Here is a 104854-nt window from a genome sequence, read left to right on the forward strand (position 1 = left end):
TATAGAAAAATTTAATACCCGCTATTCTTTACAGTGAAGCGCTAGGTTACTAAAATTGCACTAATTCCTACTATGAACACGTCAATTTATCTATAGTAACTTCAACATTGATAAGGCTATCCATGCGCACTTTTCATTACTTGCTATTATTTCTTTTTCTTTCAGGTTGTGCCACTTTGGGCGTTCTTGAGTACGACAAACACTATGGTATTGCGAAAGTTGAAAATAGATTTCAGCAAAACACACAGGCTGACATTGAATCAGCTAATTTTAATAACGAAGTAAAACCGATACTAGATAATCGCTGTGTGGTTTGCCACGGTTGTTACGATGCGCCATGCCAATTGAAAATGGAAAACCCAGTAGGTATCGAACGCGGTGCTAACAAAACGTTGGTATATAATGGTGAACGCTTACTTACAGCCAAAAATAGCCAAAGCATAAGTACGACGACTCAGCTAACCCCTGAGTTAATTAGCTCATTTCGTCATGAAGGCTTTTTTCCTGTACTCAACGAACGTCAACAAAGTACTCAAGCTAATACACAAGCTAGTGTGTTTTATCAAATGTTAGCCTTGAAACAAAAACATCCATTGCCTAAAGACAATATTCTTGGTGATGATTTTGATTTTTCACTAGATCGAAATCAACAATGTCCTACCATTGAAGAGTTTGCTCAATATGAGAAGGAGTTTCCTTTAGCAGGTATGCCTTATGGCCTACCTGCATTAACAATGCAAGAGCACAACACATTAACTGAATGGTTAGCGAAAGGGGCAATAATGCCTAAGGCTGAAGTTTCCACCCATACTGAGCAAGAAATGGTTAACCAGTGGGAAACGCTTCTTAATGGCAGCAGTAAAAAAGCACAATTAGTGTCGAGGTATCTTTTTGAGCATTTATACCTTGCCAACTTATATTTTGATGAAAAACGTACCAGCTATTTTAAGTTAGTGAGATCTTCTACACCTCCAGGAGAACAAGTTTCAGTTATTTATACCCGACGCCCATTTGATTCGCCGTTTACTAAAAATCAAACACAAGTATTTTATCGATTGGTCAAAAATAACGATACAATTATTGCTAAAAGACACATGCCTTACCCTTTTGGTAACGATAAATTTAAACGACTTAACGAGTTATTCTATTCACTTGATTTCACTGTTAAGGACTTACCTGATTATCAACTGAAAAGCTCATCAAACCCATTTGTTACTTTTAAAGAAATTCCGGCTATATCACGCTATAAGTTTTTGTTAGAGCAATCGCAATTCTCAATCATGAATTTCATTAAAGGGCCAGTATGTCGAGGCCAAGTTGCACTGAATGTTATCGACGATCATTTTTGGGTGGCTTTTCATGATCCTGAAACAATTGATGCTTATCACACCGACGAGTTTATTGTTAAAAATAGTGAGTTATTACAATTACCTGCTAGTACGAGTGACAAAACAATGTCACTTATATATTGGCGACAATACGCAAAAAACCAAGAAGAATATCTGCAAAAGAAACTGGAGTATTTAGACAAAATAAACTTAAAACAACGTGATCTTGATCTAGATTTATTGTGGAAAGGCAATGGCAACCCTAATGCGACGTTAACCGTCTTTAGACATTTCGATAGTGCTTCTGTTTTACAAGGTTTTGTTGGCGAAGCGCCAAAAACGGCATGGTTAATTAGCTACCCACTTCTTGAGCGCATTCATTATTTGCTCGTTGCTGGGTTTGACGTTTATGGCAATGTTGGTCATCAATTAAAAACACGTTTATACATGGACTTTTTACGTATGGAAGCAGAAAGCGCCTTTATTGCATTATTACCAGCAAAAGATCGCAAACGTATTCATGAACATTGGTATAGGGATACTAGTGATACCGTAAAAGATTATATTTTCTCTGATGACTTTAAACAGTTACCTGAGACCAATATTAACTATAAAACTGATGATCCTAAAACTGAATTATTTCAGTTGATTAAGGCGCATACTCAATCTTCCATTGCTGATAAATATACTATTTCTTCAATAGATAACGGCATTGAAAAATCATTATCAAAACTTAACCGTATGGTAGGCAGCTCTATCGCCATATTGCCACAAGTGAGTTATGTAATGATTAACACTAAGCAAGGTAACCAAGTATATAGCTTGATAAATAATTCAGCTCATACCAATGTTGCCCACTTATTTGCCGAAGATAATAGACGTCAACCTGAAGAAGATACCTTAACGGTAACACGAGGAATTGTCGGCACCTATCCCAATGCTTTTTTTGAGCTTTCAGTTGAACAAGTTGATGATTTTGTAATGCAATTATCTCAAATACAATCAGAACAAGATTATCGTCAAATAAAAGATAATTATGCCATTCGCCGCACTAGCCCAAACTTTTGGTCCTTTGCCGATAAATTACACCAATGGTACTTAACTCAACAACCAGCATCAGCCGGATTACTAGATTTTAACCGTCTTGAAAACCGCTAAGTCAGCAAACGAGTTTTAAAATCGTTTGCTGTAACAAAAAACTGCCGCTTGCCCCCTAAACCATTTAGGGGCAAGCCATAGTCATACCCTAAATAGTTCTGCTACACTGCCCAATGAAATGTTAAATAGTTGTGAATTTCTACCGCCTATTTTATACATATATCCTAAAAACTGCTTAAGCCAAGCTTATTTCAACAATAGTTACGTGAGAACTGCAATGAAGAAGAATGCTATTTTATTAACCAGTATACTTGTTACAGGTATACTGGCTGGCTGTACAGGTAACAGCGCAGATCAAGTATTGAGTAGTGATACCGCTCAACAAAATATTAAACTTTCTTACCCTACCACGCAAAAAGGCACAGTCACTGATACCTATTTTGGTACTGAAGTTGCCGACCCATACCGTTGGTTAGAAGATGACCGCAGTGAAGAAACTGGCGCATGGGTAAAAACACAAAACAAAGTGACCTTTAATTATCTCGCGCAAATACCTTATCGTGAACAATTAAAAGAACGCTTAGGTGAGCTATGGAACTACGAGAAAGTGGGCGCACCATTTAAAGAAGGTAAATACACTTATTTCTATAAAAACGATGGTTTACAAAACCAATATGTTATTTATCGTCAGCTTGATGGCGGTGAGGCTGAAGTGTTTTTAGATCCCAATACCTTCAGTGAAGATGGCACTACATCACTAGGGCAATTAAGTTTTTCTAAAGATGGTTCAATTGCCGCCTATGCTATTTCTGAAGGTGGTAGTGACTGGCGTAAAATCATCATTATTGATGTTGAAACTAAAAAACAATTAGAAACACCTTTAGTTGACGTGAAGTTTTCTGGCATCTCTTGGTTTGGTAATGAAGGCTTTTATTACTCAAGCTATGATAAGCCAAAAGGCAGTGAATTATCAGCAAAAACAGATCAACATAAACTTTACTACCACAAGTTAGGTCAAGCTCAAAAAGATGATGCGGTAATATTTGGTGCAACAGCAGAAGAAAAACGACGTTATGTCGGTGGCTCTGTTACAGAAGATGATCGTTATTTACTTATCTCTGGTGCTGTGTCTACTTCAGGTAACGACCTTTACCTTAAAGATTTAACTAAACCTAATAGCCCATTAGTGACAATTACTGACAATTTCGATGCAGATACCTACGTTATTGAAAACGAAGGTAGCAAGTTGTACCTTGTTACTAACTTAAATGCGCCGAATAAAAAGATTGTTACCGTTGATGCTTCAGCACCTGCTGCAAGCAACTGGCAAGACTTTATCGCTGAAACTGACAATGTACTCACTGCTTCCACAGGTGGTGGTTATTTCTTTGCTGAATACATGGTTGATGCGATTTCAAAAGTATTCCAATACGACTATCAAGGTAATAAGGTACGTGAAGTTGCCTTACCAGGTGTAGGTAGTTCTAATGCTTTAGATGGTAAGAAAAAAGAACAGACACTTTATTACTCATTCAGTAACTATAAAACACCAGGCACTATTTATAGCTTTAATACTAAAACAGGTAAAAGCGACGTCTATCAAAAATCTGGTGCTAAGTTTGATAGTAATGACTATGAATCTAAACAGGTCTTTTATAAATCTAAAGATGGTACCAAAGTACCCATGATCATTACCTATAAAAAAGGATTAGCTCTTAACGGTAAAAATCCTACCATTTTGTATGGTTATGGTGGTTTCAATGTAAGCTTAACACCAAGATTCAGTGTTTCTCGCGCAGTTTGGTTAGAACAAGGCGGTATCTACGCTGTTGCTAACTTGCGTGGCGGTGGTGAATACGGTAAAAAATGGCACAAAGCAGGAACACAATTAGATAAGCAAAATGTCTTTGATGATTTTATCGCAGCGGGCGAATACTTAATTGACCAAAACTACACGTCAAGTAACTACTTAGCCATTAACGGCGGCTCAAATGGTGGTTTATTAGTCGGTGCAGTAATGACGCAACGTCCTGATTTAATGCAAGTAGCATTGCCAGCAGTGGGTGTTTTAGACATGTTAAGATACCACACATTTACTGCCGGAGCAGGTTGGGCTTACGACTACGGTACAGCTGAACAAAGTGAAGAAATGTTCAAGTACTTAAAAGGTTACTCTCCAGTACACAATGTTAAGCAAGGAATTAGCTACCCAGCAACGATGGTTACCACAGGTGATCACGATGACCGTGTAGTACCTGCTCACTCATTTAAATTTGCAGCAGAACTACAAGCGAAACAAGCAGGCAATGCACCAACATTAATTCGTATTGAAACTAATGCTGGTCATGGCGCAGGTACACCGGTATCTAAAACGATTGAGCAATACGCAGACATTTATGCATTCACTTTATTTAATATGGGTTTCACTAGCCTACCAAAGTAAGACTAACCACTAGAGAGACGCTAAAAAGAACAAATGCTGATCTCGATCAAGTACCTGACTAAATTAGTCGGGTACTATCACATCATACCAACTAGCTGATACCTAATAGGAGTAAATGATGGGATGTTGTGGTGGATGTGGCGGTGAAGGCCACGAAGAGAAAAAAGAGCAAGAAACAGCTCAAGACAATGCGACTGAACAAGCTGAATCAAAAGAAGAAGCTTAATTGACGTCACAAAATGCTTTGTTTAAAGAACCGATTAACTGTTTGCCCTGTTAGTCGGTTTTTTTTGCATATCTGTATAGTTTACTGATGCTCTTTAATTAACGCTAAAAATGGCTGACCATAGCGTTCCAGCTTAATATCACCAATGCCACTCACGCTCAACATTTGATTTAAAGTTTGCGGTTGCACTCTCGCTAATTCAGATAACGTCGCGTCATTAAAAACAATAAAAGGTGCAATATCTTCCGCATCAGCAATAGTTTTTCTCAACTCTCTTAATTTAGTAAATAGCACGCGATCGTAACCTTTTTGCGGTGTTTTTTGTTGCCAGTAGCTAGCTTTTTGTAAGCGAGGGCTCGCTAACATCAATGGCTCACTTGCTTTTAGCACACTACGTGACGCTTCTGTTAAACACAGATTTGATTGTTGTTCGATATCTTGCTGTAAGTAACCTAAATGGATAAGTTGCCCAATAATCGCATACCAGTAACCTGGCGTTTTGCCTTTACCTAAACCAAAAGTCGACACATTTTGATGATCGAGTTGTTTAACTTTTGCACTCGCTTCGCCACGAAGTACAGCAATAACATGGTTAATATCACCTTGTTGGTTAATACGATAGACACACGATAGTACCTTTTGTGCTTCTAGCGTTGCATCAAATTGACTAGGCGGATCTAAACAAATATCACAGTTACCACAGCCTTTTTTAGTGAACTCGGCAAAATAATTAAGTACTACTTGTCGACGACAGGTTTGTGCATCAACAAAGGCACTCATGGCAGCAAAACGTTGTAATTCAACATTGACTCGTTTCGGGTTATCACCATCGCTAATACGCTTTTTAATGCGATTAATATCTTTATCATCAACCAAAAATAATGCTTCAGCAGGTAAACCATCACGCCCTGCCCTGCCAATTTCTTGATAATAAGACTCTAACGTACGTGGCGGCTCATAGTGAATGACATAGCGCACATTAGGTTTATTAATTCCCAGACCAAAAGCAACAGTGGCAACTACCACTTGAATATTGTCTTTAGTAAAGCCTTCTTGAACTAAGCTACGAATATCATTTTCTAACCCTGCATGATAGGCAGCGCAATTGACGCCGCTATTGGCTAAAAACTTTGCTAATTTCTCAACTTGCCAACGGCTATTACAATAAATAATACCGCTGTCTTCGCCTTTTTTTCGGATATAACCGAGTAACTGACTTTCGCCATTATATTTTTGCGCCAACGTAAAGCGAATATTCGCTCGATCAAAACTATCTAAATGAATATAAGGCTGTTCTAAATTTAATTGCTGCAAAATGTCTTTACGTGTCGTGACATCAGCCGTCGCTGTTAACGCCATAACGGGCACAAAAGGAAAGTGCTCTTTCAAACATGCTAGCTTGGTATAGGCAGGTCGAAAATCATGACCCCACTGAGAAATACAATGCGCTTCATCGATGGCAAATAAACTAAGCGGCAATTCAGCTAAATTCTGTAAAAAGTAGTAATTAGTTAATCGTTCCGGTGCTACATACAGTAATTTAATATCACCTTGTGCCATGCGCTGAAATATATCGGTAATTTCAGATTGCTCAAGGCTTGAATTAATAAAGGCGGCTGAAATACCCTGCCTAGTTAACCCATCAACTTGATCTTTCATCAGGGCGATTAATGGAGAAACCACTACGGTAATGCCAGGTAATAATACTGCAGGTAATTGGTAGCATAATGATTTCCCTCCACCCGTTGGCATCAATACCAGTGAGTCTTGCCCTTGCATTAATCGGGAAATAATTTCTTCTTGGCCTGAGCGAAAGCTTTCATAACCAAAATGATGCTTTAACGTTTCAAGCAGCTGGACGCTTTGTGGGTTATTTTCTTTTGCAGAGGCTAACAAAGTACTCAAAAACAATTCGACTAGTAACTTGGATAATTTATCTATTTTAACCTAGGCCAGCGATGAATACCTAACTTTAATACCAGTGAAATAACTTTATTACTTACGTAGTTTTTCTATTGGTTAAATATCATGCTAACCTAAACAATAAACACATCCGACCAGAGTAATTAGCCACTATGCAACAAAATGAAATACATCAACAACTTATTAATTTTTGGAACAATAATATGCCTTTCAATCAATTGCTTGGCTTAAAGCTTACCAAGTTTGATGCACAACACTCAGAAATTAGATTTGACTGGCAAGATAAACTTATTGGTAACCCTATCCATAAAATACTCCATGGTGGCGTGACTGCGTCAGCCTTAGACTTAGCAGGCGGGGCTGTTGCCGCAGCTAACATCATTGAACAACTAGATGAAATTACACCTCAATCTATCGGTAGCAGCTTAGGGAAATTAAGTACTATAGATTTACGAACCGACTACTTACGCCCTGGGCGAGGCAAACAGTTTATTGTTACCGCCCGTATTATTCGTAGTGGCAGTAAAGTGGCTGTTGCCAGAATGGAAATGCATAACGAAAGTGGCGAGCATATCGCTTTTGGTACGGGTACTTATATGGTTAGCTAATTAACACTGCTGAAAAGCAACTTCAAAAAAGCCAATGACATAACCTTAAATTGTACTTATGAAAATAATCAAAAATCCTTTAAGGCACTTTTCTTTCATATAAATAACCACTTTAAGCCCACTTTATTGATCAATCTGAATTTTATTCTATATTTAATTTGGACATACAACTAAATAAATTCAAAACGATAGCTTCAACTATCGTTTTTAGACCTAATATTTTTAATCATAATATTGTATATCAACCATGAAACTAAGGTGTGTAAATAATGAACTTTTCTAAAGTAAAGTACGGCCTTGTCTTACTCACAGCAATGTCATCAAGTACTTTTGCCGATGTAGATTTTTCTGGGTTTGCTAGTATAAATGCTGGTAAAGTCCTTAGTGGGACAGGTGTTCCTCACTATGGCGTTGAACCATCATTTCTAGCAGATTACCCTATTGTATCTGCATATTATGAGGAATGGAGTTTTAAACCTGAAAGCTTGTTTGGATTACAAGCAAGTGCTGATTTATCAGACGGATTAAGCGTTACTGCTCAAATTGTTGCGCGTGGAGCTAATGAGTGGAAAGCAGAGTTTGAATGGGCTTATGTAACCTATGAGATCAATGAAAATTGGACAGTTCAAGCAGGTAAAAAGCGCTTACCACTATTTTATTATTCTGACTTTTATGATGTTGGTTATGCCTATACTTGGATGCGCCCACCAGCAGATAATTATACTTGGCAAATATTTAACTATAATGGCCTGAACCTACTCTATAGTACTGAAATTGGTGATTGGTCTTTAAACACTAATATTTATGCTGGCACAGAGGATGATAATGACAACAAACTTTTAGGTGATTATTTCTTTGGCGGCGTAGAAACAAGAGAGATTTGGAAAGATATTCTGGGAGGTGTCGTTAATTTAAGTAAAGATTGGTTTGAAGTTAGGTTAACAGCCATGCAATATACCAACGAACGCTATATTGATGGCGAACGCACTTATTGGGGTGATGAAGATCATCGTGATGGTAAATTTTACGGTGCCGCATTTAACTTTGATTTTGATAATTGGTTTATATTAACCGAACTTAGTCGATTAGATCTTGACGACACCTTTGACACTAGTATGATAACTTTTGGCTATAGAATTAATGATTTCACGCCATTTCTCGCTTATTCACAATTCGAGCAAGATTCGGATGACGGTGAAAACCACAACACTCAATCTGCTGGATTGAGATGGGATTTCCACCCTTCTGCTGCCTTTAAAGTACAGTATGATAAAGTTGAAGATAACTCATATAACTTAGCCGTCGCAGGTGATAGTGATTCTATTACTTTTGGTATTGATTTAGTTTTTTAAGGAATTTAACAGTGAAAAATCTAAAAAAATTAATTATTGCCAGCATAGCCCTTATCAGTCTTAATACTTTTGCAGAGGTTTCAGTAATCGTTAATACCTCAAATGCTAACAGTGTTGATCAATCTGTAATTAAAAAAATATTTTTAGGAAAAAGTAAAACCTTTCCTGATGGTAATAAGATCATCGTATATACTTTAAAAGATTCTAACGCTGATGCAGTCGATTTTAGACAAAATGCATTGAAGAAGTCTAACAGTCAATACAAATCATATTGGGCAAAACTGGCTTTTACAGGTAAAGGTACTCCCCCTAAAGAAGCTGATGATAATGAAATGATCAATGCCATTAAGAACAACCCTAATGCCATTGGGTTCATAAATAGTAGTAAAGTTACAGCGGACGTAAAAGTGATAGCCACGTTCTAATGCAAAAAAGCATAATGGAAACATTATGCTTTTAATTTTGAACACTTTAAATGAATACTTATAGTTGTAAGGGTTACTAATGCAGTTTTTTCGAAAATTAAAAATTCTCTATAAAATTTATACCATTCTTATCATTGCTTTACTTAGCTTTGTTATTAATTTATCTATCAATATCTCGTCAATATCCAAGAACCAAGTATTACTCAAAAGCATGCAAAATACTGCTATTCATCTTGTCAATTTGACCAATGAAAATGTGACTACTTGGCAGCGAATTGATGAAAGTTATACCCAAAGTGTTTCTTTTGCTGATGAAGATTTAATTAGCGATGCTATAGAGCTTGCCAATAATTTAAATAAAAATTTAGATAGTATCAAAAGTTTAAAACCTGAATTTGCAGATATAAGTTCATTAACCAGTAAAGTACAACAATACAATAAGTTAGCCAAAGAAATTTCAGAAGGATTTATTAGCGAAACTATCGACTTCCAAGCCGCACAAGGCAAAATTGATAAAAAGACTGAAATATATAATGATGTTTTTAGTATATTAAAATCAAAAAAAGAAAAGGCGGCTAAATATTTCAATAGTCTTGTAGACGAAACCGTTTCCAATTCAAGTAACTCTCAAACCATGAGTATTACTGTGGGTATCGCTTTATTAGCCTTAATGACCTTAATGAGTATTATTATTGCTAGATCTATTAATAAGTCTGTTGTCTCATTAGATTCTTCACTGAAAGTACTTGCTGATGGTGATGGCGATCTGACCAATCAAATAGAAGTAGTGAGCCAAGATGAACTTGGCTCTGTGGTGATTCATTTTAATAAATTTACTCAGTTGTTACGTGGAATTGTGAAAGAGGTTGTTGAGGTTGTTAACCCTTTAACATTAAGCGCGGAACAATTAACAGACAAAGTGCAGCAAGTAGACAGTAACATTAAGAGTCAATCAGAAATTGCTGAAGTAACCAAACAATCAATGGTTGAAATGCAACACAGTGTAACCGACATTGCAAAATCAGCCGCTGAAGCCGCAAGTGCTGCAGATGCTGGTGAAACAGAGGTCAATGAAGGAATGAACAATGTTCAACGTTCATTGAATGTATCTGGTGAATTATCAGAAGAAATTAGGAATGCTTCTAGTGTTATAAATCAATTAGCCGCTGATTCACAAAACATGAATCAAATCCTTGATGTAATTAATGGTATTGCTGAGCAGACAAACTTATTAGCGTTAAACGCAGCCATTGAAGCAGCGCGTGCAGGTGAACAAGGACGTGGTTTTGCAGTTGTAGCCGATGAAGTACGTAACTTAGCTTCACGCACAGCGCTTTCAACAACTGAAATTAGAGAGTTACTTGATAAGTTAATATCTGCAGCTAATCAATCTGTTAATTCAATGGAATTAGCTAGCGAAAAAGCCAGTAATAATGAAGAAATATCAAGAAATGTTGATTCATCGTTAAATACTATTAAAACGCAAATTGGCCATATCAGTTCAATGAATAGTCAAATTGCAACAGCAACTGAAGAGCAATCAAGCGTTGCAGAAACCGTAGTGAATAATATTGAAGACATGTATAGCAGCTTCTCCTCAACAACCGCTGCCGTTGAAGAAATAGGTGAAGTTGCGCAACAGTTAGATGGCAACGCCTTACAAATAGGCCAAGCTACGTCGAAATTTGTTGTTTAAATAATATTGGCTAAAAGCACTTTATGCCAAGTAACTTAATGAGTTGGTCGCTTAGTGAAAAATTCATTTAGTTACTTGGTATTCGTTATGACTCAAGTGCTGCATCACTTAAAAGTTATACTCAAAACGATAAGTATGAATACCATTATTTTGTGTAATAGTTAGTGTCCCATCAATCCCCTCAAGTTCACCATTTCCTGACCCTTCTACAACAGTAATATTTAGCTTTTGCGATGATTTTGACATAAAACCAGTATGATATAGCGTAAAGCTACCTTTTTTGCCATTGACTGTTCCTTCAAACTCTTCAATAGCAGCATATACTGAAGCTCCTCTCTCAACCCTTTTACTTAGCATTTGACCTATTCCTGCTCCTTCAAGTCCCCCAGAGTATTTTTTATTTATAAGCATTCTCCCTGCGGGTGCTTGCTTATCTTGTTTCCCCTCCAGTGAAATTTCAAAGCTTCCCGTTAATAGCATACTCGTTCTCCTTTATTTTCAATAATTTTCGTTAATACCTTTTCTATGTGTTTCAAAATAACTCATAGCAGGGTATTCTTTAAACCGTATTTAAAATGCCAAAGTAAATTGTTCTGTTGAGTAGACTTTACACTAAGCTACTTTGTTTCATTGTAACGGTGTGCTTAGCAAGGCTTTTCTCATGTTATAATAATTATCAACTCACACTAATATGAACTTCCCATGAACCCAGCGATAAACACACCGACCAATACAGAGTCGAAGTCAGGTATTTTTAATGCGCTTGGTGCATATTTCTTGTGGGGTTTTGCTCCTATATATTTTAAGTTACTCACTGAAATTTCTGCTGGTGAAATTTTAATGCACCGCGTTATTTGGTCGAGTATCTTTTTGCTGCTAATGATCTTAGCAATGAAAAAGTCTTCCGCTTTAATCGTCATATTGAAACAACCCAAGGTTATCGCTAACCTTACATTATCAGCCAGTTTTCTTGCCATAAATTGGTTTATTTTTATTTGGGCTGTTAACAATAATCATCTTTTAGATGCCAGTTTAGGTTATTACATTAACCCACTGTTTAATGTCGCATTAGGGATGATATTTTTTCAAGAACGGTTGCGAAAAAATCAATCTATTGCTGTTGGGTTAGCTACCCTAGGCGTTTTAATTCAAGTGGTGACATTGGGCGAATTACCTATTATTTCGTTAGCACTTGCGAGTTCTTTTGGTATATACGGGTTATTAAGAAAAAAACTTCATGTCGATTCATTTATTGGTTTATTTATTGAATCATTACTGATGTTACCCATAGCACTCGCCTATTGGGTTTTCTTTGTTGAAAGTGAAACAGCCAATATGCTATTAAATAGTACCAATCTAAATATTACTTTAATCATGGCAGGTATCGTCACAACCGCACCATTACTCTGCTTTACTGCAGCGGCTAAACGCTTAACATTATCAACTTTAGGCTTCTTCCAGTATTTAGGGCCAAGTATTATGTTTTTATTAGCAACATTCTACTATCAAGAAAGCATGAAGCTGGCAGAGCTAATTACTTTTATCTTTATCTGGGCTGCATTAGTTATTTATAGTCTCGACTCTTTAAAAAATAAAAAAGCGAAAAAGGTCTAACCTTGTTCGCTTTACTTATTCTGAGTTTTTTTAAAACGCTTATACAAATAAACAGCTCTTTAATTTAATCCTCATCTGAGCCATATACCGCAATTTGATTACGACCATTCTCTTTCGCAGAGTAAAGTGAAACATCAGCTTCACTCATTTGTTTATCCAATGGCTCATGACTACTAAATACAACTCCAATACTTATGCTGGTTGATAAGTGATTTTCACCTACAGGAATAGTTGCTACAGCAATTTCTCGTCTAAAGTCGTCTAGTTTATTATATAAATTGTCGGTATCGATGCCGTGCATTAAAACAGCAAACTCTTCTCCACCTAACCTAGCTGTTAAGCCAGAACCAAAATGTTTACGCATATACAATGCAAGTACTTTTAAAACTTGATCGCCAGAGTCATGCCCATATTGATCATTAATACGTTTAAAGTGATCGATATCAAGCACAGCTAAACAATAAGGTACTTGTTTTTTTATATACCCTTTTATTCTTTGTTCTGCACTTCTAAAAAATGACCGTCTATTAGCTAGTTCAGTTAAATAATCAGTATTGGCTGCATGCTGAATTTTGGCAATGTTATTCAAACTTTCGATATTCTGTGTGATACGACAGTAAAATTCTTCTGGACAAAATGGCTTACGCAGAAAGTCATCTGCGCCATTTTTAATAAATCTCGCAGAATGTATGCCATTTGAAGCGCCTGAAATACCTATTACTGCAAGTTGTTCTCTAGAGTAAGCTTTGCGAATCTCATTGGTCAATTCAATGCCGTCCATTTCCGGCATTTCAAGATCAGTTATCACCATTTTAATGTTTTTTTGTTGCTTAAGTTTTTCTAGTGCTTGCACACCATTATTTGCAGTAAACACGGTAAAATTTCGACGTTTCAATAACTCTACCACATGGTTTCTTGCCGAAGATGAGTCATCCACAACAAGAATGGCGTTATCTTGATTCGTTATTTGCCAATGTAATACACGTTTTAAATATAGAAAGGCTTGGCTGTTTTCTTTTGGAATATAATCAATAACAGGTTGAGCCAGAATTTTCTGACGTGTTTTATCATCCATTTTACCCGTAATAACAACCCCAGGAATACCATGAGATAACACACAAGCTATGGCTTCTCCATCAAGGGCATCTGGCAAAGAAAAATCTATCGTCGCAGCAAAAAAGTCGTTATCTGTTGATAAAAGGTTTTCAACCTCTGCCAAACTGGTGGTTATTACAACGTCATATTTTAACGATTGAGCAATTTGCTTAATAACCGTTGCAATAGGCTTACTGTCTTCAACCACCAATAATCGTTTTGTCATACACCTTCACCTTTTATCTAATATTAGTTGTTAGATGGCTGTTAGCTTCGCATATTCAACCACTAACCACTTCGTGCCTACATCAGCAAAATTTACTTGAATTCTACTTTGAGACCCTGAGCCTTCATAATTAAGTACTACACCTTCACCGAATTTAGCATGAACAACACCTTGCCCCAAACTAAAACCCGTATTTTCAAAGGTTTCCATTGTGATTGTTGAAGAAAATCTGCCTTTATTTGCAGGCCTAGATACTTGGTTTTGCATACGTATCTCTTCAACACAGTCTTCAGGTAACTCCCTGAGGAATCGACTCGCTTTATGAAATTTTTCTTGCCCATAAAGTCGACGACTTTCTGCATGGCATAAGTATAGCTTATGCATCGCTCTTGTCATGCCAACATAGCAAAGTCTTCGTTCTTCTTCTAATCGGCCAATTTCTTCTACCGATTGCTGTGAAGGAAACATCCCTTCTTCAAGACCTGCAATAAACACCAGAGGAAACTCTAACCCTTTCGCTGAATGCATTGTCATCAATTGCACTGCGGGTTCATAATCATCCGCTTGAGACTCTCCAGACTCTAAAGCAGCATGCGTTAAGAATGCCGTCAATGGTGTTTGCTCTTCTTCTAATTCAGGATCACTTTCAAATGTTTGGCATGCCGTTACTAACTCGTTTAAGTTTTCAATACGTTGTGCTGCCCTTTCACCTTTTTCAGCTTGGTACATTGCTTTTAAACCGCTGTGCTGAATAATAAAATTAGCTTGCTGATCTAAGTCCAAGTTGGTTGAATCATCTTCAAGTTGTTCAATTAACTCTATAAAAGCTTTAATGGTTTTCGCACTACGCCCTTTTAATAAGTTTTCTTGCAACATTTGCTGACAGGCTTGCCACAGGGTGATTTCTGAACCTCGGGCTGCGTCTCTCACTAACGCAATGGTTTGGTTACCAATACCCCGTGTTGGTGTATTAATAATTCTTTCAAAGGCAGCATCATCATCTCGGTTATTTATTAAGCGTAAATAGGCTAATGCATCTTTAATCTCTTGACGTTCGAAGAAGCGTTGCCCACCATAAATTCTATAAGGCAACTGCCCTTGTAATAAGGCTTCCTCGAGTAAGCGCGACTGTGCATTAGAGCGATATAAAATCGCGACTTCATCTAAACTTTTGCCTTCTTCACGCCATTGTTTAATACGGCCACTAATGAACCTTGCTTCATCTATTTCATTAAAGGCGGTGTAAATTGCAATTTTTTCACCCGCTTCATCATTAGTCCAAAGTTCTTTACCCATACGATTATTATTATTGCTAATCAGTTGGTTTGCGGCATTTAAGATATTACCCGTTGAACGGTAGTTTTGCTCTAAGCGAATGGTTTGTGCATCTTGATATTCAGTTAAAAAACGTTCTATATTCTCAATTTTTGCACCACGCCAGCCATAAATAGATTGATCGTCATCACCGACAATCATCACTTTGCTACGCGCTTTACCTAACATAGTTAACCACGCATATTGAATGGCGTTGGTGTCTTGAAACTCATCAACCAATATTTGACTAAAGCGTTGTTGATAATGTGATAGTAACTCAGGATTATTTAACCATAATTCATGGGCACGTAGTAACAGCTCAGCAAAATCAACCAAACCTGCGCGATCACAAGTCTCTTGATAAGCTTTATAGACTTTAACAAAAACCGCTTCGCTTGGATCAAACTGTGCATCTATGTGCTGAGGCCTTAATCCTTCATCTTTTTTACCATTGATATACCAGACAAATTGCTTAGGTGGCCACTTTTTTTCATCTAACTCTAAAGAACGAACAATACGTTTTACTAAACGAACCTGATCGTCACTATCGAGAACTTGGAAGCTTTGCGGTAGGTTTGCCTCTTGAAAATGCATTCGTAATAAACGATGTGCTAAACCATGGAAAGTACCAATCCACATGCCATGAGTATTTCCATCGACGGTTTGCTCAACACGTGCTCGCATTTCTGCTGCGGCTTTATTAGTAAAGGTTACCGCTAAAATACTGTGTGGTGACACCTGTTCAACTTTCATTAGCCATGCAATACGTTGCACTAACACACGCGTTTTACCTGAACCAGCGCCAGCAAGTACCAACATATTTTGTTTAGGGGCGGCAACAGCTTCACGTTGCTTATCATTAAGAGAGTCGAGTAGTTCAGATACATCCATAGGAGGCAGCCTTTATAGATAGCTTAAAAAGAGGATAAATGAGTGACTTTTGTCATTTCAAAAGCAATCACCCAACAATAAAACCAATTCACTTCAAAAGAAACGATTACATTTTGATTGTAACTGGCACAGGGCTGTTATTATATACAGTAGATGATGTTCTGTAAATCAGTGACCAAATGAACACTTATATCAAACGCAAAAGATCACTCACGTCTGTTAATTCAATGTGAGGTAAATTTTTAATCGCTTTACCTACCCCGTATTTGGGTAACCAAGCAGTTTGACAGCCCGCAGTTATTCCGCCCAAAATATCAGCATTGCCACAATCACCAACATGCAATAATTCTTCAGGCTTAATATTCAATTGCTCACAAGCTACAGCAAACATATCAACACGAGGCTTTTGTCGAAAAAGGTTTCCCTGATGCGCAGTTGATAAGTGATTGGTTTGGAACCCAGCGTGATATATGGCCGAGAAATAACGAGCAATGCCTATCGCTTTGGCATCAACATTTCCGTTGGTTATCGCAACAAGAGGTAATTTATCACTCAGTTGCGCCAATAAATCATGGCTTACTTGTGGTACTGAGAAGTCACTACGCAAGCGAATAAAATAATCTAAAGCGGCCTGTGCTTCATTACAAGCAATAACTTGGCTGTAATTTAAAGCGATAAAGCCTAGACGGTAGCTTTCAAAACGAACAGCGACAACATCATGCTGTAAAGCATTATGCTGTTGAATTGCCTGATGACGAAAAGGCAACCAAAATTTCACATCAAAAATTTGTGTTTGCTTTGGCATTAGCTGAGCAAAATATTCTACCATTTTAATATCAATAGCTCTCATTACTGGGCCATTGCTATACAAGGTATCATCTAAATCAAAGCTAATGGCCTTAAACGGCTTTAAGCGTCGATAAAACTTCACTGTTGATGTCCTATTGTTTATCTTTTACTTGCTGAAAAATTAACTTTGCCGTTAAACGCTTGAATTGGCTTAATAGTAAAGTATCCATACGCGGATCAAAGTGATGGGCATCTTGGCTGCTAATCGCAATAAAGCCTAGTTCAACTTCATCATGAACTAGTTTAATTAGAACGACTGAACCTGAACATTGCTGAGAAAAAATCAATTCTTGTTCCGTGCTCTGCAAGCGGCCAAAGTAATAATCTTCATTGGTTAATCGGTTTTGCATTACACCTGCACAATCATTTTTTGACATACTCTTGTGATCACTTAACGCACCGGTTAATAGCTCAGGTGTTAACCACACCTTAAATGCAGATAACGATAATAATTCTGTTGTGGCTTGGTGTAAGCAATCTAGCAACTCTTGAGCAGATTGACAGTCAATCAACCTAAGGTATAAATCACTATAAAGGGTAAATAACTCTTCATTATGATTTGCAACAGAAATTAACTGTGTAATTTCATCTTCAAGTGATTGTATTTTTAGACGAAGTTGCTGTTGTTGTCGCTCAACTAACGACACAGTACCGCGTTGATTATCAGCAAGTCGCAAATTAGCCACTAACGCTTCGTTACGCTGAAAAAACTCTGGATTATCTTGGAGAAAGGTTGCGATAACTTCATCTTCCAAAGGAATTTCATCACGGTTAATGCTGTCTTGAATTTCATTCATTTTTTTGCTGTCTTTTTTATTCATTAAATTGATAACTGGCCATCAAATACGTGTACGGCAGGTCCTGACATTTTTACTGGATGCCCAGGTCCTTTCCAAAAAATTCTTAATTTACCGCCCGGTAATTCAACGGTGACTTGTCTTGCTAGTTTCTTTTGCATTTGTCCAATCACAACTGCAGCACATGCACCGCTGCCACAAGCTAATGTTTCTGCTGCGCCACGTTCATATACACGAAGTTTAATTTGATTATCTGCAACGACTTCCATAAAACCTACATTCGCTTGCTTTGGAAAGCGCTCATGTTCAGATAGCTCTTTACCTAGCTCTTCAACATTCGCATTATCAACATCATCTACCGTAACCACACAATGCGGGTTTCCCATTGAGACGACACCGCATAATACGGTTTCAGACTCACTACGTAAAATATACGTACCTTCAGTTTTTTGGGCAGTAAAAGGTATTTTAGTCGGCTCAAATTGAGGTACGGGCATACTTACTGAGACATTACCATCTCGCTCAATAAATAAAGACATTTTACCTGTGCTCGTTGATACCCTAATTTTATTCTTAGTGCATAATCCTTTCATGCGAACAAAGCGTGCGAAACAACGTGCACCATTACCACACTGCCCAACTTCACTACCATCAGCATTATAAATACGATAATGAAAATCTAGATCTGGGTCATAAGGAGGTTCAACCACTAATAATTGATCAAAACCCACACCAAAATTGCGGTTTGCTAACTGCGCTATTTGTTCATTTGATAAATAAACATTTTGGGTAACGTTATCTAACACTAAAAAGTCATTACCTAAACCGTGCATTTTGGAGAAGTTTACTAACATTTATTTTGTCGTCTCATCGGGTAAGTTGCTTTGGCTATCCTGCTTTATTTCGGGCTGTGCTTGTTGAGTTTGCTCTACTTTAGGCTTATTTGGCTCTTGTGTTTGATATAAGTCGCCTTTGGCACCGCAAGCCGAGATAACTAACGTTGTGAATACGCACAATAATAATTGAGCAAATGAGATAGAACCGTGTCGATTTAGTTGCATAATTACAGTTTTTGCTATGAAAGTCGTTTAAATCAAGCTTTTTAACTTAACTTAACCACTTAGAGTCTATATTTATTTTGTCTGATTGCTATTATACTCACATCTACCTAGCCAAGTGAATTACTTACAAGATATTATCTACTCTACTAATGGTAGAGTACGCTACAAAGGATAGAGAATGAACGATAGCCAATACAACTTAATCGCAGATGAACTGTTACTTACTATTGAAGAAGCGATTGAAAACTGTGGTGTCGATATAGATTATGAAGGAGTTGGCGGTTTACTTACGCTAACCTTTAAAAACGCCAGCAAAATAATTATTAACAAACAAGCGCCATTACATGAGATATGGGTAGCCACTAAATTTAATGGTCACCATTTTACCTATGAAAATGACACTTGGAATGATAAACGTGCTGGTGATGAATTTTGGCAATTTTTATCTCAAGCTGTTAGCCAACAAGCTGAAACAGAGATAGTGCTTAGCGCCGAATAAATATTATTTAGAAATTGGATACGTAAATGAACAATAAAACTGTACGCATTGCAACTCGTAAAAGTGCTTTGGCCTTATGGCAAGCAGAATATGTAAAAGCCCAGCTTGAACATTTTCACGCTGACATCACCGTGGAACTTGTTCCTATGGTCACTAAAGGCGATGTAATTTTAGACACCCCTCTAGCCAAAGTCGGCGGCAAAGGGTTATTTGTTAAAGAGCTTGAAGTCGCGATGTTAGAGAATCGTGCTGACATTGCTGTACATTCAATGAAAGACGTACCTGTTGATTTCCCTGAAGGCTTAGGTTTAGAAGTTATTTGTCCTCGAGAAGATCCGCGTGACGCCTTTGTTTCAAACACCTACAAAGCGCTTGAAGACTTACCTCAAGGTGCCATTGTCGGCACATCAAGTTTACGCCGCCAATGCCAATTAAAAGCGAAACGCCCTGACCTTGATATTCGTGATTTGCGTGGCAATGTAAATACACGTTTAAGAAAATTAGACGATGGTGAGTATGATGCCATTATCTTAGCCTCTGCAGGTCTTATTCGTTTAGAAATGAGCGAACGTATCGCACAATTTATTGAGCCAGAAGAAATGCTACCCGCTAATGGTCAAGGTGCAGTAGGTATTGAATGTCGTACTGATGACGAAATAATTAAGTCTTTATTAGCCCCGTTAGAGTGTAAAACCACAAGAATTCGTGTACTCGCAGAACGCGCTATGAATAAAGCCCTAGAAGGTGGTTGCCAAGTACCTATTGGCAGTTATGGTGTGATTTCTGCCGATGGCAAAGACGTTTACCTCAGAGGTTTAGTTGGCGCAGTAGATGGTAGCGAAATGATTGAAAGTGAAATCACTGGCCCTGTAGAGCAAGGTGAGGCACTTGGCAATGCATTAGCACAAGAATTATTAAGCCGTGGTGCTGATAAAATTTTACAGCAAGTTTATAGCGACTCGGCTAACGATTAATAGGTAAACCCTTGCTAACCAAACCAGCAAATGTACTCGTAACAAGACCTGAGCCTAAAGCTCAGGTTTTAGTTTCTTATCTACAAAAGCAAGGTATTAAAGTTTGTAGTCAACCTCTGTTCGATTACCAAAACTTTACCAATGCTCAAGCCGTCAGCCATGCAATTAAAACCAGCAATATCATTATTTTTGTTAGCGCTGCTGCAGTAAAATTTGCTCAGCAAAACTCACCAATAACACAACAACAAACTAATCAGTTCTTTTTTGCCGTAGGTAAAGCAACTCAACAAGCCTTATCCGCACTGGGTATCAATCAGGTTATAACCCCTACTATTGAAAATAGCGAAGGTCTATTGGCATTAAAAGAGTTGCGTGATGTACAGGCTAAACAAATCACTATTTTCCGAGGCGATGGTGGCAGAGAACATTTAGCTCAAACACTGTCTGAACGTGGTGCAACGGTAGAGTATGTTGAAAGTTATCAGCGTGTATGGCGAACATTACCAAAAAGTATTGCGAAACAATGGCAAGCACAGCAAATAAATTGTATTGTCGTTACCAGTAACGCTATATTAACTAAGATAGTAGAGATAATGAACCTATTCGCTTGTACTGATAAAACGGCGCAAACATATTGGCGAGAAAAATGTGTCTGGCTTGTAGCGAGTCAAAGGATTGCGGAAAATGCCACATCAATAGGGCTACAACACGTAATCAATATGAATGGTGCTAGCGATAGCATTATTGGGCAACAAATCAAGCAACTTTAATTTTGCCATAATTGGAATAGAGCAATGTCGAAAAAGAAGATACCTCAGAGCAAAACTAATATGACTAAGCACGATACAACAAGCTCGGATGCTGAGCATTCATCAAATACAGCACCATCGGCAACAGAAAACGATAACTCTTTAGCCGCAAGCATTGAAAACAATAAAATTGTTCTAGATAAAGAACGTAAAGAGAGTAAAGAGGATAAAGAAACTATTGACGCTCAATCAGAAGAAGCGACCTTAGCATCTCTAGAAAAAGAGCTTAATGACGTTAAAGCTAAACCTTCAAGTAACCCAACGGTTAAGACAAGCAGCACAAAAGCCGAAGCCAAAAACAATGCCCCAAATAAAACAAAAAATGATGTGAAAAGCACTGCAACTACAAACAAGGTAACGGTTGAAAAACCAGCAGGTGGCAATAAACTTTCTAGTATCGCATTATTATTAGCTTGTTTAAGTATTGCAGCAAGTGGTGGGCATTATTTTTGGCAGCAACAACAAGCAACCCAAGCTCTGAATGACTTAAAAATTCAGAATGACGCATCAATTACTGCAAATGAACATAAAATAAAACAAGCCGTAACTGCACAATTAAAACAAGCACTATTAAAACAGCAACAAGCTTTTTCGGCTGAGTTGCATCAAAAAACAGAGCAAGCTGATAAGTCTAGCCAGCAAGCTATGACCCAACTAAGCACACAAGTTAATCAACTTGAAACGCGCTTAGCTAACCGCCAACCAAGTGATTGGTTGATGCATGAAGCTGAGTACCTAATTCGCATTGCTGCTCGCACTATGTGGTTAGAAAAAGATACCCAAGCCGCCATTGGCTTACTCAATGATGCCGACAACCGTTTAAATGAGCTAAATGATCCTACCTTTTTGCCTGTTCGCGAATTAATACATCAAGACATTAAAACCCTTGAACTCATGCCAACATTGCAAACTCAAGAAGCAGTATTATCGCTAATGGCACTTAATAAGCAAGTTCAATCCTTACCCCTAGCAGGTGTCAATTTAGGTGAGTCATTAACCACGGAACAAGATTTTGAACTCAGTGACGATATTAACGACTGGCAAGAAAATCTGAAAAAAACTTACCAAAAATTCTTGAGTGACTTTATTACCGTCCGTCGCAGAACCGGTATGGTAGAACCACTAATGTCACCTGAACAACAACAGCACTTAAAGCAAAATTTAAGTTTGAAAGTGCAATTAGCGCTTTGGGCCGCCAGCCAGAAAAAGCCGGACATTTACCAACAAACACTAGCTGACATTCAACGTTGGCTGAATGATTTTTTTGATATGAAAGCGCCAATAAATCAGAAGTTTAGCCAAGCATTAGCGCAATTGAAAACGCATACAATTCATTATGACTATCCAAATAATCTATCGTCATTGTCTGCGCTATCAACACTGATAAAAAAGCAAAATAATGCCTCTCTACCAGAAAAAAAAGAAGCAATTCAAACAATTGAGGCAAAAGGAGATGAGTTATGATTAGGCTCATCTTAATAGCTGTCGCTTTCTTTGCTGTACTCGCTTTTAGCCCTATGCTCATTGGCGAGAAAGGCTATATTTTAATTGCCTTGGGCGAAACAACGATTGAATCAACCGTGTTATCAGCTATTATCATGCTAATAATTACCTTTATCGTTATTTTTGTTGCATTTAAAGTGATTAAAGGCGGCTTTAAATTTAGTTTTGCTGCGTGGAATACTGTTGCATTTGCTAGCCAACGACGCGGCATTGCTAATTTTAACAAAGGCCTAGCCGCTTATATGCTTGAAGATTACAGCCAAGCAGAGCAACTATTTGCTAAAAGTGCCATACCTTCAAAACGCAAGCAAAGTGCCTATTTATTGGCAGCTTCAGCCTCAGCCAAGTTAGCACTTAATGATAATACTAATCACTACCTTGCCCTACTTGAACAAGAGACCAGCAAAGAAAAAGAACTCAACCTTGAAAGTGTCATTATCAAAGTTAAGTTATTAATGAATCAAGCTGAGGAAGCCTGTTATAAAAAAGCGCGCGAAATTATTGATGAACACCATAAACAAATTGGCCATGACGCCAGATTATTAGCCCTAGAAATAGATTTATGCCTTATTGAGCAACGCTTTCAAACCGCTATAGATTACTTACCAGCAGCCCGCAAAGACAAAACATTAAACGAACAAGCTATTGTTGCATGGGAAAATACTGCCTTTTATAGTGTATTCAATGAAACGATAAAGCAAAAAGATAAAGACAGCTTACAAGCTTATTGGCAAGGTATATCGCGTAAACTTAAGCAACGTGAAAATATTTTATTAGCATACTGCACTGTACTTGCCGAACAAGATATTATTGAACCGTTAAATAAGCTGTTACTGCCAATCATTAAAAAATCACCCAGTGAAAATTTTTTAAAAAGCATCCGCTCTTTACCTATAAAACAAGCTGATGAGCTTATCAGCCTTGTGCAAAAACACCTGCATAATAATATGCAAAGTGCTAAATGGTTAAGCTGTTTAGGTCATCTTGCTGTAAATGCTGCTCAATGGTCTATGGCTGAAAAAGCTTTTGGTAGCTTATTGAAACTAGAAGGTGAGCAATATGATCGCCAAGATTTAGTCGCATTAGCCATAGCGTTAACTCATGACAACCGCATTGAAGATGCAAATAGCATTTGGCTTAAAGTACATCAATCTCAATAAATTATATTCCACATATTCAAAGGCGTATTGAACTTTCAAGTACAACTTATATCAACTCAAACATTCTAATTAATACTTAGTAAGTAATATTTCGTTACTAAGTATTAATTTACATTCTGTTAACACTGGCTATAGTATACAATTACCACCTTTATCTCGTCAGGAGAACAGATTTGAAATACTGGAACATTTCACTCTTGGTTGTTTTACTTTCAGCTTGTCAGCAAAGTAACCACATTAACCAACCTAACACTTCAGCAAATACTGTTGCCACTAATCCTGTTGAGCAAACAGGTATTGTTAAAAGTAAAAAAGATAGTCGACTATATCAAGCCATGATGCTTGATAACGGTCTTGAGGTCATGTTGGTATCAGACCCTTCAATCGAAAAGTCTGCTGCAGCATTAAGTGTTGCTGCTGGCTCTTTACAAGAGCCTGAGGCTTTCGGTGGGCTAGCACATTATTTAGAGCATATGTTATTTCTAGGTACAAAGACCTACCCTGACGTTAATGAATATAACGAGTTTATTAGCCGCAACGGCGGCAGCGAAAATGCTTATACCGAACTCGATCATACAAATTATATGGTGTCTGTTAATAATGATGCCTACGGTGAAGCGCTTAAACGATTTAGCCGATTTTTCTATGAAGCATTATTAGATGAACAGTATGCTGATAAAGAACGAAATGCGGTACATTCTGAGTGGAGTCAAAAAGGTCCCAACGATTGGGTGATTATGGGACAACTTGATGGTTACACACTCAACCCAGACCACCCTATTTCTCAATTTAACTGGGGTAACTTAGAGTCTCTAGCCGATAAAGATAATCAAAAACTTCAAGATTTACTGGTTGATTTTTATAACAAATACTACTCTGCAAATTTAATGAAAGCGGTCATGATCAGCCACTTACCACTTGCCCAGATGCAGAAATTAGCTAAAGATAATTTTGGTAAAATAACTAATAAAAACACTCCTAAACCAGTGATAACTAAGCCTGTCGCTCAATCAGAGCAGCTGAAAAAAATTGTTCATTATGTGCCGCAAACAGATATGAAACAATTACAGGTAAAATTTGTTATTAACGATAATTCTGAGCAATTTGCCGTTAAACCCAATTTTTATTTACGATATTTATTAAGCAATGAAATGCCTGGAACATTAGCATCAACCTTAAGAGAATTGGGCTATACCGAAAATTTATGGGCTAGCAGCAACCCAAGTGAATATGGAAATGCCGGTAGTTTTACTATTTACGCGACCTTAACCGAAACAGGTTTAAAAAACCGTAACTCTATTGTCGGTGCTATTTTTGATTATCTGGCGTTAATTAAAGCACAAGGTATTGATGCCAAATACTTCAAAGAAATTAAACAGTCTTTAAGTAACTCATTCCAGTTTAAAGAAAAAATTGATGATTATTCTTATGCCATGCAAATAGCGGCTAACTTACAAGATACACCAGCGAGTTACGTATTAAGTAGCGATTATGAATATCAACGCTTTAACAGCGCTGCAATTAATGCGGTACTTGAGCAACTAACCCTAGATAACGCACGTATTTTCTATATTGATAAAGCACAGCCAACCAACACAGAAATGGACTTTTTTGTTGGCAAGTATCAAGTAGAGTCGATTACCAAAGAGATAAGCCAACAATGGCAAAAAGCGAGTGAAGAGATTAACTTATCACTTCCTTCTCCTAATACCTTGATGCCTGAAAATTTCGATATTGAAACAGCTCAATATATTGATAAGCCTAAAACCTTAATCAATGAACAAGGGTTGAATGTTTACTTAGCTCATTCAAAGCATTTTACTCAACCTAAAGGCAGCTTCTCGGCTAATTTTAACAGTGGCTTTGATAAAGAATCTCCACGTAATCATGTGTTAGCAGCATTGCTTTCTGATGGTTTACGGATGGATTTAACTGCACTCAGCTCTGAAGCTTCAGCTGCTGGCATGCGTTTGAATGTAGGTAGTTATAATGGGCTTTATTTAACGGCAAGTGGCTTTACTAACAAACAGCAACAACTGTTAGCTAATGCTTATCAAAGTATTTTAAATTACCAGGTTAGCTCAGCTCAATTAGATAATTTAAAAGCCTCTTATATTTCTGGTATCGAAAGTAAACAAAAGTACATGTTATTGAACCAGTTATTTCCTCAATTCAATAAGATTGTTAATTTAGATGAATTTTCAGATACGTCATTGTTAGCAGAAGTTGCCAGTATTACACCAAACGAATTATTAACTTTTCGAGATCAACTACTGAACAAAGCCAAATTAAATATTTTTGCTTTTGGCAATTACAATGAAGAACAAGTCATAAAAACAGCTAAGTATTTAGAGAGTTTATTACCTAAATCTCGCCAAGTTTCTGATATATATTTCACAAAAACCTTTAAACCGACAAAAGGCACAGTGATCAATTGGCAGCAAGATGTCGATATGAATGACATTGCCGTGGGTGACTTCTATATGGCTCCTTTTGAAGTAAAGCAATATGCAGCCGCCCAAGTACTGCAAAAGGTATTGAAACCAGCATTATTTAATCAAATACGTACTGAAGAGCAACTCGCCTACTCTGTTGGCTTTTTCAGTCAAGCATTGCGAGAGCAAATACTATTAGGCTTTTATATTCAATCACCTGCGAAAGGTCCTGCGGCCGTTATTGATCGTATCGCCGCATTTCGTCACAATTTCACCACTGAGTTAGCAGAATTAAGCGCTGAAGAGTTTGATACTATTCGCAAAAGTGTTTTAATTTCTCTTACCCAGCCACCGAAAAATTTAGCCGAAGAGTCTTCTGCCTTCGTTAGTGACTGGCGCAAAAACAAGCTCAGTTTTGACAGTAAAGCCAAGTTAATTAGCGCAATAAAGTCTCTTGAGTTGGCAGACATTAAACATTTATACCAACAGCTAAACCAAGACAACGCTTTTGGTCGCGTTATGGTGCAAATGCGTGGTAAAAACTTTAAGGATCAACCCTTTGTTGAACCTGATAATGTTAAACAAATAACCGATGTAAATGACTTCCATCATTCAATATCACAATAATTGATTGAATGATTAAATGGCCAGTTTTCTGGCCATTTTTATTTAATACCAAGTCATTTTGCTATAAAAGGAAAATCATGAAACCGAAGACCTATATAATTACTGGAGCAGGCAGTGGCATAGGTGCTGCAATAAGTTTGCAGTTGGCGAACAAAAACAATGTGCTTATATTGCATACCAAACAAAACAAAGCAGGATTAACTGATATCGCCAAAGCTTGTGAAACACAAGGGGCAACGGTTTATTGTCAATTTGGCGATCTTGCTAATGCTGACACAATACAAGCTATTAAGGCAACCTTATCAACGTCAACAAAACACCTTAATGGCCTAATATGTAATGCGGGATTTCCTGATTGGCGTGACTTTAATGACCTTGATCAGCAAGGCCTCTTAGAATCCTACCAAGTGATTGCGCAAGCCAGTTTTAATTTATTAACGCAAGCCACACCTTGGCTATTAAAAGCTAAAGAAGAAACAGGCCAAGCTGGTAAAGTTATCGCGGTAAGTTCATTCTTAGCGCATAAATACATTGTTGGCACGAGTATTGTTCCTGCTTCTTCAATGGCTAAAGCTGCCCTTGAAGCGTTAATAAAATCCTATGCTGCGCAATATGCTAGCCAAGGAATAACCGCGAATATTATAGTGCCTGGCTATATTAAAAAGAACTCGCCTGATCATCAGCCACTGTCAGAGCAGTCTCTGCAAAGTATTTTAAACAGAATCCCTGCTGCACGCCTAGGAAAGCCTAATGAAGTTGCCGATTTATGCCAATTTTTATTAAGTGATAAAGCCCAGTATATTACTGGCCAACTGATTCATATTGACGGCGGCTTGTTACTTTAACTTCAATTGTTAGGCATGTCGTTAGGTAAAGCTCACAAAAAAGCCGCAAATAAACACTTGCGGCTTTCATTAGTTGTATGTTGGCACACTATATTTTAAATGAACGCAAAAGCATCCGCATACATATGGTCAAGTAAAGCACCATGAGCTACGAAGTCTGTTCTCACTGCGCCAACCATTTCAAAGCGACCCGCCAGATATATATCATAAGATTCAAGGCTACTAATATCTTCCATTACCGTTTTGTGTACTAAACCAGTTTTTCCTTGCCAATCATCCGTTGGATTCTCTACCACAGGAATAAACTTAGCATTAGGTAGTGAAGCGATAATGCTGGCTGTTTCTTCCAACTCATAACATGCACTTGCTTCCCTTACTCCCCAATAAACTGTGATTTGACGTTCAGATTTTTGCTCTGCAAGGTATTCAAACATCGATTTAATATAAGAAAAACCAGTTCCACCAGCTAATAATAGTAGCGGTCTATCACTATCTTCTCTCAATTGAGCTTGACCTAATGGAATCTCGATAGTCACAGAATCACCCGTGTCTTGACTCACTTTAACGCGATCTATTACTTGCATAGGGTAACTATCGGCGACAAAAGCGCCTATTTGCAATTCAATTAGCTCACTATTAGGTGAACTGGCAATAGAGAACGGTCGCTTATCTTCATCACTCATGACAAAGTTTAAGTACTGACCTGGTGCGAATGACACCTTTTCACTCGGTTTTAGTAAAACTTTATATACATGTTGCGTTAACGACGTTAACGATTGTATCTGACAACTGATTGTCTTCATTCAATTAACCTTCATTTTTTGTTGGTGACATAATATCTAAATCATTCCAAATATCATCAACATATTGTTTAACTTCTGGGGTCATTTCTATTGGAACCCCCCATTCTCTATCGGTTTCACCCGGCCACTTATTTGTTGCATCTAAGCCCATTTTAGAACCTAAGCCAGAAACTGGCGAGGCAAAATCTAAATAGTCAATCGGGGTATTATCAATTAATACGGTATCACGCGTTGGATCCATTCGCGTCGTCATAGCCCAAATAACGTCATTCCAGTCTCGCGCATTCACATCATCATCACAAACAATAACAAATTTAGTGTACATAAATTGTCGCAAAAACGACCATACGCCCATCATGACTCTTTTTGCATGCCCAGCATATTGCTTTTTGATGGTCACAACCGCTAAACGGTATGAACACCCCTCTGGCGGTAAATAAAAATCTTGAATTTCAGGAAACTGCTTTTGTAAAATAGGGATAAACACTTCATTTAAAGCGACCCCTAATATCGCAGGCTCATCAGGTGGACGTCCTGTATAAGTACTGTGATAAATGGCTTCTTTTCGCATCGTAACATGCGTTACGGTAAAGACAGGGAAATCATCAACTTCGTTATAATAGCCAGTATGATCACCATATGGACCTTCAGGTGCTAATTCATCTGGTGCTAAGTAGCCTTCAAGGATAATTTCAGCCGTTGCAGGCACTTCTAAGTCATTACTCACAGATTTACATACTTCTGTTTTTGCACCACGCAGTAATCCAGCAAAGGCATACTCTGATAGAGTATCTGGCACTGGCGTTACTGCCCCTAGAGTAGTCGCAGGATCTGCACCTAAAGCAACAGATACAGGGTAGTTTTCGCCAGGATTATTTTTCTTAAATTCTTGAAAATCTAAAGCACCACCACGATGAGATAGCCAGCGCATAATCACTTTATTCTTAGATAACAATTGTTGACGATAAATACCGAGGTTTTGTCGTTCTTTAAAAGGACCTTTGGTAACCGTAAGTCCCCAAGTTATTAATGGGGCGACATCGCCTGGCCAACAACTTTGAATAGGAAGCTTAGTTAAATCTACATCATCACCTGAAAGCACAATCTCTTGACAAGGCGCTTTCTTTACTTTTTTAACTGGCATATTAAGCACTTGCTTAAAGATAGGTAATTTATCTAATGCATCGCGAAAGCCCTTAGGGGGCTCAGGCTCTTTCAAAGTAGCTAATAATTTACCCACGTCTCTTAATGCACTGATTTCTGTTTGTCCCATCCCTAATGCCACACGCTCAGGTGTGCCAAATAAGTTAGCAAGTACTGGCATCTCAAAAGGGTTGCCATGCTCATCAACCGCATTTTCAAACAATAAGGCCGGACCTTTTGCTCTAAGTGTACGATCACTAATTTCGGTCATCGCTAAATGCGTAGAAATCGGTTGCTTGATACGCTTAAGCTGACCCATTGCTTCTAATTGTGTTATAAAATCTCGTAAATCTTTGTATTTCATTGCTTTAAAGACTATTTCAGTTAAATTAACTTAACGGGTTTTAACCTGCCCTAAACAAAAAAACCAGCCATAACGACTGGTTTTCCTCTGATATTCGTTTTTTATTTACGCTTCATCGAATCGAAAAATTCGTTGTTCGTTTTAGTCATAGCTAACTTATCAATTAAGAACTCAATAGCACCGACTTCATCCATCTCATGAACAACCTTACGTAATACCCACATTTTTTGTAATTCGTCAGGTTTAGTGATTAACTCTTCACGACGAGTACCACTACGATTAATATGAATTGCTGGGAATACACGTTTTTCTGACACTTTACGTGAAAGATGTAATTCCATATTACCCGTACCTTTAAACTCTTCGTAGATAACTTCATCCATCTTAGAGCCTGTTTCAACCAATGCAGTAGCGATAATGGTTAAACTGCCACCTTCTTCAATATTACGAGCTGCGCCAAAGAAACGTTTAGGTCTGTGTAATGCATTAGCATCAACACCACCCGTTAAGATTTTTCCTGAAGATGGAATAACGGTGTTATAAGCACGTGCTAAGCGAGTGATTGAATCAAGTAAAATGATAACGTCTTTTTTATGCTCTACTAAACGCTTGGCTTTCTCAATAACCATTTCAGCAACTTGTACGTGGCGACTCGCTGGCTCATCAAATGTAGAGGCGACAACTTCACCTTTTACTAAGCGTTGCATTTCAGTCACTTCTTCTGGACGCTCATCAATAAGCAATACCATTAATTCTGCATCAGGATGATTATGGGCAATACTTTGCGCAATATTTTGTAGTAATAACGTTTTACCTGCTTTTGGCGGAGCAACGATCAAACCACGTTGACCTTTACCAATAGGCGATGCTAAGTCTAATACTCGAGCCGTAATATCTTCAGTAGAACCATTACCACGTTCCATGGTAAGACGGTCGGTTGGATGAATTGGCGTTAAGTTTTCAAATAAAATCTTATTACGTGAGTTATCTGGACGATCGAAATTAACTTCATTCACTTTCAATAGTGCAAAATAACGCTCACCATCTTTTGGTGGACGAATCTTACCGTGAATAGTATCACCCGTTCTCATACTGAATCGACGAATTTGACTCGGTGATACATAAATATCATCAGGGCCGGCTAAATAAGAAGAATCGGCCGAGCGCAAGAAGCCAAAGCCATCTTGAAGTATTTCTAATACTCCGCCACCGAAAATATCTTCACCCTTTTTAGCGTGAGATTTTAAGATGGCAAAAATGATGTCTTGTTTACGACTACGAGCGAGGTGTTCTAGCTTCATAGATTCAGCTAAGCTAACTAAGTCGCTAATGGATTTTTCTTTGAGTTCAGTAAGGTTCATAGTGGGTTTTCTTAAACTATTTTAAGTGAATATGTTTAGGCGATTGCCAACATCTGTATTATTAATTTATTAAAATTAGAATTGGGGTAGAGATATGTATTTTTTACTCAGGTTTTAAATTTAGCATTAAAAGCTGAAGAGGTAAAGGCAGCATTAAAAATGTAAGCAAATATTTTTTACTCTGCTTTTTAAAGCGAGAGACATTATCAACAGACATTAAAAAAGCCCAGCAATTAATACTGGGCTTTTCATCATCTTATAGGTTTTTATCTAAAAACTCTTTAAGTTGAGTTTTTGATAACGCACCAACTTTAGTATCAACCATTTCGCCGTCTTTAAATAATAAAAGCGTTGGGATACCACGTACACCATATTTTGGCGGTGTACCAGAATTTTGATCAATGTTTAGCTTACCAACAGTTACTTTGCCTTCGTACTCATCAGCAATATCATCTAATACTGGCGCTATCATTTTACATGGGCCACACCATTCAGCCCAAAAATCAACTAATACTAAACCTGATGCTTGTAATACATCTGCTTCAAAACCATCATCAGTTAGCTGAACAATTTTATCGCTCATTTCTTTCTCCGTAATTTATAGCAATTCGCCATAATATTCTTAAATTAACAATAGTATACCCATTAGGATATTTATTGCCTATATTTTCCAACGTGTTTTTTAGTTTACTGGCCGATTAATTGGTTATTAATTAGTTATTAACTAACTAAGCTGTTAAACTAGCGCAATGAAAAAAACACATACAACTCAAACTAAATTCGCTGACCTAAATCTTGCCCCGCAAGTAGTGACCGGATTAGAGGCCATGGGCTTCGAATATTGTACGTCTATTCAGGCAAAATCTTTACCTGTACTTGTTCAAGGCACTGATATAGCAGGCCAAGCACAAACAGGTGAAGGTAAGACAATTGCTTTTTTAGCGGCTACTTTCCACCAATTATTGCAAAAAGAAGCACCTACTCATAACCAACCTCGCGCTTTGATTATGGCACCAACACGTGAATTAGCTATTCAAATTCACCGTGATGCTCTTGAGATGGCTAAAAGCACAGGATTACGCCTTGGTATTGTATATGGGGGCGAAGGTTATGAAAGTCAACGTTTAGAATTAGAACAAGGCGTAGATATTCTTATTGGCACCTGTGGTCGACTTATCGATTACATGAAACAAGGTGTCTATAATTTAAAAAATATTGAAGTCATTGTTCTTGATGAAGCGGATCGTATGTTCGATTTAGGCTTTATTAAAGATATTCGCTACATGTTCAATAAAATGCCGCCAGCAACTGAACGTTTAAGCATGTTGTTCTCTGCAACTTTATCATTTCGTGTTAAAGAGCTTGCTTTTGAACACATGAATGAACCAACCAGTGTTGAAGTGGCACCTGAGCAAAAGACTAATACACGAATTTCTGAAGAACTATTCTACCCTTCTAACGAAGATAAAATGGCGTTATTGCAAACGCTAATTGAAGAAGAGTGGCCAGAAAAAGCCATAATTTTTGCCAATACTAAGCACACTTGTGAAAAACTATATGATCACCTTATCGCTGACAAAATTCGTGTTGGCCTGTTAACTGGTGATGTTGCACAGAAAAAACGCTTAAAAATATTAGAGCAATTTACTGAAGGACACGTAGATATTCTTGTGGCTACTGATGTGGCAGCCCGAGGGTTACACATTCCAGCAGTAACACATGTATTCAACTATGATTTGCCTGACGATTGTGAAGATTATGTTCACCGTATTGGCCGTACAGGTCGTGCTGGTGAAACTGGTCATGCTATCAGCTTAGCGTGTGAAGGTTATGTATTTAATTTACCAGCGATTGAACAGTACATTGAACATCCTCTTCCAGTAAGCAAATATGATCATGATGCTTTACTGACTGATTTACCTAAACCAAAGCCAAGACAGCGTCGTCATAGACCAAATAGCCAACGTAACGGTAATCAAAACAGAAGAACTAATCAAAATCATCGACCTCGTAATAATTAAGCTTGCAATTGAGTGGTAATAGGTACAACAGTGACAGTAGATAATAATATTCCGCAGTATGATAATAGTCATTATGCTGTGGTTGATTTAGGCTCAAACAGTTTTCATTTACTTATTACCCAACTCATTAACGATGATGTTTATATTGTTAATAAAGTTAAACAAAAAGTGCGTTTAGCCTCAGGCTTAGACAGTCACAATATATTAAATCAAGAAGCAATAAGCCGAGGTTTAGATTGCCTAAGTCTCTTTGCTCAGCACCTAGCGAGTATCCCACCAAGTAACATTGTAATTGTCGCCACGGCTACTTTACGCATTGCAAAAAATGCACAAGATTTTTTGCAGGCCGCTAACCGTATATTGCCTCAACCAATTAATTTACTTTCTGGAGATCAAGAAGCGCACACAATTTATGCTGGTGCTTCTTGCACTAGCTCTTCGGGTTGCTCTCTTGATAATCGTTTAGTATTAGATATTGGCGGCGCAAGTACCGAACTAGTTGTCGGTAAAGGATGTTTGGCTACACAAGCCATTAGCCTCAATATTGGATGTGTCAGCTATAAGAAACAATATTTTGCTGACAACTTGCTGCATGAAGACAATTTCAATCGAGCGATTACAGCCGCCACAAAAGAAATAAATACCATCGCCCAATCATATATTCAGCAAGGCTGGCAAATAGCGATGGGAAGTTCTGGTACGATGCAAGCATTAGCAGAAATTTTAACTTACCAACAAGAAGAAGCCATTATTACCTTGACGGTTCTTGAGGATGTTAAAAGCAAATTGATGCATTGCCATCACATGGATAAGATTGAAATTTCAGGATTAAGAGCCGATAGAATACCCGTGTTAGCAAGTGGTTTGTGTATTTTAATCGCACTCTTTCACTGCCTTAATATTAAAGAGTTAGTGATCTCTACAGGCGCTTTGCGAGAAGGTTTGTTATTTTCTCTCTTACCAGAAAGAAATTCACTTACCTTGATTAAACAATAGCGTTCTAAAATAGAATACTGCTATAGGTATTTCTAGCAAGGCATAACTTAGTAAGGTAAACCAAAACCAATTCACATCAGTAAACAGTAAACTAAATATTTGCCCTGTCCCCCAGTATTTATAGCCTACAATCATTAAAGCAAAGCATGATGCTATTGTATCTAACCAAGCGACTTTGTTTATATCTAACCCCGCAACTTTTGGATAGATGGAAAAATAAGCGACGATAATAATAACAATGTTTAATACAATAATGGCTAGTTCAGCATCAATATTCACTTATTGCTCCTTGTTTACCCAATAAAACTTCATTATATGCCACCTTCTTCTTTTTCTTTTTCTTTTTCTTTGGCACATTGCTTTTTATTTATCGATGACGCCTTAACTGCACATTGACATGCCTGTAAAATCTCATCACTAAAGTCATTATTTTCTATTGCTCGAGCAATAGCTAAGCCACCAATCATCATCACTGAGTTTTGAATCGCTAGTTGTCTATCTTGTGTCAAATCCTGTGTCTGCTGGATAAATTTCTCAAAGATATCGGTGTAAGCCGCCCTTACAGTAGCATCTTGTTGGTTAATATCAGAGACAAGAAAAGCAAGTGGACAGGCCTGCTCAGTAATATCATTTATATGTTGAACACTTAGATAACTTAGCGCAAGTTGTTGTAAATCATTGCGCGTATTTGTTGATATTCGTTGTTGCGCTACTTTTGACGCCTTCGCTAGAGCTTGGGCATACAAATCGCTTTTTGATGAAAAGTGACTATAAAATGCTCCGCGAGTCATCTTGGCTTTTTCCATGACCTGATCAATAGAGACTTGCTCAAACCCTTGATGGGTAAACAACAAGGCTGCACTTTGTAAAATCTTATCTTTAGATTGCGCTTTATGCGTTTTATTCCATGCCATAGGCTTATCTCAGTATAAAAATAAATAATCTCACAAAAATAAAATATGTTCTTGAACATATTGTCAAGTACTCTACATTAGTAATCAGCTAAATAATACATTAATAAAAGGAATGGTTATGTCAGATACAGTTTTACAAATTTATGGACCAGACTTCTCTAACTTTGTGCGCAGCGTCGCGCTAGTTTGTGAAGAGAAGCAAGTACCTTATCAAACAGGCTTTAATGTTCATGGTGAAAAAGTGGAATATAAAAGTGAGCAGCACCTTCAGCTGCACCCTTTTGGCAAGCTACCGATACTAATCCACAATGATTTGGTATTACCTGAGACCGCAAGTATTTGTCGATATATTGATGCAAACTTTACTGGTGTTAAACTGCAACCTGAATCAGCACAGAGTAAAGCAGATCATGATGCCTTATGTGCTATTATTTCTATAGATATAGATAAAGCTATTGTTAGGGATTATTTACTTGAGTTTGTTTTTCCCAAAGGCGAGAACGCAACACCGCGCATGGATATGATTGAACAAGCTAAACCACAAGTTATAGCTGCCCTGTCTGTATTATCCAAAGAGATTAAACAGAGAAAACTGCTTGGTTCGACACAACTCTCTATTGCCGACGCACTCATCGCACCAATGATTCATTATCTTTCATGTTTACCGGCTCCACTTAATTTACTGATTCAATTTCCTGATATCGAGGCTTATTTAGCACATTTAATGACTCACGCTTCATGTCAGAAGATCCTTGTCGCGAAAGATCTAGTTTAATACCATACTCTGCAATCAATGCCTTGCCTACATGGATGTAGAGGTTTTTCGGTTATGTTTGGAGCATATAATCTGTACCTCTAAGCCTTCAAATTCTCGCTTGAGATCACTTTCTTATATGAATTGGTATAAAACCTCGTTAGTAAAGTACAAAAAAGGGAGCTAAACGCTCCCTCTGTTTTATAACGAATAGCTTAAGCTTCTTCTTTCAACCACTGCGCAACTTGTTTTGCAAAATAAGTTAAAATTCCGTCTGCACCTGCGCGTTTAAAGGCTAACAAGCCTTCCATTACACAAGGCTTTTCAGCTAACCAGCCATTTTGAATAGCTGCCATATGCATCGCATATTCGCCACTCACTTGATAAGCATAAGTAGGTACTTGGAAGGTATCTTTTACTCGGCGAACAATATCAAGATAAGGCATGCCAGGCTTCACCATGACCATATCTGCACCTTCTGCTATATCTTGTGCGACCTCATGTAATGCTTCATTGCTGTTAGCAGGGTCCATTTGATATGTATGTTTATTACCACCTTTAATGTTTCCTGCTGAGCCAACCGCATCGCGAAATGGGCCATAATAATTGGAGGCATACTTTGCTGAGTAAGCAAGGATTTTAGTGTTTACAAAGCCATTGGCTTCTAACTCCTCTCTAATCGCACCAACTCGACCATCCATCATATCTGATGGTGCAACAATATCCGCACCTGCCTGTGCATGTGATAATGCTTGCTTAACTAAAATCTCTTTAGTGACATCATTTAGCACATAGCCTTCACAGCCAGCTTTATTTTCATCGCTTTCACTTAAAATGCCATCTTGGCCATGTGTTGTAAAAGGATCTAGTGCGACGTCTGTAATTACAGCTAGCTGAGGAAATTTTGCTTTTAAAGCTCGAACCGCTCTTTGAGCAAGCCCTTCTGGGTTATATGCTTCTTCAGCCATTAAAGACTTTTTATCGGCTGGCGTTACGGGAAAAATCGCTATTGCTGGAATTTTTAAGTCGACTAACTCTTGAGCTTCTTCAAGTAATAGATCAATGCTTTTACGCTCTACTCCAGGCATAGAAGCAACAGACTCTCTTTGGTTTTCACCTTCTAAAACAAAAACGGGATATATTAAATCATTCACACTAAGTTGTGATTCAGCCATTAAACGGCGTGTATAATCATCTTGTCGCATACGGCGCATGCGACGTGCTGGAAATTGTCCAAATTGAGTATCGTTGTTCATTTACTTTCCTAAAATGCGTTATGTTATGGCCTGTTGATTATCTTCACTTTCGATTTCAACAAGCCTATGTTCTTGTGTTTGGTTACGACCGCTTCTTTTCGCTGTATATAGCGCTTTATCGGCTCCCGCAAAAATGTGTTCAGGTTGAACACCTTTTTGCTGCTGATAAGTGCAAACACCGCAACTTATCGTGACAGGTAATGATAACTCTTGATATAAAAAAGCCTGTTTAGCGATATTTTCACGAAGACTTTCAGCCAAAGAGAATGCGCCTTGGCTATCAGTTTCTGGTAAAATTAAGCAAAACTCTTCACCACCGTAGCGAAAAGCAAGATCAGAATTTCTTTTTAAACATTGTTTAATATGACCACTTAACCATACCAAACATTGATCACCAGCTAAATGACCATAATCATCATTAACTCGTTTAAAATGATCTATATCAATGACCACAAGACTCAGTGGAGTCAAATTTCGTTTACTGCGACGATATTCAGCTAATATTTTTTGATCGTAAAAACGACGGTTATGTAACCCAGTTAATTCATCTAATATATTTTTACGTTCTAGTTCTTGATTTACTTCTTCAAGCTCTTGTAAGGCGATATTTAACTCTAAAGTTCGTTCTTGCACCCTTTGTTCTAGCACTTCTTGATTTTCTTGTTGAAGCGTCAATAACTGCTCTTGTGTCGTTTCAGAAACCTTAGCGTTTGCTAGTGCCTCTTTTTGTGCCGTTTCTTTATCTTGTACTTGATAAAAATATTGGCGACTTAAAATAAAAGTTAATAAAAAAGCATCAATCCAAAATATTGTAATATAGATCGTTGTTTTGTATTGCGCCATCCCTATATCTACCCAATTGGTTGCTACAATTATTACTAACATAGACATTAACTTAACAACCATAATTGCACTAAACAGTAAAGCGAGGCGCTCTCGTAAACGATATAAATAAAAACCAATCGCAGCTAAAAATATAATCGTGAAACTGTGCATTATCATCACAGCAGTAACATCAATATAAACCGGTGTGAATAAACTGATTGGTAAAAATGAGGTAAATAACCAAATGACCCATTGCACATATTGGTGCAATTGATTGTTAAGCTCTTTTAACTTAAAAACTCTTACTGTAAATAACAATAAAATGATAGTTGATATCGCTACAAGAAGCGGGACTTCAATACCTCGAAGTGAGTTATATTGAGGGAATAAGTAATAGAGGTTTAACCCTAAAATAGCACTTAGGGTCAATGTGCGGCACAATAAATAACCAAATAGCAATAAGACAGTATGTTTTTTAATAGCCAAATAAAGAAGCAGTAAGGCAAAGGTCAAACAAAAAATACCGCCTAAACCTAAACCTAGCTTAAAGTTGGCTACATGAGTACTTTCAATAAAGCCACTTTGGTTATATATCAATAAAGAACTTCGCAAGTGGCTTGCACTTTTCAAACGCAATAAGACATTAACAGCCTCTTTTGCCGATAAACTTAATTCCACCTTTAAGGTATTATTTGCTTGTTGCGTAAACGGTAATAACACTAATTCATTGTTATCACCTAAATATAGAAGTTCTACATTTGATATTCTGACTTGATTTTTTAAGGTGATAAAAGCTGATTGACGTAAATTGGAATCATTAATGATTTGAAAAGCCATCAAATTAATACCAGGTTGATAAGCTAAATCGCCATTGAATGCTTCAACAATAGACCAATGATTTCGTCCTGAAAAAAAATCAAAAACCGCTTGTTGTTCCTCTTTCTCTGTTATTACAGAGTAGTTAACCATCCCTACGTTTTGATATGCTTCACTTAGTGAAAAGCGGGGAATGTCAGATAGGGGCTGTTCTGCTCGTATTGAAATAGAGAGCATAAGAAAACAAAGTAGTATGAGTAATCGGTTATTTACATAGGACATAACTCAAACACCTTACGTGCGTTCTTATTTGTACAGCTTTCAATTTCATCAACCTCTTTACCGGTTATTGATGCAATTTCAGTGAGAACATAACTTAAATAGCTAGGTTCATTCCTACTGCTTTTAGGTCGTGGCCTAATCGTTCTTGGCGTTAAATATGGAGCATCAGTTTCAATCAATAACCTATCGAGTGGAATTAAACTAATAATATCTCGTAACTCTTTACCTCGGCGTTCATCGCATAACCACCCCGTAATGCCTATATACATACCCACAGAAATACACTTTTCTAATTCTTCCCTACTTCCTGTAAAGCAATGAGAGATCATTGCAGGGACGCGGTCAATATAAGGTTTTAATATAGCAAACCAAGGCTCAAATGCATCACGTTGGTGTAAAAATAACGGCATTGACAGTTGTTCCGCTAATTTCACTTGTTGTTGAAATACCTTTTGCTGCTGTTTAGGTGCGGAAAAGTTGCGATTAAAGTCTAGTCCGCACTCACCTATCGCTTTCACATGATCAAATTTGGCAAGGTTTGCCAATTCTTCTAGATAACTTTCAGTGACATGATCTGCATCATGGGGGTGAACACCTGCTGTACAAGACAGGTAATTGGGGAAATCATTATGATATTGCTGACACAAGGCTAAAGCTTTTTCACTTTCAGCAACGCTTGTGCCAGTAATAATAAGGTGATTGATATTTGCTTGTTGGGCGCGTATTAGCACCTCTTCACGATCTTTGTCAAAACGCTGATTGGTTAAGTTGACACCGATATCAATCACAACAAATATCGCTATTTAATACGCCTAACACGTATACGTTTATTTTCATTAGCTTTTTTCAAATAAATGGCATTCAACGCACCGGTTTCAAGAATAATTTCATCACCGACTTTCAATCTTAGCTTGCCGCTATCTTTTTGCTGCCATTGCTGACCATTATCAAGAGTAACTTTCAATTGACCGCGCATTAATTTACTAACCTGAGTTATTTTAGCGGTTATCTCTGTAACTTCTGCAGCCTTTTCTTCATCGGTTTTCACTAAGTGTGACTTTGCAAAGTCATCATCCGATTTTTCAGGCTTAGCCGCTTTTGACGTTGCTTGAATGTCTGGTTTTGGCTTGCTAACAGGGGCAATAATCTTTGCCGTACTACTTGGTTGAACTGCCCTTTTAGGCGTTTGAGTAACAGAAACTGATAGCTGTGAAGCAAGAAGATCGAAACAGTTAAGGCGTAAAGAGTCATCTTGCTCTTGAGCGCATTGCTGTACTGCCATTGTTAGATTTTGCTCATCTTTTGCGTTCGCCATAGACATAACACCACTAAGCGCAACTGCGGCAATAGCTAAATTTACTGTTTTCATTATTATTCCTTAACCTGTGAATCTGATTCATCTTCCTCTTCATTATAATGAAGAGAAGCTATTATTATTCCTACTTCGAATAATAGCAACATGGGTACTGCTAACATGGTTTGAGAAATAACATCAGGAGGGGTTAACAACATACCTATTACGAAAGCGCCGACAACAATATAAGGTCTCTTTGCACGTAAACTATTTGGGCTAGTCATTCCTGTCCAACACATTAAAATAATAGCAATGGGAATCTCAAAGGCCGCACCAAAAGCAAAAAACAATTTTAAAACAAAATCTAAATAACTGCTGATATCCGTTGCAATAACCACACCTTCTGGCGCTACTGACGTAAAAAAAGCAAACACCACGGGAAATACAACAAAATAGGCAAATGCGATACCACTATAAAATAACAATGTTGAACCAAACATTAGAGGTGCAACTAATCGCTTTTCATTTTTATATAAACCAGGGGCTACAAATGACCAAATTTGATAAAGGATATAAGGCATGGCTATAAAGAAAGAAAGCACAATGGTTAACTTAAACGGTGCAAAAAAAGGTGATGCTACATCGGTTGCAATCATTTGCGAGCCTGATGGCATAGTAGATAGTAGCGGTTGAGCTAGGTATTGATAAATATCTTGTGCGAAATACACTAAACAGCAAAAGACGATTAATACGCCCAGCACTGAGCGCAATAAACGGTTTCTTAACTCTAATAAATGATCGAAAAGTGTGGCACTAGGCTTTTGAATGGTTGTCATTATTTAGGCTTTTCTGGGCTCTCTATTTGTGCAGCTTCGCTTTCATGCTGAACTTCATTTTTTTCAGAATCTACAGCAGGCTCTTGCTGAGCTGATGCTTTTGATGAGCCTGCTAACGATGATGATATCATTGAATCTAAAGGCTCAGTATTCACCTTTTTGAATGGCTCAGTTACCATATCAGTTGCTTCTTGCAATGACTTGAGAGACTCAGCCACTTCTGGACTCAAGTTTTTCATGTCTGCCTGTTCAGCTTTTTTCAAATTGGCATGTAATTCATTAATACGTAATTCTTCGGTTAATTCAGTTTTCACTGCATCACTAAATTTACGTACACCACCAATCCAGCCTCGAATAGTTCGAATAGCAACAGGCAGTCGCTCAGGTCCTAATATCACTAGACCCATAATGCCAATGATCATTAATTCCCAAAAGCCAATATCAAACATTTACTACGCCTGATTTTTTTCGTTAACTTTTTCACTTTCATTAGCCGTTGCCGAAGAATTATCAGCTAATGTTTCTGAAGATTTTTCCGCTGACTTTGCTTTTTCAGCATCATCACTAACGGCATTTTTAAAACCTTTAATCGCAGAACCAAGGTCACCACCTAAGTTACGTAATTTTTTTGTACCAAATAACAATACGACAATTACGGCAATAATCACTAATTGCCAAATACCGATACCACCCATAAAAGAACTCCTATTGACTAACTTAGCTGGCATTATATACCTAAATGGCTACAGTAAACGAGCAAAAGCATTCACAGAACGAAAAAATCATGCGATAAAACAAATTTTAATCTGATTGTTTACTCATTAACGACCAATAACGAATCACAAGATCAAAAAAGCCGACAATAAGTCGGCTTTTACTTAAAATGTTCTGTAAAACTATACAACAACCATAGAGTGCTTTAATTTACTTAAGGCATTCTTTTCCAATTGTCTTACTCGCTCAGCCGAAATTTGATATTTATTCGCTAATTCTTGCAGCGTTGATTTATCTTCATTTAACCAGCGTGTTTTAATAATATCCTGACTGCGATCATCAAGTGTTACTAACGCTGTCGACAAGCGATTATTCGCATGAGTTTCCCAGTTTTCATTTTCAACTTCTACAGCCAAATCAGATTGTTTATCTTCTAGGTACTGCGCAGGAGAAAAATTACTAGCACTGGCATTATCATCATCATCATTTGACAATTCAAACGCTTGATCATGGGTGCTCATTCGAGACTCCATTTCCATGACATCTTTTGTGCTAACGCCAAGTGTTTCAGCAACAGTATTTACTTCTTCGTTACTAAACCAACCTAAACGTTTTTTATTTTTACGTAAATTAAAGAACAATTTACGTTGTGCTTTAGTTGTGGCTACTTTAACAATTCGCCAGTTCTTTAATACAAACTCATGTATTTCAGCTTTAATCCAATGAACAGCGAATGACACTAAACGTACGCCCACTTCAGGGTTAAAGCGTTTAACTGCTTTCATTAAACCAACATTACCTTCTTGTACTAAGTCAGCCTGTGGTAAACCATAACCTGCATAGCCTTTGGCAACATGAATAACAAATCGCAAATGAGACATAATAAGCTCTTGCGCTGCTTGTAAATCATTTTCATTGTAGAGGCGTGTAGCCAGCTCATGCTCTCTTTCTGCAGTAAGCATAGGAATGCTATACGCAGATTGCATATATGCTTCAATACTTCCACTTTGTGGTACTGTCAGTTGCATTGTTTGACTCATAAAAATATCCTCCATTTAACTCTGATAATCTTATTCTATTGGCATTTTAACACAATACGGCCGTTACTCAAAAGAACAAGGGTATGAACCGTAACGTAATAGATAGCGCAACACAACTAGATCTGTCATTTTTTTGATGAATATTTTGTGTCAGTTTGTAAGCTAAAAAATTACCGTTCTACAATCAACAAGTTATAAAGAAGATGATTTAGTCTGCGTTAGGTTCTATAGCCCTAATATGTTGACGTACAGAGATGTAACTTCCCAACAACCCCAAAATTATGGCAAAACCAATGAGGGTTAATATTTCATTAAATACTAAGCCTTGTAACTCGAAGTTACTATTGTATAAGTCGGTTAGCTCACCTATCGCACTGGTAAGATATTCCGCTAAAATAGCAACAGCCACACAAGATAGTAAACCTCCAAAAATACCATACCAAGCCCCTGAATATAAAAACGGGCGCTGTATAAAGCTATCAGTAGCACCAACAAGTTTCATAATAGCGATAGCATCTTTTTGATTTAAAATAGCTAAACGAATAGTATTTCCTACTATCAGTATCACTGATAAACACAGCAACAAAGCAACTCCGACAACAATATCTTCAATTAATCGAGCCATTGCTTCAAGTCGTGTTAACCATTCTACATCGAGTTTACCCTGTTCGACTTCTCTTTCTTTGAGTAACTTTGCCAGTAATTCATTGGCCGCTTGCGCCTGACTAGAACGCTGAGTCGGCGTCACTAACACTGTAGCTGGAAGAGGGTTCTTATCGAGATATTCTAACGACTGACCAAACCCCGAGAGTATTTTAAACTCTTTTAAAGCTTGCTCAGCAGAAATATAATGCACTTGGGCTATCTCAGGGTAAAGCTTAAGTCGGTTAACAAGGTTTCGACCACTTTTATCGCTGGTTGATAGCTTTAAAAACAAGGTGATTTGCGAAGCACTGTCCCATTGTTCACTAACATGCTCAGCATTTTTAACAAACAAATGCAGTGTGGCTGGCAAAGCCAAACTAATACCTAAAACAAAAATAGTCATAACCGAAGTAAAAGGCGTACGCCATAAATCACCTAAGCTGCCTATCGCTTGTTGAAGATGCCTAATAGGTAAAGTCAACATACGACGTATAAAGCTTTCTCTTTCAACTAAACCGCTACGGTGTAACTCACTCATCTATACCTCCCTGCGCTTGCAAACCATCTACAATGCCATCATTGATCATGGTGCCTTCTTTCAGGGTTAAGGTACGATATTTCATCCGCGCAATCAGTCCTAAATCATGAGTAGCAATTAAAACGGTAACACCGGCTGCATTGAACTCTTCAAACAAACGAATAATATCTAGGGACAGTTTAGGGTCTAAATTACCTGTAGGCTCATCGGCAAGCAGTATTGGCGGTTTATTCACGATGGCTCGCGCGATACCAACACGTTGTTGCTCACCACCTGATAACATATGAGGGTAACAACGTAACTTTGCACTCAAATGAACTTTTTCTAATGCGGTACTAACACGTTTACGTATTTCTTTATGGCTCACGCCTTCAATAATTAAGGGTAATGCCACATTATCAAAAATCGTTCTGTCTTTAAGTAGGTTATGATTTTGAAAAATCATGCCAATACCACGACGCACATAGGGAATTTGTTGGTATTTTATATCAGCTAACTCATTATGATTAACGCAAATACTACCTGAGCTAGGCTTTTCCATCATCGATATTAATTTTAATAAGGTACTTTTACCTGCGCCTGAGTGCCCTGTTAAAAAAGCCATTTCGCCAGCAGCTAATGAAAAGCTCACTTGTTTTAGCGCTAAATAGCCGCCAGGATAGGTTTTGTTGACATTACTAAAATTAATCATGTAAACAGAAGATCTTGTTATTATTTTTTATCAAAACAACTTATCACACTTTGTGAACACTCTTGTACTATTTATTTAGTAAAGAGCGCTTCAATAAAGTCTTCTCCGTTAAATGGACGTAAATCATCAATGCCTTCACCAACGCCTAAATAACGAATTGGAATGCCATATTTATCGGCTACAGCAAAAACAACACCACCTTTTGCGGTACCATCTAGTTTAGTTAAAGTGAGACCAGTAAGGCCAACTGCCTCGTCAAAAAGCTTGGTTTGACTTAATGCATTTTGCCCCGTGCCTGCATCAATGGTTAGCATGACTTCATCAGGCGCGTTAACATCTAATTTTTTCATCACACGCACAACTTTCTTAAGCTCTTCCATTAAATGATTTTTATTTTGTAATCGCCCTGCTGTATCTGCTATTAAAACGTCAACATTTCTTGCTTTAGCAGCACTGATCGCATCAAAAATAACAGAAGCACTGTCTGCACCAGTATGCTGAGCAATAACTGGGATCTCATTACGTTCACCCCACACTTGCAATTGCTCTACCGCCGCGGCTCTAAAAGTATCACCTGCTGCCAACATGACAGACTTCCCTTCGGCTTGAAATTGCTTAGCTAGTTTACCAATTGTTGTTGTTTTACCAACACCATTTACACCTACCATTAAAATAACATAAGGCCCTTCATCCTTTGTAATATTAAGTGGCTTACTCACATCAGCAATAACCTTTTGTAATTCTTCTTTAAGCAACTCATATAACGTTTCAGCATCTTTAAGCTGCTTTCGACTCGCTGTTTTAGTTAAAGAATCAATGATTTTAGTGGTTGTTTCAACACCCACATCAGCAAGCAACAAGTGCGTTTCTAACTCTTCAAAAAGATCATCATCAATTTGTTTGCCGCGAAACAGATCAAAGATGCCACCACCAATATTTTGCCTAGTTTTTGTTAAGCTCTGCTTCAACCGAGTAAAGAACCCTGCCTTTTCTGGCTCTGGCTCTGGCTCTGGCTCTGGCTCTGGCTCTGGCTCTGGCTCTGGCTCTGGCTCTGGCTCTGGCTCTGGCTCTGGCTCTGGCTCTGGCTCTGGCAAGTCATTATCTTGTGCAACTTCTGCTGGTTCAACACTTGATATTTCTTCAGGTGCTTGTTCTAAAGTAGCCTGATTTTCTGACTGCTCTTCTGACAATTCTGTTAATTGTGCTTCACTATCAACTTGCTCAATCTCTTGAGAAACTTGTTCTTTATCTTGGCCAAAACCCAACCAGGAAAACATACCTTTTTTCTTAGACATACGTATTTACAATATTAATTAGATTGGTATTACAACCAAACAAGGATAAAATTGCCGATATAGTAACACTTCTGTTGAAATCAAAAAACTAAACTAGCGCAATAGTAAGCGAATAAAGTATGAGCAAACATAAAAAAAGAACTACAAAAGCATCAACGACAGGAAACATTCGCATTATTGCTGGCTCACACCGAGGAAGAAAGCTACCTGTGCTGATGTCAGATGGCCTACGACCAACGACTGACAGAGTGAAAGAAACCGTTTTTAATTGGTTAATGCCTTATATTCCTGCTGCTCACTGTTTAGACTGTTTTGCTGGCTCTGGCAGCTTAGGTTTTGAAGCACAATCTCGTGGTGCTGAGCATGTAACCCTTATCGAACTTGATAAATTAGCCGCAAAACAGTTATCAAAAAATGCCGAACTTGTAAAAGCAAGTAACCTCAAAGTGGAAAACACTAGCGCTTTAACCTATTTAAAACAACCATCGAAAAAGTTTGATGTTGTCTTCATTGACCCACCTTTTAGAAAACAGTTAGTCGAGCAAACGGTGGCGTTATTAAATCAAGGTTGGCTTAATGAACAAGCACTTATTTATATAGAAATGGAATCTGACGCCTCTTCAGGAGTAATCAATAACCTACCTGAAAACTGGCAACTTGTTAAAGAAAAAGTCGCGGGTCAAGTAAGCTATCGCCTCTATCAATTGTTTGCTGAATAACCATTGAATTGATATGAAGCTATATATTCTCTCAGGCTATATTCAAGAAATCCTATTAGTTGAATACCCCAACAAACTGCTATTACTCGATGGATGCAGCAGAGCCGATGTAACAACTGTCATTAGCTTTATTACAAATACGCTATCTCGACACCCAAGTGATTTAAAGCTAATCACGGTTACTCATATGCACCCTGACCATGCCGGTGCAGCGAACAAATTACGTAAAATCACGGGTTGTAAAATTGCCTGTGCCAAAACAGAGTCTCATTGGTATAAAGGCGTGGCAGGTAAGTTAATGCACATTACCGATATCCTACTAACACGCTATGTCGCTAACAAAATGAGAAAGCGACAACGTTGGTTATGGTATTCAAGTACGTTAACCCCAGACATTCAGTTAACCGATGGTGATTTACTACCAGACTTTAACGATTGGCAAGTACTTACTACACCAGGGCACACTGATAGGGATATATCCTTATATCATTTACCCTCTCAGCGCATCTATATTGCTGATTTGATTGTAGCAACCAAGAAAGGATACATTCCACCCTTCCCTATTTTTTATCCTAACAATTATCAAAAATCCCTTGGTAAAATAGCTGAGTTAGCACCAAGCAGTGTCATTTTAGCTCATGGTGGCGAAGTCACCTTAACACCAAAGCAAATATATTCAGTGCAAAAAAAAGCACCAACTGAGCCGATGACTCATTGGCGCTTAATTCAAAGAAAATTAAAGCAAATATTCTTCAACCGATAATTATTGCTTAGGTAGCAGCTTTAAATCATGAAAGTCAAAACTAAAGTCTGTCGCTTTAGAAACAGCTTTCATAGTGGCATATTTTACCGCACCATTTTCATCTAAGTTAAAATTAACAAAGGCATCAGCTTCAAGTGTTCTATCATGCCAACGGACAATAAATGTATTGTGCTGATGATGCTCTAAATCACCTACTAATTCAGGCGTATTACCAAACTGCATATGCAGTTTATTATTTTTATAAGTTATTTGTATTTCACCATACCAATTATCTTCGTAAGTCTGTGCGTATTCTCTTAACGCTAGAGAATGCTGAGCATTTTTATTCACAGATATTTGCATTTTCGCTAAACGAGCTTGCTCTTTGGCCACTCTGCTTTGTTGAATTTCATGATAGTAGGCAACCCAATCTTTCTCTTTAAGTGATAGGTATTCATTGAGAATCTGCTGATAAATCGCATTAAAAGCATAACCTGATTGTTGATTAGTTAAGATAACCATACCTAAGTTTTCTTCAGGCACTAAAACAACTTTAGATACCATTCCTAAAATGCCACCACTATGATGAACAAGTTTCACGCCATGGTAATCCTTTAAAAACCAACCCAACCCGTAAGCAGAGAAATGAGTTTTGTCATTCTCTGTTGCGGCATCAGAAACAGATAGCAGAGTTCTGGCTTGCCACATTGCCTTACTTTGCTTCGCAGAAAACAAACGTTTTTCTTCACTATACTGACCTTGCTTAAGTTGCGCTTTCAACCAAAGACTCATGTCATTGACACTTGATGCAACAGAGCCTGCTCCTTGGAATTTCTCTAAAAAATTCCCACCAACAACATTCAGCTTACCTTCTAGCGGTACATGGGCTCTTGCCACGTTTTTATTTGATGACTCAATCAATGAGAACGCTGCACGGGTGTTCTTCATACCCAAAGGCATAAATATTTTATCCTGAATAACGTCATGCCAAGATTTACCTTCAATTTTAGCAACAACCTCACCCGCAATGATGTACATTAAATTATCGTAAGCAAATTCACTTCTGAAACTAGAGACTTGAGGTAAGTGTTTCAGGCCTTTAATAATATCGTCATTCGTGAGTGTGGTATGTGGCCAAATCATCAAATCACCGGCCCCTAAACCTAAACCTGAGTTATGTGCCAATAAGTCAACAATAGTAAACTCGCTAGTAACATAGGCATCAGGCATTTGAAATTCAGGGATAATATCAATAACTTTAGTTTTCCAAGTTAACTTACCCTCATCCACTAATTGAGCTAAAAGTGCAGCGGTCATTGCTTTAGTGTTTGAAGCAATACCAAATAAGGTATTTGTATTAACAGATGCTGATTTCCCGTGCTCAATAACACCAAAACCTTTACTGAAAACAACCTCATCGTCTTTTACAATTGCAACAGCAACACCTGGCACTTGAAATACGTCCATTGCTTTTTCAATCGCTTGCTCAACTCGCACATGTTTATCATTTGTATTTGCTGCGTGGACATTAAAAACAGCACATACAATTGCGATGGAAAATAACGCTTTATGCATCAACTTCATTCTTTTTCCTATTTTTATGAAAATAACATTACAACCAAATTTATCATTACGCTTAGTTTATCTCTATACCTAAATTAGAAAGCCCTTCAGACAAAACTATTTCTTTCGCTAGCTCACAGCTTCTTTTGTTTTCAGCTGCAAACTTTAAAAAATCAAATAGTTCATTTTGCGTATCTTTTTCCCACTGCATTAACGGGTGTTCATTAATTTGTTCAGGGGGCACTTCAATATTTTCATCTTGGTTATCATGTGCTAATGACTGCAATATCGTTAACTCAACAAAATAACTCACACTGTTTTCAGATAAGCGACCAACTGCTTGTACATCATCAGTAACGACTTCGGATTTCTTGGCTTTAGGCTTAAAATCAATTAACTGCCATAGTGAACTCATCGCCATACAAGTATCTAACGCAGGAAAAACGCCAAAAGAGTCAAAGGCTTCAGGATCAGGTATTTGAAGCTCTAACTTATTAAACTGTGCTTCTGTATTAATTTTTACTGATTTTGGGTTAGCGAGCCACTGCCAGATAATGTCTAACTGGTTACGTAAGATTTGACCATCACCAAACTCTTCAGCCTCGCTGAACATTTGATAATTAGGTAGCATACGCTCGAGTAATGCAGCAGCAAAGGCAATTTGCTGCCACTTACTTAATTTATTGAATGGAAGATGTATTGACACAAAAATTACTCACAATGAAAATTGTGAGTAATTATATACGTAATTGCGTGTAAAAATAGCTGAATTAAAAAACCAGTTAATTTGCTAGCTGTTTTTGTGCATATTCAAACTTCAAACGGTACTCGGTAAGTTTATGTTCCATTTCTTGTACTTGCTCAGAGAATGTCGTTGTTTGTTCTGCTACTTTAGCACTAAGTTCATGGTTTTCATCACGTAAGAATTTGATTGTTTCTCGTACTTGATTATTGTCTTGCTCTTGTTTTTCACGACTAGCATTAAAACGTTTAAGCACATTTTCTTCGCCTTCTTGAGCAACCTTGACTTGGTCTTTAAGTGCTTCAACTTCTTGCTTGTACAATTCAATATCAGATTTTTCAGTTTCAACTTGTTGGGTTAACGCTTCATGAGCTTTTTCTAACTCAATGATCTTACTAATCGCCGCATCTTTTTCTTGTTGAAGTTGTTGTTGTTTTTCAGCGACAGTCTTATTTACCTCGACAAGTTGCTGCTTTTCTTTTGTTAACTCTTCAGTTAATTGGCTTACTTGTGTTTGATATGATTGAACTTGTTGCTCAAACTGCTTTTCTTTATCTAATTGGCTATCAATAGACTTTTGCAGTTCAGATAACTGTTGTTGTAATTCAGTTTTACTCGTTTGCTCTTTAGAAAGTTGCTCTGTTAACTGTGCAACTCGTTCCTGCTCAACTTTTTGTTCATTTAATGACTTTTCTAACAAAACGACTTTATCAGCTAATTCAGTCTTTTGTTTCTGCTCATTTTGTAACTGCTCTGACAACTGACCAAGCTTGTGCTCTGATTCTTTTACCGCCTCTTCAATGGCTTGCTTATTATTTTCTTGAAGACTTGTTAACTCACTGGTTGCTTGAGTCAGTTTTTGTGTTAATTCATCAATCTGCTTTTGTTGAGCACTGCCTGATTCTGATTGCGCTTTGTTGCTTTGCTCGAGTTGCTTTTGCGCAGCTGTTAATTTGTCCGACAGTACTTTGCCTTGTTCATGAGCCGTTTTTAGTTGGCTGTTTAAACTTTGCTCTTGTTCTGTAAGCACCATTAAACGACCATTTAGGCCATCAACTTCTTGAACCTTATCATTGAGCGCTTGCTCACTCTCAAGGAGTTTTTCTTCTAGTTTACTACCTACTTCTTTATTCTGATTTTCAACATTCGCTTTCGCTGAAGAAGTTTGTGCTAATTTCTTTTGCAACTGATCAATTGTTTCTGTGTAGTTAATTGTATTTTGCGTTAACTCAACCTCAAAGTTTTGCTTACTCGCTTCTTGCTCAGCTTGTTTTTCAGCCAAAGATTGCTTTAATGCTTTAACTTCTTCACTACTAGACTGTAATGTCTTTTCTAAAGCAGCATAGTCAGATGTTTGAGTCGAATTAGCTTTAGTCCCTTCTTCAATAGCAGCGCCAATCAATTTCGTTAGCTTTTCTTCTACTTGAATATAAACATCACTGGCTAAGCTTTGTATTTGCTCTTCAACGTCCTTGGATAGCTTATTTTTATCGACCATATTATTCTCATTATTATAAACCACTACTGCCTCTAAACTACCACAACAGTTAGGGTACAGGAATATCCAATTGATATTTTTTTTACAAAAAAGCAAAAAAGGGGCATAAGCCCCTTTATAAATTCACTTTTTCACTACTATGTTTTAAATTAGCTTTCAGCGCTTTCTGCAGTCTGTGGTTGACCAACCGGTGTAATTTGAATACCAACGACCTTTACTTCTGATGAATCATTGCGTAATTGAACCAAGCGATTTACTTGGCCTAAAGAACCAAGCATTGAATAAATTGGGACAAATAATCCACGTTTATGGAAATCGATAACTTTATCTTCCGCTAACGCTTTAACTTTATCTTCATTAACAGTAAAAATACCTACAAGTTTTTTCTTTTCACCAGTACTTAAATCAATATTTAATTCAAGCTCTTGCAATAAATCATTTTCTTCTAGTTCTTTAATGAAATTTTCTGTCATTTTTTCGCCTTCATATAAGCGACCTAATGACTGCTGAATGTTAGTAAAAATCTCTGATTCTTTACCGTCTTCAAATAAAGCTAAATCTTTATCTTCACCTACAAAATCACTGTCTAAATCAATACATGCTGTTAATGTATTCTCACGATCCGGATCTAAACCTAATGCAAAAGGGTACATTCCTAAACTTTGAGGGACAGTTAATGCGGTCCACTTATCATCGTTAAAGAATAAGTTTTCACCACTCTCTAAACCAAGCATTGCCACACTACGAAAACGTGGAGAGTCTGGGTTTTTAACTAATACAACAGGGAAACTAGATGTAGCTTGTGCATACTCAGCTGCTGTAATAGGTACAATGTGCTGGCCTGCAGTATGTGATAAATTGCGTTTATTAGTTAATTTAAGGTTTTGGTGCTGATCTGGTTTTACTGGAACAAAATTCGCCATGACTATTTCTCATTTTTACTGCTTTATTAGCATATTTTTATAATGTGTAATTTTACGCTAACTAGCTTGAAGAAAATCATGCAACTAAGGGTTACAAACACTTACAAGGTATTTAAGTAAATTACTGCCTTGTATAAATTATGGTGACAGTAAACTCGCTTTCAATGCTAAAATGGAAAAAAGATCAAAATAATCAGGATTAAATTAAAAAATGCTAAAAAAATTAGTTTGTTACTTATTAATTATATTTCCTCTATTTGCTCTTGCTATGCCTAAAATTTCAATCAAGCATCAAAGAACCGCTGATGACTATGCCCAAATTCAAGTGACTAACACAATTAATTTACCGCTTATCTGTCACGTTGCTATAGATGGTCATAAAATACGTTTTCAGTTAAAACCTTATGAAGCATCAAAGTGGTATAAAGCAACAGACAAACGCTTTAACTATGATCATTTCAGTGTTTGGTGTGACTATTTAAGCTTGCATCCCGAATTAATCAAAAAGAAATAGTAAAACATGATTAAAAAGACTTTTATCATTCCATTAACTGTTATTTTTTCGCTATTAGCGCTTTCTAAAGATACCCAAGCAAGTCAGTTTTTTGATGTCCTTGATGGAAAATTTGATGCTTCACAATACCTGAGCGAAAATGCTTATGGTTTTCTCCCTGTACCTATAATTATTACCGACCCCGCCGTAGATTCTGGTATTGGTTTATCTGGTTTGTTTTTTCATGAAACAGAAGAAGATCAAAAAAGCAGATTACAATCAATGCAAAATTCAGATGATGCCGCTAAACATTTAATGCCACCAAGCATCTCTGTTGCGATAGGCGCCTATACAGGTAATAAATCCTATTTTGCTGGTGGGGGACATATGGGGTTTTTCGACCAAGGCAATATCCGTTATATGGGCGGTGGCGGTTACGGTAATTTAAATATAGATTTCTTTGGTTTTGGCGACATCACATTAAAAAAACCGGTCAGAATTAATACTCAAGCTATCGTGGTTATGCAAACACTTAAGTTTAAGTTAGGAGACAGTTCTTTTTACTTAGGGCCAACACAAAGATATACCAACGCAACCATTTCACCAACCAACATCAATGACTTAACAGGGAACTTACCGCCAGACTGGCAAGAGGCAATAACTCAATTACTGACAAGGGATATCACAACTTCTGGTATTGGCTTTACGCTAGAGTACGACTCAAGAGATAATTTTTTCTCACCTAACGAGGGTATCAAGTATGAGTTAAACCATCTTTGGTACGATGATAAAATTGCATCTGATATAGATTATCAGCTGACTGAGTTTTCAGGGTTACATTATTTAAAGTTAAATGACCATTGGCAAACAGCTTTTAGAATCGAAGTAGATTATGCCAATTCAGCAGACTTACTGCCTCCTTATGCCACCCCTTTTATTTCAATGCGTGGTATTCCTTCAATGAGATTTCAAGGCAACGCCATTGGTGTAAGCGAATTTGAACTCACTTACAATATTAACTTTCGCTGGAAGGTCAACGCTTTTGTCGGTATAGGTAAAGCCAGTAATGAGTTTTCTGATTTATCTTCAAGTGCTAGTAGAGTAAGTAAAGGCGCTGGTTTTCGCTATTTAATTGCGCGTCGATACGGTTTTAATATGGGTGTGGACTTCGCTTTTGGCCCTGAAGACAGTATTTTTTACATTCAAGCAGGCACTGCATGGTAGTTTTTAACCCATAATTGCATACGATCGCCTTTATTTAGCCTGTTTGAGCAACAATTTGATAATTTCTATTGATTCGCTTGATTTTCTTTTTTAGTATGTTGATGGTAATAATAATAATTGATGAATTAAGGATAAAAAATGAATAAAGGTGAATTAGTAGCAAAAATCTCTGAAGGTGCAGACATTTCTAAAGCTTCAGCTGGCCGCGCGTTAGATAGTTTAATCCAAACAATCACTGAAGAATTAGCTAATGGTGGCGAAGTTGCTTTAGTTGGTTTTGGTACTTACAAAGTTAACGATCGTGCAGCACGTACAGGTCGTAACCCACAAACAGGTGCAGAAATTCAAATTGCTGCTGCAAAAGTTCCTAGCTTCAAAGCTGGTAAAGCCTTAAAAGATGCTTGTAACGCTTAATTGATAAGCTACAAGCATTAATAAAACAGCGCCTAATGGCGCTTTTTTTATATCTGCCACTACATAGCATTAGTCAGATAAATATTTTAGTATTTATCTGCTCATTCGATTAAAAGAGACTATTTTGACATTTTCATCAACTAATAACTCACCTGTATTTGAACGGCCTATTTTTATTTTAGCTTGTCCACGTTCAGGCAGTACCTTATTTTATGAAACACTTGCTAAAGCAAGTGGATTATGGACAGTTGGTGGTGAGAGTCATGCCATTATTGAAGAAATTCCAGAATTTAGTACTATTTATAATGGTTCAATTTCTAATACGTTAACCGAACATCATGGCAATGACCGTTCAATCGCTTTACTTAAAAGTCGATTTGCTCAACAATTAAGAGATATACATCATAAACCTTATAATCATGAAAAGTCGGGGGCAATACGCTTTTTAGAGAAAACGCCAAAAAACGTTTTGCGTATCCGCTTTTTTAATAAAATATTTCCAGATGCATTATTTATCCACTTAGTTCGAGATCCTAAAGATAATATTAGTAGCATTATAGATGGTTGGAATTCAGGACATTTTATTACCTACCCACACCTACCTGGTTTTAATAATCGCTGGTCTTATTTACTGCCCGATCAATGGAAGTCAATGCAAGGAAAGCCCACAGAAAAAATAGCTACATTTCAGTGGCAAGCGTCTAATCAAGCAGTAGTTGATAACCTTAAAGAAATACCTGATAACCGAAAGTTAACTGTGCATTATCAAGATTTCCTTGATAATACTGCTGATATAGTCCAGCAGCTTTGTCGCTTTATCGGCATCGAGTTTGATAGTGAATTACAGCAATACTGTAACGCTCCTTTACCTTTCTCCCGTTACACATTAACGAAACCTGACAAGAACAAGTGGCATAAAAATAAAGCCTTACTCGAACCCAATATGCCCCAATTAACACCACTAATTGAGCAATTAAATAATAATTTACAACCTTTTACTGATTATCGAGTGAATAATTCCATATGAAACTAGCCCATGAATTTATCAAATTACCGTTACGTTTTGATATCAGCAAAATGCAGGAAGAATTAGCACAATTCTCAACACAAGCATGGCGTGGACATCATGAAGGTTTTCCTGGGAACAGTGCAATACCGTTAATCAGTGTCAACGGGCAAATAAACAACGATTTTAAAGGTGAGATGCTTGCCACTGAAGCCTTAAAGCAATCTCCATATCTGCAACAAGTAATCGCTTCTTTTAATGAAGTTTTTGGTCGTTCAAGATTAATGAAGCTCGATGCAGGAGCTAAAGTGCCACTGCACTCAGATATAAATTTTCATTGGTATAAACGTGTCAGAATTCATATTCCTATTATTACTGATCCTGATGTTATTTTTCATTGTGCCGATAAGAGCGTTCACATGGGTGCAGGAGAATGCTGGATTTTTGATACTTGGAAAAATCATCAGGTAGATAATAATTCAAATAAAGACAGAGTACACTTGGTTATTGATACCGCCGGTTCAAGTGCTTTTTGGCAACAAGTCAGCCAATCATTTGTCCCGTGGTTGCCTAAAGAAGAAGGTAAAACAAAATTACTAAGTTATCAATCTGGAGTTACTCCAAATATCTTGATGGAGAAACATAACGCCCCGGTTGTTATGTGTCCTGGTGAATTAGAATTCATGATCAGTGAACTCAAACAAGAAGTCAGTCTTGTCAATGCCAATAATAATGATATGGCAAAGCAATTGTTCTCAATCTTATCTCACTTCAGTCATGACTGGCGACGACTATGGTCTATATATGGTGAAAGCAAAGCTGGCTGGAATTATTATCACCAGTGTCGAGATAATGCTTTTAACAAGGCAAGACAAAGCGCTGCATCATTAAAAATATCTAACGGTGCTGCTGCAATAGATATGCTAGCACATTGTATTATTGTGCCAGCTTTCAGCCCTTAAAAACCTATGACCGCTCAAGTAATGCTTGAGTTTGAGCAATAATTTGCTCAAATGTTGGCATATGCTCCTGAATAAAGGGTTGATAGTGTTGCCATGAATTTACCGAGCGTTTATTAATAGGCTGCTTTACTTGACTTACACTTGGCGTTAAAACAACGCGATCAGATTTATAAAAAGATAAACATTGTGACTCGAAGTCTAATTGACAATATTCGAGTAAATTACGTATTTCTTGCTCCGCATCATTTGTCAGCGATTCGTAGCTAAGATGATAAATCTCTTGACCAAATGTTCTTTTCCAGTGATGCATTAACGCTAAATATCCTTGCCAATAAAAAGTAATACCTTTCATAGAGTAAGAGTATTCATGACCACGGCTGAAGTACTGCTTAAAAACACTTAACGCATTGTCTAAGGGATTTCTTACAACATTAATAATTTTTGCTTGTGGGAATAGTGTTTTAATTAGCCCTATATGAAGAAAGTTATTAGGGTTTTTATCAATAGCAATCACTTGATGTTCAATAAAGTACTGTTGAACTTGGTTAATATATTGCTCAGCTAAAGCCTGTCTTCTATCATTAGCTAAATTACCTAGCTGCTTAACATAGCCTCCTGAACGTTCTAATGTTAATCCGATACGTTCAATATACTGTAACTCATCTGTTGCACCAACCTTAGAGTGACTAGCAAGTATTTGCTCAACTAACGTCGTGCCAGATCGAGGCATTCCAACAATAAAAATTGGAGCAAAGTTGCCTGATACTGGAGCTTCTATTTTTTGATTCGAAACTCCCGAAATCATATCATTCACCATAGCCTGAAATAGATTACCCCGAAAAGGCCTATGCTGTTCAAACACACGATTTGCATCACTCATCGCAGCAAAAGCTAAGTCATACCTTTTTTGTTGCTCATAACCCCTCGCTGTAGCAAATCCAATTAATGCTTTATTGCCTAAGTCCACTGACTTATTAGCAAGTAATGATTGCAACTTTTTATTGTCTTCTACAGTAAACGTAAAGTCTTTAATATCAGCCATACTCCAATAACCCACGCCGCATTGAGCTGGGTTATCAACGATAAATTCGCGATAATAACTAATCGCTTTGTCGCTTTCACCTTTCGCTTTATAAACATGCCCAAGGTTTAATAATAAATGAGGTAATACTTTTTTATGTTCTTTCAACATCAAAAAAGACTGCTCAGCCAATAAAATGTTACCCGCTGCCATCGCAACCAAACCATGCTTAAAACGCGTTTGTGTCTCTTCACCAAACTCGTCTAATACTTTTTCTAATGCGATGAGTAATGCAAAGTGTTCTTCTTTGGCTTCTAAAAGCGCAATTAGCCATAGCTGTTGCTGTTTCGGTTGGTCAGTATTGTCTATTAGCGTTTGATAATGCTGCTCAGCTTGAGCAAAGTTTTGACACCGTAGCTCTATAGAAAATGCTAGCTCTAGTACTGACGGTTGAAGGGGATATAAGGATAACAAACCCGCTAGTCTATTTTTAGCCTCTATAAAGCGGTTATTTGCCAATAACTGCTGACAGTATGAAAGCGTTTGCTGGTCATGTTGAGATAAAGGGGAGACTGTTTGGTTCATAAAAGCACTATATAACCTAGCTAATTAACTGAACCTTGATGATATGGGAGCAACAATATCTTGGCAACACATTAGTAGTGGTTTCACCTTATTAACTCGTTTTACCTATTGCTCATTTGACATTTTCGACAGAAAAATAATCACTACCAATATATAAACTATTACTATTGAGTTTATGTCGTTAATATATTGATGAAAGTCATTAGTTTATAATGATTAACGCATTACTTATATACACAATAATCCTTTTTACTAGACGTGAGTTTACCTATGAAAAACACAGCTAACATCACACAAGCAATGCGTTTACCTTTTTTGGTGCTCACGCCATGTTGTGTGTTTTTGGCCATTGCAATCGCTATTCAACAGCAAATTAGCTTTTCTAGCAGCTATGCTATCCTCTGTTTGATCGGTGCTTTAGCTGCACATATTGCGGTAAACACGTTAAATGAATACCAAGACTTTATCAGTGGATTAGATTTACACACAAAAAGAACAGCCTTTAGCGGAGGCAGTGGTTTATTACCTAATCAACCTAAATTAGCAACAGCTGTATTTTTTACCAGCGTCATATCACTGGTAACTACCATAGGGATAGGTAGTTTCTTCATCTATGTGACAGGATGGCAAATATTGCCTATTGGCATTATCGGTATACTGATTATAGTAAGTTACACAAAATGGGTAAATAAAAGTGCATTTTTGTGTTTAATCGCTCCAGGCATTGGCTTCGCAACTTTAATGACTGGAGGCACTTATTTTTGTATTAGCCAGCAATTTACCCAGGACATGTGGCTAATCACATTAATTCCGTTTTTTCTCATCAACAATTTATTGTTATTGAATCAATTTCCAGACATCGATGCAGATAAAGAGGCGGGTAGAAACCATTTTGTTATTCGTTTTGGTGTTCATACAAGCATATCAGTGTACGCTTTGTTTGCCATTAGCAGCCAATTACTTGTAGTGGGGCTAGTTTTGCAAAAAACATTGCCTTTATTATCACTGATAACCCTCGCGCCAATGTTACTGAGTTATTATGCCATTTATGGAATGCTAAGATGTCGAGAAACGATTGGAAATCACCCACAATTTTTAGCTGCTAACGTCGCTGCTTGTATCCTAAGTTGTGCCACGTTATCACTCACACTTATCATTTAAGTACGGTAACCAGACATAAATTTTAGCTATAAAAAAAGCATTAAAGAAAACCTTTAATGCTTTTTCTAGAGACAATAAAATTTATGCTTTACGTCTTGTTTTTAAAGCAACGAGTGCAATCATAAATAAAGCCATTGTCGGAGGCGTAGGTATTTCAACTTGTTGAGCTACGCCATATAAGTATTGAATATAAGCAATGTCTGCCGCTTGTGGGCCAGAGAAAGCTTCACTGTAAAATGGGTCCATTAATGCAGGTCCAGGTGGTAATTCAGGGATAATAAAACCATCATCGCTGTGACCTAAACCTAATGCGTGCCCTAACTCATGCGCCATCACTTGGAAAATATCAAAACCAAATCCACCGAAACCAATTTTCCAAACATCCGTGCTGTCAAAATGAACATCTCCGCCTACAGGTGAATTACTAGGGTAATAACCATGAGCTAAAACACCCCCAACACCATCGAAGGCATGCCCACCTAGGCGAATAATTCCTGAAGCACTCGGTACATTAATATCTTCACCTTGATCTAACACTTCAACAAAGGTTAAATCGGCTACAACACTCCATGCATCAAATGCACGTTCAATTTCTGATTTGTAACCTACCGGCATAAAGCTATCGAGCGAAGACGTTACACAGCCCGCAGGCTCAGGGCCTAATTCACATGCTAAACCTGCATCCATAATGCTCCAGCTGATAGTCGCGCCTGTACCTAAACCGCCCGCTCCCCATTTAGCAATAGCGCCAGCATTAGCCACTTGAATTGACGCCAACATCAAAATACTGACAGCTATATAGTGTTTTAATTTAACCATGTATTAATAATCCTTTTTTTATTGATATGTATATACTTTCAGGCTTTTTCAATTTGCTGCAAAAGATAAGCCACCGGAACTTATATCAACAAATACAAAAAGTTATAGCTTCTACGTTTTGTGTTGTACATTTGTTTGTAAAAAATACTGACAATATAAAGCGCAAAGTTAGACTTATACTAAGGCGTGTTACTCAATATCAAATGAATAGTACAAGTCAGTAGACTTTTCGATACCACTAACCACCTCAAGCCAAAAGCGATTTAGTAAAAACAGCCTCACGGTTAGCTCATTAATTGGTTCGTATACGCCAATCCCATATTTCATGTAAATACGCTCGCCAATATAACCGCTAACCGTCGCTTGAGTTTTATCACCTTCACCTTCAGTATCAACAGCAATATTACTGACAAAAGGGATTTTCTCAATTTGATCAAAAAGGCCGACACTATTCGTTACACCAAAGCCAACTAAAAAGCTTGCTGCGGCTGTACTGCTTTCAGTACCAGTATCAAGACCTCGACCTCTCACTAGATATGACAATATCTCTGGTGTTTCCATGGTTGGATTAGAAAACAGCTTCATTTCAAGCCTATCTGCAAGTCCTATAATACTTATACCAACATCAATATCTTCTGATTTAATATGCCTATTTGCATGTAAATTAAGATACGGATTATCTAAAGGACCATTAAAGGTAATTTCACCGGTTTCTATGTCAAGTTTTTGTCCATAAGCTTGAAAAGTGCCCTCTTCAGATTGAATACGACCAAACAACTGTAACGGTTGTTTACCTTGCTGACTCACTTGTAAATCACCGTATAATTGACTGTGTAAACCCTGACCAGCAATACTAAAATCTTCGGCAATGTTTACGCGAATATCCGTTTTGATATTTAAGCCACTTCCTTCATGGGTAATCGTTTTACCTTCATTATCAATAATAATGACATCATCACTAACAGAGACACTACCCGTTGGTAATTTCTCAATCGTAAAGAGGCCATCTAACACATCAATATTCCCTGTAAAAACCAGCTCATTATTCACTAGTGTTGCATTAATATTAGGGGATATAGTCATAGTTAATTGTGGTGGAAAAACAAAGAGTAACTCCTTCGCAGCTAAGTTCATATTTAGCGCAAGACCCTTTTGCCAAGAAAAATTACCTGTTAGCTGTGCGACTTTATCTTCAAGATAAAATGAACTGACAATGTCAGCATTATTGTTATTTATGTGTATATGGCTGGAGATTTTTTCAAAGCTATTGGCGTTTTCTCTAAGTAGCACCCGGCCTTTTTCTAAAGCAATGTTACCATTAACGATTGGGCTCTCAAGCGTTCCTTCAATGTCGACATCTGCTGACACCTCGCCCTGTAAACTAACAACATCGGCCAACACCGCCTGAAATGGCTTCAAGTTGAACTTTTTCAGTGACACCTTCGCTTCAACGGATAACTGTTCTGTTAACCCGACAGATGAACTTACTTTCATTAGCGTTTCACTTTGGTTTTCCAACAACAAAGTACTAGAAAATAACTGCTCATTCACCGTAAAAGTAAACTCCCCATTAGACCAATGCGATAACTGATGTTGGTTTAGTTCATCCCTCATTTTGACGTGACCCGATGAAAGCGCAAAATGTGCAAAAGCGCTTAATGGTTGTTCAGAAGACCATTGAGTATTAATTTCGCCAAAAATATTACTTTCAAGCTCCATATCATTTGGCAGAAACAACCCATCTACCTTTGATATATCAGCTTCAAGTTTCACTAAAAAGTTACCTGAATCGCCCAGCGATACCTGATCAGGTAAGCATGCTCTCAAACCAGGACTTTGCCAACAGTGTGCTGAAATATCTACGTGTTTATTGACTAGATCAGCAGCAATTGAAAAAGGTTTATCATGATTAAATTTGATATTTTTATAACCCAGTTCACTTTGCGCTATTTCACTTTGCCATTGTGAAAAATCATGATTAAAGTGTCCCTTAACGGCAATGTTAGTGGCATAATCACCCAGCCATTTCGCTTCAATGGTATGATTTTTAGCATTACCATAAAGATTAAATTCAGCATGATTAAAACTGAACTCTTGTTGATTCTCTATTGATTGTAGTGAATCATTTTTCACAGACAACTTTATTTCATGTCCTTGGTTCGGCTGATATTCACCCGATATAAAAAGTGATTTTGATAACCACTTTTTTCTCCAAATCAATTGTTTAGCTTCACTATTTAAGCTGATTAACGGGTTTTCAATAGCACCTTTAACGGTAAAGTCACTAGTAAACTCACCTTGAATGGATTGATTCCAATAGTTTACATCTTCAATAGTTAATTGACCTGTAACATGCCATGCTGCGGTATCTTTCGCGATTGAATCGACATTCAATTCACTGTGGTTAAATGCCGCAAATATTTTTCCTGACTGCAAATGACCAGCATTATTAAGTCCAATATCACCACGTAAACTGACAGGGTTATTATTGATAAATCCTGAAATATCGGTGTTAGCAAGCCTAATATTCCAGTTATCTTCTGCCCACCCCCCTGAACTGGTGATGTTTCCCTGAACCTTTCCCGATAAGGTTTCCGGCAAATCAATAACAGCACCCTCTTTTAAATCCGTGAGATTGAGTAGCGTAAGTAATTGAACAACGTTTATTTCAGGTAGCACTAAACCTGTCGATTGAGCAGATAATTGCCATGAAAGCTCTTCAGGCAATAACGAAAGATCTCCATGAACCCTTAGTTCACTCTGTGAATGAGCTTCAATAACGTTAAAGTTTTCTATCTCGAACTTTCCTTGCTGATGTCGCCCATCAAACGTTAACTTGGCATCTTGATAGCCATAACTACTTAACTGACTTGAAAGCTGTAATACTTGCTGCTTAAGATCACCTGAAATTGAGGCCTGTAATGAAGACGGCTTAGCATGTTTAGCAAGAGATAGCGGCATAGGAAAACGTTGTGAAGACAACTGTATGTTAAACGGCATATTTGCATCAACAAAATCTACGACACCATCAGTAGTAAGTGCTAACTTTCCAGTGTTTTTTGCGTTAAATTTGACTTCATCAAGGGATCCTACCAGCGTAATTTTTTGCTCGTCTCCAACAATTTTTGGCCACCATTCAAGTTGCCTTATTTGACTGTTAAGGGATATATCAAGCTGATAAGGTGGAGTTAACTCTATATCTGCCACTAATTGCTGAACTGAAAAATCAACCGTGTTACTTTGCAAGTGACTAATATTTACTTGGGTAGCCTGCCATGTCCCTGTTAACTCATTATCAAACGCATGCCATTTAGTTTTGGTTATCATTTCACAAGTTGATGTACATTGGCTTTTCACTTGCTCGGTTGTGTGTATTAGCAGTTCTGCGAGTGATAGCTGCTTTACTATTAACTGCAATGGTAGTGATAAGTGTGGTAATTCAAGCTCGGCTCTCACAGGTGCTGCTACCGTTGATTTATCTGCTGATGCAGGCAAATTAACGGATAAGAACTGTGCTGAGGGTTGTTCAAAACTAAAGTGACTTTTTTCTATATTAATTTGACTAAAAAACTTTTCTATTACTAGCTCGGTTTCATTAACACGTATTTTACTCTCAAGCAGTGTGACTTGTTGAGCAGCGATCGCAAAGGGTAATTCAACTAGAGTATTGCTAGCTTTGTTATCAATACCTTTCTCAACCTCATTACCATCATGATGATAATTTAAATAAAACTTGCCTGCGCTAAGTGAGTTAATACAGAGTTTTTTCTTCCATGCGCAAGAAAAGTCGATATCAGACTCTACTGCCTCTAGCTCTATCGTTAAATGCTCTAACTCTAAGGTAAACCTATTTAGCGCAAGATCTCGCACTAATGCACCACTTTTATAATCAATAGAAATAAACGTTGAAAGGTTTACTAAAAACAAGCTGAGTTGAGTACCAAGGGGTGTCGTGAGTAAAAGCGATAGTACACAAAGGCTAATCGCTAAGTATTTAGCTAACGACAAGCTTAGGCGACGGAATATCATAATTCAGCCCCTAAATTAATATGAATACGCCATTTTTGTTCGTCGCCATCTATGCCATAAGCAACATCCAGTTTTACCGCGCCTACTGGCGACATATAATGCAAACCTGTACCAACAGAATAGACTGGTTCAAATTCACCTTTATTCGCAACACTTCCGCCGTCAGAGAATAATGCCATTCGCCATTTTTTATTGAAGTAATATTGATACTCGATACTCGCTACCATCAATCGAGTACCACCAACAACAATAGTGCCCTCTTCATTTGGATCAGATGATACAGGAATTTCAGAGCCAATTGATTGATAAGCAAAACCACGAATACTTTGATCTCCACCAGCATAAAAGCGCAATGACGGTGCTAACTCGGCATCTCTATCAATATATATAGCACCTAGTTCAGCACGTGCTACTAATCGGTGGTTAGGTTTTAAGGTGGTAATATAATTCCAGCGGCCATGAACTCTAAAAAAGCTATTGTCAGAACCCGCAGCAAGATGTGCACCTTCTATACTGTAGGTTTGTCTAAAGCCATGACTTGGATCTAACGCAGCACCTTGTCGTATGGTTCTCGACCAAAAAACACCGGGAATAATATACTTAACGCTGTCTTCTTGAGACCAATCTATATTCGGGTTAGATTCATCTAAATCATATTGCCAAGACTCTTGGTGGTATCGAGCATAAATCTTCCTATGCCAATTATTATAGGTAATCACTCGACCAATTTGCGTGGAATAAAATTTCGTCGTGAAATCTGCGTAATCTTCATTTTCAAGAGAAGCTTGAAATTGCAAAATGTCTTCTGTTGGGTGTGCCAACGGAACACTATAAATAAAAGTGCCCGTAGGATTTAGTTTTGAATACTCAAACTTAGTTTCTTGGTAATGTCCGTAACGATTCAGTAACGGAGTACGCCAACTAGCTGATAGGCGGAACTCAGTATCTGTGGCGTATCCTATCCCAAAATCAAATTGATGACTTTTTGCAGGAGTTAAGTTTACCGATAAAGGTACAATATAGTCCCCATTTTCTACATCAGTTATTCTATCAGCAGGCACTGCCATTACTGTTCCAAAGTACTTTGTTGACTGTAATTGTTGTTGCAATTGATGAAAGGCACGGGTGCTGTAATATGTTTGACTATCAAACGGAATTAAACTCGATAGTAACTGAGGTTCTAAATCAAATTCGCTAAAACTCACCTCACCAAAACGATAACGAAAGCCACTATTATATCGAATTTCAATATCAGCAAAATGAAAGTCAGATTTGATTATAATATTTGCATCCAGCAACTCACCATCAAGATAACCTCTTTGCAAAGCCAAAGAGAGAATATCTGCTTTTAGCTCTTCATATTTACCGTGATGAAGTATATCGCCTTGTTTAATTAAGTGATGCTCAATTAGATGCTTAAATGCAGGGTCAGTTTTTGCTTCTCCTGAAATGTCGATCTGAATGTTATCAACTATCGTTGGCTCATTTAACACAATAGCGATGGTTAAATGCCAGGGTGATTGTGTAATATTAAGGTCGATATCAGCTTGATAATACCCTAACGATTGCAAGGCATTTTCAGTATTTTTTTTTGCTGAATAGATATAAGCTGAACGCTCTAAATCTGTTTTAGGTAATTGCCCTAAGTGGGAAAGGATATTATCTTTTAACGTCTCAGGTAAGCCTTCTTGCAAAGTTACCGATAAACTATTCGCTAATGCACCATGACATAAACTTAACATCAAACATAACAAGGTTAAGTATTTAGCGCATTTTAGCCCACAAGCTTTTACGAACGTTAACAAAAAAATCAATAGTGTAGCCATCAAAAAAGAATAAGAACCCTACTGTGCTGATGATGATATTTTAGCTAACAGCTCTGATTCAGCACATACATAGGGTCAATGATACCACTTTAAATACACCTCTAGTCTCAAAAAAGTTAAATTACCAATCTAAACCTTTTTGCGCTTTAATGCCTGCATCAAAAGCATGCTTAATTGGCTGAACCTCTGATACTGTATCTGCTAACTCGATTAAACTACGATGACAAGCACGGCCTGTAATAATGACATTTTGCATTTTAGGTCGGTTATTTATTGCTTCAATCACTTCATCTAAATCAATATAGCCATACTTTACTATGTAGGTCATTTCATCAAGTAATACGATGTTTATGCTTTCATCGGCCAGCATGTCCTTACTCTTTTCCCAAGCAACTTTCGCAGCGGCTTTATCGGTTTCAGAGTTTTGTGTCTCCCAAGTAAAGCCTGTCCCCATCACATGATGCTGCACTGAGAACTGCTTTAGAATATTCATTTCTCCACATTCCCAGTGTGTGCCCTTAATAAATTGCACAACGCCTGCCTTTTGGCCATGACCGATTGCTCTTAGTACCGTGCCAAAACCAGAGGTACTTTTACCTTTTCCATTGCCAGTAATAACAAGAAATACACCGCGCTCTTCTGTCGCTTGCGCAACACGTTTGTCGACATTAGCCTTAATTTTCTTTTGACGTTCAATGTGTTTTTGTTCTTTCGACATTGCAGCTTGATCTTGAGACTGGTTAGCACCATCTTTTTTTGTATCGTTCATATTTCTCTCATTCTGTGTTGATATTCATTGACCCGATTGTGGCATTAAATGTTAAAAGATTTACTGATTATGCGGGGAACTTTTACAGACAGAGTAAGACCTTGTCAAATGAAATTCTTATCTCACTTATATCCTTTTTTATGGATAAGAGTCGCCATAAACCTGCTAGTAGCCTATCCCTAATTGCACAGTTAACCGCTTTTCGTTATGCTGCCCGCCATTCTATTTAAGGTAATCACTATGCACACCAGAATTTATCTCGCTCGACACGGAGAAACGCTGTGGAATAAAAGCCAGCGACTGCAAGGACAGTTAGATAGTGAATTAACACCCTTAGGTGAAAATCAAGCACTAGACATTGCCAACAACCTAGTCGCAAAGCATATCGATTTAATCGTATCTTCTCCGTTAGGTAGAGCATATAAAAGTGCGAAAATTTGCCAACAGGAACTTAATGTTGAACATCAAATAGAATACGACTTAATCGAGCGAAACCTAGGAATATGGCAAGGGGAAGAACTTCAGCGAATAAAAGGCTTACCCGCCTATAACGAGTGCTTAAAAGAAGTAACGTCTCTCGCCATTGACGACTTAGAGCCTGCATTAAGTTGCGGACAACGTATACTCAAATCACTTAAGCAACTAGCAAACGAAAATACAGGCAAAACTTTATTAGTTATTTTTCACGGTGAAGCGCTAAGGTGTTTGCTTTTCTTGCTCGGTAAGAAAGAAACGAGTAATGCCTTTCAATTATATAAAAATGGCTGCATTGTCACCTTAGATTTTGACGTGAAAACGCAACGTTTTACTACCGTTCAGGATAAGCTTTAATTATGCTTGATGAACAGTGGCTTCTACAAGTTTCGCGGTTATTATCACCATTCTCACTTACGAGTATACTTGTGCTTGCTTTAATGCTTGATTACTTTTTAGGTGAGCCAAAAAAATATCACTATCTTGTTGGCTTTGGGAATATTGCCAACTTTTTGGAAAAACACCTCAACCACTATCAAAAGTTACATAATGAGTTTTCATTACACAATGCTTTTTTAGGCGCCATTGCTTGGTGTTTACTGATACTGCCACTTTGTTATTTTTCGTATTACTTGTTATCAAAACTTCCATTAGCAATACAGTTTGCTGTTGAAACGGTTACTTTATATTTAGCACTGGGTTTGAAAAGCTTAAATCAACATGCAATGCAGGTTTTTAAACCCTTGCAGCAAGGCGACTTAAGCGCAGCTCGGCATTATACGGGTTACCTTGTTAGCAGAGATACACAAGACTTAACGGCTAAAGACATGTCGCGCGCTACTGTTGAATCAATGCTTGAAAATGGTCACGATGCTGTTATTGCTTCATTAATTTTTTATATTATTGGTGGCATACCACTGGTTATATTGCATAGGCTCAGTAATACACTTGATGCAATGTGGGGTTATAAAACCGCACGTTTTAACTCATTTGGTTATTTTTCTGCACGAGCAGATGATGTTTTAGGTTTTCTAACTGGTAAAATTTGTACCCTGTTGTATGCACTACAACAACCTTTTATTGCTGCAATGAAAAACGCTTACCTGCAAGGTAATCAATATAAAAGTCATAATGGTGGCTGGGTTATGGCCGCAGGTGCTACGGTAATGAACAGAGTTTTAGGTGGTAAGGTCTCTTATCATGGGCAATCAGCACAATTAACTCAGCTAGGTCAAGGCAAGAAAGTAAACATAGACGATATACCGCGCAGTATTAGCGTTGTACAAGTAGCGACTATCACTTTGGTTGTATTAGTCTTTAGCTATCAACTTATTAGCTATATTTTTGTATAATCAAAACCCTCTTTTATATACTTAACCAAAAAAGGTAATCAATTTTGGCACTTATTCATGGTGGGCAACTTCAACGCGTTGCTAAAGCGTTTAATATTGCCCAAAAACATTGGTTAGATCTATCTACGGGTATTGCCCCCTATAGCTACCCTATTCCTACAATTCCTGAGTACTTGTATAAAGACTTGCCGCAAGAGCCTGACAATTTAGTTATTGCTGCTAAACGTTATTACGACACCAACAATGTTTTGGTCACCAATGGCAGCCAAGCCATTATCAAGTTATTGCCTGTGCTTTGGCAAACAAAGAACCCTAAGTCAAAAACCGTTTACTTGCCTGAACAAGGTTATAAAGAACATGCATTAGCATGGCAAAGCGCTGGCTTTAACTTATGCTGGTACCAAGAAGAGTTACCGCCACTTTCTGCTATAGAAAAAAATGCGGTCTTAGTGGTTATAAATCCAAACAACCCTACAGGAAAACTCTATCAGCGTTCACAACTCAAGCGTTATCAGAGCAGAATGATAGAAACTAATGGTTTGTTTGTACTTGATGAAGCCTTTATGGATGTTATTACTCCTTCACAATCGATGGCAACAAACATCGGCAACTATAAGCACACGTTAGTTTTGCGCTCTTTTGGTAAATTCTTTGGCTTAGCAGGTATTCGCATTGGCTTTCTCCTTGCTCAACAGTACTGGCTCAAGCTTTTTCACGAGCAACTTGGTCCTTGGCAAGTCAACGGCCCTGCACAATTCATTGCAGAAAATGCATTACTCGATACTCAATGGCAGCAAACACAGCAAAGTCGCTTACAACAATTAGCAGAGAAACTGCTCGATACATTGAAAAGCAATATCCCCTTAGAGTGCATCAATAACATAACAGGCACGCATTTATTTACCACCGTATATTTCAAGAACACTATTGATGTGGAGGCTTACTATATTCAGCTCTGCCAGCAAGGTATTTATGTTCGATTGACCGACGAAAAAACAGCCTTACGTTTTGGTTTAGTTACACCTGAACAACTTGAGCGCTTAGCTAAAGCGTTAGCTACACTTAGTAAATAACCTCAACGCGAGATAAACAAGGTTACCCAGTAAGCTATGCTTATCGCTTAAATAATACCGATACAATAAAGTAGTCGACAGACAGCTACTGTCACGCCAACTCAAACCATGCGAGAATGACAGATTTTTCAGTTTAACTAGAATAAATATTTCACACTCACCTTAATTGAACGCGGAGCGCCCAGCATAGTCCATGCCTAAAATATGAATCAGCGTAATCACACGTTCAAGATTTGTTTTGTTTACCTTTTAAACCTTTTATGCTTTTATCAATCTACAAACGTATTGTGTGAATTGTCTATGCAGCTACCTGACATACCAAATAACCATGCTCTAGCCATGTTAATTATTACCATGCTGGCATTGTATCTTTTTCGTCGAGAAGATATTCCATTAGAAACATCTTCGCTTGCAGTCATTGCATTATTAAGTCTAATTTTTGCCGTTTTTCCATTTGAACAAAATGGCATTCACTTAGAGCCTGCTTCATTATTTTTTGGTTTTGGTCATGAAGCCTTAGTCACTGTTTGTGCATTAATGATTATTGGCCAAGGTTTAGTTAGAACTGGCGCTTTAGAGCCAATTGGGCGAAGTTTATCTCGATTATGGAAAATCAGCCCAACTCTTTCGTTGCTACTCACGTTACTCGTAGCGGGAGCACTTAGTGCATTCGTTAACAATACTCCTATCGTAGTACTTTTGCTGCCTATTTTAAGCGCTGTAGCGATAAGAACCAAAACAGACTCAACTGGTATGTTATTACCTATGGGGCTAGCGACATTGGTTGGTGGTATGACGACAACTATAGGCACATCAACTAATCTACTAGTTGTAAGCGTTGCGACCGATTTAGGTTTACCGCGTTTTGGGATTTTTGACTTTGCCCTCCCTGCGCTTATAGCTGCCTCAATTGCCCTTGTGTACTTGTGGTTAGTAGCCCCGAAACTATTACCTAAGCGTACTCCTTCATTAAATGATACGTCACCGCGCCTTTTTAGTGCTTATTTAAATATTAATGAAGACAGCGAGGCTAATGGTAAAAGTATTGCCGAAATTATTAAGCTCACCGATGGTCAATTACGTATTAACTTTATTCAACGTAGCCCTGACAACAGAAATATAATCCCATTGCCTGACACTGTTCTCATCGCAGGAGATAAATTACAAGTTAAAGATTACCCCGATCAGTTAAAAGAATTTGAAGCCGTATTAGGAGCGACGCTATTTTCAGGCTTGAATAAGGTCGACGAAGATCACCCCCTCTTAGCTGATAAACAAGTGCTTGCTGAACTTGTCGTTATTGGCTCATCGGGGTTAGTTGGAAAAACATTAAAACAAGTCAACTTTGTAAACCGTTTTGGTTTATCTGTTATTGCATTACACCGCGAAGGTAAAGCAATGGAGATAGGCAGAAGTAAAATAGGCAACGTTGTAATTAAAGCAGGTGATGTATTATTAATCCAAGGCGAAGAAGAGCAACTGTTAGAACTCAAAGCCAAAAGAGGCTTATTGATTATTGATGGTGCTGCTCAGTTACCACAAACTAAAAAAGCACCTATTGTACTCACCGTTTTATTGTCGGTTATTCTATTAGCGGCATTTGGCGTATTACCCATTGAAATTAGTGCAGTATGTGGTGTGTTAGTGTTGCTGATAACAAAATGTTTAAATTGGCATGATGCTTCATCGGCGTTAAGCAGCCAAGTCATTTTAATTGTTGCCGCTTCTCTAGCCTTAGGATCTGCCATGATGCAAACAGGTGGCGCAGAATATATTGCACAAGTTTTTGTTGTTAGCGCTTCAGGTTTACCGCCTGGAGGCGTTCTTGCTGCCTTAATGCTGCTATTAGCTATTATGACCAATATTGTTTCAAATAATGCCGCTGCGGTAATCGGTACTCCAATAGCAATCTCGGTTGCAACCCAATTAAATGTACCCGTTGAACCTTTTATTCTCGCCGTACTTTTTGGTGCTAATTTAAGTTATGCCACCCCAATGGCGTACAAAACGAATTTATTAGTGATGAATGCTGGAGGCTATCAATTCTCTGACTTTATGCGTGTAGGTATTCCTTTAATTATTATCATGTGGGTAACCCTGTCTTTTCTACTCAGCTGGCTATATCTATAAGCGTTACACTAAGGGCTGTTGATCTTTCGGGGTTGTTTTTGCAGCTTTTTGTTGGATATTTGCACAAGGCAGAGCCTTTGTTATGGGTTATTCCACATAAAAAGGCGATAACGCCGTAAAAATGATCAACAAACGCTGTCCGAAGTATTCGGCTAAAAGCATTTTAGGCTTTGTTGAGTAGTATTTGCTTAGAATGACTAAGCTACACACTACTCGCCGCGAATAAAACGCTTTTAGCTCGAACAAAATTTAATCGCGAAAGATCAACAGACCCTAATACCAATTCATATAAGAAAGTGAGCTCTTAGCGAGGATTAAAAGAGGATCACATAAATAACCAAAATTAATATCAAACTGTATATGATATCGAAGATATTGAGGTATAAAGTAATAACAAGGGATTTATCTACGTTTAATAGATGATAAACAACGGTTTGGTTTGGTAGAGGCTGAACAACTAGAACCCTTAGCAAAGAGCATAAAACACCTGCACACCATAATACCGAGTGAAATAGTGAGCAGGTGAAATACTTTTTCTAGCAAAGAAAATAGCTTATTGGTGGTAAACTACACCGAATATCGCTATTAAAAACGGTATCGTACGCCAATACTAAAATCTGCGCTAAAGTTGGTATCACTATTTTTACCGTGGTCAAAGTCTAACTCAGGCTGAAATTGTAAGTAACCATCCCATTTAGAATCAAAAGCCATGTTTAACCCAAGTGGAAGCCGAACCCCTACACCATGATCCCAGCCAAGAAAAGCACCGCCAGCTACATACCAATTAAAAGGCGTATCTTCATTGAAGCTTCCTCGTTTGAATATGTAATCACCAGCAATACCATCATTACCAACAAACGCATTAATATTATTAAACTGTGCTGTAACGCCAAACCCTTGGTCAAAGCCAAGCCCTACTTTTACTGATGCGTTAGCTGCACTTGAGATTAATAAACTTGTAGTTACAAGGGCTAATAATTTTTTTTTCATGATTTTTCCAAACTAAATAAAGGAATGGTTAATTTCTTATCATTTTAAAGTACTTAATCTATTACTAACACAGAAAATATACTAGATAATGCATCCATATCAAAAGGCAGCTCAATTGAGCTGCCTTTGTTTGCCTAACCTTATTTATTAATCGCCTTATTTTTTTACTCTTTTAATCCATTAAAAAGTATAGGTCGCCATTAATTGATAATTAATACCGTCAGTTAGATAATGCTCTGCGACTGTGTACTCTTTATCGAACAGATTGTTAATTTTACCTATTACTGAAAGCTTATTTGTAAATTCATAGCTCAACGTGAGGTTAGTTAATAGTACCGAGTTTAACGTCACTGTACTGTACTTATTGTCTTCACTTTTACCGCGATAATCTAAAATAGCATTCGCTGTTAACGCATCTACTTGATAAGCCAATGTATAGGTAGCACTCACTTTGGGGCGACGAAGTAACTGTTTTCCTGTTGATTCATCTTCTGTTTCTACATAAGCGGCTGCCAGCTGATGAGAGAAGTCGCCTGTTTCCAAAATAGCGGTTAAATCAATACCTTGTGCTGTAGCACTGTCAACGTTTGCCGGAAACCAGTTGCCTTCCTTATTTGGCGCCCAAGCGATTAAGTTTTTAATTTCGCTATCATAAATACTTACCTCAACACTACCTAAGTCAAAGTGGTTGCGAATGAGTAATTCTGTACTTTCAACTTCTTCTGGTGCTAAATCAGGGTTCCCTGAACCTGGCCAATATAAATCATTAAAGGTAGGTGCTTTAAAACCTGTGCTTTGGCTAAGGCTAATTAACCAATCATCGTTTAGTTGATACCCTGCAGATAAGTTATACGTGACTTCATTATCTAGCCCGTCAATATTGTCACTTCGAACCGCCGCTTCTAGAAGGAATGATTCTACTTGATGACGTCCTTGCACAAAAAATGCTTTGGTTTGACGACTGTCTTTATCATATTCAGAGCCAGAATTAGAAACACGCTCTTTAAACCAATCAAACCCTGCGCTAACGCTTGTTTTTTCATTTAAGCTATATTGAGCTAATAACGCCAACTGATCACGTTTAGTGGTAATTTCATTAACCACTTTAGGGCTTATATTACCAGCAAAAGTACCGCCTTGATCTTGAGACGTTGATAAAGAAGTATCAATAAAAAGCTGCTGAGTTTCATAAACGCCACCCAATTTTACTGAGTAGTTTTCATGTTCATTTTCATCAGCACCACCGTATTGATTATCATATTGTGAGCCACCTTGTTCATAACGAGAGACTAAGTTTAACGAGTACTCTTCAGTTAATTCACTTCGACCATTAATACTAAAAGATTGACGTTCATAACCATCTTTATCTTCTTGCCCAGAGAAATCACTGGCATTAAAGCCATCACTTTCTTCTAATGCACCTGCAATAGTAAGTGAATGCTTTTCGTTGCCAAAACCTGCAGCCGCTTCTGTTTTCCAGTATCCATGACTACCAAACCCAGCACTGATAAATCCTTCACCCGATTGTAATTTTTTAGTGAATATTTGAATGACACCACCAATAGCATCAGATCCCCAAAGTGCGCCACGAGGTCCTTTTACTATTTCAATACGATCAATCAATGCAACCGACATTGAAGCAAAACTTGTTGTGCCTAACGTCGCAGAGCCTACTCTTACACCGTCAACCAATACCAAGGTATGATTACCGTTAGTACCACGCATAAACACTGATGATGATTGACCTGCACCACCTAAATTGGTAACGGTTACACCTGCAACAGTGTTAAGTAATTCAGTAATGTTTTGTGGTTGAATCGCTTTAATTTCATTTTGACCGATAACTTGCGTCGCTGACAGTGCTAAAAACTGCTCTTGTTGCGAACGGTTAGCCGTGACAATAATTTGTTCTAGGTCTGCTTCAACATGAGCTTCTGTTTCAGCTTGTGCATACGCCGTTGAAGAAAGTACTGCTGTTGCCACAGCAACGTGTATAAGTGTTTTATTAAATATAGTTTTCATATGACCTCTCGCTATGACGCCCTCCGCATCATGTTGACTACTGAGTTGTATTGTTAAAAACTCAGTAGTAATGAGATAGGCATGAAGTGTCGGACTTAAATACATAATATTGATACGCTGTATTATTACCGTTGCGGGGGCAGTATCTAATTTTCATAGATTTCCCTCAGTACCTATCAAAGTTAAATGGTATTAGTACCATTCATTCGCTTGTTTGATGCGTTTATCGAAACGCATCAATTTTTTTACACATGTCTTCAATACCGTCTAACATACGTGTACTGAATCGATGCATTAAATCGGCATTAACCCCAATAAATCGTTGATGTTTTACTGCCGGAATTTCTTGCCACTTTTGCCAATTAATCACGGGTTGTACTTGATTCGACTTCTCATCGGGTAAAATAATCAATTCGGGTTGAGCAACAATGACATTCTCTATGCTTATTTGAGGGTATGGAGTCGGATTATTAGCAAAGACATTCTGTCCTTGGCATACTTCAATCAATTGATTTATTAAGGTGTCTTTATTAATAGTGCGCATTGGCTCTGGCCATAGCTGATAAAACACTTTCATCGGGGCAATATTGGCATGTTGCTGGCGTAGCGCTGCTAACCTTTTCAAATAACCACTTGCAACAGTTTCGGCTTGAGCTTCATAGCCAGTATGTTTTCCTAATTTACGCAGCTCTCTGGCAACATCTTCAATTTTTCCCGGCTCACTGTAGATAATGTTTAAACCCATTTTCTCCATTTGTTCGATGTCTGATGCTTTATTGCCTGACTGCCAAACAATAACTAAGTCAGGTTTTAAGGCTAATATTTTCTCAATTTGAATACCGTGATAACCACCAATGCGTGGAATTTTTAATGCCGCTTCAGGGTAATCTGCATAATCTACTGTGCCAACAATGTGCTCGCCTGCACCAATATCAAAAAGCATCTCTACAATATGTGGTGCTAGTGCGACAATGCGTTGTTTCTCTGCTTGAACGGTAAAAGCACTCAATAACATGCAAACCGATAATACCCAGCGCGTTAAACTCATCTTCATGTTTTCACCTTTTCATTATGAGCATTACTTACAGTCGAAATACCTGATTGTAGAATGCGCTCAATTTCATCCATTTTTAAATGCTGCTGACAAACATCGGCTAAACGCGTTAATTGCACTTCGCGGTGCTGATTAATATCAATCGTTGTTTGTACGCCATGTTGTTCATTCACCCAATTCAAAACTGCGTTTGTTACGTCACTGTGATCAAACAAGCCATGTAAATAAGTCGCAGCTATTTGATTATCTGCTGAGACAAAGCCATCAATACCGCCAACCTCAGTCGATAACTCACGTATAAGTGGCTTATCAAGCGCTTTACCTTGAGATTGACCACAATGAATTTCATAACCATGAACATCGCACTCAATGCCCATTAAGGTTAATTTTCCTGATACCTGTGTTAGCGTTTTTTCTGTGGTTAATGTTGTCGTAAAGTCAGCCAAAGCTAAGCCTGTAATAGCACTTTCGCCAGCTTCCTGCCTTGTTGATTCTATTTCATGTGGGTCATATATTTTTTGTCCTAGCATTTGCAAGCCACCACAAATGCCAAGTACTTTGCCGCCATAACGTAAATGACGATTAATATCTGCTTGCCAACCTTGTGATTTTAAATAGGCTAAGTCGGCAATGACGTTTTTACTGCCCGGTATAATAATTAAATCACAATGGGTTATTTGCTCACCCATTTTTACATAGGTTAAATCAATTTCAGGGTTAAGGCGTAAGGCATCAAAATCAGTGTGATTACTGATATGAGGGAGCAACGGAATGTTAATTGAAATTTTGCTTTGACCAACGTTATTGTCGATAGCGATTGCATCTTCAGCATCAAGGGCTAAGTCATGTAAATAAGGTAATACACCAAGTACAGGCTTACCTGTACGCTGTTCAAGCCACGTTAAGCCTGACTCAAGTAATGTTATATCGCCACGAAAACGGTTAATAATAAAGCCTTTTACGCGCGCCTGCTCAGATGCTGATAACAATTCAAGGGTGCCGACAAGATGAGCAAATACACCGCCACGATCAATATCGGCGACTAATATCACAGGGCAATCAACTTTTTCAGCATAGCCCATATTGGCAATATCGCGCTCTCGCAAGTTAATCTCAGCTGGGCTTCCTGCGCCTTCAACCAACAGTGCATCAAACTCTTTAGCTAGCCTATTGTGAGATTCAACCACCGTATCCATCGCCACTTTTTTATAGTCGTGATAACTACTCGCTTCCATATTAGAAAGCGCCTTACCATGGACAATAACTTGCGCACCAGTATCACTATTGGGCTTTAATAAAATGGGATTAAAGTCAGTTCTGGGCGGAATATTTGCTGCAATAGCTTGCAACGCTTGTGCTCTGCCAATTTCACCACCGTCTTCAGTTACTGCACTATTGAGTGCCATATTTTGTGGTTTGAACGGTGCTACTTTAAAGCCTCGATTAACAAACACGCGACAAAGCCCTGCAACGACTGTGCTTTTGCCTGCATCAGAGGTAGTCCCTTGTATCATTAGGGTTTTCATTACGTGACCTTTGCTTTTAATGTCAATGGAATGCCAGCCATAATAAAATCGACTTGCATCGCTAATTCGCCAATGTCTTGATGTAACCAACCCGCTTGATCAACAAATTCTCGAGATAAATCCCCCATCGGCACAATGCCATGACCGACTTCATTGCTCACCAGTAACAAATTAACCTTATTCGTGGTTTGATACTCTGTTAATAACTGTAAAAATGCCTGTTTCTCTTGTTGCCAGCAATCCTGCTGCTTCGAGCATAAACAATTTGTCAGCCATAACGTTAAACAATCAACAATAATGGTCATACTTTCTTGGTGCTGAGATTGATGCGTGTTTATTAAATGCTTGAGCGTACTTGCGAGAGTGATTGATGACTCAGCTAACGGCCAATGTTTAGGTCTTTGTTGCTGGTGCTGCGCAATGCGAGCCGACATTTCTGCATCAAGCGCTTGTGCTGTCGCTAAATAATGCACTTTTGCTTGCTCAGATGCTTCATCGTGCTTGGCTTGTTTTTCAGCGTACGAACTTTTACCTGAACGCGCCCCGCCTAATATTAAATGCACTGTCATCAGTTAAATGTCCCTATATTTGTTGCTATCTCACCATAACCAAGTAACAGCAAACTAAGGTATATAACAATTTCACTGCTTTGCTGCGCAGCACCTAAGCAATCACCCGTATAGCCACCAAGTTGTGAGTTAAACCAACATCGCAAAACCGCCCTAAATATCACCAAAGAAGCAAACAACACAATACAGTCTGTCAATGACAGATAAAACAAACTCACCAGTAGGCCTGTAAACAGTAATATCAGGAAACTGTGTTGAGATAATTCTTGTGCTAACGGTTTTACTTTAGATTGGCTATCTAAGGCAACATAAGGCATATCGTAAATGAGGCTAGTCGCAACCACTCGACTTAAAGTGTTCGCCACAATAAGCGCCATTACAGGAGAAGCTAACGCCATAAGTGAATGAAATTTTAACAGTAAAATGATGAACAATGCCGCGGCGCCATAGGTGCCCAAACGACTGTCTTTCATAATGTTTAGCTTTTGCTCTATGTTCCAGCCACCGCCAAAACCGTCCCACGTATCGGCCCAGCCGTCTTCGTGAAAAGCCCCTGTTAGTAGTAAACTTGTCGCCATCGCAAGTAGCACAGCAACGGTTTTAGGCAGATAGGCACTTGAAACCGTATAAATTAACGCACAACAAATACCGACAAAAAGCCCAACTACAGCAAAATAACGGCTAGCATTATTCAATTGCGCTGCGGTAATTTCGTGTGAAAATTTCACAGGCACGCGAGTAAAAAAGCTCAATGCTAACAGCAGCAAGGTCTTTTCTTCTTTTAATGACTCTTTATTCGTTGGATTCATTTGTCTAATTCAGCCAATCATTAATCAAATATCAGTTAAACCACATTGGCTACGTCGGCTTGTTCGAAACTCGCCATCTCGTTATAAAAAGCAACCGAGGCTTGAATTAAGGGTAATGCTAGTGCGGCACCAGTGCCTTCACCTAAACATAATCCAAGCTTCAATAAAGGTTCAACCTCTAGCCAGTTAAGCATTTTTGTATGACCTTGCTCACCAGAACAGTGTGCAAAAATCATGTAATCTTTTACCGCAGGATTGATTTGTATAGCCACCATTGCCGCTGCCGTACAGATAAAACCATCCACTAAAATATGCATTTTTTCTTGAGCTGCCGCTAACATTGCCCCAGTGATTTGTACAATTTCAAAACCACCTAAACACGCAAGCATTTGTTTAGGTTCTGATAATTTATCTTTATGTAAGGTAAGTGCCTGTTCAACGACTTGTTGCTTTTTAGCAACTACCTCATCAGAAATGCCAGTGCCTTTACCAACACTTTCTGTAGCTGGTACTTGCATCAAGGCCGACATAATAGCCGATGCAGCAGTAGTATTACCGATTCCCATCTCACCAAAAGCGACTAAATTACTGCCCGCTTCTTTGATTTGTTTAATCAATTGCTCTGCTAATAAGAAACCTTGTTCAACGGTTTCAAGGGTCATTGCAGCGTCAGTATGTATCGACGCTGTCGTTGCACCTAAGCGTTGATTAATCACCTGCAATTGTTCATCAGGCGCATGTAAAATACCTGCATCAACCACACTAAGTTGCCAGCCTAGTTGGCGACAAAAAACATTAATTGCTGCACCACCTTTGGCAAAATTAGCAACCATCTGTCCTGTGACTTCACTTGGCGCAATAGAGACACCTTCTGATGCAACCCCATGATCACCGGCAAAAATAATAAGTTGTGGCTTATCTACCGTTAAGGTATCAACTTTATTGGTTGATAACGCCTGCACACGTGCTAGTTGTTTCGCGACCACTTCCAATTGACCAAGGGCACCTAACGGTTTTGTTTTGCCATCAATTTTAGTTTGAATTACTTGATCAAACTGGTTGCTAACGTGTTGAATTTTATAAGTCATAGGGTTTCTGCTGTATATCAATAATAAGTTTCGTCGAGCTTAATTTGGTCGATTTTTTCTAAAATAAAGTAAGGTAAGAAAGAAGATACTACCCGTTGCTGCCGTTATTACACCCACGGGCAGTTCTTGGTTCTGTAATATAATGCGAGACAAGATATCCACCCATATCATGAATATGCCACCCACTAATGCCGTCAGTAAAATGCCATACATTGAACCTTGTGAAATAAAAAAACGAACAATATGAGGGATCATTAAACCGACAAAACCAATACCACCACACATTGACACTAAGGTCGCGGTAATTAATGAACTCAGTAGCAACATGATGATACGAAAGCGATTAACGTTGATCCCTAACGTTGTTGCACTTTCATCGCCCAACAACATAGCGTTTAACTGGCGTCTATAAGCAAGCATTATGGTGATACATGCGCTGATAACAACCGTAGGAAATAATAAGTTGTCCCACTGTGCCCGAGAAAAACTGCCTAATGTCCAAAAGAGCACCGCTGTAACCGCTTGCGGATCGGTATGATAAAGCAACAAATTAGTGATAGAGCTAAACAAAAAAGATAACGCGACACCTGCAAGTAGCATGGATTCAACTTGCTGACTTTGCCTGCGCCCGGCAATAAGCATCAACATTACCATAGCTAACAAACTACCAATAAATGCTGCTACTGGCGCAACACCCGTTAAAACACTGCCTGTAAAGGTAATGAGTATGACTACACCCAAAGAAGCGCCAGAAGAAATACCAAATAGGTAAGGATCAGCTAACGGATTTCGCGTAACGGTTTGTAAAATTAACCCTGAAATTGCCAGCCCACACCCTGCTAAAAAAGCTAATATCGCTCTTGGCATACGCAGCTCCCAAATAATGCGATAAATAAAGCCTAGGTCTTTACCTTCATTAGCAAAAAAGCTCTGCCATACATCAGAAAAGGATATTTCTGCGGCACCGAATGAAAGCGCACAAAAAAAACTTAAAAGGCCAATAACCAAAGTGACTATGGTGATAATAAAATATCTGAATGTCTTGCTCATCATTGCATTGGCAGCTTCAACACCTAAATTAGATTGAATTTTCGACGTTGCAACGCCTTGTTGCTTTACTTGGCTATTAGGCATGTTCATTACCTAAATTAACGTTGTCTTGAATATAGCCATAATAATATGAAATATGTGGCACATTATGTTGAGGATGTTGATCAACATGAGCACAAACACCAAATACATCAGATAACATTGTTGTGGTAATAACCTGCTGTGGTGTACCTTCAGCAACTAACTTCCCTTGATTCAACACCAATAAATTATCGCACATAGCGCTGGCAAGATTTAAATCGTGAAAAGAGGCAATAACCGTAATTCCTAGCGATTTGACTAATTCCATAATTTGAATCTGATAGCGCACATCTAAGTGACTTGTTGGCTCATCCATCAAAAGCAGTTTGGGCGATTGAACAATGGCACGCGCAATGAGTGCCCGCTGCTTTTCTCCACCTGATAAGTGCTCAAAGCTTTGCTGTACCTTATGAGTTAACCCCACCTGTGAGATAGCTTGAGCAATTTTCTCATCATCAGTTTTATTAGCTCTTGAGAACAAGCCCTTATGTGGAATTAACCCTAAAGCAACGACGTCATAAACGGTTAAATTAAAGTGCGACGGTGCTTCTTGCAGTACTACGGCAACATTTTTAGCATAATCATTAGCATCTAACTGCCAAATATCTTGATACTCAAAGCACACAACACCTTGTTCAGGTTTAACAAAACGATATAAACACCGCAGTAAACTTGATTTACCCGCACCATTTGGTCCTAATATGCCAGTGAAACTGCCTTGATTAACAGCAAAATTAATATCATCCAGGATCACATTTCCGTCAGTGCACCATCTAAGGTGTTCTGTTGTTAATAATGATGCTTTTGCTGTATTTGACGCTATGCTCACTGTGTAATCGCTTTTTAACTAAAGCGGTTTAAAACAACGCATAACTGAAGATTTGCTACTAAATTTATTTAACAGCAAACTAGAGAATATACAGAGTTCGAGTAACCCGCTCGAATGAATATTGTAGATTAATTGATAATGGGTATCCTGACTTGTCAGCTAACAGGCTTAAAACACTGTTATAGCTAATGACTTACAGTTGCGGGCACAGTTGTGGACTCTCACCACATTCCCAAATATTACGCCTTAGCGCAATAACATTAAAAATTAAAAGATTCTTTATAGGCGGAATTATCAACTGCTGAGTATAAATAGCAAGTGTTATTTAGCCCTTTAGCCAGTTAAAACGCTCTAACTTATAACATCAGCTTGGTCCAAACTTTAGCTTGTTCATCACGAAATATAGAGACCTTAACTAAGCCTGCATACGGTACTTCAATAGACGACATATGAACGGTACCCTGAATAGGCAATTGAAGTACTCTGGCGATTATATGTTTAATAACGCCAGCATGGGTAAATACCAACGTATTTTGCATAGCTTCGTCATCACAAAATGCTTGCCACCAGCGATCAACACGCTCCGTGAACTCTTGTATTGTTTCACCATTGGGTGCGTGGTTTTTCCAAGGGTCTTGCCAAAAATCACCAATGGTACAACTCACTGATGACTCGGTCATATCCCACAGGGCTTGGTAGCTTTTACCGTCCCAATCACCAAAGTTCATTTCTTGTAAGTTATCTTCAACATCTAAGGATAAACCTTGCTGCTGCGCATAATGGTATGCACTGTCTTTGCAACGCTTTAATGGTGAACTAATACATCGGTTTACATCACTTATACCATTGATCGCTTGCGATACTTGTTGAGCACCATGCTTTGATAAGGACACATCAGTTTTACCCGCTAAAATTCCTGGGGTAGCTATTTCCCCATGACGCAACAAGTAAAGAGTAAACTCTCCTACATACTGCTGTTTTTTCTGTTGTTTATCCATGATGCAATTTATACCTGTAAAAATAAAAACGGCTAATAATATAATGTCAGTAAATACAATGTTATTATTTTGAAATCAATAAATTTATTCATCGCTAAAGGAAGGCATAATGTCAAAAAGTGCTCACTCTATTTTGATATTCATCGCAGTTTCTTTGTTGTCAGCTTGCCAACAAGAAAAAGTAGTCCCTATTCCGCCAGAAGTTATCGTAAAAGAAGTAAATAAAGATACAGTTCCTATTTATGGCAGCTATATTGGCGTAACTCAGGCATCTCTTGATGTTGAGGTGAGAGCGAGAATTACTGGTTATGTTGAGAAGGTAGAATTTGTTGAAGGTAGTTGGGTGGAAGCTGGGCAACTACTCTACTTAATTGATGATAAACCTTATATCGCAAAACGAAAACAAGTTTTAGCACAACTAGAAAAAGATAAAGCGGCATATGATAAAGCAAAACGCGATGTAACTCGCTTAAAGCCTTTATATGAGCAAGATGCTGCCAGTCAACTTGATTATGACACCGCATTATCGACTCAAGAGCAAGCCAGAGCCTCTGTGATGTCGTCTCAAGCTAATTTAGATGAAGTAGATTTAGAGTTAAGTTACACCAAAATTAAAGCTCCAATTAGTGGAATGATTGGTGGCTCTCAAGCCGATATTGGCGCGCTAGTAGGTAGCGGTGGTATATCGCTACTCACCACAGTCCAACAAATTGATCCTATTTACGTAACATTTAATATGTCTTCATTAGATTATTTAAATGCCCGACGCAGAATGAATACTCTTTTAGAAAAAAGAAAAGCAGAAGAACAAGGCAAGACCCTTGGAGGCTTTGTTCGTATAACCTTGCCAGACGACAGTGAATACAAATATCGAGGCGATGTAAGTTTTACTGACCCTAAAGTTAACCCCAAAACAGGAACCTTTAAAGTTAGAGCGGTACTGCCAAACCCTGATAGTGAGCTTTTACCCGGTCAGTATACCAGTGCTCGCATTCGTTTAAGTGAATTTAACGATGCCGTAGTGATTGATGAAGAGGCAGTGCGAGTTGAACAAGGTGGTTTATATGTTTTGGTAGTGATGCCTGACAATACGGTTGAATACCGCTTTGTGATGGTAAAACACTATGGCGAACAAGGTCTTGTGATAGATTCAGGCTTGAATGAAGGTGAACGCATTATAATTGAAGGTCAGCATAGAGCACGACACGGTCAACTAGTTAAGCCATTATCCGAAGCTGAATTTAAAGAGATGCAAACTAAGCAGAACGCTAAAAACGTTGAAGGTGAGTAATTATGTTTTCTCACTTTTTCATAAAAAGACCCATTTTTGCGAGTGTTATCTCGATAATCATTGTACTTACTGGCATTGTATCTTTACTGGGCTTACCCATAGATCAATATCCTAATATTACTCCGCCGCAAGTTAAAGTATCTACCTCTTTCTCAGGAGCAACCGCCAGTGTCGCTTCTGAATCAGTAGGTGTACCACTGGAACAAGAGTTAAACGGCACACCAAAAATGTTGTACATGGAGTCCAAGTCAACTAACTCTGGCAGCACCAGTATTACGGTCACGTTTGAAGTAGGAACAGATGCCGATTTAGCCGCTGTTGATGTACAAAATACTGCCAGTCAAGCAGGCTCAGACTTACCCGTTGACGTACAACAAAATGGCGTAACGGTTTCAACAGAAAGCTCAGTAGAACTACTTAAAATAGCACTCACCTCAGAAGACACTAAATACAATGATATTTATTTGAGTAACTATGCCTCAATTAATATTCAAGCCGCATTAAAGCGCATACCCGGTGTTGGTCGTGTAAGAAATACAGGTTCACGTAGTTATTCTATGCGTATTTGGATTAGACCTGATCGTATGGCAGGTTATGGCCTTACCGTGACCGATGTGAGCAACGCTATAAAGGAACAAAATAAAGAAGCTGCCGCCGGTACTATTGGTGCACAACCCATGAACGAAGAGATCAAACTTAACTTCCCCATTAATGCGCAAGGTCGTTTTAACAAAGTTGAAGATTTTAAGAATATTATGGTGAAAGTTGACCCTGACGGATCAATTATACGCTTACGTGATATTGCAAATATTGAGCTGGGTTCTTCTGCTTACACACTACAGTCTGGTCTTAATGGTCAACCTGCAACTATTTTGCAAGTCTACATGTTACCAGGTTCAAATGCCCTTGAAGTGACCAAAAGAGTTAAAGCTGAAATGGCCACTTTAGCTAAAGCATTCCCTCAAGGAATAAATTGGGTAAGCTTTTATGATGCCTCTGAATTTATAGAGCTTTCAATAAACGAGGTAAAAAACACCTTATTTCAAGCACTACTTTTAGTAATATTGGTTGTGTATTTGTTTTTACAGAATTGGCGAACTACCTTAATTCCAGCATTAGCTGTGCCCGTTTCTATCATTGGTACTTTTGTCGCACTAGCAGCCTTTGGGCTGACCATCAACACCATTAGTTTATTAGCTTTGGTGCTCGCTATTGGTATTGTGGTTGATGACGCTATTGTTGTGGTTGAAAGTGTCGAGCGTATTATACAAGAACAGAAAATTTCTGTTTTTCTTGCTACTAAACAAGCGATGTCAGAGCTGTCAGGTGCATTAGTCGCAACCTCGCTGGTACTTGCGGCGGTATTTGTTCCAGTCTCTTTCCTCGCGGGTATTACAGGAATAATGTATCGAGAATTTGCTATCGCTATTACTGTAGCCGTTTTAATTTCAACCATTGTGGCTTTGACCTTAAGTCCTGCACTTTGCGTTTTATTTTTAAAAGAAAACCAGCAAAGTGGCAGTAATCGATTTTTCGATGCCTTTAATCGCTGGATAGATAATCTCGCTAAAAAATATACCGCTATAGTGAAATTAACCTGCTTTAATGCTAAACGGAGTTATATGGCTATTGCCGTTGCGTTCATTGGCTTCTGGTTAATTTTTTCAAACTTACCTACTGGCTTTATCCCTCAAGAAGATCAGGGACGTTTTTTTGTAGATATCACGCTGCCTGATGCAGCGACCGTTACTCGTACTAACAAAGTCATTCAAGAAGCTGAAAAGCATATATTAGCCCACGATGCCATCGCTTATTCTTTCTCTCTTGCTGGTGAAAATAGACGCGCAGGTAGTAGTCAAGCTAATGGGCAACTTGAAGTCATCTTGAAGCCTTGGTCATATCGCGCTGATAAAGACTATAACGTTGAGCAAGTAATGAATGAGCTTAAACCTGTGTTAGAAGCTATTCCTACCGCTCAATTTAATGTTTATCAACCTTCTGCGGTTTCTGGAGTAGGCAGTGGTTCAGGGGTTGAAATGGCATTACAAGATCGCAGTGGTTCAAACTTTGATGGATTAATGGAAACATTAAACCTTGTCTTAGACGAGTTAAACAAACAGCCAGAAATAGCTAAAGCTTCAAGCCCTGTACAAGCGCAAGTACCACAACTTTTCTTAGAAGTTGATAGAGAAAAAGCCATGGCATTAGAAGTACCTATTGCTGATGTATATAGCACCATGCAAGTATTAACAGGCTCATCTACTATCAATGACTTCAATTTATTTGGTCGAGTATATCGAGTAAAAATGCAAGCTGATGAGCAATTTAGGGCAAGACCAAGTGATTTAAATAATTTTTATGTAAGAAGTGGCAATGGCGCGATGGTTCCCTTGAATGTACTAGCTAAAATTAGTTTAACCACGGGGCCATCTGCGATAAATCGTTATAATTTATTTTCTAGCGCAAACATAAATGTATCGCCTGCAGAGGGCTATTCAAGTGGCGATGCAATCAGCGCTATTGAACGAGTGACTGACGAATTACTCCCTCAAGGTATGGGATACGAGTGGACAGGTTTAACCTATCAAGAAATAAAATCTGCTGGTCAAATGAATACCGCATTATTACTCGCTATTATATTCGTGTTTTTATTTTTAGCGGCGTTATACGAAAGTTGGACATTACCATTAGCGGTATTACTAATTTCACCTATTGCTATGTTAGGCGCGAGCGTAACCGTATGGTTAGCTGGTATTGAAAATAATTTATTCTTCCAAGTTGCTTTCATCTCATTAATTGGCTTAGCAGCAAAAAACTCTATTCTTATTGTTGAAGTAGCAAATCAATTGTACCGTGATGGCTTATCTGCCCAACAAGCTGCGTTTAAAGCCGCCAGCTTAAGGTTTAGACCTATAATGATGACTGCCGCTTCATTCATTTTAGGGGTACTACCCCTTATTCTCGCTGTAGGGCCTGGCTCTGTAAGTAGACAGTCTATCTCATACCCTATTCTAGGAGGCATGATATTAGCGAGTACGATTGGCATTATTTTAGTTCCTCTTTTCTTTATTACTGTTGCACGTTATATGAAGGTTGAGCCTAAAGGAGAGGTAAATGAATAAGCAGTGTACTATTGCAGCACTCTCATTATTAATAAGTGCATGTACTCTAGGGCCTAACTTTGAAAAGCCAACGCTATCAATACAAGATAAATTCCAAGGTGCGGAAAACTATAAAACCGATGACAGTAGTGCGTTTATTCAGTGGCAACAAGCTTATCAAGATCCTGAGTTACAAAGATTAATCAAAAAAGCGTTGGCACAAAACTATGATTTAGCCATCGCTATCTCACGTATTAAAGAAGCCAGAGCATTAGCGAATGTTGCTGATGCAGCTTTCTATCCCTCTATTGGTGTATTCGCTGAAAGTGAACGAGCCTCTGAAGGCAGCGCTAGTGAATATGATGATAATCACCAATTAAAAGGAGAGCTCTCTTGGGATCTTGACTTATTTGGCTATAACAGGCGTGCAAGTGAAGCTGCGTGGGCTAATTTAGCTGGATTAGGGCAAGCAAGAAATGTAGTTGAAATAAACTTAATCGCTGATGTTGCCAGTACCTATTTTGCGCTTAAAGACCTAGAAGAAAAAATTCAACTAAGTCAAAGTACGATAACCTTAAGGGAGCGTGCATTACATATTGCCCAATTACGAAAAACAAATGGTATGGTTTCAGGACTTGATGTTAGGCAAGCCGAAGTTGAATTAGAGTCGGCAAAAGTAACAATCCCAAAATTAGAGCTGCAGCGATTAGAAACCATTAACCGCTTGAAGTTACTGATTGCTGATGAGCAAACGACAATAGCAACGAGTATTGATTTAACAGAACAAACTTTACCTGTAACTATACCTGTTGGTATTCCTTCACAGGTATTAAAACGCCGCCCCGATGTTTTGCAAGTAGAAGCAGAGTTACATGCGGCAACGGCAGAAGTTGGGATGGCTACCGCTAACTTATTTCCTAAGATAACACTAACGAGCGAATTCGGTTTTGAAAGTAGTCAACTGTCTGGCTTGTTATCTGGTGACAGCACTTATTGGGAACTCGTTGGTGGAATAACCCAGCCTTTATTCAATGCAGGTAAATTACAAAACAGCCTCACTGCTGCTGAAGAACGTGCTTATCAGGCAAGCCTAGCGTATCAAAAAGTTGTAATGAACGCCTTTCTTGAGGTCAGTAATGAGTTAATGGCGTTCAAATCAAGCGAAACTATTTATTTATCACAAGAAAGGTTACTTATCTCATCAAAAGAGTATGAAAGATTAGCGCGTTTGCGTTATAGAAACGGGGTTGCCAGTGCATTAGATCTTATGGATGCTCAAAGAAAACTGTTTGATGCACAACTCTCTTTTAGCTCAGCTAAAAAAGATCGTCTCGTGACTTTTGTTAACCTTTATCGTGCACTTGGCGGTGGCTGGGGATAATTAAAATATTTTTAAATCGGTAGCAGTATCGTTAACCTCAGCTCGGGTTAAGAGATAAGTTAATCGTTTGAAATTGTTAGACTTGTGGTTTTAGCAACTCACTAGCTTGATAGTTTTTTTCATTCAAGGCAAATTCATTAAGATTAGTTATTCTATTGTTTATGAATTTAACACAGAAGTAAGGAAAAATAGCTGCTAGGAAGCTATTTATTATCCCGAGTTGAGGTTAGTTAATGTTTGTCAGATTCTGCTTGATAATAAGTATCTCTGCCCGCCGCTTTAGCTTTATACATGGCAATATCTGCTCTGTTAATTAGTTCTTGCTGCGAATTATTTTTTTCTACCGTCGCACAGCCAAAACTCGCCGTAACATTAATGAATTCTCCTTGCCAATTTAGTGAGTTATCAGAGACGGTATCTTTTAATTTTTGTGCAATCATTAAGACTTCTTCTTCATTCGTTGCCGGCAATAAAAGAAGAAACTCTTCTCCGCCATATCGACTAAACAAATCCGTAGTTCTAATAACATTGTTCACACAATCAGCTGTTTGTTTTAAAACAGCATCCCCTGCTGCATGACCATAGTTATCATTCACTTTCTTAAAGTAATCTAAGTCAAATAAAATAACACTATAAGGAGTGCCATTTCTAAGCCACAGATGATGAATTCTGTCTAGAGATAACAACACTGCTCTTCTATTCCACAATCCTGTCAGATAATCCTTTTCTGCTCTACTTCTTACCTTATCTACTAATCGAGTCAATGCGTTACCGAACATCGCAATATTAATGACAAGTGTAAGAATAATATAAGTCCATAACATAGGAACGGCTTCAGCTTTGGCTATTGAAGCTAAATGATCTTCTGCTTGAGGTGCAAACAACAATATTATTGCCCTAGTAAAAAAAACTAAGGCTATGGCGGTTATAGGAATAATGACAATGGTTGAGCCCTTAACCTCCTTAAAATGAATAAAGTGATCGAGGGCTAATTGTGAAAAAATAATAAAAGTAGCAATTGAAAATAAGATACCCAGTTGAATATTAGAGCTATAGTGGGGTTTAAACAAAAGCATAATCAATGTTACTGAGAATAAAAATATACAATCAATTCGAATACTATGTCTTATTTTAAATAATTGCTGGGTACCCCATCGTAATAATATAAAGCCACTCAAAAGACTTAAGTCTGCCCCAAACCAAAACAAGTAACTTGTAGAGTCATCCCTATAGGTCGATAAAAACAAGCCTAATATAACGAGTAAATTTGCTAACGCATACCTTGCTGATGCCTTTGGAGCAATACCAAGAGGGTAAGCTAAAATGCCCCATGCAAACGCAGAAGTCCCTGTTAGTAAACCAATAAAAATGATTAGCTGCGTTGCTAAAGGGTCGAAATCCATAAGTTATCTAAAATGACTTTTCTTTAACTATAGCTTAAGAATATTAATACTTATGATAAAAACTTTTCTTCTTGTGAAAAACAAGCATAAAAAAACGGCTACTTAAAAAGTTAGCCGTTTTAGAAATTTCTTGAGCTAGAAGTTACTCGACTGTAACACTTTTTGCTAAATTACGTGGCTGATCAACATCAGTACCTTTGATTATCGCTACATAGTAAGATAGTAACTGTAGTGGCAAAGTGTAAACAATTGGCGCAATAATATCGTCGCACAATGGTACGTCTATTACCTTCATTGTTTCATCACTTGAAAAGTTAGCATTGCTATCTGCGAATACATACATCAAGCCGCCGCGAGCTCGTACTTCTTCAACGTTTGATTTTAATTTTTCAATTAAGTCATTTTGTGGTGCAACAACAATTACTGGCATTTCAGCATCGATTAGCGCTAAAGGACCATGCTTTAATTCTCCCGCAGCATAGGCTTCGGCATGAATATATGAAATTTCTTTCAGCTTTAATGCTCCTTCCATTGCAATAGGATACTGATCGCCACGACCTAGAAATAAAGCATGGTTTTTATCGGCAAAATCTTCTGCTAACGCTTCAATAGGATCTGCTAATGCTAATACTTCTTCTAATTTGTTCGGTAATGTCATGATTGATTGAGCGATTTCAGCTTGTCTTTCTTCACTCATGCCATGATGCTTACCAAGAGCAAGTGTCATCATTAACAAGCCAACCAGTTGAGTGGTAAAAGCTTTTGTTGAAGCCACGCCAATTTCTGCACCCGCCTTGGTCATAAAGGCTAAGTCAGATTCACGTACCAATGATGAACCAGCAACATTACAGATTGTTAGACTGGCTTTGTAACCTAAATCTTTTGCTAGTCTTAATGCAGCTAAGGTATCTGCCGTTTCACCTGATTGAGAAATAGTTACTAGCAACGCATTCTTAGGTACATGAGATTTTCGGTACCTAAACTCACTGGCTATTTCAATGTTACATGAAACGCCCGCATGTGCTTCCAGCCAGTAACGTGCCACCATTCCAGAGTGATAGCTGGTACCACAGGCAATAATTTGTACATGTTCTATTTCTTTGAAAATATCATCAGCACTGTCACCAAAGGTGTTTATATCTAACGTAGAACCGATTAAACGACCTTCTAGGGTGTTTCGAATTGCAGTAGGCTGTTCGTATGTCTCTTTTAACATATAGTGACGATATTCGCCCTTATCGCCCGCATCATGACTTACTTCAGATTCTTTTGCTTCACGTATTACTGGATTACCTTCTTTATCAACGATATTGACTTCAAATCGCGTGATTTCAGCTACATCACCTTCTTCCAAATATGAGAACTTGCGTGTAACTGGCAGTAAAGCCATTAAATCTGAAGCAATGAAGTTTTCACCAAGGCCGTAACCTATGACTAAAGGGCTGCCAGAACGTGCAACCACCACGCGATCTTTATCACGAGTGTCCATCACTACGGTGCCATATGCACCTTCAAGTTGTTTTACGGTTAACTGCACCGCTTCCATTAAAGATGAGGCTTTTTTCAATTCATAATGAACTAAGTGGGTAATTACTTCTGTATCGGTTTCAGAAGCAAACTCATAACCTAATGCTTGTAGTTTCTCTCTTAGTTCATTGTGGTTTTCAATAATACCATTATGCACTACTGCGATAGTATTCGATGAAATATGTGGGTGAGCATTCGCTTCACTTGGTGCACCATGAGTTGCCCAACGGGTATGCGCTATGCCTGTGCCTCCAACTAGTGGCGAGTCATTTAATGCATCAGCCAATTCTTGCACTTTGCCTAATCGTCTTAAACGATTTAAGCCATGTTGATTATCGATAATTGCAACGCCAGCTGAGTCATATCCTCTGTACTCTAGGCGTTTTAGTCCTTCAACTAAAATATCTGCTACGTCACGTTGTGCTACTGCACCAACAATGCCACACATAATTAATTTCCTTTATTCTTTCTTGGTTTAAAAGGCAGAATGACGTTCTACCTGAAAAGTATTCGCTTGGTTAAGCAATAATTAATTTTACACCCTGCTTGGTTAGCGCATCTTGCATTTCGCTAGATAAGCCATCATCAGTAATGAGTGTATGTATTTGCTCCCAAGACAATTCTAAATTAGGAATTTTCTTGGTTATTTTTTCTGATTCAACTAATACAATTACTTCTCGAGCTACTTCCGCCATTACACGACTTAAGCCAATAAGCTCATTGAAGGTTGTTGTTCCTCGGTTTATATCGATACCGTCAGCACCAATAAATAATTGGTCGAAATCATATGAACGTAGAACTTGTTCAGCCACTTGCCCTTGAAATGCCTCTGAATTTGAATCCCAAGTGCCACCTGTCATAAGTAGTGTTGGTTCACTTTCTAATGCGTGTATTTCATTAGCAATACTTAACGCGTTTGTCATAACAACTAACCCGTTCTTGTTTCCAAGCTCGCTAACTAATGCAGCAGTAGTTTGCCCACTATCAATAATGATTCTATTGTGATCTCTTATCAGAGTAGATGCTCTCTTTGCTATCTTGCGTTTTTGCTCTGACAGTGTTTCACCTTTAAGTTCTGTAATCTCACTTGGTAAAGCAACAGCACCGCCATAACGCCTTAACAGCAAACCACTGTTTTCAAGTGCAGCTAAATCTTTTCGGATAGTGACTTCAGAAGTATCAAAGTGCTTAGCTAAACTTTCAACGCTCACCTCACCATGTAAGTTGAGATCTGCAATGATGTTATGTCGACGCTGTTGAGTATTTCTTTTTGGCATGATGAATGACTTTTGTAGTTACTTTCGATAGGTTTTTATATATTTCGATATAACAGTATTATGTTTCATACCGAAAGGTATTGCAATATAAACCCATTAACATTTGATATTTTCTGACCATTTAGTCAATTTAAAGAGATAAAAAAAGCACCTTTTGGTGCTTTTTTTAAATACTTAGCTTTTTATTTTTTCTTAATTGGTCTCTGCCAACCCACAACATTTCGCTGCTTGCCACGAGCAATGGCTAGTTCTTCTTCGGCAACTGTTTTACTTATCACTGAACCAGCCCCAACCGTAGCTTTTTCTCCTATCTTTACTGGGGCAACAAGTGAGCTATTAGAACCGATAAAAGCATTATCACCAATTGTAGTAGTCGATTTATTTACACCATCGTAGTTACAAGTAATAGTACCAGCGCCAATATTAACCTTACTGCCAATAACAGCGTTGCCTAAGTAGGTTAAATGCCCAGCTTTGCTACCTTCTCCTAGGGTTGTTTTTTTCGTCTCAACAAAGTTACCTATATGTGAATCACGCTTCATTAAGGTATCTGGTCTAATACGAGCAAAAGGACCAACAGAACAATCTGCTTCGATAACAGCATCTTCAATAATAGTATTGGCTTTTATGACTACATTCTCGCCGATAGTGGCATTTTTTATGATTGTGTTAGCACCGATAGTCACATTATCTGCTAACGATACTTCACCTTCAAAAATACAATTAACATCAATAACAACTTCACTACCAACAGATAAATTACCACGAACATCGATACGAGCAGGGTCACGCAAACTTGCACCAGCAATCATTAATTCTTCAGCTTTTCTTGCTTGATATGCTCTTTCAAGCGCTGCTAGTTGTACTCTATTATTAGCACCTTCTACTTCAACTTCTGTTTCAGGGTGAGCTGTAGAGATAATTTTACCTTCACAGTGTGCTGTAGCAATAATATCTGTTAAATAATATTCACCTTGTGCATTATTATTTGATAAGCCACTTAACCATCGTTTTAAATCTTTACCATTAGCCAACAATATCCCTGTGTTTGCTTCATTAATACGTAGTTGCTCGGCATTAGCATCTTTTTGTTCAACAATACCCACAACAGTCGCTCCATCTCTTACAATGCGACCATAACCTGTAGGGTTAGCTAAATGTACGGTAAGTAATGCCATACCGTTATCAGGTTTCACTGATAAAAGGCTATTTAACGTAGAGACCTTGGTTAAAGGAACATCGCCATATAATACAAGTACATCTTCATCATCTTTCAAATAAGGAGACGCTTGATCTACCGCATGGCCAGTACCTAGTTGCTCTTTTTGCTCAACAAAGGTCAGATCATCCCCTGTTACTTCTGCTTTAAGTAATTCACCACCAAAACCGTATACAACATAAATATTTTCAGCACCTAAATGTCGAGCGCTATCAATAACATGCCCAACCATAGGCTTGTCTGCAACAGGGTGAAGAACTTTGGGTAATGAAGAGCGCATACGGGTACCTTTACCCGCAGCAAGAATAACGACAGAAAGTGACATACAGAACCTAAACTAAGATTGATTTAGGCGTATTCTAACTTTGTTTAATGTGAAAACAAAGGTTAAGTGTATATGTTAGCCTTTGTTAAGGACTCCAACTTCTAAATTTTCAAACCAGTCGAGAAAACGTTTTACATCATCGCCTTTAAATATTCTGCCGTGCTGAGGGCACATCATCTCAACATCAAGTTTTCTAACTCGCCTTACCCAATCGTTCTTAGCTTCATTTGAAGGCATCCAACGTTGGTGAAACATTCTCATTTTTTTAGCATGCTCATCAAAGTCTTCAACAAAAAGTGGCGCATCAACAGGCTCCATGGCAGCGCCAATGTCACCCGACATCAGTATTTTAGCCTCAGGATCATAAACATTGAAATTCCCCGATGAATGTAAATAGTGAGCAGGGATAAACTCTAAGCTTACACCGTCTAACTTTAACGTATTACCTTCATCAGGAATTGCTGAATAATTAATATTATTCATACCAAAATGCCTGATGAAGCTCTCCCATAACCATGGGGAATGTAATGTCGCAGACGGAAGGGCTTGATCCCATAATCCTAATGATGAAATGATATCTGGGTCTTGATGAGAGGCAAACAAGTGGGTGATTTTATTCGCGGGTACTTGTTTAATAACGGCTGCAAGCATTGCTGAAAAAAGCTCAATACCACCAGGATCCATCAGTAACGAGTTATTCTTTGTTACTACCATATATTGATTAGTATCTATTATCGCTTCAGGCTTTTCGTCATCTCGTCCAAACATTAACCAAGTATGGCTAGGGCATTCAAATAATTTGTGGGTTTTCATACTTTATTATCTTCCAATATTATTAGTATTCTTCTAGAGTTGAAACCATTTGCTGTGAGTACTTTATATGGTTCTTAATTTTGCCTGCTGCGCCTTCTACATTATCGGCAACATTAATAAGTGCATCTTGGTATTGAGAACCGGCTTGTGATGCTTCAACTCTTGATAATGTAGCTAATATCACAGCATTACGCAGCTCACTACTTAAAGTTTCTAACTCTTCACTCAATTGCTCTATTTGCCTTCGATAGGTTTTTTCTAATCTATCTTGCTCAGACTTACAGCGTTCGTATACTTCATCTAAACTATCAATATACGGTGATTCATTAGCAATTTTGTAAACTGAATTAAAGTGTTTTATTGCTCCATCTGCTCTCACTTTTTCGGCTGAGGTTTGACTAAGCGTCGCTGCCATTTGGTTTATTTTTTTTGAAGAGCTAATGGTTATTTCTGCAAGACGATCAATAAAATCAGTTAATGGTCTAAACCCAGCTGCACGCTCACCTGCCCTAAGAGCTACAGCTCTAGCATTACTTGCAGTCAAAGACAGCTTTTGTGCAATGGTTGTTGCTTGATCTAGTTTTGCTGCTATTTCAGCAACTGAAACGAAGTAATTTTGGGAAAGATCAGTCATTTAATTAAATTTCAAATTAGACATTTAATAAATATAGACAGTGTTTATAACTAATGTAAGGAAAATAATTAATTTATTTAAAAATATTTGGTGTTCATTGATCTAGACAAATTAATTTTAGGCAAAAATAAAAAAGCGAGTATCACTAGGTGAAACTCGCTTCTTAATACATTGAAATCACTAAAACTTAGTGCTTGTTTAATATCACATCGAAATGATATTAGACTTTTTTCTTACCTGCTTGAATAACACGTAATTGCGCAATAGCGCGTGCTAATTCAGCAGCAACTTCAGCATAATCTACATCACCGCCATGGGCGTTCATGTTTTCTTCTGCACGTTGCTTAGACTCTAACGCTGCTTGCTCATCCAAATCATCTGCACGTGTCGCAACATCGGCTAACACAATGACATTGTTTGGTTGAACTTCTAGCATACCACCTGAAAGATAAATAACTTCTTCAGTACCATCTTTTTTAGTGATTAACGCCATACCAGGTTTTAGTGAGGTCAGTAAAGGTGCGTGACCAGGCATAATACCTAATTCACCTTCACTACCTGTGATCTGTAATGATTTAATGCTACCAGAAAATAAACTTTCTTCTGCACTTACTACATTAAGATTAACAGTTAATAATGCCATTTGACTCGACCTCTATAATAATAAGCACTTAACATATTAATATTAAGTGCTTACCAGATGATTACATCTTACCAGCTTTCTCGATGGCTTCTTCAATACCACCAACCATGTAGAACGCTTGCTCAGGTAGATCATCATATTCACCAGCTAAAATGCCTTTAAAGCCTGAGATGGTGTCTTTTAATGAAACATATTTACCTGGAGAACCTGTAAATACTTCAGCAACGAAGAACGGCTGAGATAAGTAACGTTGGATCTTACGTGCGCGAGATACCGTTTGCTTATCTTCTTCAGATAACTCATCCATACCTAAGATAGCGATGATATCTTTAAGTTCTTTGTAACGCTGTAATACAGATTGAACACCACGAGCAGTTTCATAATGCTCAGTACCAACCACTAATGGGTCTAACTGACGAGAAGATGAATCTAATGGGTCAATTGCAGGATAAATACCTTGTGCAGCGATATCACGACTTAGTACAACTGTTGCATCTAAATGAGCGAAGGTTGTTGCTGGACTCGGGTCAGTTAAATCATCCGCAGGTACGTATACCGCTTGGATTGAAGTAATTGAACCTTTGTTAGTCGACGTAATACGCTCTTGAAGTACACCCATTTCTTCAGCAAGTGTTGGTTGGTAACCAACCGCTGACGGCATACGACCAAGAAGTGCTGATACTTCAGTACCTGCAAGTGTATAACGGTAAATGTTATCTACGAAGAATAATACATCACGACCTTCGTCACGGAATTTTTCTGCCATAGTCAAACCTGTCATGGCAACACGTAAACGGTTTCCTGGAGGCTCGTTCATTTGACCGTAAACTAACGATACTTTATCAAGTACGTTAGAATCGTTCATTTCGTGATAGAAATCATTACCTTCACGTGTACGCTCACCAACACCAGCGAATACTGAATAACCACTGTGTTCGATTGCGATGTTACGGATAAGCTCCATCATGTTTACAGTTTTACCAACACCTGCACCACCGAATAGACCAACTTTACCACCCTTAGCGAATGGACAAACTAAATCGATTACTTTGATACCAGTCTCTAACAATTCGTTAGACATTGATTGTTCTGCATAAGCTGGTGCTTCACGGTGAATAGACCAACGGTCTTTTTCGCCAATAGGACCAGCTTCATCAATTGGCTCACCAAGTACGTTCATGATGCGACCTAAGGTCTCAACACCAACTGGTACTTGAATACCATTACCTGTATTTACTACATTCAGTCCACGACGCAAACCGTCTGAGGTACCCATTGCAATAGTACGTACAACACCGCCACCAAGCTGCTGCTGTACTTCTAGTACTAAACCGTCAAGGTCACCTTCGGTTATGTTTAATGCGTCATATACCTGAGGTACAGCATCTTGTGGAAATTCAACATCCACAACTGCGCCAATGATTTGGACGACTTTACCTGTACTCATGTTTATTCCTCTTAATTTAAGTTAGCATCGCGATGCTTTAGCTAACTTTTCTTTAAATTACGAAACTTATTGTTACCTGGCTATATCTAAAGCTCAGGATTACCCTACAGCAGCTGCACCAGCAACAATCTCGCCCAACTCTTGGGTGATTGCCGCTTGACGCGCCTTGTTGAATACCAATTGTAAATCGTTAATAAGATCACCAGCATTATCTGTTGCGGCTTTCATAGCGATCATACGGGCGGCTTGCTCGCAAGCTAGGTTTTCTACCACGCCTTGGTATACCTGAGATTCGATATAACGAACAAGTAATTGATCTAATAAAGCATTAGCATCAGGTTCGTAAATATAATCCCAGCGATGACTAATTTCTTCGTCATCTGATTTAGGTAAAGGTAACAATTGATCAACTGTTGGTTGCTGTGTCATGGTATTTACAAATTTATTGTATACCACAAACAGCTTATCAATCTCACCGTTATCATAGGCTTTAAGCATAACCTTAACGCTACCAATTAAATCAGTAACAGATGGGTTATCACCTAAGCCAGATATTTGTGAAGTAACTTTAGCACCCATGCTATTGAAGAATGATGTGGCTTTTGAACCCACAATACCAAATTCAACTTCAGCACCTTCTGCTTGCCATTTGGCAGCATCAGCAAGTACTTTCTTAAATAAGTTAATATTTAAGCCACCACACAAACCACGGTCAGTCGATACAACAATATAGCCTACACGCTTAGTCTCACGTTCTTCCATATAAGGATGACGATATTCTAAGTTACCAAGCGCAATATGGCCGATCACATTTCGTATATTTGTTGCATAAGGACGAGATGCAGCCATACAATCTTGCGCTTTACGCATCTTGCTGGCTGCAACCATTTCCATAGCATTTGTGATCTTTTGAGTGTTTTGTACACTCGCAATCTTGGTTTTTATTTCTTTACCAACGGCCATGACTCTTTCTCCGAAAAGGTTACTTAATTAAAGACTCGATTACCACGTTTGAGTAGACTTGAATGATTCAAGTGCTTTAGTCAAACCAGCTTCGATATCTTTATCGTAGTTACCGCTTTCATTGATAGTAGCCATCAACTCAGCTTGCTCATTATTCACATAAGTATGCAGTGCTTCTTCAAAATCAACTACTTTGTTGATTTCTACATCATTTAAGAAGCCTTTTTCTGCAGCAAATAATGAAACTGCTGTTTCAGCAATTGATAATGGGCTGTATTGCTTTTGCTTCATTAATTCAGTAACACGTTGACCATGCTCTAATTGAGCACGAGTCGCGTCATCTAAGTCAGAAGCAAATTGCGCGAAAGCCGCTAATTCTGCATATTGTGCAAGTGCTAAACGGATACCACCACCAAGTTTCTTGATGATTTTCGTTTGTGCAGCACCACCAACACGAGATACTGAAATACCGGCGTTAACAGCAGGACGGATGCCTGAGTTAAATAGGTTAGATTCTAAGAAGATCTGACCATCGGTAATTGAGATTACGTTAGTTGGTACGAAAGCTGATACATCACCCGCTTGCGTTTCAATAATTGGTAATGCCGTTAAAGAGCCTGTTTTGCCTTTAACTTCACCATTAGTGAATTTTTCTACGTATGCTTCGTTAACACGAGCAGCACGCTCAAGTAAACGACTGTGAAGATAGAAAACATCACCTGGGTAAGCTTCACGACCTGGCGGACGGCGTAAAAGTAATGAGATTTGACGGTAAGCAACAGCTTGCTTAGATAAATCATCATACACGATTAATGCATCTTCACCGCGGTCACGGAAGTATTCACCCATTGAACAACCAGAGTATGGTGCTAAGTATTGTAGTGCAGCAGCTTCAGAAGCTGAGGCAACAACAACAATAGTATTTGATAACGCACCGTGCTCTTCTAAGCTACGTACTACGTTTGCAACAGTAGAGGCTTTTTGACCTACTGCAACGTAAATACTCTTAATACCAGTATTCTTTTGGTTGATGATAGCATCAAGTGCGATCGCTGATTTACCGATTTGACGGTCACCAATGATCAATTCACGTTGGCCACGACCAATTGGAATCATAGAGTCAATTGATTTAATACCAGTTTGAACTGGTTCGTCAACTGATTTACGGTCGATAACACCTGGTGCAACAACTTCTACTGGAGAGAAGCCATCATTTTCAATTGGGCCTTTGCCATCAATTGGTTCACCTAAAGTGTTTACTACACGGCCTAAAAGACCACGACCTACAGGTACTTCCAAAATACGGCCAGTACCTTTAACTTTTTGTCCTTCAGCTAAATCAGCATAAGGACCCATTACTACCGCACCTACCGAATCACGGTCAAGGTTTAAGGCGATAGCAAAACGACTACCAGGAAGTTCGATCATTTCACCTTGCATTACATCGGCAAGGCCATGGATACGAATGATACCATCTGTTACAGAAACGATAGTACCTTCATTACGAGCTTCGCTGACAACGTCGAACTGTTCAATACGATTCTTGATCAGTTCAGCGATTTCAGTGGAATTCAGTTGCATGCTCTGTTCCCTTATCTAAGATTGTAAAGTTGATGCTAAACGGCTCAGTTTACCTTTTACAGAGCCATCAATTACCATATCACCAGCTTGAATTACCAAACCTGATACGATACTTTCATCAATAATACAATTAAGCTTAACTTTACGTGCCAAGCGCTTTTCAAGCGCGGCGCTTAATGTTGTTTTTTGCTCTGCCGTAACTTCTACAGCAGAGGTTACATCCACAGTAATTTCTTGTTCATATTCAGCTTTTAATTGGCTAAATTGTTCAAGTACTTGTGGTAGCACCAACAAACGTTCGTTTTCAGCCATTACTTTTAAAAAGTTTTGGCCTTGACTGTCTACTTGCTCACCACAAACATTAATAAATAATGATTGTGCTTGCTCTACTGAAACACCACCAGACAAATATCCGATAATGGTTTTGTCTTTGGCAACTTCAGCCGCAAATGTTAACTGGGATAACCAGCTATCTATTGCGTTAGCTTCAACAGCAAAGTCGAACGCTGCTTTAGCGTAAGGACGAGCGACAGTTGTCAATTCAGACATAGCTCTTTCCTCTTAAAGTTCAGCGACGAGTTTATCTAAAATGTCGCTGTGAGCAGCGGCATCTATTGAACGCTCAAGAATTTTCTCGGCACCAGCTACAGCAAGAACGGCAACATGTGCGCGTAATTCTTCTTTAGCTCGGTTACGTTCAGTTTCAATTTCTGCATGACCAGCAGCTAAGATTCTTTCTTTCTCAGCTTGTGCTTTACCAGCAGCTTCTTCAACAATTTTAGCTTCATGCTTTTTAGCAGCATCAACAATCGATGCAGCTTCAAGTTTAGCTTCTTTAAGTTGAGCTGTAGCTTTCTCTTGAGCTAACTCAAGATCTTTCGCAGCACGGTCAGAAGCAGCAAGACCATCAGCAATAGTAGCTTGACGTTCTTCAATGGCACCAATAATTGGTGGCCATACATACTTCATACAAAAAATTACAAATACGACAAATGCGATTAATTGCCCAATCAGGGTCATATTAATATCCATTGTGCGTACCTCCTATTAATTCGCTATAAAAAAGGGTGATTAGCCTAGGCCAACAGCGAACAATAGGTATAAACCGATAGCTACACCAATCATAGCAATCGCATCGATAAGACCCGCTACGATGAACATTTTAACTTGTAGTTGAGGTGCTAATTCTGGTTGACGAGCAGCAGATTCTAAGAACTTACCACCTAATAGACCAAAACCAATAGCGGTACCAAGAGCACCTAAACCGATTAGTAGAGCAACTGCGATAGCAATCATATTTTTCTCCGATATTTAAAAGTAAAGTTTAAAGTTAAAAAAAATTGTACGTCGGGCTTCCTGCCCTATTACCCCGTAGGGCCGAATAAATTCGTTTAATTTGTTCCTAACAAATTAGTGGTCTTCGTGAGCTAAACTTAAATAAACAATAGTTAGCATCATAAAAATAAACGCTTGTAATGGGATTACCAACAAGTGGAATGCCGCCCATAAGAAGTGAATTGGTAATTGAAATAAACCAATTGTTGCAATTAGTAAGAAAATTAACTCACCTGCATACAAGTTACCAAATAAACGTAATGCTAAAGATAGAGGACGCGCTAACATCGTAACTGTTTCTAGCAAGAAATTTACTGGATATAAAGACCAGTGACCAAAAGGCTGAGTAGTAAGTTCTTTAATAAACCCACCTACACCTTTTACTTTGATTGAATAGTAGATTATTAGGATAAATACACCTAATGCTAAACCAAAGGTAATGTTAGGATCTGCAGTCGGAACAGGCTTCATGTAAATATCGCCTAATTCCATGCCTGTTGTCCAATGAATAAGGTGCGGTAATAGGTCAACTGGAACCCAATCCATTGCATTCATAAGTAATACCCATACAAAGATAGTAAGACTTAAAGGTGCAATTAAAGGGTTTTTACCGTGAAAGGTGCTTTTAACACTTTCATCGACAAAACCTACAACCATTTCAACAGCACATTGCAATTTACCTGGAACACCAGTTGTTGCTTTTTTCGCTACCGAACGAAATATCAGTAAAAATACCAAACCTAAAAATATTGACCACCCCAAAGAATCTAAATGAACGGCCATAAAGCCTTCACCTACTTTCAAATTGGCGAGATGGTGAACAATATATTCTTGGCTGGTTAATTCAGCACCTGAAGACATATTAATTTCCCAATGATTAAAGTTTAAAAATAAAATCTTAACTGTTGCCGCTATAACTTAGTAACAAAGGAGTCACTAAAGGCAGAGCCACAACCAAACAAAACATACCTAAAAAGGGTACAGGCAATAGCACTAAAAACTTGAAAGCAAGTGCAAATAAAAAAGCTGTTAAACCCATTTTTAATTTAACGCCACTAAAGAAAGATTCGACTACTTTCTTTGATGACTGTGCTCCTGCAAACTTAAATGCTTTATAGGCAAAAACACAATTAGGGATAATAACTACAAACCCGCCAATAAGCGCAGATTTAGCATAGTCAAATCCCCAAATAAAACAAATTAAAAGCGTAAAAAATAAAACAATACCTATAGCTAACATATTCTGTTTAAAGGCAAAAATTTTACCTTCTCTTGTTAAGCTATTTTTCATAGATAATTATATAAACTTAATACGAATAAAATCGTATGATTTATTGTTTTTTAAAGTAAAAACTTTAACGCTAAAAAAGTTTGCGCAAGTATACTTAATCTGGCTTTATTTGCAAGAAAATAGGGCACACAACGCCCCTTATTTGTGCGAATAATATATATTCATGTTACTAATATCACATTAATCAAGAGTTGCCGATTCCTAGAAGACAAGCATATAAAGTGTTCTATCAAACGAAATATAATAAACATGTAACTTGTTTACGTTAAATAAACACCTAGTATGGCTATAATAACGTCATTTTAAATGGTGTCGTTAAAGTTACTGTTATTAATATTGAATAATGTAAATATCAAAGTACTCAGTGTTACAATTCATTTTGGAAGCGATACTGACTTACTTTCTTACGTTGGCAAAGCAAAACAATGTAATTAATTGTACTTTACGTTCAAAAGCACATTAACACTTCATTGATACATTCAATAATTCAGATTGAATGCTAGTCGAAAGTTACAGAATTCTTCAATAACTAAAAGATTATATTTATATATTAATCAAATATGACACATGTGTGACTATTCATTAAAAGAGATAATGCGATCCTTATAAGATTAAGCTCTTTCATTTAATTAAATGAATGTTATCCCGTATTAAACGATTTATTAACATCCTAGATAAATTTTGCGTAGTAGAAATGATACTCGCGTACCCTATTTTTACGACATCAATACACCAGTGTATTGATGCCATATGCAAACAAGTGTAAATGTTATCTATTAAAGTGAGCGATTATTAAACTTATAATTAACAGTAAAAATATAAGTTTCGTAATAAAGTGCATCGATGTATTAATAGAACGATGTCAAAAATGATAGGAAATTATGTTTTATACACATAGCCTTTATCGTGACTTAAGTCACACAATAATAAGAGCCAGTATATGTTACTCAATCATTATAAACGCTATGCAATTTAAATAGTCTCTTCTATTCAATTCGCATAAAGCGAAAACAGTTAGTCTTTTAAAATGCTAGTGACGTACGATGATGTACTAATATCATAAAAGCATTCCTCACATAGATGTGGGCAATTAGAATAATACAAGAGCTTTTACTGAGTATCCCTTACAATAACAAAGTAAGAAGCATAGCAATGTGCCACTTCGCTCTCACATAAAGAGGCTAACACACACTATCAAGCTCGGCTTAAACATATTTAACTCCTGCTTATCTTATGCGTTGAGAATGGGATGAGGTGTAATAAGTTTTGCAATTGAAATAACAAAACCTAAAAAGCAAAAAAATCGTCGCGTTAGCTACGGGTTTCTCTAATAGAAGCTTAGCAATGTCCTACTGACATGAATGGATTCACAAATGATGCGGGTGCAGCATGCATAAGAGCATTCTCAGAAAAAGAGACGAACACCTGCATACTATCACCTCGCGCAAACATAGTTAACTTCTGCTTATCTTAGGCGTTGAGAATGGGATGAGGTGTAATAAGTTTTGCAATTGAAATAACAAAACCTGAAAAGCAAAAAACCCGTAGCGTTAGCTACGGGTTTCTTTAATTAGGAGCTTAGCAATGTCCTACTCTCACATGGGAACTCCCACACTACCATCGGCGCTAACACATTTCACTTCTGAGTTCGGAATGGGATCAGGTGGTTCTATGTCGCTATTGTCGCTAAGCAAAA

The 104854-nt window shown here is 38.0% G+C and carries 91 protein-coding genes, 1 rRNA gene, 1 pseudogene and 2 riboswitches; of the genes and pseudogenes, 32 read left to right on the forward strand and 61 right to left on the reverse strand.

Annotated features, from left to right (window positions below):
• The first annotated feature begins 122 nt into the window (after positions 1–122).
• Together D1094_RS11885 and D1094_RS11890 are read left to right on the forward strand one after the other, a co-directional pair.
• On the forward strand, positions 123–2486 hold the full coding sequence (locus D1094_RS11885; RefSeq protein ID WP_118960321.1) for a fatty acid cis/trans isomerase: 2364 nt from the start codon (positions 123–125) through the stop codon (positions 2484–2486).
• Between the two features lie 217 nt (positions 2487–2703).
• Positions 2704–4869 carry a prolyl oligopeptidase family protein gene (locus tag D1094_RS11890; protein WP_118960322.1) on the forward strand — a complete coding sequence of 722 codons (2166 nt, stop codon included), beginning with the start codon at positions 2704–2706 and terminating at the stop codon, positions 4867–4869.
• 307 nt (positions 4870–5176) lie between these two features.
• Here D1094_RS11890 and recQ read toward each other — a convergent pair whose 3' ends face one another.
• Positions 5177–7006 carry a DNA helicase RecQ gene (gene recQ, locus D1094_RS11895; RefSeq protein ID WP_404851481.1) on the reverse strand — a complete coding sequence of 610 codons (1830 nt, stop codon included), beginning with the start codon at positions 7004–7006 and terminating at the stop codon, positions 5177–5179.
• Between the two features lie 164 nt (positions 7007–7170).
• On the opposite strand from recQ, the gene D1094_RS11900 reads away from it, so the two are divergent.
• The 4 genes from D1094_RS11900 (at position 7171) to D1094_RS11915 (ending at position 11099) form a co-directional block, all read left to right on the forward strand.
• Positions 7171–7626 (forward strand): thioesterase family protein, encoded by a 456-nt coding sequence (locus D1094_RS11900; RefSeq protein WP_118960323.1) that lies wholly within the window; start codon positions 7171–7173, stop codon positions 7624–7626.
• A gap of 269 nt (positions 7627–7895) precedes the next feature.
• Positions 7896–8978 carry a porin gene (locus tag D1094_RS11905; RefSeq protein ID WP_118960324.1) on the forward strand — a complete coding sequence of 361 codons (1083 nt, stop codon included), beginning with the start codon at positions 7896–7898 and terminating at the stop codon, positions 8976–8978.
• 11 nt (positions 8979–8989) lie between these two features.
• Entirely contained in the window at positions 8990–9403 is a 414-nt protein-coding gene (locus tag D1094_RS11910; protein ID WP_118960325.1) for a phosphate ABC transporter substrate-binding protein, read from the forward strand.
• A gap of 79 nt (positions 9404–9482) precedes the next feature.
• Positions 9483–11099, forward strand: coding sequence for a methyl-accepting chemotaxis protein (locus tag D1094_RS11915; RefSeq protein WP_118960326.1), 1617 nt, complete (start codon positions 9483–9485; stop codon positions 11097–11099).
• A gap of 108 nt (positions 11100–11207) precedes the next feature.
• Here D1094_RS11915 and D1094_RS11920 read toward each other — a convergent pair whose 3' ends face one another.
• Positions 11208–11579, reverse strand: coding sequence for a DUF3224 domain-containing protein (locus tag D1094_RS11920; RefSeq protein WP_118960327.1), 372 nt, complete (start codon positions 11577–11579; stop codon positions 11208–11210).
• Positions 11580–11801: 222 nt separating this feature from the next.
• Between D1094_RS11920 and rarD the strand changes: the two genes are divergently transcribed.
• Positions 11802–12713, forward strand: a complete 912-nt coding sequence (rarD, locus tag D1094_RS11925; RefSeq protein ID WP_118960328.1) for an EamA family transporter RarD — start codon at positions 11802–11804, stop codon at positions 12711–12713.
• Positions 12714–12777: 64 nt separating this feature from the next.
• Here rarD and D1094_RS11930 read toward each other — a convergent pair whose 3' ends face one another.
• The 6 genes from D1094_RS11930 to D1094_RS11955 form a co-directional block, all read right to left on the reverse strand.
• On the reverse strand, positions 12778–14034 hold the full coding sequence (locus tag D1094_RS11930) for a diguanylate cyclase (protein ID WP_118960329.1): 1257 nt from the start codon (positions 14032–14034) through the stop codon (positions 12778–12780).
• A 30-nt stretch (positions 14035–14064) separates the two neighbouring features.
• A complete protein-coding gene (gene uvrD, locus D1094_RS11935; RefSeq protein ID WP_118960330.1) occupies positions 14065–16239 on the reverse strand; it encodes a DNA helicase II in 2175 nt (724 codons plus the stop codon).
• A 187-nt stretch (positions 16240–16426) separates the two neighbouring features.
• Positions 16427–17170, reverse strand: coding sequence for an HAD-IA family hydrolase (locus tag D1094_RS11940; protein WP_118960331.1), 744 nt, complete (start codon positions 17168–17170; stop codon positions 16427–16429).
• Positions 17171–17180: 10 nt separating this feature from the next.
• Entirely contained in the window at positions 17181–17909 is a 729-nt protein-coding gene (locus tag D1094_RS11945; protein WP_259337935.1) for a DUF484 family protein, read from the reverse strand.
• The gene (gene dapF / locus D1094_RS11950; RefSeq protein ID WP_118960332.1) at positions 17909–18739 is read right to left on the reverse strand and encodes a diaminopimelate epimerase; all 831 of its coding nucleotides are present in this window, start codon (positions 18737–18739) and stop codon (positions 17909–17911) included. Before dapF ends, D1094_RS11945 begins: the two co-directional genes overlap by 1 nt.
• Entirely contained in the window at positions 18740–18946 is a 207-nt protein-coding gene (locus D1094_RS11955) for a lipoprotein (RefSeq protein WP_118960333.1), read from the reverse strand.
• Positions 18947–19124: 178 nt separating this feature from the next.
• Here D1094_RS11955 and cyaY point away from each other — a divergent pair, with 178 nt between their 5' ends.
• The 7 genes from cyaY to D1094_RS11990 all read left to right on the forward strand — a co-directional run bounded on the left by cyaY (position 19125) and on the right by D1094_RS11990 (position 27798).
• Positions 19125–19445 (forward strand): iron donor protein CyaY, encoded by a 321-nt coding sequence (gene cyaY / locus D1094_RS11960; protein WP_118960334.1) that lies wholly within the window; start codon positions 19125–19127, stop codon positions 19443–19445.
• 26 nt (positions 19446–19471) lie between these two features.
• Positions 19472–20419 carry a hydroxymethylbilane synthase gene (gene hemC, locus D1094_RS11965; RefSeq protein ID WP_118960335.1) on the forward strand — a complete coding sequence of 316 codons (948 nt, stop codon included), beginning with the start codon at positions 19472–19474 and terminating at the stop codon, positions 20417–20419.
• Positions 20420–20430: 11 nt separating this feature from the next.
• Positions 20431–21189, forward strand: coding sequence for a uroporphyrinogen-III synthase (locus D1094_RS11970; RefSeq protein ID WP_118960336.1), 759 nt, complete (start codon positions 20431–20433; stop codon positions 21187–21189).
• Between the two features lie 24 nt (positions 21190–21213).
• On the forward strand, positions 21214–22692 hold the full coding sequence (locus D1094_RS11975; RefSeq protein ID WP_118960337.1) for a uroporphyrinogen-III C-methyltransferase: 1479 nt from the start codon (positions 21214–21216) through the stop codon (positions 22690–22692).
• Complete coding sequence (locus D1094_RS11980) at positions 22689–23891, forward strand: heme biosynthesis HemY N-terminal domain-containing protein (RefSeq protein WP_118960338.1); 1203 nt, start codon at positions 22689–22691, stop codon at positions 23889–23891. Before D1094_RS11975 ends, D1094_RS11980 begins: the two co-directional genes overlap by 4 nt.
• A gap of 173 nt (positions 23892–24064) precedes the next feature.
• Positions 24065–26953 (forward strand): insulinase family protein, encoded by a 2889-nt coding sequence (locus D1094_RS11985; RefSeq protein ID WP_118960339.1) that lies wholly within the window; start codon positions 24065–24067, stop codon positions 26951–26953.
• A gap of 77 nt (positions 26954–27030) precedes the next feature.
• A complete protein-coding gene (locus tag D1094_RS11990) occupies positions 27031–27798 on the forward strand; it encodes an SDR family NAD(P)-dependent oxidoreductase (RefSeq protein WP_182440171.1) in 768 nt (255 codons plus the stop codon).
• A gap of 95 nt (positions 27799–27893) precedes the next feature.
• On the opposite strand, the gene fre is transcribed toward D1094_RS11990, so the two are convergent.
• The 4 genes from fre to trxA all read right to left on the reverse strand — a co-directional run bounded on the left by fre (position 27894) and on the right by trxA (position 32052).
• The gene (gene fre / locus D1094_RS11995; RefSeq protein WP_118960341.1) at positions 27894–28601 is read right to left on the reverse strand and encodes an NAD(P)H-flavin reductase; all 708 of its coding nucleotides are present in this window, start codon (positions 28599–28601) and stop codon (positions 27894–27896) included.
• Between the two features lie 4 nt (positions 28602–28605).
• Positions 28606–30108, reverse strand: a complete 1503-nt coding sequence (gene ubiD, locus D1094_RS12000; RefSeq protein WP_118960342.1) for a 4-hydroxy-3-polyprenylbenzoate decarboxylase — start codon at positions 30106–30108, stop codon at positions 28606–28608.
• Between the two features lie 101 nt (positions 30109–30209).
• Positions 30210–31469 carry a transcription termination factor Rho gene (gene rho / locus D1094_RS12005; protein WP_118960343.1) on the reverse strand — a complete coding sequence of 420 codons (1260 nt, stop codon included), beginning with the start codon at positions 31467–31469 and terminating at the stop codon, positions 30210–30212.
• Between the two features lie 256 nt (positions 31470–31725).
• Complete coding sequence (gene trxA, locus D1094_RS12010; protein ID WP_118960344.1) at positions 31726–32052, reverse strand: thioredoxin TrxA; 327 nt, start codon at positions 32050–32052, stop codon at positions 31726–31728.
• A gap of 166 nt (positions 32053–32218) precedes the next feature.
• On the opposite strand from trxA, the gene rhlB reads away from it, so the two are divergent.
• Together rhlB and D1094_RS12020 are read left to right on the forward strand one after the other, a co-directional pair.
• Positions 32219–33490 carry an ATP-dependent RNA helicase RhlB gene (gene rhlB / locus D1094_RS12015; protein WP_118960345.1) on the forward strand — a complete coding sequence of 424 codons (1272 nt, stop codon included), beginning with the start codon at positions 32219–32221 and terminating at the stop codon, positions 33488–33490.
• A 30-nt stretch (positions 33491–33520) separates the two neighbouring features.
• Positions 33521–34486 carry a phosphatase gene (locus tag D1094_RS12020; RefSeq protein ID WP_259337936.1) on the forward strand — a complete coding sequence of 322 codons (966 nt, stop codon included), beginning with the start codon at positions 33521–33523 and terminating at the stop codon, positions 34484–34486.
• On the opposite strand, the gene D1094_RS12025 is transcribed toward D1094_RS12020, so the two are convergent.
• Positions 34463–34765, reverse strand: a complete 303-nt coding sequence (locus D1094_RS12025; RefSeq protein WP_259337937.1) for a hypothetical protein — start codon at positions 34763–34765, stop codon at positions 34463–34465. The genes D1094_RS12020 and D1094_RS12025 overlap by 24 nt on opposite strands.
• Positions 34766–34797: 32 nt before the next feature.
• Positions 34798–35400: a TetR/AcrR family transcriptional regulator gene (locus tag D1094_RS12030; RefSeq protein ID WP_118960346.1), complete on the reverse strand. Its 603-nt coding sequence runs from the start codon at positions 35398–35400 to the stop codon at positions 34798–34800.
• A gap of 118 nt (positions 35401–35518) precedes the next feature.
• Here D1094_RS12030 and D1094_RS12035 point away from each other — a divergent pair, with 118 nt between their 5' ends.
• Positions 35519–36175 carry a glutathione S-transferase family protein gene (locus D1094_RS12035; protein WP_118960347.1) on the forward strand — a complete coding sequence of 219 codons (657 nt, stop codon included), beginning with the start codon at positions 35519–35521 and terminating at the stop codon, positions 36173–36175.
• A gap of 194 nt (positions 36176–36369) precedes the next feature.
• Here the strand turns inward: D1094_RS12035 and hemB are convergent, their stop codons facing one another.
• From hemB to ftsY, 11 genes are all read right to left on the reverse strand, one after another.
• Positions 36370–37410 carry a porphobilinogen synthase gene (gene hemB, locus D1094_RS12040; protein WP_118960348.1) on the reverse strand — a complete coding sequence of 347 codons (1041 nt, stop codon included), beginning with the start codon at positions 37408–37410 and terminating at the stop codon, positions 36370–36372.
• Between the two features lie 18 nt (positions 37411–37428).
• Positions 37429–39333 carry a diguanylate cyclase gene (locus D1094_RS18930; RefSeq protein ID WP_259337938.1) on the reverse strand — a complete coding sequence of 635 codons (1905 nt, stop codon included), beginning with the start codon at positions 39331–39333 and terminating at the stop codon, positions 37429–37431.
• Positions 39321–40121, reverse strand: coding sequence for a TatD family hydrolase (locus D1094_RS12050; protein WP_118960349.1), 801 nt, complete (start codon positions 40119–40121; stop codon positions 39321–39323). Before D1094_RS12050 ends, D1094_RS18930 begins: the two co-directional genes overlap by 13 nt.
• 11 nt (positions 40122–40132) lie before the next feature.
• A complete protein-coding gene (locus D1094_RS12055) occupies positions 40133–40702 on the reverse strand; it encodes a hypothetical protein (RefSeq protein WP_118960350.1) in 570 nt (189 codons plus the stop codon).
• Positions 40703–40704: 2 nt separating this feature from the next.
• Positions 40705–41463 carry a twin-arginine translocase subunit TatC gene (gene tatC / locus D1094_RS12060; RefSeq protein WP_182440172.1) on the reverse strand — a complete coding sequence of 253 codons (759 nt, stop codon included), beginning with the start codon at positions 41461–41463 and terminating at the stop codon, positions 40705–40707.
• The gene (gene tatB / locus D1094_RS12065; RefSeq protein WP_118960351.1) at positions 41463–41912 is read right to left on the reverse strand and encodes a Sec-independent protein translocase protein TatB; all 450 of its coding nucleotides are present in this window, start codon (positions 41910–41912) and stop codon (positions 41463–41465) included. The genes tatC and tatB overlap by 1 nt, the downstream gene beginning before the upstream one ends.
• A 3-nt stretch (positions 41913–41915) precedes the next feature.
• Positions 41916–42158 (reverse strand): twin-arginine translocase TatA/TatE family subunit, encoded by a 243-nt coding sequence (gene tatA / locus D1094_RS12070; RefSeq protein WP_118960352.1) that lies wholly within the window; start codon positions 42156–42158, stop codon positions 41916–41918.
• Between the two features lie 201 nt (positions 42159–42359).
• Positions 42360–43217 carry an RNA polymerase sigma factor RpoH gene (rpoH, locus tag D1094_RS12075; RefSeq protein WP_118960353.1) on the reverse strand — a complete coding sequence of 286 codons (858 nt, stop codon included), beginning with the start codon at positions 43215–43217 and terminating at the stop codon, positions 42360–42362.
• Between the two features lie 208 nt (positions 43218–43425).
• Positions 43426–44400 carry a permease-like cell division protein FtsX gene (ftsX, locus tag D1094_RS12080; protein WP_118960354.1) on the reverse strand — a complete coding sequence of 325 codons (975 nt, stop codon included), beginning with the start codon at positions 44398–44400 and terminating at the stop codon, positions 43426–43428.
• Positions 44393–45091, reverse strand: coding sequence for a cell division ATP-binding protein FtsE (gene ftsE / locus D1094_RS12085; protein WP_118960355.1), 699 nt, complete (start codon positions 45089–45091; stop codon positions 44393–44395). Before ftsE ends, ftsX begins: the two co-directional genes overlap by 8 nt.
• A gap of 71 nt (positions 45092–45162) precedes the next feature.
• A complete protein-coding gene (gene ftsY, locus D1094_RS12090) occupies positions 45163–46386 on the reverse strand; it encodes a signal recognition particle-docking protein FtsY (protein WP_220452555.1) in 1224 nt (407 codons plus the stop codon).
• Positions 46387–46505: 119 nt separating this feature from the next.
• Between ftsY and rsmD the strand changes: the two genes are divergently transcribed.
• Positions 46506–47105 (forward strand): 16S rRNA (guanine(966)-N(2))-methyltransferase RsmD, encoded by a 600-nt coding sequence (gene rsmD / locus D1094_RS12095; RefSeq protein WP_118960357.1) that lies wholly within the window; start codon positions 46506–46508, stop codon positions 47103–47105.
• Positions 47106–47118: 13 nt separating this feature from the next.
• Positions 47119–47868 carry an MBL fold metallo-hydrolase gene (locus D1094_RS12100; protein WP_118960358.1) on the forward strand — a complete coding sequence of 250 codons (750 nt, stop codon included), beginning with the start codon at positions 47119–47121 and terminating at the stop codon, positions 47866–47868.
• On the opposite strand, the gene D1094_RS12105 is transcribed toward D1094_RS12100, so the two are convergent.
• The 4 genes from D1094_RS12105 to D1094_RS12120 all read right to left on the reverse strand — a co-directional run bounded on the left by D1094_RS12105 (position 47869) and on the right by D1094_RS12120 (position 52573).
• Entirely contained in the window at positions 47869–49431 is a 1563-nt protein-coding gene (locus D1094_RS12105) for a serine hydrolase (protein WP_118960359.1), read from the reverse strand.
• A 52-nt stretch (positions 49432–49483) separates the two neighbouring features.
• Entirely contained in the window at positions 49484–50116 is a 633-nt protein-coding gene (locus D1094_RS12110; RefSeq protein ID WP_118960360.1) for a YjaG family protein, read from the reverse strand.
• A gap of 76 nt (positions 50117–50192) precedes the next feature.
• Positions 50193–51650 carry a hypothetical protein gene (locus D1094_RS12115; protein WP_147361078.1) on the reverse strand — a complete coding sequence of 486 codons (1458 nt, stop codon included), beginning with the start codon at positions 51648–51650 and terminating at the stop codon, positions 50193–50195.
• Between the two features lie 149 nt (positions 51651–51799).
• Positions 51800–52573: a SapC family protein gene (locus D1094_RS12120; protein WP_118960362.1), complete on the reverse strand. Its 774-nt coding sequence runs from the start codon at positions 52571–52573 to the stop codon at positions 51800–51802.
• A 211-nt stretch (positions 52574–52784) separates the two neighbouring features.
• On the opposite strand from D1094_RS12120, the gene D1094_RS12125 reads away from it, so the two are divergent.
• From D1094_RS12125 to D1094_RS12145, 5 genes are all read left to right on the forward strand, one after another.
• Positions 52785–53087 (forward strand): hypothetical protein, encoded by a 303-nt coding sequence (locus D1094_RS12125; RefSeq protein ID WP_118960363.1) that lies wholly within the window; start codon positions 52785–52787, stop codon positions 53085–53087.
• A gap of 6 nt (positions 53088–53093) precedes the next feature.
• Positions 53094–54290, forward strand: coding sequence for a BamA/TamA family outer membrane protein (locus tag D1094_RS12130; RefSeq protein WP_118960364.1), 1197 nt, complete (start codon positions 53094–53096; stop codon positions 54288–54290).
• Positions 54291–54428: 138 nt separating this feature from the next.
• The gene (locus tag D1094_RS12135; RefSeq protein WP_118960365.1) at positions 54429–54704 is read left to right on the forward strand and encodes an HU family DNA-binding protein; all 276 of its coding nucleotides are present in this window, start codon (positions 54429–54431) and stop codon (positions 54702–54704) included.
• A 124-nt stretch (positions 54705–54828) separates the two neighbouring features.
• Positions 54829–55731 carry a sulfotransferase gene (locus D1094_RS12140; protein WP_182440173.1) on the forward strand — a complete coding sequence of 301 codons (903 nt, stop codon included), beginning with the start codon at positions 54829–54831 and terminating at the stop codon, positions 55729–55731.
• Positions 55728–56672, forward strand: coding sequence for an aspartyl/asparaginyl beta-hydroxylase domain-containing protein (locus tag D1094_RS12145; protein WP_118960367.1), 945 nt, complete (start codon positions 55728–55730; stop codon positions 56670–56672). The genes D1094_RS12140 and D1094_RS12145 overlap by 4 nt, the downstream gene beginning before the upstream one ends.
• A 4-nt stretch (positions 56673–56676) precedes the next feature.
• Here D1094_RS12145 and D1094_RS12150 read toward each other — a convergent pair whose 3' ends face one another.
• Positions 56677–58278 (reverse strand): sulfotransferase, encoded by a 1602-nt coding sequence (locus D1094_RS12150; RefSeq protein ID WP_118960368.1) that lies wholly within the window; start codon positions 58276–58278, stop codon positions 56677–56679.
• A gap of 270 nt (positions 58279–58548) precedes the next feature.
• Here D1094_RS12150 and D1094_RS12155 point away from each other — a divergent pair, with 270 nt between their 5' ends.
• Positions 58549–59439, forward strand: a complete 891-nt coding sequence (locus D1094_RS12155) for a prenyltransferase (protein WP_118960369.1) — start codon at positions 58549–58551, stop codon at positions 59437–59439.
• 81 nt (positions 59440–59520) lie between these two features.
• Here D1094_RS12155 and D1094_RS12160 read toward each other — a convergent pair whose 3' ends face one another.
• The 4 genes from D1094_RS12160 to cobO all read right to left on the reverse strand — a co-directional run bounded on the left by D1094_RS12160 (position 59521) and on the right by cobO (position 66882).
• Positions 59521–60258 (reverse strand): matrixin family metalloprotease, encoded by a 738-nt coding sequence (locus tag D1094_RS12160; RefSeq protein WP_118960370.1) that lies wholly within the window; start codon positions 60256–60258, stop codon positions 59521–59523.
• Positions 60259–60447: 189 nt separating this feature from the next.
• A complete protein-coding gene (locus D1094_RS12165; RefSeq protein ID WP_118960371.1) occupies positions 60448–64287 on the reverse strand; it encodes a translocation/assembly module TamB domain-containing protein in 3840 nt (1279 codons plus the stop codon).
• On the reverse strand, positions 64284–66029 hold the full coding sequence (locus D1094_RS12170) for an autotransporter assembly complex family protein (protein WP_259337939.1): 1746 nt from the start codon (positions 66027–66029) through the stop codon (positions 64284–64286). Before D1094_RS12170 ends, D1094_RS12165 begins: the two co-directional genes overlap by 4 nt.
• A 205-nt stretch (positions 66030–66234) precedes the next feature.
• Positions 66235–66882 carry a cob(I)yrinic acid a,c-diamide adenosyltransferase gene (cobO, locus tag D1094_RS12175; protein ID WP_118960373.1) on the reverse strand — a complete coding sequence of 216 codons (648 nt, stop codon included), beginning with the start codon at positions 66880–66882 and terminating at the stop codon, positions 66235–66237.
• A 240-nt stretch (positions 66883–67122) separates the two neighbouring features.
• Here cobO and D1094_RS12180 point away from each other — a divergent pair, with 240 nt between their 5' ends.
• The 4 genes from D1094_RS12180 (at position 67123) to D1094_RS12195 (ending at position 71911) form a co-directional block, all read left to right on the forward strand.
• Positions 67123–67713: a histidine phosphatase family protein gene (locus D1094_RS12180; RefSeq protein ID WP_182440174.1), complete on the forward strand. Its 591-nt coding sequence runs from the start codon at positions 67123–67125 to the stop codon at positions 67711–67713.
• A gap of 2 nt (positions 67714–67715) precedes the next feature.
• On the forward strand, positions 67716–68708 hold the full coding sequence (gene cbiB, locus D1094_RS12185; protein WP_118960375.1) for an adenosylcobinamide-phosphate synthase CbiB: 993 nt from the start codon (positions 67716–67718) through the stop codon (positions 68706–68708).
• 44 nt (positions 68709–68752) lie between these two features.
• The gene (cobD, locus tag D1094_RS12190) at positions 68753–69781 is read left to right on the forward strand and encodes a threonine-phosphate decarboxylase CobD (protein ID WP_182440175.1); all 1029 of its coding nucleotides are present in this window, start codon (positions 68753–68755) and stop codon (positions 69779–69781) included.
• A 300-nt stretch (positions 69782–70081) separates the two neighbouring features.
• The gene (locus tag D1094_RS12195; RefSeq protein ID WP_118960377.1) at positions 70082–71911 is read left to right on the forward strand and encodes an SLC13 family permease; all 1830 of its coding nucleotides are present in this window, start codon (positions 70082–70084) and stop codon (positions 71909–71911) included.
• Here D1094_RS12195 and D1094_RS18935 read toward each other — a convergent pair.
• The 11 genes and pseudogenes from D1094_RS18935 to D1094_RS12250 all read right to left on the reverse strand — a co-directional run bounded on the left by D1094_RS18935 (position 71892) and on the right by D1094_RS12250 (position 82927).
• Positions 71892–72121: pseudogene (locus D1094_RS18935) on the reverse strand (hypothetical protein). The gene D1094_RS12195 and the pseudogene D1094_RS18935 sit on opposite strands and share 20 nt — an antisense overlap.
• 375 nt (positions 72122–72496) lie before the next feature.
• The gene (locus D1094_RS12205) at positions 72497–72901 is read right to left on the reverse strand and encodes a hypothetical protein (RefSeq protein WP_118960378.1); all 405 of its coding nucleotides are present in this window, start codon (positions 72899–72901) and stop codon (positions 72497–72499) included.
• A gap of 180 nt (positions 72902–73081) precedes the next feature.
• Entirely contained in the window at positions 73082–74923 is a 1842-nt protein-coding gene (locus D1094_RS12210; RefSeq protein ID WP_118960379.1) for a TonB-dependent receptor domain-containing protein, read from the reverse strand.
• A gap of 64 nt (positions 74924–74987) precedes the next feature.
• Positions 74988–75142, reverse strand: a riboswitch (cobalamin riboswitch).
• 4 nt (positions 75143–75146) lie between these two features.
• Positions 75147–75971 (reverse strand): cobalamin-binding protein, encoded by an 825-nt coding sequence (locus tag D1094_RS12215; RefSeq protein WP_404851482.1) that lies wholly within the window; start codon positions 75969–75971, stop codon positions 75147–75149.
• A 2-nt stretch (positions 75972–75973) separates the two neighbouring features.
• Entirely contained in the window at positions 75974–77503 is a 1530-nt protein-coding gene (locus D1094_RS12220; protein ID WP_118960381.1) for a cobyric acid synthase, read from the reverse strand.
• Positions 77503–78072: a bifunctional adenosylcobinamide kinase/adenosylcobinamide-phosphate guanylyltransferase gene (cobU, locus tag D1094_RS12225; RefSeq protein ID WP_118960382.1), complete on the reverse strand. Its 570-nt coding sequence runs from the start codon at positions 78070–78072 to the stop codon at positions 77503–77505. Before cobU ends, D1094_RS12220 begins: the two co-directional genes overlap by 1 nt.
• Positions 78072–78881, reverse strand: a complete 810-nt coding sequence (locus D1094_RS12230; protein ID WP_118960383.1) for an adenosylcobinamide-GDP ribazoletransferase — start codon at positions 78879–78881, stop codon at positions 78072–78074. The genes cobU and D1094_RS12230 overlap by 1 nt, the downstream gene beginning before the upstream one ends.
• Positions 78882–78916: 35 nt before the next feature.
• Complete coding sequence (cobT, locus tag D1094_RS12235; RefSeq protein ID WP_118960384.1) at positions 78917–79969, reverse strand: nicotinate-nucleotide--dimethylbenzimidazole phosphoribosyltransferase; 1053 nt, start codon at positions 79967–79969, stop codon at positions 78917–78919.
• Positions 79970–80008: 39 nt separating this feature from the next.
• The gene (locus D1094_RS12240) at positions 80009–81022 is read right to left on the reverse strand and encodes an iron ABC transporter permease (RefSeq protein ID WP_118960427.1); all 1014 of its coding nucleotides are present in this window, start codon (positions 81020–81022) and stop codon (positions 80009–80011) included.
• Between the two features lie 73 nt (positions 81023–81095).
• The gene (locus D1094_RS12245) at positions 81096–81923 is read right to left on the reverse strand and encodes an ABC transporter ATP-binding protein (RefSeq protein ID WP_118960428.1); all 828 of its coding nucleotides are present in this window, start codon (positions 81921–81923) and stop codon (positions 81096–81098) included.
• A 125-nt stretch (positions 81924–82048) separates the two neighbouring features.
• A riboswitch (cobalamin riboswitch) is annotated at positions 82049–82209 on the reverse strand.
• Between the two features lie 76 nt (positions 82210–82285).
• Positions 82286–82927 (reverse strand): histidine phosphatase family protein, encoded by a 642-nt coding sequence (locus D1094_RS12250; protein WP_118960385.1) that lies wholly within the window; start codon positions 82925–82927, stop codon positions 82286–82288.
• A 109-nt stretch (positions 82928–83036) separates the two neighbouring features.
• Between D1094_RS12250 and D1094_RS12255 the strand changes: the two genes are divergently transcribed.
• Genes D1094_RS12255 through D1094_RS12265 form a run of 3 tightly spaced genes read left to right on the forward strand, consistent with a single transcriptional unit; the run spans position 83037 to position 88700 of the window.
• Positions 83037–84218 (forward strand): efflux RND transporter periplasmic adaptor subunit, encoded by a 1182-nt coding sequence (locus tag D1094_RS12255; protein WP_118960386.1) that lies wholly within the window; start codon positions 83037–83039, stop codon positions 84216–84218.
• Between the two features lie 2 nt (positions 84219–84220).
• The gene (locus tag D1094_RS12260) at positions 84221–87340 is read left to right on the forward strand and encodes an efflux RND transporter permease subunit (protein WP_118960387.1); all 3120 of its coding nucleotides are present in this window, start codon (positions 84221–84223) and stop codon (positions 87338–87340) included.
• Entirely contained in the window at positions 87333–88700 is a 1368-nt protein-coding gene (locus D1094_RS12265) for an efflux transporter outer membrane subunit (protein ID WP_118960388.1), read from the forward strand. The genes D1094_RS12260 and D1094_RS12265 overlap by 8 nt, the downstream gene beginning before the upstream one ends.
• 230 nt (positions 88701–88930) lie before the next feature.
• On the opposite strand, the gene D1094_RS12270 is transcribed toward D1094_RS12265, so the two are convergent.
• The 16 genes from D1094_RS12270 to rrf all read right to left on the reverse strand — a co-directional run bounded on the left by D1094_RS12270 (position 88931) and on the right by rrf (position 104849).
• Positions 88931–90103 carry a GGDEF domain-containing protein gene (locus tag D1094_RS12270; protein WP_118960389.1) on the reverse strand — a complete coding sequence of 391 codons (1173 nt, stop codon included), beginning with the start codon at positions 90101–90103 and terminating at the stop codon, positions 88931–88933.
• Between the two features lie 142 nt (positions 90104–90245).
• The gene (gene glmS / locus D1094_RS12275; RefSeq protein ID WP_118960390.1) at positions 90246–92078 is read right to left on the reverse strand and encodes a glutamine--fructose-6-phosphate transaminase (isomerizing); all 1833 of its coding nucleotides are present in this window, start codon (positions 92076–92078) and stop codon (positions 90246–90248) included.
• 70 nt (positions 92079–92148) lie between these two features.
• Positions 92149–92907, reverse strand: a complete 759-nt coding sequence (locus D1094_RS12280) for a DeoR/GlpR family DNA-binding transcription regulator (RefSeq protein ID WP_118960391.1) — start codon at positions 92905–92907, stop codon at positions 92149–92151.
• 182 nt (positions 92908–93089) lie between these two features.
• Positions 93090–94451 carry a bifunctional UDP-N-acetylglucosamine diphosphorylase/glucosamine-1-phosphate N-acetyltransferase GlmU gene (gene glmU / locus D1094_RS12285; RefSeq protein WP_118960392.1) on the reverse strand — a complete coding sequence of 454 codons (1362 nt, stop codon included), beginning with the start codon at positions 94449–94451 and terminating at the stop codon, positions 93090–93092.
• Positions 94452–94526: 75 nt separating this feature from the next.
• Positions 94527–95264 carry an MBL fold metallo-hydrolase gene (locus D1094_RS12290; protein ID WP_118960393.1) on the reverse strand — a complete coding sequence of 246 codons (738 nt, stop codon included), beginning with the start codon at positions 95262–95264 and terminating at the stop codon, positions 94527–94529.
• A 22-nt stretch (positions 95265–95286) separates the two neighbouring features.
• On the reverse strand, positions 95287–95898 hold the full coding sequence (locus tag D1094_RS12295) for a chemotaxis protein (RefSeq protein ID WP_118960394.1): 612 nt from the start codon (positions 95896–95898) through the stop codon (positions 95287–95289).
• Between the two features lie 220 nt (positions 95899–96118).
• Positions 96119–96541, reverse strand: coding sequence for a F0F1 ATP synthase subunit epsilon (locus D1094_RS12300; RefSeq protein ID WP_118960395.1), 423 nt, complete (start codon positions 96539–96541; stop codon positions 96119–96121).
• A gap of 61 nt (positions 96542–96602) precedes the next feature.
• Positions 96603–97988, reverse strand: coding sequence for a F0F1 ATP synthase subunit beta (atpD, locus tag D1094_RS12305; RefSeq protein WP_118960396.1), 1386 nt, complete (start codon positions 97986–97988; stop codon positions 96603–96605).
• 99 nt (positions 97989–98087) lie between these two features.
• Entirely contained in the window at positions 98088–98951 is an 864-nt protein-coding gene (gene atpG / locus D1094_RS12310) for a F0F1 ATP synthase subunit gamma (RefSeq protein ID WP_118960397.1), read from the reverse strand.
• A 39-nt stretch (positions 98952–98990) separates the two neighbouring features.
• Positions 98991–100532, reverse strand: a complete 1542-nt coding sequence (gene atpA, locus D1094_RS12315; RefSeq protein ID WP_118960398.1) for a F0F1 ATP synthase subunit alpha — start codon at positions 100530–100532, stop codon at positions 98991–98993.
• A 15-nt stretch (positions 100533–100547) separates the two neighbouring features.
• The gene (gene atpH / locus D1094_RS12320; RefSeq protein ID WP_118960399.1) at positions 100548–101081 is read right to left on the reverse strand and encodes a F0F1 ATP synthase subunit delta; all 534 of its coding nucleotides are present in this window, start codon (positions 101079–101081) and stop codon (positions 100548–100550) included.
• 12 nt (positions 101082–101093) lie between these two features.
• Positions 101094–101564 carry a F0F1 ATP synthase subunit B gene (gene atpF / locus D1094_RS12325; protein ID WP_118960400.1) on the reverse strand — a complete coding sequence of 157 codons (471 nt, stop codon included), beginning with the start codon at positions 101562–101564 and terminating at the stop codon, positions 101094–101096.
• A 39-nt stretch (positions 101565–101603) separates the two neighbouring features.
• Complete coding sequence (gene atpE, locus D1094_RS12330) at positions 101604–101828, reverse strand: F0F1 ATP synthase subunit C (protein ID WP_118960401.1); 225 nt, start codon at positions 101826–101828, stop codon at positions 101604–101606.
• 114 nt (positions 101829–101942) lie between these two features.
• On the reverse strand, positions 101943–102728 hold the full coding sequence (gene atpB, locus D1094_RS12335) for a F0F1 ATP synthase subunit A (RefSeq protein ID WP_118960402.1): 786 nt from the start codon (positions 102726–102728) through the stop codon (positions 101943–101945).
• 37 nt (positions 102729–102765) lie between these two features.
• Entirely contained in the window at positions 102766–103158 is a 393-nt protein-coding gene (locus D1094_RS12340) for an ATP synthase subunit I (protein WP_118960403.1), read from the reverse strand.
• A gap of 1576 nt (positions 103159–104734) precedes the next feature.
• Positions 104735–104849 (reverse strand): 5S ribosomal RNA (gene rrf, locus D1094_RS12345).
• Positions 104850–104854: the final 5 nt, after the last annotated feature.

Origin of the sequence: Colwellia sp. RSH04 (assembly GCF_003545765.1) — a bacterium.
GTDB lineage: Bacteria > Pseudomonadota > Gammaproteobacteria > Enterobacterales > Alteromonadaceae > Colwellia.

Coding starts and splice junctions, on each gene's coding strand:
- D1094_RS11930 (WP_118960329.1), bottom strand. CDS start 14,034: ATGACAAAACGATTATTGGTGGTTGAAGACAGTAAGCCTATTGCAACG.
- D1094_RS12260 (WP_118960387.1), top strand. CDS start 84,221: ATGTTTTCTCACTTTTTCATAAAAAGACCCATTTTTGCGAGTGTTATC.
- trxA (WP_118960344.1), bottom strand. CDS start 32,052: ATGAGCGATAAAATTGTTCAGCTAACTGATGATGGTTTTGAAGCAGAT.
- atpH (WP_118960399.1), bottom strand. CDS start 101,081: ATGTCTGAATTGACAACTGTCGCTCGTCCTTACGCTAAAGCAGCGTTC.
- D1094_RS12205 (WP_118960378.1), bottom strand. CDS start 72,901: ATGAAAAAAAAATTATTAGCCCTTGTAACTACAAGTTTATTAATCTCA.
- D1094_RS12100 (WP_118960358.1), top strand. CDS start 47,119: ATGAAGCTATATATTCTCTCAGGCTATATTCAAGAAATCCTATTAGTT.
- D1094_RS12145 (WP_118960367.1), top strand. CDS start 55,728: ATGAAACTAGCCCATGAATTTATCAAATTACCGTTACGTTTTGATATC.
- tatA (WP_118960352.1), bottom strand. CDS start 42,158: ATGGGTGGTATCGGTATTTGGCAATTAGTGATTATTGCCGTAATTGTC.
- ftsE (WP_118960355.1), bottom strand. CDS start 45,091: ATGATTAATTTTAGTAATGTCAACAAAACCTATCCTGGCGGCTATTTA.
- glmU (WP_118960392.1), bottom strand. CDS start 94,451: ATGTCACTTTCTGTCGTTATTCTTGCTGCGGGTAAAGGTACCCGTATG.
- D1094_RS11905 (WP_118960324.1), top strand. CDS start 7,896: ATGAACTTTTCTAAAGTAAAGTACGGCCTTGTCTTACTCACAGCAATG.
- D1094_RS12115 (WP_147361078.1), bottom strand. CDS start 51,650: ATGGTCGATAAAAATAAGCTATCCAAGGACGTTGAAGAGCAAATACAA.
- D1094_RS12340 (WP_118960403.1), bottom strand. CDS start 103,158: ATGAAAAATAGCTTAACAAGAGAAGGTAAAATTTTTGCCTTTAAACAG.
- D1094_RS11900 (WP_118960323.1), top strand. CDS start 7,171: ATGCAACAAAATGAAATACATCAACAACTTATTAATTTTTGGAACAAT.
- D1094_RS11990 (WP_182440171.1), top strand. CDS start 27,031: ATGAAACCGAAGACCTATATAATTACTGGAGCAGGCAGTGGCATAGGT.
- cbiB (WP_118960375.1), top strand. CDS start 67,716: ATGCTTGATGAACAGTGGCTTCTACAAGTTTCGCGGTTATTATCACCA.
- cobO (WP_118960373.1), bottom strand. CDS start 66,882: ATGAACGATACAAAAAAAGATGGTGCTAACCAGTCTCAAGATCAAGCT.
- D1094_RS12230 (WP_118960383.1), bottom strand. CDS start 78,881: ATGAATCCAACGAATAAAGAGTCATTAAAAGAAGAAAAGACCTTGCTG.
- D1094_RS12295 (WP_118960394.1), bottom strand. CDS start 95,898: ATGACTGATCTTTCCCAAAATTACTTCGTTTCAGTTGCTGAAATAGCA.
- ubiD (WP_118960342.1), bottom strand. CDS start 30,108: ATGAAATACAAAGATTTACGAGATTTTATAACACAATTAGAAGCAATG.
- D1094_RS12210 (WP_118960379.1), bottom strand. CDS start 74,923: ATGAAAACTATATTTAATAAAACACTTATACACGTTGCTGTGGCAACA.
- D1094_RS12155 (WP_118960369.1), top strand. CDS start 58,549: ATGAAAAACACAGCTAACATCACACAAGCAATGCGTTTACCTTTTTTG.
- cobU (WP_118960382.1), bottom strand. CDS start 78,072: ATGACAGTGCATTTAATATTAGGCGGGGCGCGTTCAGGTAAAAGTTCG.
- atpD (WP_118960396.1), bottom strand. CDS start 97,988: ATGAGTACAGGTAAAGTCGTCCAAATCATTGGCGCAGTTGTGGATGTT.
- D1094_RS18930 (WP_259337938.1), bottom strand. CDS start 39,333: ATGTCCTATGTAAATAACCGATTACTCATACTACTTTGTTTTCTTATG.
- D1094_RS12055 (WP_118960350.1), bottom strand. CDS start 40,702: ATGAAAACAGTAAATTTAGCTATTGCCGCAGTTGCGCTTAGTGGTGTT.
- D1094_RS12220 (WP_118960381.1), bottom strand. CDS start 77,503: ATGAAAACCCTAATGATACAAGGGACTACCTCTGATGCAGGCAAAAGC.
- tatC (WP_182440172.1), bottom strand. CDS start 41,463: ATGACAACCATTCAAAAGCCTAGTGCCACACTTTTCGATCATTTATTA.
- rpoH (WP_118960353.1), bottom strand. CDS start 43,217: ATGAGTCAAACAATGCAACTGACAGTACCACAAAGTGGAAGTATTGAA.
- atpA (WP_118960398.1), bottom strand. CDS start 100,532: ATGCAACTGAATTCCACTGAAATCGCTGAACTGATCAAGAATCGTATT.
- D1094_RS12265 (WP_118960388.1), top strand. CDS start 87,333: ATGAATAAGCAGTGTACTATTGCAGCACTCTCATTATTAATAAGTGCA.
- cyaY (WP_118960334.1), top strand. CDS start 19,125: ATGAACGATAGCCAATACAACTTAATCGCAGATGAACTGTTACTTACT.
- D1094_RS12105 (WP_118960359.1), bottom strand. CDS start 49,431: ATGAAGTTGATGCATAAAGCGTTATTTTCCATCGCAATTGTATGTGCT.
- D1094_RS12135 (WP_118960365.1), top strand. CDS start 54,429: ATGAATAAAGGTGAATTAGTAGCAAAAATCTCTGAAGGTGCAGACATT.
- hemC (WP_118960335.1), top strand. CDS start 19,472: ATGAACAATAAAACTGTACGCATTGCAACTCGTAAAAGTGCTTTGGCC.
- D1094_RS12250 (WP_118960385.1), bottom strand. CDS start 82,927: ATGGATAAACAACAGAAAAAACAGCAGTATGTAGGAGAGTTTACTCTT.
- D1094_RS12120 (WP_118960362.1), bottom strand. CDS start 52,573: ATGGCGAATTTTGTTCCAGTAAAACCAGATCAGCACCAAAACCTTAAA.
- D1094_RS11980 (WP_118960338.1), top strand. CDS start 22,689: ATGATTAGGCTCATCTTAATAGCTGTCGCTTTCTTTGCTGTACTCGCT.
- fre (WP_118960341.1), bottom strand. CDS start 28,601: ATGAAGACAATCAGTTGTCAGATACAATCGTTAACGTCGTTAACGCAA.
- D1094_RS11890 (WP_118960322.1), top strand. CDS start 2,704: ATGAAGAAGAATGCTATTTTATTAACCAGTATACTTGTTACAGGTATA.
- D1094_RS12195 (WP_118960377.1), top strand. CDS start 70,082: ATGCAGCTACCTGACATACCAAATAACCATGCTCTAGCCATGTTAATT.
- rarD (WP_118960328.1), top strand. CDS start 11,802: ATGAACCCAGCGATAAACACACCGACCAATACAGAGTCGAAGTCAGGT.
- D1094_RS12300 (WP_118960395.1), bottom strand. CDS start 96,541: ATGGCATTATTAACTGTTAATCTTAATGTAGTAAGTGCAGAAGAAAGT.
- rsmD (WP_118960357.1), top strand. CDS start 46,506: ATGAGCAAACATAAAAAAAGAACTACAAAAGCATCAACGACAGGAAAC.
- rho (WP_118960343.1), bottom strand. CDS start 31,469: ATGAACCTTACTGAACTCAAAGAAAAATCCATTAGCGACTTAGTTAGC.
- D1094_RS12290 (WP_118960393.1), bottom strand. CDS start 95,264: ATGAAAACCCACAAATTATTTGAATGCCCTAGCCATACTTGGTTAATG.
- D1094_RS12150 (WP_118960368.1), bottom strand. CDS start 58,278: ATGAACCAAACAGTCTCCCCTTTATCTCAACATGACCAGCAAACGCTT.
- atpG (WP_118960397.1), bottom strand. CDS start 98,951: ATGGCCGTTGGTAAAGAAATAAAAACCAAGATTGCGAGTGTACAAAAC.
- D1094_RS12130 (WP_118960364.1), top strand. CDS start 53,094: ATGATTAAAAAGACTTTTATCATTCCATTAACTGTTATTTTTTCGCTA.
- rhlB (WP_118960345.1), top strand. CDS start 32,219: ATGAAAAAAACACATACAACTCAAACTAAATTCGCTGACCTAAATCTT.
- D1094_RS12030 (WP_118960346.1), bottom strand. CDS start 35,400: ATGGCATGGAATAAAACGCATAAAGCGCAATCTAAAGATAAGATTTTA.
- tatB (WP_118960351.1), bottom strand. CDS start 41,912: ATGTTTGATATTGGCTTTTGGGAATTAATGATCATTGGCATTATGGGT.
- D1094_RS11915 (WP_118960326.1), top strand. CDS start 9,483: ATGCAGTTTTTTCGAAAATTAAAAATTCTCTATAAAATTTATACCATT.
- atpB (WP_118960402.1), bottom strand. CDS start 102,728: ATGTCTTCAGGTGCTGAATTAACCAGCCAAGAATATATTGTTCACCAT.
- ftsY (WP_220452555.1), bottom strand. CDS start 46,386: ATGTCTAAGAAAAAAGGTATGTTTTCCTGGTTGGGTTTTGGCCAAGAT.
- D1094_RS12165 (WP_118960371.1), bottom strand. CDS start 64,287: ATGATATTCCGTCGCCTAAGCTTGTCGTTAGCTAAATACTTAGCGATT.
- D1094_RS12170 (WP_259337939.1), bottom strand. CDS start 66,029: ATGTTAAGTTTATGTCATGGTGCATTAGCGAATAGTTTATCGGTAACT.
- ftsX (WP_118960354.1), bottom strand. CDS start 44,400: ATGAGTGAGTTACACCGTAGCGGTTTAGTTGAAAGAGAAAGCTTTATA.
- D1094_RS12160 (WP_118960370.1), bottom strand. CDS start 60,258: ATGGTTAAATTAAAACACTATATAGCTGTCAGTATTTTGATGTTGGCG.
- D1094_RS12255 (WP_118960386.1), top strand. CDS start 83,037: ATGTCAAAAAGTGCTCACTCTATTTTGATATTCATCGCAGTTTCTTTG.
- glmS (WP_118960390.1), bottom strand. CDS start 92,078: ATGTGTGGCATTGTTGGTGCAGTAGCACAACGTGACGTAGCAGATATT.
- D1094_RS12280 (WP_118960391.1), bottom strand. CDS start 92,907: ATGCCAAAAAGAAATACTCAACAGCGTCGACATAACATCATTGCAGAT.
- dapF (WP_118960332.1), bottom strand. CDS start 18,739: ATGTTAGTAAACTTCTCCAAAATGCACGGTTTAGGTAATGACTTTTTA.
- D1094_RS12270 (WP_118960389.1), bottom strand. CDS start 90,103: ATGGATTTCGACCCTTTAGCAACGCAGCTAATCATTTTTATTGGTTTA.
- D1094_RS11920 (WP_118960327.1), bottom strand. CDS start 11,579: ATGCTATTAACGGGAAGCTTTGAAATTTCACTGGAGGGGAAACAAGAT.
- uvrD (WP_118960330.1), bottom strand. CDS start 16,239: ATGGATGTATCTGAACTACTCGACTCTCTTAATGATAAGCAACGTGAA.
- atpE (WP_118960401.1), bottom strand. CDS start 101,828: ATGATTGCTATCGCAGTTGCTCTACTAATCGGTTTAGGTGCTCTTGGT.
- D1094_RS11885 (WP_118960321.1), top strand. CDS start 123: ATGCGCACTTTTCATTACTTGCTATTATTTCTTTTTCTTTCAGGTTGT.
- cobT (WP_118960384.1), bottom strand. CDS start 79,969: ATGACTTATAAAATTCAACACGTTAGCAACCAGTTTGATCAAGTAATT.
- D1094_RS12125 (WP_118960363.1), top strand. CDS start 52,785: ATGCTAAAAAAATTAGTTTGTTACTTATTAATTATATTTCCTCTATTT.
- atpF (WP_118960400.1), bottom strand. CDS start 101,564: ATGGATATTAATATGACCCTGATTGGGCAATTAATCGCATTTGTCGTA.
- D1094_RS12035 (WP_118960347.1), top strand. CDS start 35,519: ATGTCAGATACAGTTTTACAAATTTATGGACCAGACTTCTCTAACTTT.
- hemB (WP_118960348.1), bottom strand. CDS start 37,410: ATGAACAACGATACTCAATTTGGACAATTTCCAGCACGTCGCATGCGC.
- D1094_RS12180 (WP_182440174.1), top strand. CDS start 67,123: ATGCACACCAGAATTTATCTCGCTCGACACGGAGAAACGCTGTGGAAT.
- D1094_RS12215 (WP_404851482.1), bottom strand. CDS start 75,971: ATGAGTTTAACGCGCTGGGTATTATCGGTTTGCATGTTATTGAGTGCT.
- D1094_RS11975 (WP_118960337.1), top strand. CDS start 21,214: ATGTCGAAAAAGAAGATACCTCAGAGCAAAACTAATATGACTAAGCAC.
- D1094_RS11945 (WP_259337935.1), bottom strand. CDS start 17,909: ATGAATAAAAAAGACAGCAAAAAAATGAATGAAATTCAAGACAGCATT.
- D1094_RS11955 (WP_118960333.1), bottom strand. CDS start 18,946: ATGCAACTAAATCGACACGGTTCTATCTCATTTGCTCAATTATTATTG.
- D1094_RS12240 (WP_118960427.1), bottom strand. CDS start 81,022: ATGATGAGCAAGACATTCAGATATTTTATTATCACCATAGTCACTTTG.